This window comes from Pectobacterium aroidearum (assembly GCF_041228105.1).
Lineage (GTDB): Bacteria > Pseudomonadota > Gammaproteobacteria > Enterobacterales > Enterobacteriaceae > Pectobacterium > Pectobacterium aroidearum.
The window spans coordinates 346,029-461,371 of record NZ_CP166097.1 but is presented as its reverse complement, the minus strand read 5'-3'; the positions used below and the strand labels follow the sequence as shown (position 1 = coordinate 461,371).

Below are 115,343 nucleotides of genomic sequence, written 5' to 3'. Positions count from 1 at the left end.
GAAAGGCGTGAAAGAATGCGCCAAACATGCTAACAATGATAAAAACTTACGTCATTTTTGAGGATGCGCGCAGGCTCTTGGCCTATGCGCGCATCGCGATCACGGAGTTACGCGTCTTATGTCACATCAGCATCCGATCATTGCGGTTACCGGCTCCAGCGGGGCGGGAACCACGACAACCAGTCTGGCCTTCCGTAAGATTTTTCAGCAGTTTGACCTGCGCGCCGCTCAGTTGGAAGGCGATAGCTTTCACCGCTATACCCGTCCGGAAATGGACATGGCGATTCGCAAAGCGCGTGATTTAGGGCGCCACATCAGCTACTTCGGACCGGAAGCGAATGACTTCAGCCTGCTGGAACAGTCGTTTATCGAATATGGCCTGCATGGCCGCGGCCAGACGCGTAAATACCTCCATACTTACGATGAAGCTATTCCCTATAATCAGGTTCCCGGAACATTCACGCCGTGGGAGCCGATGCCGGAACCCACCGATATCCTGTTCTATGAAGGGCTGCACGGCGGGGTAGTCACCGAGCAAAACGACGTAGCACAGCATGTGGATTTACTCGTCGGCGTGGTGCCGATCGTCAACCTGGAATGGATCCAAAAGCTGATTCGTGACGTTAATGAGCGCGGCCACTCGCGTGAAGCGGTGATGGATTCCGTCGTCCGCTCAATGGAAGACTACATCACCTACATCACCCCACAGTTCTCTCGTACGCACATCAACTTCCAGCGCGTACCTACCGTGGACACCTCCAACCCGTTCGCCGCCAAATCGATTCCCTCGTTGGATGAAAGCTTCGTCGTGATTCACTTTCAGGGGTTGGATAACATTGATTATCCCTATCTGCTCGCCATGTTGCAGGGCTCGTTTATCTCCCATATCAACACGTTGGTCGTTCCCGGCGGGAAAATGGGGCTGGCAATGGAGCTCATCATGGCACCGCTGGTGCAGCGGTTAATGGAAGGGAAAACCATCGAATAAGCATCGAGATACACAGGGTGAGGCCTCCCTACGGGAACCTCCCCCAGTGTTTCCCCTAATAACAGGCTTAAGTGACCAGAATGAGTGCCCAGAGAAAGGGATTATTCCAGCACTCTAATTTCGTGGCTGTGCGTTACCTCAACGGCTTTGCCCAGCATCAATGCGACAGAGCAGTATTTTTCCGCAGACAGAGCGACCGCGCGCTCGACGGCTTTGTCGGTCAACCCTTTCCCCGTGACGATAAAATGCAGATTGATATGGGTAAATAAACGCGGCGCTTCCGAACGGCGCTCTGACGTCAATTTCACTTCACAATCTGCCACATCGTTACGGCCTTTTTGCAGAATCGACACCACATCAATCGCGCTGCATCCCCCCACAGACATCAACACCATTTCCATCGGACTGGGCGCTTTATCGCCGGAATTGCCGTCCATCAATATCTGGTGCCCTGATGCGGATTCGCCCAAAAACGTTAAGCCTTCAACCCATTTTACCCGTGCCTGCATGGTGCCTCTCCACTAAAAATTTTTTGAAAATTTATACCGTTACTGTACAAAAACCAGCGTTAATCAGAGCTTTGTCATGCTGAAGCGAGACAACACAAGACACGTCCTTAAAGCTGTGTTAAAACGAAAATAGAATAGACCTTTTCTGGACAAAGCCAGAAACGAAGAAGATGATGACGTAGCCAGATATACCCAGCCACGTTTACGTTGCAGCAAGGCAGCAACCGGAAAATCAAGGGTACAGTGGTTCCAGTATATTCCCTGACGTCATTCTGCCTAGACTGAATTTTATTTTTTAGCAGTTAAACACGCCGTACAGGGAACTCTGACCCCTGTAATTTGCGCAGTGAATTACAACAGAGGATGATAGCGAATGGTTCTCGGCAAACCGCAGACAGACCCAACTCTCGAATGGTTCCTTTCCCATTGTCATATCCACAAGTATCCATCGAAGAGCACGCTTATTCACCAAGGTGAAAAAGCAGAAACGCTTTACTACATCGTGAAAGGCTCTGTCGCAGTGCTAATCAAAGATGAAGAAGGCAAGGAAATGATTCTTTCCTACCTCAATCAGGGCGATTTTATCGGCGAGCTCGGCCTGTTTGAAGAAGGTCAGGAGCGCAGCGCTTGGGTGCGGGCAAAAACCGCCTGTGAAGTGGCTGAAATTTCCTATAAAAAATTCCGCCAGCTCATCCAGGTTAACCCTGATATTCTCATGCGTCTGTCTGCGCAAATGGCCAGCAGACTCCAGGTTACTTCAGAGAAAGTCGGCAACCTCGCCTTCCTTGATGTGACCGGCCGTATTGCCCAAACCCTACTCAACCTGGCCAAACAACCTGATGCCATGACGCATCCAGATGGCATGCAAATAAAAATTACCCGTCAGGAAATTGGGCAAATCGTTGGCTGCTCGCGCGAAACCGTGGGTCGCATTCTGAAAATGTTAGAAGACCAGAACCTGATCTCTGCGCACGGTAAAACGATTGTCGTTTACGGCACTCGCTAAATCCCTGTCGCTGTACCCTACCAACAAAAAAGCGTGAAGCCTCGGCCTCACGCTTTTTTTTATGGCGAGCTTCCTGCTCGCCACCCTACGGGCCGTCGCAAGCGACGTTGAAAAACGTTCCCTACGTTTTTTTATGGCGAGCTTCCTGCTCGCCACCCTAAGGGCCGTCGCAAGCGACGTTGAGAGCATAACTCAGTTTGCTGCGTTAACGACCTGTGCAACAGCGTTAGAGAACTTCGCCATCCCCTGCACAATGTCATCTTCATCAATGATCAAAGACGGCACAAAGCGGATAACGTTCGGCCCTGCCATCAGTACCATCAGGCCCTGAGCCGTTGCCGCCGCCAGAAACTCGCCCGCGCGACCATGCCACTGCAGTTTCAATTCCGCCCCCAGCAGGAGCCCCATACCGCGAATCTGCTCGAATACGCCATACTGCTGATTGATTTTCTCAAGTTCACTGACAAAGCGATCGTGCCGATCCGCCACGCCTGACAGCACTTCCGGCGTGTTAATGATATCCAGCGCGGCTTCAGCCACCGCACAGGCCAGCGGGTTGCCACCATAAGTGGTGCCGTGTACCCCAACCGTCATCACAGAAGCGATTTCTTCCGTCGTCAGCATCGCGCTAATCGGGAATCCACCGCCCAACGCTTTAGCGGTGGTGAGAATATCCGGCGTAATGCCGTAGTGCATGTAGCTGAATAGTTTACCGGTACGCCCCATCCCACTCTGCACTTCATCAAATACCAGCAGCGCCTTGTGCTGATCGCACAGATCGCGAACGCCTTGCAAGAACTCAGGCGTAGCAGGCGTAATACCGCCCTCACCCTGAATCGGCTCCAGTACGACTGCGCAGGTGTGATCGTCCATCACCGCTTTAACCGCAGCCAGATCGTTGAAAGGAACATGGACAATATCCGCAGGCTTAGGTCCGAAACCATCGGCATATTTAGGCTGTCCGCCAACCGAAACGGTAAACAGCGTACGGCCATGAAATGCATTGTAGAAGGCGATGATCTTGGTTTTATACGGGCTGTGACGTTTAACCGCATAGTGGCGCGCCAGCTTAAATGCGGCTTCGTTAGCCTCCGCACCGGAGTTAACAAAGAACACGCGATCGGCAAAAGTGGCATCAATCAATTTGCTGGCGAGGCGTAGCGCAGGTTCGTTGGTGAAAATATTGCTGGTGTGCCACAGCTTTTCGCCCTGCTGCTGCAACGCATTAACCAGTGCTGGATGGCAGTGACCCAGTGCCGTAACCGCAATGCCACCGGAGAAATCGATATACTCACGGCCGTCCTGATCCCAGACGCGACTCCCTTTACCTTTCACTGGTACAAACTTCGCGGGTGCATAAACCGGCAAAATCACTTTATCGTGAGTATCCCGTGTCACTGCTTTCTGCTCTGCTGCCATTTGCTGCCTCACTCTGCTATCCATCACGTTAGAATGAAAATATAGTCAATAAATATGCATAAAAAATCAATTACAGGCAATATTAAATCGGCCACTGGAGAGAATAACTTTCTATGTAACTAAATTTTAAGGAAATTATCCAAAAGCTGATGTCCTTGCTGGCTAAGAATGCTCTCTGGGTGAAACTGCACACCTTCCAGCGGCAGTGAGCGATGGCGGATCCCCATAATCTCATCTCGCTTACCTTCATGTTCGCTCCAGGCCGTAACCTCAAAGCAATCGGGTAGCGACGCTGCATCAATGATGAGTGAATGATAGCGAGTCACCGTCAAGGGCTGAGCGAGCCCCGCAAAAACGCCTGTATTGCTGTGCGCAATCGCTGAGGTTTTACCATGCATCACCTGCCGTGCCCGCACCACATGTGCGCCGAACGCCTGCCCCATCGCCTGATGGCCAAGACACACGCCCAGAATAGGCAATTTATCGGCAAAGTGACGAATAGCAGCGAGTGAAATACCCGCCTCATCCGGCGTGCAAGGGCCCGGAGAAATCACCAAACGCTCAGGCGCAAGCCGCTCAATCTCACGCAGCGTCAGTTCATCATTACGCTTCACCACGACTTGCGCGCCAAGTTCACAAAAGTATTGGTAAAGGTTGTAGGTAAAGGAGTCGTAGTTATCGATAATCAGGAGCATGGTGTACTTATCGGTAAATAATTGATGATTCATTTTATTGTGCTGTTGATGTCCGCCAATTAACCGGGGGCGTTTTCACAAACAGGGACCAACAGCCAAGCTCGCAGGTAGGGCAGTATTCGCTCGTGGAGTGATAACTGGCTATGAACAGCACAAAAATTCATCGCCATCGCCTGTGTCTCAAATGCCTGAACGCCCTCAGCTAAGATAGCCATCGGCACGTCCTGCCGGAAGTATCCCGCCTCAAGCCAGCGAATGATAATGTCGATATAACGATCGAATGCCAGCGCAATCGGCCCAACCTGTTCAATACCTGCCGCACCAGAGCGACGTAAGATAACGTCAAAGACATAGCGTTCAGATGTCATGAATTGCATACGAGGCAGCAATCGTTCAACGAATTCATCAAGTCCTTCAGGAATCGCAACGGCTTCCATTTCATCGAGTAACTGATGAATACGTTCACCAATCAGTTGGTCCATCAGCGTTTCCTTATCGCTGAAATGGGCAAAAAAAGTGCCCTTCGCTACACCAGCTCGTGTTACGACCTCCTCAATCCGTAAAGCATCATACCCCCCTTCACCAATCAATTGTTGGGCTGTCGCGATCAGTCGCGCATGTGTCTCTTTTGTTCGTTGCTGTATTCGCTTTGTCATCATGACTTGATAACACGATTTCCGACCGTGGTCAAAATTACAATTGACCGCGGTCATTTTACACATCATTATGACCGCGGTCAGTTTTATAAATACAGAGAACATTCGCCTGTCTCACCAACATCAGGCAGACGTTCATACAGCACAATATAGGACCCAGGCCAATGCAAACTCACTGGATACGAATAAAAAACATGAGGAAATAAAATATGCTTAATACGGGTAATGTTCTGATTGTTGGCGGTTATGGCATCGTTGGCGGACAAATTTGCACCCTGCTTGCCAAACGTCATCCCCACCTTCATCTTCTCATCGGAGGAAGATCGCTCGACAAAGCACAAAAAACAGCACGGGCATTACCCAATGCTACTGGCGTACACCTTGACGTAGAGGACACCGATCCACTGGAGCACCTGCCGATCCAGCCCGACGCAATCGTCGTATCGGTAAATGATCACCACGACCGTCTACTGTTATCAGCAACACGCCGTGGTATTGCACTCATCGATCTGGCTCGCTGGCAGGAACGGCAAGACGATGCTAACCGCATACTTCATGGCGTCAGCCTTTCTTCACCTGTCGTCTTAGCATCAGGCTGGATGGCGAGTATCGCTGCTATCGTCGCCGCGGCGTATCGTCAATCGGCTCACCCTGCTCGGTGCATAGATATTGATGTCTTGTTTTCGTCCGCAGATAAAGCCGGACCCGATTCCGTCACAAGTTTTGTAGATATGCACAAACCTTTCACCATTTATGAAGCAGGACAGGAACGCATCGTACGGGGAATGGCCGATCCTAAACCTGTACGTTTTAGTAATGGGCGGGTCATCAACGTCAGGCGTTTTTCCAGTCCGGATCAGACAACATTGGTCAAGACGGGCCATGCAGAAAGTGTCTCGGCACGCATGGCTTTCGACAACACCGCCACCACGGCCGCATTCGCACTCTTTGCCCGCTCTGGCATTTGGGGAATGCTATCCGTAGCGAAACGCCGGGCCTTGCTATACAGACCAGGCCAGGGAGCATCACACGAATTTATACTCGAAATCGTTGAAGATACGGGAACAAAGAAAATCAGCGTCAAAGATAGGCTTGGACAAACTCATATGACCGCAATCAGCGCAGCCAATCAGGTTGAGCGCGTTTTGGCTCTAAATAACCGGCTAAGCCCCGCTCCCGGCGTGACTTACCCCGAACAATCTGCCGATTTATCCGCTGACATCGACACAATACGTGAAATGGGATTACAGATAGAACACCATAACCCTTCCTGAAAACATATAGACTATTATAGGGATGCAAAATGTTATGGCAGTTTATTCTCTTTATTCTAATTAAAGAATGATGTCATCCTGACACCTGCGTTTCTCCTGCTGTAATGGCATCCCTATTGCCAGGAGAAACTATTTTTAGTAACAAAAAATAAATGGAAATGGCTATAAAGACGTCGTCATAAAAACGACTAACATCAGGGCCTGATAGAAATCCACTTAAGATTTAATTTTATTATTGATACAGATCACAATTAACCATTTCGTATAAAAACCCCATAAAACCAATATAGAAAAATAAAGAAACTTTATTTTAATAAGCAATAAATAAAAATCAATGCATTGATTTTTAATGAGAAAAAACAGAAATGAGTTTCTTATCACACAAGGCCGAGCTTGCCCTAAACCTTTTCCAACGTCAGGTAAAAAATATATTTTCAAACCCATATTGTATTGTTTATTTTTTCTGTTAACACTTAGCTCGGCTTTATAGACAAACCTTAATTTCACTTTTGTTGAAACAGCCATTTTATTACACAGGGTGTGTAGTGATAAATACCCAAAAAATTCTATGTCAAGGAGAGTACACAATGAAATACCTACTGCCTTCTGCAGCTGCAGGACTGTTGCTGCTCGCAGCCCAACCAACAATGGCGGCAAATACGGGGGGTTATGCCACCACTGACGGCGGCGACGTTTCCGGCGCAGTGAAAAAAACCGCACGTTCTTTGCAAGAGATCGTCGATATCATTGAGGCAGCGAAAAAGGACTCAAGCGGTAAAGCGGTCAAAGGCGGCGCCTACCCACTCGTCATCACCTATAACGGTAATGAAGATGCGTTAATCAAAGCGGCTGAAGCTAACATCTGCGGCCAATGGAGCAAAGATCCGCGTGGCGTAGAAGTCAAAGAGTTTACCAAAGGGATCACCATCCTCGGGACCAACGGTTCTTCCGCTAACTTTGGTATCTGGATTGTAAACTCTTCCAACGTTGTCGTACGTAACATGCGCTTCGGCTATATGCCTGGCGGCGCAAAAGATGGTGATGCTATCCGTATTGATAACTCGCCGAACGTCTGGATCGACCACAACGAGATTTTCGCCAAGAACTTCGAATGTGCAGGTACACCAGACAACGACACGACCTTTGAATCGGCTGTCGATATCAAGAAAGCCTCAACCAACGTCACGGTATCCTACAACTATATCCATGGCGTGAAAAAGGTGGGTCTGAGCGGTTCCAGCAACACGGATACGGGTCGTAACCTGACTTACCATCACAATATTTACAGCGATGTTAACTCACGTCTGCCGCTGCAACGTGGTGGCCAGGTGCACGCATACAACAACCTGTATGACGGCATCAAAAGTTCAGGCTTTAACGTTCGCCAGAAAGGGATTGCTCTGATCGAAAGCAACTGGTTCGAAAATGCGCTCAACCCTGTGACTGCACGTAACGATGACTCCAACTTCGGTACCTGGGAACTGCGTAACAACAACATTACCAGCCCGTCTGATTTTGCTAAATACAACATCACCTGGGGTAAGCCATCCACACCACACATCAATGCGGATGATTGGAAAAGCACTGGCAAATTCCCTGCCGTCCCGTATAGCTACACCCCGGTTTCCGCACAGTGCGTGAAGGATAAACTGGCAAACTATGCTGGCGTAGGTAAAAACCTGGCAGTCCTGACAGCAGCTAACTGTAAATAAATACGTTAATTCGGTGCATTCACTTTGCGCCGGGTTCCTCCTGAGCGAGCTGTTTGGCTCGCTCATTTTTTACTGAGACCTACGCAAGATTGCCAGCATGTCCCTCACCGCAACAGACTTCATGCTAGTCATGTATTTCGTCAATAATAAGGAATGATCAATGAGGTATATGTTCTTCTCGCCTAAAAACGATCTATAAAGAAGTTCATAATAATTATTCATCAACAAACTAAAACTCAATATAGAATTAACGCACAGCGAGAACACTCTTGAATAGGCTTGTGATAGTATATTTTGACTTAAGATGAATTTTTGCGTTAGTCGTAACAATTACCCCGAAGAATTGCGGGCTAAAACTCAATAAATAAAGAAACTAAAGTGAAACCTTTACCCGTAGAAAAAATAACCCACTGATTTTCTATTCTTTTAAAAGAATATGGTTTCCTATAAAACTAAAATTATCCAATCATCAGTATTACAAAATGTTTCACCTGTAATACATTTAACATTTCACCCTTGAACTGAACTTATTTTTTGACCACACTCCCCTTGGTTTTTCATCAAAATGAAGCGTCATTTTTTTGGAAAATTTGTACCTATGACATCGGGCATATGGAGCAATAAATGCCCATGAAATTATATTTCAAGGAGACAGTCAGAATGAAATATCTATTGCCTACGGCAGCCGCCGGATTGTTACTTTTCGCTGCTCAGCCAGCCATGGCCGCCAATACGGGCGGTTATGCCACGACGGATGGCGGAGAAGTTTCCGGTGCCGTGAAAAAGACCGCGCGCTCCATGCAAGAAATTGTGGATATCATTGAAGCCGCAAAAGTGGATTCAAAAGGCAAAAAAGTCAAAGGCGGTGCGTACCCGCTGATCATCACCTATAACGGTAATGAAGACTCGCTGATTAAAGCGGCCGAAAAAAATATCTGCGGTCAGTGGAGTAAGGACGCACGCGGCGTACAAGTCAAAGAGTTTACCAAAGGGATCACCATCCAGGGCACCAATGGCTCATCCGCCAACTTCGGTATCTGGATTATCAATTCATCTGACGTTGTTGTTCGTAATATGCGCTTTGGCTATATGCCGGGCGGCGCGCAAGACGGCGATGCCATTCGTATTGATAACTCGCCGAACGTCTGGATTGACCACAATGAGATCTTTGCCAAAAACTTTGAGTGTAAAGGCACACCAGACAATGACACCACTTTTGAATCGGCCGTCGATATCAAGAAAGGGTCAACTAACGTCACCGTGTCATACAACTATATCCATGGCATTAAAAAAGTGGGTCTGAGCGGTTCCAGCAATACGGATACCGGTCGTAACCTGACTTATCATCACAATATCTATCGCGATGTTAATTCACGTCTGCCGCTACAGCGTGGTGGTCTGGTTCATGCGTACAACAACCTGTATGACGGTATCACCGGTTCAGGCTTTAACGTCCGTCAGAAAGGGATCGCGCTGATCGAAAGCAACTGGTTTGAAAATGCGTTGAACCCAGTAACGGCACGTAACGACAGTTCCAACTTCGGTACCTGGGAGTTGCGTAATAACAACATCACCAAACCGGCAGACTTCTCCAAATACAACATTACCTGGGGCCGCCCTTCCTCTCCTCACGTCAATGCGGATGACTGGAAAAGCACCGGCAAGTTCCCTTCCATTTCTTATAAATACACCCCAGTTTCTGCACAGTGCGTGAAAGATAAACTGGCAAACTATGCTGGCGTAGGTAAAAACCTGGCAGTCCTGACAGCAGCTAACTGTAAATAAACGCGGTCAGATTTACCCTCAAGCGAGCTCTTAGAGCTCGCTTGTTTTTTATGGGGACTTACGCGTGCCATATCTAATAAAAAAGCAATGAATTGAGTATCACGCTAATTATTTAATTGATGAATTAATGGCTAATGCTTAATGAGAAACCATTCTTTGATTAAGGATTAACGAGTAAAAAGAATAGTGACTCATCAACACGGGATTAATTAATAATTTGATCGACATCAACTATTTTCTGATACTGCCATCTCAATAAGGAAATTTTACTTATTTATTGATATCGCTCACAGTTATCAGCGCTATCAAAATTTCCTCATCGCAGAATAATAAAACGAAATATAATTTTATTTTTCATAAAAACTCTCAACATCATTTTTTAGAAAAAATGAAAAAAATATTACCATTTAAAATAGACACTTATTAGTCATCAATATTTTGTGCGTTATTCATCCGATAGATTTAATACCTAAATATTGAATTATTTTATTTTTATGATAACACTTAATCGGGATTTCAATAAACCTTGATTTCATTTTTATTGAAACACCCCAATAATATAATCTGGGTTATGTGGATCATTTATACCCAAAAAATTCAATTCCAAGGAGAGTACCTTAATGAAATACCTACTGCCTTCTGCAGCCGCTGGGCTGTTATTACTTGCGGCTCAACCGACAATGGCGGCAAATACGGGGGGTTATGCCACCACTGACGGCGGCGACGTTGCCGGTGCCGTGAAAAAAACCGCACGTTCCATGCAAGATATTATTGATATCATCGAAGAAGCGAAACTGGATTCCAAAGGTAAGAAAGTCAAAGGAGGCGCTTACCCGCTCGTCATCACCTATAACGGTAATGAAGATGCGCTGATTAAAGCCGCAGAGAACGATATCTGCGGTCAGTGGAAGAAAGACGCACGCGGTGTGGAAATCAAAGAGTTCACCAAAGGGATTACCATCATCGGAACCAACGGTTCTTCCGCTAACTTTGGGATCTGGCTGGTTAAATCATCCGATATCGTTATCCGCAATATGCGTTTCGGCTACATGCCTGGCGGCGCGCAGGACGGCGATGCGATTCGTATCGATAACACGCCGAACGTCTGGATTGACCACAACGAGATCTTCGCGAAAAACTTTGAATGCGCAGGCACAAAAGACGGTGACACCACATTCGAATCCGCGATTGATATCAAGAAAGCCTCAACCAACGTGACGGTATCGTACAACTACATTCACGGCATCAAAAAAGTCGGTCTGAGCGGCTTCAGCAGCAGCGATACGGGCCGTGACCTGACTTACCATCACAATATTTACGATGACGTTAACGCCCGCCTCCCACTGCAACGTGGTGGTAAAGTTCACGCCTACAATAACCTGTATACCAACGTCACCAGTTCTGGCCTGAACGTGCGCCAGAATGGGATTGCGCTGATCGAACGTAACTGGTTCGAAAATGCGAAAAACCCAGTGACCTCACGTTACGACGGTTCCAACTTCGGTACGTGGGATCTGCGTAATAACAACGTTATGAGCCCGGCTGACTTCGCTAAATACAACATCACCTGGGATAAAGATTCCAAGCCCTACGTGAATGCTGAAGACTGGAAGAGCACAGGCACGTTCCCTTCTCTTCCTTACAGCTACTCTACCGTTTCACCACAGTGCGTGAAGGATAAACTGGCGAACTATGCTGGCGTGGGCAAAAACCTTGCCGTCCTGACAGCAGCAAGCTGTAACTAATTGCTACGTGTAAAGCGTAAATAAGCGAACTTCAGGCTCCGCCCCTCATTGTCCTGTGCTATAGGAGCCTGCAAGCGAGCTTAACGCCCGTCGGTTTATCGTTCGGGCCGCACTTGAGCGAGCCCTAAGGGCTCGCTCATTTTTATCGTTAATATTCAAGGAAATGAAATGAAACGTTCTCTTCTGTCCGCCGCGCTGTTCAGCAGCAGCGTCGTATTCAGTGCTGGATTAGTATTCAGTATCGGCATACCGATGGCTAACGCTGCCACACCGGCAGCACCAGAGTTGAAAGGATTCGGGACGGATACCGTCGCAGGCAGCGGTGGGCGAATTATTCGCGTCACAACGCTGGCCTCTTCTGGGGCTGGTTCACTCCGGGAAGCGCTGGCCGCCAAAGGGCCGCGTATTATTGTTTTTGAGGTTGGCGGCATTATCGACCTGAATAAAAGTGACCTCCGCTTAACGGAGCCGTTTGTCACTATTGCCGGTCAGACCGCCCCTTCTCCCGGCATTACCATCATTCGCGGCGGAATGGGGATTAGCACGCATGATGTGCTCATGCAGCATATCCGTTTTCGCATCGGCGATGCCGGTACGGGTAAAAAAAGCGGCTTTGAACGCGATGTTTCAATCAACGGTAAAGATGCCTACAACGTCGTGATCGACCACTCCAGTTTCGCCTGGGGGACAGACGAAAACTTGTCTATCTCTGGCCCACGCTATGACGGCCCACAGGGAACCGCACACCGCATCACGCTCTCAAATAATATTGTTGCTGAAGGCTTATACGACTCAGCTCATACCAAAGGCATTCACTCGATGGGCACGCTGGTTCACGATAACGTGACTGATGTGTCAATCATTGGCAGCCTGTATGCGCACAACAACGAGCGCAACGCCTGGTTCAAGGCGGGTTCAACGGGTGTCATGGTCAATAACCTGATCTACAACCCTGGCATTTGGGGCGTTCGCGTTGGTGGCGTCAAAGGCGAGTGGGAAGGGAAAACCATGCCTGCCAGCCCACGCGTCTCCGTTGCAGGCAACGTGATGCATTACGGCGCCAATACCAAAGCAGGCTTAGGGCTGGTAGGAAGCAACAGCTCCGGCGATGTCTGGATGTCAGATAACCTTGCTTACGATGCCAAGGGAAAAGCCGCGCCGCAAACCTCAGGCAGCGGGATTAATTTACTCAAAGTCTCCCCGATTTGGCCTTCAGGCTTAACCGCAGCACCTGCCAGCGCCGTCACCAATCAGGTACTACAAAGCGCAGGCGCACGACCGAAAGATCGTGATGCCGTCGATAAACGTATCGTAGAGAATTTCAAACAGCGGACAGGTGGCTTCGTGAACAGTCAGGAAGAGGTTGGCGGCTATCCCGTTGCAACCACGACCTACCGTCAGTTGAACGTGCCGAGCACGGGCGTAGATGCCTGGTTACAGCAAATGGCTAAAGCGCTGGAATAATGCGGTAGTCGAGACGTTAATAACGTCTATCTACGCAGTAAAACGGTGGTAATGGAATAGAAGAGTAAAGCGTTTGCGCCATGGACAAAAACGTCAGGAACGTTTTTGAACGTCGCTAGCGACGGCCCTGCAAGGGTGAATCTCAGGGATGAGATTCATATCTGCGCAAGCCGAGCGTACAGGGAAGTATTTACAGCGTCTTTACGATCTATCCATTACTACCGCTTGCTAGCTTTGTCAAAAACGCAAAGGCCACATTAGTGGCCTTTGCGTATTCTCGGTTCTTTGCTTATCTATCGTGCCAATCAGGGCAACACTTTAGCGGACTGAATCACGATAGGTGTAGTCGGCACATTCTGGTAAGGCCCGACATTTTTCGTTTGTACCTGAGAGATCTTATCCACCACTTCCATGCCCTTCACTACCTTGCCGAACACGGCGTAGCCAAAGTCACGCTGGCCATGATCGAGGAACGCATTGTCGGCGACATTGATAAAGAACTGGCTGGTCGCGCTATCCTTTTCTGCGGTACGCGCCATCGCGATCGTACCACGCTGGTTACGCAGGCCGTTGTCAGCTTCATTCTTGATCGGCGCATTCGTCGCTTTTTGGTTCATTTCGCCAGAAAAGCCACCGCCCTGTACCATAAAACCAGGGATCACACGGTGAAATGTCGTCCCGTTATAAAAACCATTGTTAACGTACTCGACGAAATTTTTTACCGAAACTGGCGCTTTTTGGTTATCTAAAGACAGTTCGATATTGCCCGCGGACGTCGTCAACAGCACACGCGTGCTGGCGTCGGAAGCCGCAAAGGCGGGAGAAAATGCCGTCAGTGAAATAAGGGCTGCCGCGGCAACCAGAGTACGTTTGAACATGAGAATTCCTTTTTGAAGAGGCCGACTACAGAAAGCGTAATGATTGTAAGTATCCACACCCTTCAACGCTACCCATTTACCTTTTTTTACGTATAAAAGTCTGTTCGTAACCAACTGTTAGCGGAAACCTGCATATAAAATAAAAAAAGGGCCGATTGCTCGGCCCTCATGATGATTATCGCGCAGCGTACCTAGTCCATCCGTATCTAGCCCATACGCTCCGAGCGCACCGCCAGATCGCGGCTGTACTGACGGCTGGCATCTACCAGCATTGAGGTATACGCATCCTTCGGTACATCACTGGTCAGGTCGTCGGTTTCCAGCGTTTCCAGTATCTTGCCGTACTGCATCACTGCGACTTTATGACACAGATGGGAAATCACCCCCAAATCATGCGTCACCATCAGGTAAGTCAGCTTTTCCTGCTGCTGCAACTCCAGAAGCAGATTGAGAATTTCCGCCTGCACCGAGACATCCAGCGCCGACGTCGGCTCATCCAGCAGCAGCAACCTCGGCTCCAGAATCAGCGCGCGGGCAATCGCCACACGCTGGCGCTGCCCACCGGAAAGCTGGTGCGGATAACGGCGACGGAAGTTCGTTCCCAGCCCCACCTTCTCCAGCAAGCTATCGATACGATCGTCACGATCGTCAAAGCGATGGATCGACAGAGGTTCTTCCAGAATAGATTCCACCGTATGACGGGGATGCAGCGATCCGTACGGATCCTGAAACACCATCTGCACCTGGCGGCAGCGCGCCTGATCGATCCGGTGCGCCAGTTTCTTTCCGTCAATCAGCAGCGTGCCTTCCCAATGGTTAAACAGCCCGGCCAGACACTTCAACACCGTGGTTTTGCCGGAGCCCGATTCCCCCACCAGACCAAAGATATCGCCATCATTGACGGTGAGGTTCACATCGTACAACACCTGATTCTTCGCGCTGCCATGACCAAAAGAGAGATTCAGGTTATTCACTTCGATCATCGGCTTACGCTGACTCATTGCTTCAGTTGCCATGATTATCCCCTTTATCCATTGATCCAAGCGGGATCGCGATTCATCACCGGCAAACGCGGACGGCGATGATCGATATCCGGCAGCGAATTCAGCAACCCACGCGTATACGGATGCTGCGCGTTGTCCAGATCGGCGGCGGCGATGGACTCCACGACGCGCCCGGCATACATCACCAGCACGCGATCGCAGAAGCTGCGTACCAGATTGATGTCGTGACTAATGAAAATCAGCCCCAGACCGCGCTCGCTCACCAAATCATCCAGCATTGCCAACACCTGCAAGCGCACAGACACATCCAGCGCCGAGGTTGGCTCATCGGCAATTACGATTTCGGGTTCCGTAATCAGCATCATCGCAATCATGATGCGCTGTCCCTGCCCGCCTGAGATTTCATGAGGATACAAATTATATACGCGCTCTGGCTGGCGAATACGCACCACGTCCAGCATCGCCATAACCTTCTCCTTCGCCTCACGGTGCGACACTTTATGGTGTGCCAGATAGGCTTCGGCAATCTGATCGCCGACGCACACCACCGGGTTCAGCGAGTATTTTGGATCCTGCATAATCATCGATATGCGCTTACCGCGAATCTGACGCATCCGCGCCTCATCCGCTTTCAGCAGATCGGTATCGCCGAAACGCAGTTTGTCCGCGGTAATCCGCGCACTGTGCGGATGCAACTGCAGCAGCGCACGGCCGACCGTCGATTTACCGGAGCCAGATTCGCCGACAATCGCCAGCTTTTCACAACCCAATGTGAAGGACACGCCGCGCACGGCATCAGTCACTGCCCCGCGGTTCACGAAGCTCACCCGCAGGTTTTCCACTTCCATCAGGGGCGAGCTTCCCGGCGCACGTTGAGAAAACTTATTCAGTTCTGGGATCGAGGATGTCACGTAGGCCGTCTCCAAGGAAGTTGAACGCCAGGCTGTTAATCAAAATCGCCAGCCCCGGAATAGTTACTAACCACCAGCACTCCATCATGTAACGACGACCCGCAGAGATCATCGCGCCCCATTCAGGATCGGGCGGCTGTGCCCCCAACCCCAGAAAGCCCAGACCTGCCGCGGTCAGAATGATGCCGGCCATATTCATCGTGATACGGATAATCACCGACGGCAGACACAGCGGCACAATGTGGTGCAGCAGGATGCGGATAGACGAGGCTCCTTGCAGCTTCACGGCAGAAACAAAGTCCGCGTGGCGCAGCGACAGCGTCTCCGCCCTTGCCAGACGGGCAATCGGCGGCCAGGCCGTCAGCGTAATTGCAATCACCACATGTTCCAGCCCTGGGCCAAGCGCCGCAACGAACGCCAGCGCCAGCACCAGACTAGGGAAAGAGATGAAAATATCGGTGATACGCATCAGGATGGTATCGACAATCCCGCCATAATAGCCCGCCACCACGCCCAGCAGCAGCCCGATAGGTCCGACGGTGACGGATACCAGCGCAACGATATACAGCGTGATGCGTGAACCATAGACCAGACGGCTAAACACATCGCGCCCGAACTCATCGGTGCCAAAATAGTGTGCGGCACTCGGTGCCTGTAACGCGTTGGCCAAGTCCTGCGCCAGCGGATCGTGTGTCGCAATCCACGGGGCGAAGATCGCGACCAGCATCAACATCAGCACAATCGCAGAACCAATCGCAGTCAGCGGATTGCGCAGCATCATCAATAGGAACCCGGCGATCCGCGCGCCACGTAGCCGTAGCCGGCTCGCGCGTTTTTCCGGCGGTGTCCGCATTACCGATTCGCGAGTGACCGGCGGCTCAGAGGAAATATTCATGCGTTCGTCCTCGGATCAAAGATTTGATACAACATGTCCGACAGCAGGTTAAGCGTCACAAAGATCAACCCCACCAGCAGCACACAACCCATCACCGCGTTCATATCCCCCAGCAGCAGACTGCCTGTCAGATAGGAACCAAAGCCCGGCCATGAGAAGACCGTTTCGATCAGTACCGCCCCTTCCAGCAGCGAGCCATAGGCCAGCGCCACCACCGTCAGAAGCTGAACCAGAATATTGCGAAACGCGTGTGCCCAGACAACGCGGAACTCCGACAGCCCTTTCACTCGTGCAGTAATGATGTATTCCTGCGAAAGCTGCGCCAGCATGAAGCTGCGCGTCATACGACTGATATAGGCCAACGAGTGGAAACCGAGAATCGTGGCCGGCAGCACCAAATGGTTCAGTGCACTGCGGAACACATCCCACTCGCCCGCCAGTAACGAATCCACCAGTAGCAGACCGGTACGGTTTTCCACCAGCCCGTCATAGGCCATGTCAACCCGCCCTGCTCCGCCAACCCAGTTCAGCCAGGCATAGAACACCAGCAGCCCCATCATCCCGACCCAGAATATCGGCGTGGAATAACCAGCCAAACTGATAAAACGCACCACATAATCCGCCCACTTGCCGCGCCGCGCCGCAGCCAGCACACCTAGCGGCACACCCAGACCGGCACCGACGATAATCGCCATCGTCGCCAGCTCAACGGTGGCCGGGAAAACGCGGATAATGTCATCCATAACCGGCCGTCCGGTCAGGAGCGCATTGCCCAGATCCCCATGCATCAGCGAATTGAAGTAAATAAAGAACTGCACATACAGCGGCTTATCCAACCCCAGCTGTTGGTAAACCTGTTGATAGGTACTTTGGTCGGCATCCTGTCCGACAATAGCCAGGACCGGATCGATTGGCATCACGCGGCCGATCACGAAAGTCAGAATTAATAACCCGAACAGTGTGACGATCACCTGAAACAGACGCTTTGCCAAACGACGCAGTACTCCACCCGGCTTGATCCAATCAGAGAAAACCATGTTCTTTCTCCTGATATCCCGGTTAGCGGCGACAGCAAATCACCACTCACGCGGTCATCTCTTTTTAGCGTATCTGATCGGGATGATTAGCCGGGAACGTGTCGGCTAATCATCCGGTTTAACGTGTGGACACTAGCGCTGCTTATACACCTCGCGCAGATGCGTCGTAGAAGACGGATGTGGCACATAGCCTTTCACGTCCTTACGCAACACCACGGAATCGATCATCTGCGACACCGGAATAATGGCCGGGAACAGTTCTTCATAGCGATTCTGTACGTTGATATACATCTGCTTCTGTTTCTGAGGATCTTTCTCCAACAGCGCCTGATCGATCATGTCATTCAGCGGTTTGTCGTAGAAAGAGGTGCGCCAGCCCTGGAAGTTGGTCAGTTTGGCTTCGTCGCTGTTATCCGGGTTATAGACAACAGAACGCAGGCTGGAGTGAGGATGCGGATCGACGCCACCACCGCCGCGGCCAACCAGCATATCGAAGTTACGATCGCGCATCGCGCCGTAAACCTGATTACCGGTGCCGGAGATGATTTTGGCTTTGATGCCCGCCTGTGCCAACGTGGACTGTACCGATGTCGCCAGATTCAGGAACGGCTGATCGGACAGAACACGCAGCGTGGTTTCAAATCCATTTGGGTAGCCCGCTTCGGCCAGCAGCGCTTTGGCGCGCGGCACGTCAAGCTTGTAGCCCGGATCCGGCAACGTCGCATCCATCCCTTTCTGGATGGGGCGCTGATGATAGAAACCGTAGCCTGGCATCACTGTTTTATTGACGCCATCGTAATCAATCAGGTAGCGAACCGCTTCACGCACTTTCGGTTTAGCGAAGTATTCATTTTTCAGGCTCATGGCAACGTAGTACAGCGTGCCTTTTTTCACCTCATCAACCACAACGTCTTTATCTTGTTTCAGCGCGTTGATATCCGGCACCGACATACCAGAGGCCACGTCAATGTCGCCTTTTTCAATCATCAGGCGCAGCGCCTGTGATTCGGTCATATGACGGAAGATCACACGCCGCATTTTGGCGTCGCCCTGCCAGTTGTTCTCAACTTTGCTAATGCGCAGCACGTCTTTCGCCTGCCACACGTCCAGCTTGAACGGGCCGGAACCGGCTTCGTTCGTGGTCAGCCAGCCGTTGCCCCAGTCACCGTTTTTCTCATGCTTCATGACCGTTTTGCTGTCCAGCACTGAGCCGCTGCCCAGCGTCGCCAGCGAGTAGAGCACCAGTTTGGGGTCGTTTGGTTTTGGCAGTTCAATTTCAACGGTGTGGTCGTCTTTGGCGCGAATCATTTTCTCCACGTTTTCCGCGGTGAAGCCGTAGGATTTCCACGTCGTGGCCTGCGCCATGTTGAGGTTAAGCAGACGCTTCATCGACCAAGCGAAATCTTGCGCCGTGACGGGGTTACCGGAGTGGAATTTGGCGTTATCCACCAGATTGAAGGTAATGACTTTGCCGTCATCACTGACGCTCCAGCTTTTCGCCAGAGAAGGCTGGATGTTACTCAGGTTGGCGGGATCCAGCACCACCAGCGAATCATAGAGGTTGACGATAATGCCCACCACCTCGTTACCGGTCATGGCGGCCGGATCGAGTGAGAGCATGTTGTTCATGTTCATCCCCACGATCAGCTGATCGTCAGGGGTTTTTGCCGATAGAATGGCCGGCGTAGCGGCCATGCAGAGTGAACCTAACAGCAGGGTACGGAGTATTGCTCGTGCTTTCATCATTATTCTCCAGGTGTGGGAGCATGGAAGACGACAACTTTTTATTTTTTAGGTAAGGCTATCTTTCAGATCGAACAAAAAACCATTCATACAAAAAGTTATTCTTTACTTAGGGTATGCTCCTCAATCCAGTCAAAATTGATATCTTCTCCCAACCCCGGACGTTGCGGCAGATGCACAAAGCCCTCGTCATCCATCGGATCGACAATCGAATTCAGATAAGCAGCAGGTTCGTCGTAATCGAGGAAAGGATGCAGCAGACCGCGCTCATACCAGCGGCAGTTTTTGATCGCCCCAACGACGTTGAGGTTTGGCGCGCCGTTACCGTGAACTTCGCAGTCCATGCCGAAGGATTCCGCCAGGCTAGCGACCTTCATACACGGCCAGAGACCGCCCACACCTTGCACGCCCGCGCGTAAAATGTCGCATGCGCCTTCTTTAACCCAGTCAGCACGGCTGAAGTATTTACCTGACAGGCTTTCCGGCCCGATGACATCGATATCCAGGCTCTTGGTCAGCCAGCTATAGGACGCCATACTCTGTTCTTCCATCGGTTCTTCAAACCAGGTGAAATCGAGCTTTTGCAATTCACGACCGATATACAGCGCATCGCTGCGGCTGTACCAGTGGTAGCCATCCAGCATCAGGCAGATGTCTGGGCCAACGGCTTCACGTACTGCGGCACAGGCTTTCACGTCAATCTTCGGGCTGGGTGCGAACGATACCGGCGGCATCCAGGTGTGCAACTTGATGGCTTTATAGCCGCGCTGCACCAGCTTTTCTGCGAACTGGCCGTATTCCTCTGGCGTCGATAAGCCACCTTCCAGCTCATCACCGCACATGGTGCTGCCGTAAGCAGGGACTTTTTCACGATAGCCGCCGAGCAGTTTATGCACCGGCATGTTCAGTACGCGGCCTTGCAGATCCCACAGTGCGGATTCCACAATCGACAGCGCGCGATCGGTCAGTTGGTTGGCGCTACCGCGTTGCCAGTGCACCAGATCCTGCCAGAGACGTTCACGGTCGAACGGGTTCTGCCCAATCAGCACCTTGCGGAAGAAAGCATTAACAATATGAGGACGAATCACTTCCGGCGGTGCGAAAGCGTAGCCTTTTTGGCCGTCATCTGCCGTGATGGTTAACAGCGCCATCTTGGCCTGATTTTCAGGTCCCGGGTGTGAATGACCCGCACTGTCGGAAACCCGGCGTGTGGGATAAGTAAAGACGGTGACATCAATTGATTCTATTTTCACGTTGCTACCTGCCTTGATGTTTAACACAACTCATGTACAAGATTTGCGAATGTAAGCCATATAAAATAAGTAACGAATAACGCCACTGACTACGTTGGGACGGGTAGATAAAAAGCACCACTCTCTCTGGTACGACCTTATAAGTCGATCAACGTCACAGAATAGAAATAGTGTGCTAATTAAAAAAAAATGGTGTTTTATTTTCAATTATTAAGGTTGTTACGCCGTTAGTCATTAGGCAATTTCTTCCATATGACGAAATTATGTCGCCGATAATTGTGCAATCGCACATAAAGCTGTGAGCATTATCACCAGAAAATTTCATATCCTTATTAAACAAATGGATAATCCCTTAGTTTTATTTTTAAACGCTCAGACGCGCGAATGATTAATGAGGGGGATGATTACTCTGATACCGGATTGGCCGCTAATCAGTCGGCTTGTGACCAAAAGCGTGCTATAGATCTCATTTTTGCCAGTCACGAAAACTCCAACAAAAACCAAGACTTAATAAAAAATAAGTAAAATCATCAACATACCCACAAAGAAGTATATAAAAGACAACTTGATATACATCAATAAGCGGCCTTTGTAGCGCGATAAGGTAGCCTCAGAAGAAGCAAATTTGAGGCAAAAATGAACAAAGTCAGACTCGCTGTTATCGGTAACGGGATGGTTGGCCACCGTTTTATCGAAGAGTTGCTGGATAAGGCCCCAACGTCCACCTACGAAATTACCGTTTTTTGTGAAGAACCCCGCGTCGCCTACGATCGTGTCCACCTCTCTTCTTACTTCGCTCACCACACGGTAGAAGAACTCTCTTTAGTACGTGAAGGCTATTACGAAAAGAACGGTGTTAACGTCCTGCTCGGTGAACGTGCCATCACCATCAACCGCAGTGAAAAAGCCATTCACTCCAATTCCGGTCGTACCGTGTATTACGACAAGCTCATCATGGCAACCGGCTCCTATCCCTGGATCCCGGCAATCAAAGGGTCAAACGGGCAAGACTGTTTCGTCTACCGCACCATTGAAGATCTGAACGCCATCGAAAACTGCGCCCGCCGCAGCAAACGTGGCGCGGTGATCGGCGGGGGTCTGTTAGGTCTGGAAGCCGCAGGCGCACTGAAACACCTTGGCGTAGAAACGCACGTTATTGAGTTCGCTCCAGTGCTCATGGCCGAACAGTTGGATGCGCAGGGCGGCGCTCTGCTACAACGCAAGATTGAAAACATGGGTGTGCGCGTACACACCAGCAAGAATACGCAGGCCATCCAGCATTCCGGTCTGGAAAGCCGCAAGACGATGGTGTTTGCCGACGGCAGCACGCTGGAAGTCGATTTTATCGTGTTCTCTACCGGCATCCGCGCGCAAGACAAACTGGCGCGCCAATGTGCGCTGGAAATCGGCCCACGCGGTGGTATCACCATTAACGATTGGTGCCAGACTTCCGACCCTGACGTTTACGCCATCGGCGAATGTGCCGCCTGGCAGGGCAGACCGTTTGGTCTCGTCGCGCCCGGCTACAAGATGGCACAGGTTGCCGTCGACCATCTGTTAGGGCATGAAAACCGCTTCCAGGGCGCCGACATGAGCGCCAAACTGAAGCTGATGGGCGTCGATGTCGGTGGAATTGGTGACGCACACGGCCATACGCCGGGCGCTCGCAGCTACATGTGGTTGGATGAACAGAAAGAAACCTACAAACGTCTGATCGTCAGCGCCGACAATAAAACGCTGCTCGGCGCTGTGCTGGTCGGCGACACGCGGGACTACGGCAACCTGCTGCAATTCATGTTGAACAAGATCCCGCTACCGGATTCACCCGAAGCGATGATTCTTCCTGCTGCGGCCGGCAGTGCGAAACCGATGCTGGGTGTGGATGCGTTGCCGGAAAGCGCCCAAATCTGCTCCTGCTTCGACGTCTCCAAAGGCGACATCATCAAAGCGATTAACGGCGGCTGTCATACCGTTGCTGCCATTAAGGAAACCACCAAAGCCGGTACTGGCTGCGGCGGCTGTATCCCGCTGTTGACACAGGTGTTGAACGCGGAACTCAGCAAACAGGGGATTGAAGTCAATAATCACCTGTGCGAACACTTCGCCTATTCACGTCAGGAGCTGTACCACCTGATCCAAATCGAGAAAATCAAAACATTTGATCAGTTGCTGGAGAAACACGGTTCAGGTTACGGCTGTGAGGTCTGTAAACCGACCGTGGCGTCCCTGCTGGCTTCCTGCTGGAACGAATACGTGCTCAAACCACAGCACACGCCGCTACAGGATTCCAACGATAACTTCCTCGGCAACATCCAGAAAGACGGCACGTACTCCGTGATCCCACGCTCCGCAGGCGGAGAAATCACGCCGGATGGCCTGATCGCCATTGGTCGCATCGCGAAGCAATATAACCTGTACACCAAAATGACCGGCTCCCAGCGCATGGCGCTATTTGGCGTGCAAAAAGACGACCTGCCAGACGTATGGGCTCAGCTCATCGAAGCCGGGTTTGAAACTGGCCACGCTTATGCCAAGGCGTTACGTATGGCAAAAACCTGCGTCGGTAGCACCTGGTGCCGTTTTGGCGTCGGCGACAGCGTGGGCTTTGGCGTCGAGCTGGAAAACCGCTACAAAGGCATCCGCACGCCGCACAAAATGAAATTTGGCGTCTCCGGCTGTACGCGGGAATGTGCAGAAGCACAGGGTAAGGACGTCGGGATTATCGCCACCGAGAAAGGCTGGAACCTCTATGTGTGCGGCAACGGTGGAATGAAGCCACGCCACGCCGACCTGCTGGAAGCCGACTTAGATCGCGACACCTTAATCCGCTATCTGGACCGCTTCATGATGTTCTATATCCGCACAGCCGATAAGCTCCAACGAACCTCCGTTTGGCTGGATAATCTCGAAGGCGGTATCGACTATCTGCGCAACGTGATTGTGAAAGACAAACTGGGCATTAACGATCAGCTTGAAGCCGATATCGCCCGGCTGCGCGAAGGCTACGTCTGTGAATGGCAGGCGACGCTGGAATCCCCGGAAGCACAGAAACGTTTTACCCACTTCATTAACAGCCCGGAACGTGACCCGAACGTGCAAATGGTCAGTGAACGTCAACAACATCGTCCGGCACGCCCTGCTGAACGTATTCCGGTGAAACAGATTGAACTAGAAGGGGAAAGCGCATGAGCCAGTGGACGACCGTATGTAAGTTAGACGACATCCTGCCCGGCACCGGCGTTTGCGCGCTCGTCGAACAGCAGCAGATCGCCGTGTTCCGACCGCGTAACGACGAGCAGGTTTACGCCATCAGCAATATCGATCCGTTCGCGCAGGCTAGCGTATTAAGCCGTGGCATACTGGCCGAACATCATGAGGAGCTTTGGGTAGCAAGCCCATTGAAAAAACAGCATTTTCGCCTTTATGATGGCTTTTGCCTGGAGGATGGAGCCTATTCTGTTGCAGCTTACGATACTCAGGTAACCAACGGTAATGTGCAAATATCCATCGCAGACCGTGACATTGCGGTTGATAATAGCCAACCATTACCTTAATGAAATGGTCGATGCCCTGTGACCGCAGGGCACAACCCCATTTGATTTTTCAAGAAAATCTGAGTGCTTAAGAGGCGTTACATGGATTACCTGCCAATATTCTGTCAGCTACACGATAAACCTTGTCTATTGGTAGGGGGTGGTGAAATAGCCGAGCGCAAAGCCCGGCTGTTGCTGGACGCTGGCGCAGTCATTACCGTCAATGCGCTCGATTTTAACGATCAATTTCGCGCCTGGGAGCAGGATGCGCAGTTAACGCTGGTACACGGCACGTTCGATCCTACACTGCTGGACCAGGTATGGCTGGTGATTGCCGCCACTGACGATCAGGACGTCAATAATCATGTCTATGCCAGCGCCAGCGAGCGTCGGATTTTCTGTAATGTCGTCGATTCACCAGAACGCGCGAGCTTCATTATGCCGTCGATCATTGACCGTTCACCGCTCATGGTCGCCGTATCTTCTGGCGGTGCCGCACCGGTATTAGCCCGTCTGCTACGGGAAAAACTGGAAAGTATTCTGCCGCAAAATCTCGGTAAGCTGGCGACATTCGCAGGTGAACTGCGCAGCCGAGTGAAAAAACGTTTCTGCAAGATGAGCGCACGCCGTCGCTTCTGGGAAAAACTCTTCGTACACGATCGGCTGGCGCAGGCGCTGGCAAATGAAGACCATCAACGTGTTCAGCAACTGACGGAACTGCTTTTCTCCGCCCCGCTGGATGACCGGGGTGAAGTGACGTTGGTCGGCGCCGGACCAGGTGATGCAGGATTACTGACGTTGAAAGGCCTACAGCATCTACAACAGGCCGATATCGTCGTTTACGATCGGTTAGTCTCGAAAGAGATCCTCAATCTGTCACGCCGCGACGCCGAACGCATCTTCGTGGGTAAAGCGTCTGGCTATCACTGCATGCCTCAGGAGCAAATCAATCAGTTGCTTGAAGAAAAGGCGCGAGCGGGCCATCGCGTCGTCAGGCTGAAAGGCGGTGACCCTTTTATCTTCGGCCGTGGCGCCGAAGAGCTGGAGCATCTGCAGCAGGCGGGCGTGCCGTTCTCCGTCGTACCTGGTATTACCGCCGCGTCGGGCTGTTCAGCCTACAGCGGTATCCCACTCACCCATCGCGATCGCTCGCAGGGCGTCAGACTGATCACCGGACACGTTAAACACGACACCGATCTGGATTGGTCCAGCCTCGCAGCGGAAAAGCAGACGCTGGTGTTTTATATGGGGCTGCAACAAGCCGAGTACATTCAAAGCAAGCTGATCGAACAGCGGTTACCGGAAACCGTGCCTGTCGCGATTATCGAAAACGGCACCTCTACCAAACAGCGCGTCCTGAGTGGACAGCTCTCTCAACTGAGCGAATTAGCACAACAGGCCAGCAGCCCGAGTTTGATCATCATCGGCAACGTCGTCGAGCTACGGGAAAAGTTGAGCTGGTTCTCTGACCAGACAGCATAATCCTCTCCCTACCTCCTTCCTCACCCGCTGTCCGTTCTGCCGGATAGCGGTTATTGCACCATCATAATGCAACGCCCCACCAAATAGCATAACAATGCACTATTTTGGACATACCCCCTTACAAAATGTCACTTTAATGCTTTACCGCAGGCCATATCTGCCTTATTTTGACTAAAACAAAACTCATTAATAAGCAGACTATATGAATAAATAATCAATAATAGTTTACGTAAAACGTGGCCCGACTATTGCTTAGCTTTCTAATAGATTCGCGGCACGACCTCTGAGTCGTTCATCTCGAACCGATTTCATCGTCAAGCCATCGTGGTTTATCGAAATTAGTGCCTCACGCATGAGTACATATCGAAGGGTGATACATCGCGTCATTACGTATTTCTACTCTCGTTTCTGAACGGAAACGGAGCATGTAGTCCTTTGATCACAAAAAACAGTTCTGCCAGGCAGAACAATAAGTAAGCAGTTTGGAGTCACTTGTGGAAGACATTACCTTCTGGCAACTCATCAGTTTTGGTGAGCATGGCTGGGGAAAATTATTACTGATTGGGGCAGGAATGACGCTCGCACTGGCGATCTGCGGTTTCCTGCTGGGAGCTGCGATCGGCACGATTGGCGCCTGGTCCAAAATTTGCGGCAATCGCCCCGTGCGCTATTTGGCTGATGGGTACACCACCATCACCCGAGGCATACCGGACCTGCTCATCATCTACCTGCTTTATTTCGGCGGCAGTTCCGCGTTAACGCTGCTGGCTAAACTGTTTGGCAGCAACGAATTTCTCGGCTTTCCCGGCTTCCTTGCAGGTGTCTTCGCCGTCGGCATTTCCTCCGGCGCACAGCAGACGGAAGTTTATCGCGGCGCGTTCTACGCCGTTTCCAAAGGGGAAATTGAAGCCGCTAAAGCCTGCGGCATGCCAACGATGCTACGCCTGCGCCGCATCATCATGCCGCTTCTGCTGCGCCATGCCATCCCCGCGCTCGGCAACGTATGGCAACTGGTGCTGAAAACCTCTGCGCTGGTTTCCGTTACCGGTGTCGCCGAACTGATGACACAGTCGCAAACCGGTGCAGGCTCTACTGGCAAACCGTTTGATTTCTTCATGGCTGCCGCACTGCTGTATCTGCTTATTTCGATCGGTTCCGGCTGGATTATGCGCCGCGCCGAGTCTCATTATTCCCGGGGTGTGAAACGCTGATGGATTTTCCTTTTCTGTACGACACGTTTCTGGAGATTATTCCCGGTATTCCGCTGACCCTGCAACTGGCGGTCAGCTCCGTTTTTCTGGGCTTCTTTCTGGCGTTAGGGCTGGCATTGATGCAGCTGTCATCCTTTGCCGTGCTGCGCTCAATTTCACGAACCTACGTACTGTTTTTCCGCGGTACGCCGCTGCTGGTGCAGTTGTTCCTGATTTACTACGGACTGGGGCAATTTCAATGGATTCGCGAGAGCATATTGTGGCCGTTTCTGCGGGAACCCCACTGGTGCGCCCTGCTGTCGCTCAGCCTGTGTACCGGCGCCTATGCCTGCGAGATTATCCGTGGCGGATTGCAGTCCGTTCCGGTAGGCCAAATCGAATCCGCGCGCGCCTGCGGCATGCCGTCGTTCATGATTTTCAAGCGAATCGTTTTCCCGCTGGCGATCCGTCAGGCGCTCCCTGCTTACGGCAACGAGCTGATCTCGATGGTGAAATCGACCTCGCTGGCTTCCATCATCACGCTGATGGAAATCACCGGGATCGCCGCACGCCTCATCGCAGAAACTTACCGTGCGCTCGAAGTCTTCCTGGTCGCCGGTGCCATTTATCTGTTTATTAACCTTATTCTGACACGTTTGCTGATGTGGACAGAATTTACGCTTACCCCTCATCTCCGTGCGCCGGGTGCGCAGCCGGCAGCGAAAAAAATTAAGAAATTGGGAGACCTGCAATGACGACACCCGCCATTAGCCTGCGCAACATTCACAAAAGTTTCGGTTCTCTGGACGTTCTGAAAGGGATCTCCATTGAAGCCAATCAGGGGGAAGTCATCTCCATTCTGGGATCGTCCGGTTCAGGCAAATCGACGCTGTTGCGCTGTAGCAATCTGCTTGAGCTTCCCGATCAGGGCGAGATTCTCGTCGGCGGAGAAGCGATTGAAATGAAGCCGAACCGCAAAGGGCAAAACCGCCCGTCGAACCCTAAACAGATCGACAGAATTCGTACTCAGTTGGGTATGGTGTTCCAGAATTTTAACCTCTGGTCACACAAGACCGTGCTGGAAAACATCATCGAAGCGCCCGTGCATGTCTTAAAGCGTCCACAGGCAGAGTGTGTGGAACACGCCGAGCAGCTATTAGAGAAAGTCGGTCTGGCCGATAAGCGCCACTACTATCCTGCGCATTTGTCCGGCGGACAGCAGCAGCGCGCCGCCATTGCCCGCGCGCTCGCGATGGAACCCAAAGTGATGCTGTTCGATGAACCGACTTCCGCGCTCGACCCGGAACTGGTTGGCGAAGTGCTGCGCGTGATGCGCACGCTGGCGGACGAAGGGATGACCATGTTGGTCGTGACTCACGAAATGGATTTTGCCCGCGAAGTCTCTAACCGTATCGTCTTCCTCCACCAGGGGGAAATTGAAGAACAGGGAACGCCGGAGCAGGTTTTCACTGCCAGCCAGTCGGCTCGCTTCCGGCAATTTATTGCCAGTTGGTAAACACAGCCCCGCTAGCTTCATGTGCAGATTTATCTCTCTGTCGCGTGATGAAAGTGGGAAAAACATAATTATATGAAGTACCAGGAGAAAACCATCATGATCAAATCAAAACTGACTCTGCTCGCCTGCTCGCTGTGCATGGCAGGTACGCTGGCCGCCTCATTCACCGCCTCAGCGGAAGAGAAGAAATGGACGACCGTCCGCATCGCCACCGAAGGCGCTTACCACCCGTATAACTTCACCAAGCCAGATGGCACGCTGGATGGCATGGAGATCGAACTGTACAAAGTGCTGTGTAACAACATGCAGGTGAAATGCGAGATCATGGTTCAACCGTTCACCAGCACCATTCCTGCCCTGAATGCTGGTAAGTTCGACGCCATCATTTCTGGTATGTCCGCTACGGAAAAACGCCGTGAGGTGATCGATTTCAGCCAGCCGTACACGCAGGCAGGACAGACTTTCGCCGTACTGAAATCCAGCAAACTCGCTAAAGAATTCCCAGACGCAGGCCAGCGTTTCTCCATTAATCCAGCCGACGAAGCCACCGCAAAGGCTGAAATTGAGAAGCTGAAGCCGCTGCTGGAAGGCAAAACTATTGGTGTACAGTCCGCCTCTATCGCCAGCGCCTTTTTGGATAAATATATGAAAGGCGTGATGAAGGTACGTGAATATAAAACCACGCAAGAACACGATCTGGATCTGAAAGCGGGCCGTGTCGATCTGGTTATCGCTTCCGCACCTTACCTGAAAAGCATTTCGGAAAAACCGGGCAATGCCGATATCGTCACACCGGGGCCACAGTTCATCGGCGGCATTTTGGGCAGCGGCTCTTCCGTTGGCCTGCGTAAGAGCGATCCAGAGCTGAAAGCCATGTTCGACAAGGCCATCGATCAGGCCAAGCAAGACGGTACGATCAGAAAACTGAGCGAAAAATGGTTCGGCATGGACACCACACCGCTCTAAGCATTACCCGATTGCAGAATCGCGAGTCATGGCTAGCCGGCTATGACTCGCCCTCGCCAATGCCTATCAGAACAATCAAACGAGCACACCACGCATGAATGCAACACACAATGAAGGAATGCTGCCCGCGGTCAACCATCAAGCCGTAGAAGAAATCTGCGACCTGATTGCGGCCAAGCGACAGCAGTTCTGTACGCTGAGCGACGGCATCTGGGATACGCCGGAGCTAAACTACGAAGAGCATCGTTCAGCGGCACAGCACGAAGCCGTCCTGAAGGCGGAAGGTTTTCGCCTGACGAAAGGCATCGCCGGTATGCCTACCGCACTATTGGGGGAATTCGGCGCAGGTCTGCCGATTATCGCCATTCTGGGTGAATACGATGCGCTGCCGGGCCTGAGCCAGCAGGCGAACGTCGCAGAACCGAAGCCGCTGGAAAACGGGGGCAACGGTCACGGCTGCGGACACAACCTGCTCGGCACCGCGGCGCTACAGGCGGCAACGGCAGTGAAAGACTATCTGCAACAGCATGAACTGGCTGGAACCGTGCGTTTTTACGGCTGCCCTGCGGAAGAAGGCGGATCGTCCAAAGGTTTTATGGTCAAGGAAGGTGTCTTTGACGACGTCGATATCGCCCTCTGCTGGCATCCGGCGACCTTCACTGGCGTCAACAGCCCGGTGTCGCTGGCCTGTAACGAACTGAATTTCTACTTCAAAGGTCGCGCCGCTCATGCCGCCGCCAGCCCGCATCTGGGCCGCAGCGCGCTGGATGCCGTGGAGCTGATGAACGTCGGCGTGAACTACATGCGCGAACACATGCCTTCCTCCGCTCGCGTTCACTACGCCATTACCGACAGCGGCGGCCAGGCTCCGAACGTCGTTCAGGCCAACGCCACTGTGCGTTACCTCGTGCGGGCACGCCAGTTGCCGGAGTTGCACCAGCTCGTCAAACGCGTGAAGAAAATTGCCGAAGGCGCGGCGCTGATGACGGAAACTGAGGTCAGCAGCGAAGTGATTAGCGGTGATGCCAACCTGCTGGCAAATCCGCCGCTGGAAGCGCGTATGCACGAACATTTGCTGGCACTCGGCCCGATACCGTTTGATGACGAAGATCGTAAGATGGCGGCGATGTTCCAGACGGCGCTGAGTGCCGAAGACATTGCCGAATCCTACGCGCGTTTCGGTGTCAAACCTCAGCCGGGTTTAACGCTGCATGACGGGATTTACCCGCTGTATAGCCCGAATGAAGCCTTCATCGGCTCCACCGATGTGGGGACGGTGAGTTGGGTTGTACCGACGGTGCAGATCCGCAGCGCCACTTACGCCATCGGTACACCGGCGCATTCATGGCAGTTGGTCGCTCAGGGGAAAACCGGTGCTGCCCACAAAGGCATGGAGTATGCAGCGAAAGCAATGGCATCACTGGCTATCGACCTGCTGGTGACGCCTGAGCTGATTGCACAGGCAAAAGCCGACCATCAGGAAAGATTGCAGCACACACCGTTTGAAAACCCGATTCCAGACGATGTGTTCCCGCCTATCCCGCAGTGATAATAAGCTGATTGAAGTGGATCTGTAGGAAGCAGCAAGGAAACCGTCAGGAGCACATCTCCTGACGGTGATTAAGACTTACGGGCGGGAAACAAAACCAACAGCGTCGTAGACTTTCTTCAGCGTTTCCTGTGCGCGAGCACTCGCTTTTTCAGCGCCTTCACGCATCACCTGTTGCAGGAACGCCTCGTCGTTACGGAAACGATGATAACGCTCTTGCAGCTCAGACAGCATGCCGGATACCGCATCCGCCACCGCACCTTTCAGGTGACCATACATCTGGCCGTTGAATTCCTGCTCCAGCTCAGGGATGCTTTTTCCCGTCACGCCAGACAGAATATCCAACAGGTTCGATACCCCGGCTTTATTCGCCACGTCATAGCGCACGACTGGCGGCTCGTCGGAATCCGTCACCGCACGTTTGATCTTCTTCACCACCGCTTTCGGATCTTCCAACAGACCGATAACGTTATTGCGGTTATCGTCAGATTTGGACATCTTCTTGGTCGGTTCCAGCAGCGACATCACACGCGCGCCCGATTTTGGAATGAACGGCTCAGGCACTTTGAAAATATCGCCATACAAGCTGTTGAAGCGCTGACCAACGTCACGGCTCAGTTCCAGATGCTGCTTCTGATCTTCGCCCACCGGCACCTGATTCGTTTGGTACAGCAGGATGTCTGCTGCCATCAGTACCGGATAATCGAACAGACCCGCGTTGATGTTCTCTTCATAACGCGCGGATTTATCCTTGAACTGTGTCATACGGCTCAGTTCGCCGAAATAGGCGTAACAGTTCAGTATCCAGCTCAGTTGGCTGTGCTCAGGCACGTGGGACTGAACAAAAATGGTGCTCTTTTTCGGATCGATGCCACAGGCCAGATACAGCGCCAGCGTATCCAGCGTCGCTTTTCTCAGCGCCTGCGGATCCTGACGTACCGTGATGGCGTGCAAATCCACGATGCAATAGATGCAGTCGTAATCGTCCTGCATGTTGACCCACTGACGTAACGCCCCCATGTAGTTACCAATGGTCAATTCACCAGACGGCTGCGCACCGCTAAATACAATGGGCTTGCTCATACTAAGGGTTCCTGATTGTGTGAAGAAGAATGCCCGATCAGAGGCAAAATATCGGCGAAACGATCCAGAACAACATCTGGCTGACTCAGCTCGATCGCTTCACCGTAGTTATAACCATACGTCATGCCAACGCAGCGACAGCCCGCAGCCTGTGCCGCCTGAATATCGTTGCGTGAATCACCAATGAAGAGCAGTTCACTGGCACGCAGCCCCAGCTTACCGAGCACCAGATAGAGTGGCGCAGGGTGAGGCTTTTTCACAATGACGTCATCGCCACCGATGATCAGCGAAAAATAGTCGCCAATCCCGAGGCCTGCCAATAACGGGGCAACGAACGGCGTGGGTTTATTGGTCACCACCGCCATCGGCACGCCCTGCTGCGCCAACTGCGCCAGCGTCTCTTTTACCTGCGGAAACAGCGTGCTGCCACTATCCACCGTTTGTGCATAATAGCTATCGAACCGCTCACGGGTTTCCTGCTGGCGTACGGCCGTTGGCTCAACGCCAGCCCAGCGCAACGCGCGTTCCACCATCACGTCCGCGCCGTTACCAATCCAGGTTGCGACACGGGCTTCGCCCGCCGCAGGCAACGACTGTGCCACTAACGCCTGATCGATTGCCGCCGCCAGACCCGGTGCGCTGTGAATCAATGTCCCGTCTAAATCAAAAGCCAATCCGCGAATCGCGGTTAATTCAGTCATGTTTCGTCCTTGAAATTTCATTACGCATTTTATCAATGACGGCACGGTAATCTGGATGACCAAAAATAGCCGATCCCGCCACAAACATATCCGCGCCTGCTTCAGCAATCGCGCCGATATTCTCTACTTTAACGCCGCCATCGACTTCCAGTCGAATGTCGTAACCGCTGTCGTCGATCAGACGACGCACCTGACGCAGCTTATCCAACGTGCTGGGAATAAAGGACTGGCCGCCAAATCCGGGGTTGACCGACATCAGCAGAATGATATCCAGCTTATCCATGACGTAATCGAGATAGCTTAACGGCGTCGCAGGGTTAAACACCAGTCCGGCTTTGCAACCGTGATCTTTGATCAGCTGTAATGAGCGATCGAGGTGATCGGTAGCTTCGGGATGAAAGGTAATGAAACTGGCTCCCGCGTTGGCGAAATCAGGGATGATACGATCGACAGGTTTCACCATCAGGTGAACGTCAATCGGCGCGGTAATGCCGTAATCGCGCAGGGATTTCAGTACCAGCGGGCCAATCGTTAAATTTGGCACATAGTGGTTATCCATAACATCAAAATGGACCACATCAGCCCCGGCAGCCAATACGTTAGCGGTATCTTCACCAAGACGGGCAAAATCAGCCGACAAAATGGACGGCGCGATTAAAAACGGTTTCATTCATTTCTCCAAACGGTAAAGTCTGAATGCCTGCGGGTAACCTGTTCGCGGCTAATGACGCCTTTCACGCCATTGGCCGATTCACTGCGCTCTGTTTACCCCACCCTGTATACAACGGTATCACCGATAGAGGGCTAATAACTCGTTTACTTTACTACGCCCTAAAATATTACGGCTAATTGTTCGACGCGCTTTAACAACATACAGCACGGCTTCCTGATACCACTCACGGGTCAGCAACGTGTCATGATTGGAAATCAGTACCGGGATCTTGCTTTCTACCGACAGACGGCGCGCCAATTGCGCCAGGCTCTGCTGATCGGCACGGCTGAAATTATTGGTGTGATAAGCCGTAAAATTTGCGGTCGCAGACAGCGGCGCATAAGGCGGATCGCAATAAATAACCGATCCCTTCTCTGCTTTTTCCAGCGTGTCCTGATAATGCTCACAGACGAAGGTGGCATTCTGGGCCTTAAAGGCGAACCAGCGAATCTCTTCTTCAGGAAAATAGGGCTTCTTATAGCGCCCGAAAGGAACATTGAATTCACCACGCATGTTGTAGCGGCACAGGCCGTTATAGCAATGGCGATTCAGATAGAGAAACAGCAGCGCGCGCCGGTAGGCGTCGCTGCAAAGGTTAAATTCATCACGCAGCAGATAAAACGCCTCAGACGTGTTCACCTCTTCCGTAAACAGTTTACGGGCATCGAGAACAAACTCATCGGCATTCGATTTGACGATATTGTACAGGTTAATCAGGTCACTATTAATATCGGCCAATATGTAGCGATCGTATTCCGTATTCAGAAATACGGAACCCGCGCCGACAAAGGGCTCAATAAGACAGTCTCCTGCGGGTAAATAGCGACGAATCTCTTCTACCAGCGGATATTTACCACCAGCCCATTTTAAAAAAGCGCGGTTCTTCTTCATGCCGTCGTTAGTTACTCATACGTTTCAGAGCCGCGGATTGTACTCTGTGTCAGACAGCACATCAGGGCTAAAATTGGTGTTACTTATTCAAGTCCTGCTTCACCTGGCGGATCGGCTTAACCCATGGTTTTTTCGCTTGAACTTCTGCGGGCAACGCGGCAATCGCCTGTTTCGCTTCCGCAGAAGAAGCATAGACTCCGGTCACTAACACATACCAGGATTTTCCGTCTCGTTTCGTTTCGTACACCCACGAATGGGTGAGATTGTTCTGTTTCGCGTAGGCTTTCAGCGTGTCCGCACGTGAAGCGCTGCTCAGTTGCAAAGTAAAGTGGCTAGCAGGCGCATTCTGTACGGAGACATTTTGCCCGGCTGCCGCTGGTGCCGCTTTGGCGTTAGCCGCAGGCTTGCTGGCTACTGGCGCTTTTGGTGCGCTGTTCACAGCAGGCTTGGTGTTATTCGCGTGCGCAGGCGCCGTATTGTGCGTATTTTTAGCGGATGAGGCCGCTGGCGTTTTCCCCGTCGGCGCGACTGTCGCAGGCGCCGTCGGCAGCGTCGAGTTTCCTGTCGCACCCTGAGAGAATTCGCTCACGCGCCCTTGCTGTTGCGACAGCGCATCGGTGATATTGCCCGGCAGCTCAATACGCTGCTGGCCTGCTACCGGCTGCTGAACCTGCGCATCCGTCGGCGTACCGGAAATCGGCGGAGCACTCAATGTCTGAGGCGATGTCGGCATCTGAGAAGACGCCTGCCCTGACGCTTGACCATGACTGGCCTCACCGGACACTGCCGCAGGGCTTTCACCCTGTGAGGAAGGCTGTGTGTTCTGTGTCATGGAGGACGAGGAAGAGAGATCAATATTTCTCTCGCCGCTCGCTTGATTCTGCGTCTGTGACGTTTGTGGCTGAGAAGGTGCCTGCAAAGCAGAACCGATACCAACGATCAGCAACACCAGCACGACAATCCCAATACCAATCATCAGGTGCTGTCTGGAAAGCGCGATTTTAGGTACCGCGAAGTTGCTGCTTTTTTGCTGACGAGTAGGTCGACGGTCACTGGTATCAGGCTTCAGCTCATCTTCCGGCTTGAACTCATCCATTTAACATCTCCCCACTAAAAAGCTCGAATCCACCGCGACGTCGTCAGGGCGAATCATTGAATCGTAACGCATTGTATTTTATTAACCATAACCCATCAGGGCGTGTCTGTCGTTAATACTTATCTTTCATAACCGATCGTCTTTCACAACCCGATAGCGTTATCGCATCAGGCCAGGCAATCAGCTATTGAGGCCAGCACCATGTCATGCGCTACGCCGCCACGGACTTCTGACTGGCCAATTGCCGTTGGCAGCACCAGACGTAACTCACCCGCCAGTACTTTCTTGTCGCGCATCATATGAGGAAGATAGGCTTCGGGCGCCATTTGCGTCGGGCCGTTCACTGGCAGGCCAGCACGAACCAGCAGAGATTTGACTCGTTCAACATCCTCAGCAGAGAACTGCCCAAGGCGACGTGCCGTATGTGCAGCCATCACCATGCCTGCCGCAACCGCTTCGCCATGAAGCCAGTTGCCGTAGCCCATTTCCGCTTCGATAGCATGACCGTAAGTATGGCCCAAATTGAGCAGAGCACGCATACCACTTTCGCGTTCATCTGCCGCGACCACTGCCGCTTTAATTTCACAGCAGCGTCGAATGCAGTAAGCCAGCGCGTCAGGCTGTAACTCACGCACGGCTTCAATGTTTTCTTCGAGCCAAAGAAAGAAATCGCGATCCAGAATAATGCCGTACTTGATGACTTCCGCCAGCCCGGATGACAATTCCCGTGCCGGTAAAGATTTCAGGCAATCCAGATCGATCACAACCGATACGGGCTGGTAGAACGCCCCGATCATGTTTTTACCCAACGGGTGATTGACGGCGGTTTTACCACCGACGGAGGAATCTACCTGCGATAACAGCGTTGTCGGCACCTGAATAAACCGGACGCCACGCTGATAACTGGCCGCGGCAAAACCGGCTAAATCGCCGATAACACCGCCACCCAAGGCAACAATCGTCGTATCACGACCATGTGGTTTCGCCAACAGAGCGCTAAAAACCTGATCCAATACGGTGAGCGATTTGTACTGCTCGCCATCAGGTAAGATAACCTGATCGACATGTACGCCGCTGTTTTCCAACACACCACGAACGCGGTCAAGGTACAGAGGGGCCAAGGTCTGGTTAGTCACCAGCATGGCCTGCTCCCCCGCTTTTAACGGCATAAAAGAAGCCGAATCATCAAATAATCCGGCGGCTATCGTAATGGGATAACTACGTTCCCCAAGTGTTACGGTAATTCTTTCCATGCGCGTTAAACAACCCGTTCAGGATCCGCTCAATGCGGATAAAGGTATGCTCTTAGTTACTTTCCAGCATATTGATAATCTGGTTAGCAACGACCTTGGCACTTTGCTCGTCAGTCCGAATGGTAACGTCAGCGATTTCTTCATAAAGCGGGTTCCGCTCTTTCGCCAGCGCTTCCAATACTTCACGTGGAGGGGTTTCAACCTGAAGTAACGGACGCTTCTTATCACGCTGCGTGCGGGCCAGCTGTTTCTCGATCGTCGTTTCCAAATAAACGACAACGCCGCGCGCGGAAAGACGGTTACGCGTCTCACGTGACTTGACTGAACCACCGCCTGTCGCCAGTACGATGCCTTGTTTTTCCGTCAATTCATTAATGACTTTCTCTTCACGATCGCGGAAGCCTTCTTCGCCTTCCACATCGAATACCCAGCCCACATCAGCCCCAGTGCGTCGCTCAATTTCTTGATCGGAGTCGAAAAACTCCATATTGAGTTGCTGAGCTAACTGACGGCCAATAGTGCTTTTGCCGGCACCCATAGGCCCAACCAGAAAGATATTGCGTTTCTCTGCCATGTTTTTTGGTATTACTAAGACAATTCGTTAATGATAACCCGCCCCGCCAATCAACCCAGCGGCGGGACCTAAACTGAAACCTCATGAGCGATAGTGCGAGAATCAGACAAAAAATTATCTCAAGACTCAGGGTAGTTTGGCAACCGAATAAAATGTCACACCGACCACAGAGGGTCAATGCAGTATGTTTTATCGACATTTTCGGTGGAACAACACTTCAGTGCTCAATTCGCTAACCCTTGTAAGCTAAATCCGCCGCAGCGTCAAACGCATAAGCGCGAACGCGATAAAATATTGCGCTCTGTCAGGAAAAAAATAACCGTATGGCATCAGTGTGCGACTGGGTTTACTCACGATGAGGCGGGTATCAGCGTCGGCGTAATGAAAATGACCAATTCTCGTCGCGTGTGCTGTTGAGTATGGTTTCTGAACAGGTGACCAAATACGGGAACCTCACCCAATATGGGTACCTGTCTGTCGCTGTTCTTTTTCTGTTGCTGGAAAATACCGCCTAATACGATAGTTTCTCCATCAGCGACCGTCACCTGAGTTTGGATCTCCTGTTTATCGATCGCTAAGGCTTCGCCATTATCGCCCTGCTTAATCGTCTGCCCCGGCATGTTTTGACTGATTTTCAGATTCAGCGTAATCCGTCCGGCACGCAAAATATCCGGCGTGACCTCCATTCCGAGCACCGCTTCTTTAAATTCAATAGACGTCGATCCGCTGGCGCCGCTGGAGACCTGATATGGAATTTCCGTACCTTGTTTAATACTGGCGGTCTGCTGGTGTGCGGTAAACAGCCGGGGGCTGGCAATAATTTCGACCTGACTTTCCTGCTCCAACGCCATGAGTTCCAGATCCAGCAGGCGACCATTCAGTCGTGCTAAATGGAACCCCGCATTGATTGCTGGCGTATCCACTGGCAGGCCGACATTAAAATTATTCAGCCTGAGTGCATTATTCGCAGCACTCCCTTCACCCAGCCCCCAGTTAACGCCCAGTTCCTGAAGGTGTTCACTGCTGATGGTGACAATATGCGCGGCCAGTTGCACCTGCGCTAAAGGGAGATCGAGCTCCTTCACCCACGGTTCGAGCTGTGCCAAAGCGTCTTCCGTATCGCGAATCAATAACGTATTCGTTCGTTTATCCACCGTTACGCTGCCGCGTGCAGAGAGCAATGTTCCACGCTGAGCCTGAACGCTGGCCGCCACGTCTGCCGCATCGGCATACTGCAATGCGACTGAGATATTGTGCAGCGGTAATTTCTGCTCCTGTTCCGCCATACGTTCGTCCCGTTCCTTCTGTAAGGATTCAAGATGCCCGGCAGGGAAAACCAACAGCACATTACCGTTGCGTTCCGCACTAAGCTTACCCATGCGCAGAACAATATCCAGCGCCTGCTGCCACGGTACCTCTGCCAACCTTACGCTCAGATTCCCCGTCACGCCCGGCGCGATCACAACATTAAGCTGCTGGTGATCGGCTAACGCCTGAAGTACCCGCGGTATCGGCGAATCCTCAAACGCCATTGATACCGAATTTTCCGCACGAGCCTGAAACGACGCGGCAAGAAAAAGCAGCCCGCCCCATACCAGCACCTGAAATAACATACTAATTTTCATAACTTTCCTTGTTATCGAGATACGCTGCTGTCAAAAGAAATCGGTTAAAAACGAATACACTCCGTCAGGCAGATTTCACCTATTCTTCTGGTTTATTGATAAACGGCGAAGCCAGCAGCAGGCTATCCGGCAGGCCGTCACACCCCGTCTCACGCAGCGTCGGGACAAGTGTGGCACCTGATTTATCCAGTTGACTGACCACCCAATTCCCTGGGGAGAGCGTCTCGCCACCCACCAGCCGGACCCAACCCGTCTCTGGCTGCGCTAACCAGCCGACCCAGTGTTCACCGGAACCAATCACACCTTTTAGCTGCCACGCTGGCTGCCTCTCTGAGGGCAAACAACGCGTGGTGACCAACGGCTGAAACGGATCGATACGTGCTGCGGGATTTTCCGCCTGCACGCTATGTGCCACGACTAGCAGCATGAATGTGAGACGAAACGAGGCATGGCTCATGGCGTCACCTCCGGTCCAATCAGCGTGAGTTCAACCTGAAGACGGGGTATTTCCGGCGGCGACGCTGTTAGACCAGCTTCAGGCTTGATGCTCAACTGCGCAATCCGCAGCACATAAGGCAACGCAGCCAGCTCACGAAGCACCTGCAACACCCCCGAGTAATCTGCGTTAAACACCAATTGCCAACGTTCATGATGAGTCCCCTCAGCATGACGCGGAGCGGGCTGCCACGACAGCAGTGAAGCACCAGCCAGCGACAGAGGCTCGGCGATAAGCTGTGCCAATCGGTCGGGCTGAAAGAGAGTGTCTTGCGCGGTTTTCTCCGCTAATTGCTCGCGTAGCGCCGACAGTGGCAGCATCACGTCTAGCTTCTGCTGGAGTGCTTGTATATCCAAACGCGCCTGAATCATTTGCTCTTCTATGCCAGTCACCGTCTGCCGGACTTCGCCTATCAGCGACCAACCAGCCAGCAGTCCGGCAGCGGTGATACATGCCAATTGCAGAGCTACCTGTTGCCAGAGTGGTTTATTAATCAATCTCGGCCGGCTCAATACGGCGTCAATCATGATCGTTTGATTAATCATGGCCTTCCCCATGTGAGGAAGTGCTCACATCACGCCAGTTAGCCTGAAAGGAAAAGCGCAGCCCGGTGTTCATCCCACGCTCTCGGGACGTATGTAGCAGTTGTACGCGTTCGACGGAAGCATGGCGCAATAATGCGTGCTGTAGCGTAATGATATCGCGATAGCTTTCACTCACGCCTGACAGCAGCAGATGCGATCCGCGATCGGCAATTTCCGTCAACCACAGACGCGCAGGCATGATGCCAGCAATCTGTTCTAGCAAACCGAGATTGCGATGATTGTCCTGCAGAATAACCGCCTGAGCCCGTTCTTGTTCCAGATAGCGGCGCAGCGTTTCCCGCGCCTGATGTGTTTGTTGATATAACGCCGTCAGTTGCTGTTGCTGGGCCAACACCGTATTGAGTGCATCCTGCGCCTGTTGTTGCCGATGCAGCCCAAATAGGTAACTCGCGACGAGCAGGCAGAGCGTTATCCCTATCTGTAACCACAGCAGCCCCAGCCAGCGACGAGCCTGCTGGCGCATCCGGGTTTTGCGCCAAGGCAAAAGGTTAATCAGCAGCATGTCAGTCATCCTCAGGACGCAATGCCAACCCACCTGCAATCGCAAAAGCAGGGGGAAAACGCGGCAGCGGTTGTTGCAGGTGGCTAAACACCGTTAATGGCGACCACGGCTGCAATATATCGGCTTTCTGGTGGGGTAAATCGGGCGAAACGCCAGAGTAATAGGCGATATTGTCGATGTCATGCTGATAGCGAGTGCTCACAATCGATAAGATATCGGCTTCACTGTTCAGCTCATCAAGGTGTATAACCCCTGAGTGAAAAGCGTGGTTCAGCGGGGATACCCACAGCCAAGCATCCAACAGGCGGTGCAGCAATAGACGGTTAGATTCAAGCCCTGCCAGCTGTGCCATCATTCGGAGCGCGCACGTTGAGACATCAAGAACATCAGGGCGTAGCCCTGCGCTATTCAGGCATGTCAGCCAGTTATCGATTTCCTGTCGGCGTGCTGCCGTCACCAGCAGCGAACCCTGCTCCTGCGGGTCTTCCCGATAGTCTATCGCCAGCGATTCGCTGCTAACCGGCAGCTTACGCGCCGCGATGGTTTCAATATAGAGACTGCGCCCTGGCTCCTGTAAACGCCGGTCAGGCATCGGTAGATGCTGCTGCAAAATCAACTGAGCAGGAAACCCTACCCGTAGCGAAATGTGTGCAGGCAGCAAACGACGCCATGTGCGCAAGGCCTCACAAAGCGCCTCAGTATGGTGTAGACTACCCGTGCGCAACGTATCGTCTGGTAGCGGACATTGCCACCAGTGACGAAGCTGCCAGCCATCGCGGCGACGCTGAACCGCCAGAGCGCGCATGAAGCCGTTTTGTATATCTAATCCAACCCGCCAGATGTGATAAGCCATGTTCAACCCGATTTCCTTATCCAATAAACATATCCACAGTGCTGGCTTACCTTTATACTAGCGCCCGGTTGTTTATAAACTGTCCAAACGCTACTGAATGGAAAATCCCAGGTGAAGTTCGTAAAGTATCTATTCATCCTTGCAGTCTCTTGCATTCTGCTGGGAGCTGCCTCGATATACGGTTTGTACCGCTATATCGAACCCCAACTGCCCAATGTCGCCACGCTGAAAGACGTCCGGCTGCAAACGCCGATGCAGGTCTACAGCGCCGATGGCGAACTGATCGCCCAGTTTGGTGAAAAACGCCGTATCCCGCTCAAGCTGGACCAGATTCCTCCTGAGTTGGTACACGCCTTTATCGCGACCGAAGATAGCCGCTTCTACGATCACCACGGTGTCGATCCCGTCGGGATTATCCGCGCAGCGTCTATCGCGTTGACGTCGGGTCACGCCTCTCAAGGGGCGAGTACCATTACGCAGCAGCTCGCCAGGAACTTCTTCCTGAGCCCGGAGCGCACCCTGATTCGTAAGATCAAGGAAGTGTTTCTGGCTATCCGTATTGAGCAGTTGCTGACCAAGGATGAGATCCTTGAGCTCTATCTGAACAAGATTTATCTCGGCTATCGCGCCTATGGCGTTGGCGCGGCGGCACAGGTGTACTTTGGCCGCCCCGTTGACCAATTGACGCTGAGCGAAATGGCGATGATCGCCGGTCTGCCGAAAGCGCCGTCAACGTTCAACCCGCTCTATTCCTATGACCGCGCCGTTGCCCGCCGTAACGTGGTGCTTGCGCGTATGAAGGATGAAAACTACATCACGCAGACGCAATACGACGCAGCGCGGAGCGAAACGCTGGTCGCGAATTATCACGCACCGGAGATTTCGTTCTCCGCGCCGTATGTCGCGGAGATGGCGCGTCAGGAGATGGTTAAACGCTACGGCGAAGATGCTTATAACGATGGTTATAAGGTCTACACGACGGTCACCAAAAAACTGCAGACTGCCGCGCAAGATGCCCTGCGTAATAACGTTATGGCCTATGACATGCGCCACGGTTACCGCGGCCCGAGCAAAGTGCTGTGGAAAGTGGGTGAAGGCGTTTGGGATCAGGCGAAGATGATTACCGCTCTGAAAGCGCTGCCGGTCTACGGCCCACTCTCTCCGGCTATCGTCACCAGCACGACTGCAGACAACGCCATTGCGATCCTGTCTGACGGCAGCAATATTGCCCTGCCAATGGCGGGCATGCGCTGGGCTCGCCCATACCGTTCCGATACGCAGCAAGGGCCAACACCAAAACGCGTAACGGACGTGGTGCAGGCCGGCCAGCAGATCTGGGTACGCAAAGTGAATGATGACTGGTGGCTGGCACAGGTGCCGGACGTCAACTCCGCCATCGTCTCGCTCAACCCGAAAGATGGTGCAATAGAAGCGCTGGTTGGCGGTTTTGACTTTAACCAAAGTAAATTCAACCGTGCGACGCAGGCTCTGCGTCAGATTGGTTCCAACATCAAACCGTTCCTGTACACCGCAGCGATGGACAAAGGTTTAACGTTGGCAACGATTCTGAACGACGTGCCGATCACCCGCTGGGATGCTGGTGCCGGATCTGACTGGCGGCCAAAAAACTCACCAGCAACCTATGATGGTCCGATCCGTCTGCGTCAGGGGCTGGGTCAGTCTAAAAACGTGGTGATGGTACGTGCCATGCGTGCGATGGGTGTGGACTATGCGGCGGATTATCTGCAACGCTTCGGTTTCCCTGAACAGAATATCGTCCATACCGAATCACTGGCGCTGGGTGCCGCCTCCTTTACTCCGCTACAGGTCGTACGTGGCTATGCAGTGATGGCAAACGGCGGCTATCTGGTCGATCCCTACCTGATAAGCAAGATAGAGAGCGAAGCAGGCGGTACGGTCTTTACGGCTACCCCGAAAGTGGTCTGCGATACCTGTAACTTACCGCTGGTCTACGGTGAAACACCACGCTCACCGGTGCTGGCGACGACTGACGTTGAGGATGTCGCCACATCAAACGAAGCGCCGCCGAAAGGTTTGCCACAGCCAGAGCTGGAACCTGTCACACCAGAGGCCGCACAGCAAAGCGCCGCACAACCTTACGCCCCGCATGTGATCAGCACACCACTGGCTTTTCTGATTAAAGACGCACTGAACAGCAACGTCTTTGGTGAACCAGGCTGGATGGGCACGGGCTGGCGTGCGGGTCGTGATTTGAAGCGTCGTGATATCGGCGGTAAAACCGGTACAACGAACAGTTCCAAAGACGCCTGGTTCTCCGGCTATGGCCCGAATCTGGTTACCTCGGTCTGGATCGGCTTCGACGATCACCGCCGCGATCTGGGGGCCAGCAGCGCATCTGGCGTCATCAAAGATCAGATTTCCGGTTATGAAGGCGGCGCGAAATCAGCACAGCCGGCGTGGGATGACTTTATGAAATCCGCGCTCGATGGCGTACCGGAACAGCCGCTAACACCACCACCCGGCGTCGTCAGCGTCGTCATTGACCGCAGCAGCGGCAAGTTGTCCAACGGTGGCGGGAACAGCCGTTCCGAATACTTTATTGACGGTACACAGCCGAAAGAATATGAAGTGCACGAAGTCGGCACCACGCTGATGGATAACGGACAAAGCGAAGAGCTGTTCTGATATCCGGCATCACGTTCATTGATGGCCTTCCTGACGGAAGGCCATTTTTATTGTAAACGCCAGCACAATACCCTACTGACGGGGCTATCAGCGATCAATGCCGTCTTTCAAACCGCATCACTTCGGCATCACGGTGACAATCGCCCGACGGTAGGAGAACAGATTCGGCGTTCCCTCATCTTTCGCCTGCAAAATGATATGGAAAGGTGTCGGCGTTTTCACGTCCGGTGCAACAAACTGCGTTTGCATGCCTGATGTATTGGCCAACTTCACTTCTGGCGCAAAATGGACGCCTATCGCAGTCGCCGTGGGCTCCTTATATTGCCACCAGGTATAATTCACCTTGTCGCCATCACGATCGTGAGAACCGTCAGCGGACAGCGTCACGGTTTCCCCGGCCTTCGCATCGATCGCTACAATAGAACGCCCGCTCTGACCATTCAGCACAAGGTCGGGGTTGTGGTTAGCCTTGTGACTGTCCTTCGTCACCGTCCAGTCCATGCGGGCAGCAAAATCATTCTGGAACGCATCACGCCAGCGCCAGATCGTGGCCGATGCGGTACGGTACATTTTACCGTTATGACTCATGACCTGATCGGAGGTGCTGACGCGTAGCCCGCTGGTATCGCCCGGTACGATAGCCGCATAGCGCCCTCCCCAACTGCCGTACTCCGTGTGTTCTGGATCGCTAAGTCCGTTTTGAATCAGGTAGAGGAATGAGGGCGTGTCCCCTTCCATCGTATATTCAATCGCAGGGTAGGCCGCACCGAGCGGGCCTTTGCTGCGGATATGCTTGCTCAACCATTCGTTATTCACCTGACTCATATCGCTACCTTCAGCAAACGACGAGGACATACCAATCCAGGTCGAGAGGAAATAATCATTCCAGGCATGGATACTGGTGATGTAGCGCAGCGTCGGGAAATTAGCGCGAATCCAGGCCCCGGTATTATCCTGATCGGAGATCGCGTACACACGAATCTTACTGACAAATGCTGCTACCTGCTCCGGTGTGCGACTGGCACGTACGTCATGGAGAGCCTGCGCTAAATCTACCGCGCCTCCCCATACCGTAATCCACAGAGGGCGGGCGTCCTGTTTGTCCACCGCCTGAATAATCAACCTGGACGCCTCTGTCGCTTTATTATCACCCACGACGTCCATGCCAAATCCGGCACGGCCAGATCTGACAACCTGACGCAATGCGTCCGCTGACGGGTAGCCGGACGCATGCTGACGCAGGTTAGGCAGCACCTGCTCGTAAGCATCAAGACGCTGCATAATCATCTCTGGATTGACCTTATCCCTCAGCCAGGTTGAGGTGGTTGCCACAATCCCTTCGACATCGAATTCGTTACTGTAGAGCAGGAAACGAACCAAAGACTGCGAATCATCAGGTTCATTACCAATGTCTGTCAGAATCAATATTCGGGTTTTATCCGGCATGGTTTTATCCGGCATGGTTTCCGCCGACTGCCCCAGCGCAGGAAAGAGCAGCATGCTCACCAATCCCAGTAACATCAACGGCGCCCGTATGATCCCCTTCGGTATGTTCATCTTATATCCCCCTTCGTCGGTGTTGTTTTACACATTTATCAGGGCTGAAAAACAAAAAAACCCGCCGTGAATAGCAGGTTTTGCTATCCACGGCAGGTTCGCCTTCATTCATCAGTCACGCCCTGTGCAGACGTTATAGACGTCCGCACCGGTCACGACAACGAGCGAAAAAAGGATGTGTGACCGATATCACCGGAAAAGACGCGCGCTTTCCGTTATGTCACAGGAAATTAGCGGGGTGTACGACGTAACCAGTCGTGAGCCAGAAACAGCGCGCTGACATTACGCGCTTCACGGAAATCCGGCTCTTGCAGCAGCGACATCATGTTATCCACAGGCCAGCGGACTTGCGGCATGGGCTCTGGTTCATCGCCTTCCAGGCTTTGCGGATACAGCCCGCGCGCCACCACAATATTCATCTGGCTGGAAAAATAGGAAGGTGCCATCGTTAATGTCGCCAGCAACTCCAGCTGTTCCGCCCCAAAGCCGACTTCTTCCATTAGTTCGCGGTTAGCCGCTTCAAAGACCGTTTCACCGGGGTCGATCAGCCCTTTGGGGAACCCTAATTCGTATTCCTCAATGCCGACAGCGTATTCACGGATCAACAACAGTTCATCATCAATGACCGGGACAACCATCACCGCCTGCCGACCGCTTGAACGCATCCGTTCATAAACCCGACGAACCCCGTTGCTGAATTCAAGATCGACGGATTCCACATTGAACAGGCGCGAACGCGCTACCGTTTCTACTTTGAGGATTTTAGGTTTTTGCAGGTTATGACTCATTGATGCCCCCAGAGCGTTACGACCAGAACGGCACCTTAGCCCAACACACATGAGAGACTGCGTTTAACGCAACCTGAATATGGCATGCTGTTGGATAAGCGGAGATCGTAAATATTCTTTTTTGATTCTGTTCACATTGTGCGTTAACAGTCGCCTTCGCTGCAACTATCGTGGCGATGAATTTACGTGTGAGCAACATACAGGATACATCCTGTATGAGAAACCGCCGCTAAAAGTCAATAACTTTAAAAAAATAGGAATATCCTCATTCAATAGGCATTTTTTGCTTGTTACTATCATCACCTTATGCGATTAATTCCATTCATAATTACGTTATTAATCTAAGAAAACAATGCCATACGGGTTATCATCGATTGTATAATTTTGTTAAACTCCGACGAAAACAGGGAGCCTCGCGTTTTGGAAGGGAGATGACATGAGCACAATATTTACCTTATTGGCCATATTGCTTGCCTGTCTGATCGCGATCGGAGGTGTTGTCGGTTACCGTATGCGTCGTCGTTTCTTATCCACTCCGCCATTACCCGTTTCTCAATCGCTTCCCCGGCGGCTAACTGAAGATGAACGGATTGCCGTTGAGCGTTATCTGGCTCAGGAAAACAGCCAGCAAACCACGCCGCTTGATACCCCGAATGCGCAGCCAAAACTGCCGCGTTCCCTGCAAAGTAATCGGGTTTACCCCGTCACCCATACGATTACACGCTACGGCCTGAGCACCGATGCTCAGAATAAGTGGCGCTACTACATTGATACACAAGAGATCCATCTGCCACCCAGTTGGGAACAGTTCATTACCGAAAACAATACCGTCGAACTGATAAAGACGCGATCAATCCCGCTGGTCATTTCCCTGAACGGGCACTCGCTAACAGAGTGTCTGGACGATCGGCCCCTGGCTCCGCTACCGAGCGAAATTCCTGTCACGAATGCCGCCATCCGTCAGGAGGGCAGTGAGCATGCCGAGTTAGTCACGATCCGCAAGGAAACACGTGAAGAACACGCCATGCACCACTCCCGAGGTTTGAAGGAAACAGCCGTACTCTGCGTATCTTTTCTGCTCTTGTTCATTAGCCTGAATAGTCCTATCGCCCTACTCCCCTGGCTGATCGGTGCTGCCTCCTTATTAGCAGGCTGGAGCCTATGGCAGCTTTTCCGCTCGCCGTCCGCTCAGGAGCTGCGGGATGTACACTGCCTTCACGGCACGCCACAGGGGTTGGGTCTGTTTGGCGAATCCAATCAGGGGCCACTCGGCAATATCTCGCTCGGTAATATCGATCTGATTTACCCGCCTCACTGGCAACCCTACATCACGCAAGATCTGGGCAGAAAAACGGATGTCGATATCTACCTCAATCGACAGGTCATCCGTCAGGGGGAACATCTTTCGCTGCATGACGAAGTGAAAAATTTCCCGCTACAGCGCTGGGGCAGGAATCTGCTGCTGTCCGTTGGTTCACTGCTCAGCCTGATTTTACTGGTCACAAACGTGCAACTGGAACTGCCGCTAAAGCTCAGTCTGGCCTGGCTTCAGGGCGCGCAGCGCATTCAGGTCACGCAGGTCAGCGATCTGGAAAAAGCTCAGCTCCGCATTGGCGATACGCTGGCGGTGCGTGGCAGCGGCATGTGCTATGTACCAGCAGGCATTCATCCCGTTTCCGCGCCGTCATCCTACGCGTTCAGCCCGTTCGACTGCTCCGCCATTTACTGGAATCAAGCTGCGCCGTTACCGTTACCAGAATCCGAGACGATTGAAAAAGCCTCCGCCTTGCTGAAATCAGTCAACAGCCAGCTCCATCCGCAAGCGGAAAAAGAGGGTCAGGTCAACTCTCAGCTAGCATCAACTATCCAGAAGTCAGGGCTGATCCTGATGAAAAACTTCGCTGATGTTGTTCTGAGAACACAAGATTTGTGTAAACAGGAAAACGATTGCTCCCGCCTGAAAAATGCGCTGGTGAATCTGAGCGATGTCAAAAACTGGAATACGCTGGTAAAAGACGCCAACTCCGGCACGCTGAAAGGTATGAATGTGGTGCTGCCCGCCGTCAGCGCAGAAACGCTGGAAGCCTTGGTCAACAGTTCTACCGATCAATTCTTCTATCAGGAAATCAATAACGCGGCAGAATCGCTGAACAGCCCGCCGCCGGGTGGATTCCTGATTCGCAGCGACGAAGGACGACAGTTCGTGAACCACCCGCTCCCTCCGATGCCGCTCAATGAATATCGTCCATCGGATCAGTGGCAGGAACTCCAGCGGCTTTCCGCGATGCTGTTGCATACGCCGTTTAATGCCACGGGCGTTATCACCCAGCTCAACACCGATGCCAACGGGACGCAGCACATCAGCCTGCACAGCGAGCCCGACGTCATTACCGTCTGGCGCTATCTCGGCAGTTGCCTGCTGCTACTGCTATTTTCTGCAACGTTTATCGTTAATGCGGTTCTTACCGGCATTAAAATGCGTAAAAGCCAGAAGCGCGTGACCGATATTCAGCGTTATTACGCTTCTCGATTCAACATGATGACGAATGCGTTCCCGGACAATCGCCCCTTGCTTCCCCGCTAACGGCGTCGTGCCCGTTCCGCGGTTGTGCTAACCTAGCGGCATCGGTTTCCCATCACTATTGTCACAATTGCATTGCGCGTCGCCTGCTTCACCCTCCCTATAGCACGGCGCGATATCTGGAGTCGTTATGAATCCCCACGTTAACTGGCACGACATCGACACCGTGATACTGGATATGGATGGCACGCTGCTCGATCTGGCGTTTGACAGCTATTTCTGGCTTCAACTGGTACCGCAGTCGCTCAGTGAAAAGCGCCATATCAGCCTTGAACAGGCACACCAACTTATCAAGCAAGAGTATCAGGCGGTTCAGCACACGCTAAACTGGTATTGCTTCGATTACTGGTCAGAACGTCTCGATCTGGATATCTATCAAATGACAACGGATATCGGCACGCGTGCCCGCTTGCGCGATGACACCACGCCATTTTTAACGGCGCTGCGCGAGTGCGGTAAAGAGACGATTCTGCTGACCAACGCCCATCCACACAGTCTGGCGGTAAAAATCGAACATACCGGACTGGATCAGCACCTTGATTTATTACTTTCCACCCATACTTATGGGTATCCGAAAGAGAATCAGCGCTTGTGGCAGGCCGTCCAGCAGCAAACCGGCTTCGACCCTGCCAGAACATTATTCGTGGATGACAGCGAGCCGATTCTGGATGCCGCGAAAACCTTCGGCATCCATTACTGTCTGGGCGTGCGTAATCCAGATTCCGGCGAGCAGGAAAAGGTATTCCTACAACATCCGTCAATGAACGACTATCTTGCGCTGCTACCCGCTCTGCGTCACTCCGTTAACGCAGGGTAATCAGGGGGATTGATGGTGAAAGCTACCGAGCAGGCCGACGACGCCGTTCGTCTGGATAAATGGCTCTGGGCCGCCCGTTTCTATAAGACCCGGGCTATCGCCCGCGAAATGATCGACGGCGGCAAAGTCCACTATAACGGGCAACGCGGTAAGCCGAGCAAACAGGTCGAACTGAATGCCGAGGTGAAACTGCGTCAGGGCAATGATGAACGCACCGTGATTATTTTGGCCGTTAGCGGCCAGCGCAGAAGTGCGACAGAAGCACAGGCGCTGTATCAGGAAACGGCTGCAAGCATTGAGAAACGAGAAAAGCTGGCGCAGGCGCGGAAAATGAATGCGCTAACGATGCCACACCCCGATCGCCGCCCTGATAAAAAAGAGCGTCGCGATCTGATTAAATTTAAATACAGCGATCAGGAATAACGCGCTGCCCTTCATTTGTTGGTCATCAAACTGATGACAATAGAAAGAAGACTCAGCGATCGCCGCATCACTCATCGCCGTACCAAGACGAGAAAACATCATGGCTCACGACCAACTATATCGTTATCTGTTTGAAAATTATGCCGTTCGTGGCGAACTGGTAACCGTTAACGAAACGTATCAACGTATTTTGACCAACCACGACTATCCGTCTGCGGTGCAAACACTGCTGGGTGAAATGCTGGTTGCCACCAGCCTGTTGACGGCCACGCTGAAATTCAGCGGCGATATTACCGTTCAGCTTCAGGGCGATGGCCCACTGAAACTGGCGGTGATTAACGGCAATCATCAGCAGCAAATGCGCGGCGTTGCCCGCCTGCAAGGAGATATCGCGCCAGGGAGTTCGCTGAAAGAGATGGTCGGCAATGGCTACCTGGTGATTACCATTACGCCGACGGAAGGTGAGCGCTATCAGGGCGTTGTCGGTTTAGAAGGTGAAACCGTTGCTGAATGTCTGGAAAGCTATTTCCAGCAGTCCGAACAGTTGCCGACGCGGCTGTTTATCCGTACCGGACAGCACGAAGGCAAGCAGGCAGCCGCAGGCATGCTGCTTCAGGTATTGCCTGCACAGGATGCCGATCGTGATGATTTCGATCATCTGGCGCAGCTCACCACAACGGTCAAAGGCGAAGAGCTGTTTTCCCTGCCTGCCACCGAAGTCCTGTACCGCCTTTACCATCAGGAAGAGGTTACCGTGTACGAGCCGCAGGATGTCGAATTCCGCTGCCACTGCTCACGCGATCGTTGCGCCGATGCATTAATGACGCTGTCCGATCAGGAAGTGAATGAGATGATCGAACAAGATGGCGAAATCGATATGCACTGTGATTATTGCGGTACGCACTACCTGTTTAATTCGCTGGACATCCGCACCATACGGCACGATTCATCAGGAAATCTGTTGCATTAATTGTTTTAACGGGTACGAAAGTACCCGTTTTATTTTGCTTATTTTCCCATCTATAAACCGCCGTGATTATTTTTCAAACACCTAAATAAGCAAAGTTATTAATGAATTTATTTAATTTTATGATTGCTATCGCGGTTAAAATAAGCTCACTCCCTACAATGTTTAGTAGTACGACTATAACTTGAGGAGTAGCAACATGCAGATCAACGGTATTACCCCGCAAGCCCTGACGGCTTATGGAATCCACGATGTCCGCGATATTGTCTACAATCCCAGCTATGAACTGCTTTTTGAAGAAGAACGCTCTCCTACCCTACAAGGCTATGAACGCGGCATCGAAACCCAACTGGGTGCGGTAGCCGTCGATACTGGCATCTTTACCGGCCGTTCCCCGAAAGACAAATACATCGTGCGCGATGATGTAACCCGCGACACCGTGTGGTGGTCCGATCAGGGTAAAGGTAAGAACGATAACCACCCACTGAGTCAGGAAACCTGGACGCACCTGAAGCAGCTCGTTACCACACAGCTTTCCGGCAAGCGCCTGTTCATCATCGATGCCTTCTGCGGTGCGAATCCAGACAGCCGCCTCAGCGTACGTTTCGTCACGGAAGTGGCGTGGCAGGCGCATTTCGTCAAAAACATGTTTATCCGCCCAAGCGATGAGGAACTGGAGGGCTTTGAGCCAGACTTCATCGTAATGAACGGCGCGAAATGCACCAACCCGAACTGGCAGGAACAAGGGCTGAACTCCGAGAACTTTGTCGCGTTCAATCTGACAGAACGCATCCAGTTGATCGGCGGCACCTGGTACGGCGGCGAAATGAAGAAAGGGATGTTCTCCATCATGAACTACCTGCTGCCGCTGAAAGGCATCGCCTCTATGCACTGTTCGGCAAACGTCGGCGAAAAAGGCGATGTCGCGGTCTTCTTTGGTCTTTCCGGTACGGGCAAAACCACGCTGTCCACCGATCCGAAACGCCAGTTGATTGGCGATGACGAACACGGCTGGGACGACGACGGCGTCTTCAACTTTGAAGGCGGCTGCTATGCCAAAACCATCAAGCTATCCAAAGAGGCAGAGCCGGATATCTACGGTGCGATCAAACGTGATGCACTGCTGGAGAACGTCACGGTACTGGCAGACGGTACAGTGGACTTCAACGACGGTTCGAAAACCGAGAACACCCGCGTCTCTTATCCGATTTATCACATTCAGAATATCGTTAAACCGGTCTCCAAAGCCGGACATGCGACGAAAGTGATCTTCCTGACGGCTGACGCATTCGGCGTGTTGCCTCCTGTTTCTCGCCTGACATCCGATCAAACGCAGTATCATTTCCTGTCCGGCTTTACCGCCAAACTGGCGGGAACCGAACGCGGCGTGACGGAACCGACACCGACCTTCTCCGCCTGCTTCGGCGCAGCATTCCTGATGCTGCACCCAACGCAGTACGCTGAAGTGCTGGTAAAACGCATGAAGGCGGCCGGTGCACAGGCTTATCTGGTGAACACTGGCTGGAACGGCAACGGTAAACGTATCTCCATTAAAGATACGCGCGGGATTATTGACGCCATTCTGAACGGCAGCATTGATGATGCAGAAATGCAGACGCTGCCGGTCTTCGATTTGGCCATCCCAACGTCGCTGCCCGGCGTTAACCCTGACATTCTCGACCCGCGTGATACCTACGCGAGCGTCGAACAGTGGCAGGAAAAAGCGGACGATCTGGCACAGCGCTTTATCACCAACTTCGATAAATACACCGATGCACCGGCAGGTGCCGCGCTGGTGAAAGCAGGGCCGAAGCGCTAAGCATTAACGAGAAACACAAAGAGAAAAGGCGCGGATTCCGCGCCTTTTGCTATTTTAGGACTTAAAAAGAGGCTTATGACTAACGCAGGTAGCCTAAGCCTCATTTTAGGAGAAACACGGGGATGAGGTTCCCACAGGGACACCTCGCCCCGTGGTAGCTCCGTGTATCTCGGTTCTTAAACGATCGGCATTAGGCTTATGACTCTTTTGCAGCACCGTTATCCGCTACCGCAACTTCCGAGAGCAGCGGCAGATACGCGCGAACACAGAGCCCACCGCGTTCGCTGCTGCCAACGTCCAGCACGCCATTGTGCGCATCAATAATACGCTGCACAATCGCCAGCCCTAGCCCGGTACCGCTGGTGGTTCGCGCACTGTCGCCACGGACGAACGGCTGGAACAAGTGCTTCAATTGATCGGGCGCAATACCCTCTCCATCATCCTCGACCTGAAACCAGACGCGCTGTAGATCGCGCCCGGTACTGACTTTTATCCAGCCATTACCATAACGCGCCGCATTCACCACCAGATTCAGTGCCGCACGTTTTATCGAAAGCGAACTGATGCGCACCAGCAGCTCGCCAGTCGCGAATTCGCTGTCGATCTGGCGTTCATAACCGCTTTCCGATGCGACCACTTCACCCATAATGGCGTTCAGGTCAGCCACTTCCGTCTGCATTTCCTGACCGGTGCGCAGGTAGTCGAGGAACTGCTCAATAATCGCATTACACTCTTCAATGTCCTTATTGATCGACTCTGCCAGATAGTCATCTTCCTTGCCCATCATTTCAGTCGCCAGACGAATACGCGTCAGCGGCGTACGCAGGTCGTGACTGACGCCCGCCATTAACAGCGTGCGGTCATCGGCCAGCAGCTTCACGCCGGAGGCCATCTGGTTAAAGGCGCGGGTCACGGAACGCACTTCGGAGGCACCGTACTCCCGCAGCGGCGGCGGAATAATGCCCTTACCGACCTGCAAAGCCGCATGTTCCAGCTCAACCAACGGTCGGTTTTGCACCCGAATAAATAACCACGCACCGCCAATCACCAGCAGCATTATCGCCAGCGTATAGCGGAAGAGCGGCGAGAAATCGCCCTGATGAATTTCAGTGAGGGGAACGCGCACCCAGATATCCGGTGACAGCCAGGTTTTCAGCCACACCACCGGTGTATTTTTGCTGACTTCAACCCGCACATCCGTCGGGCCGCCCAGCTGTTGCGCCATCTGGTCGCTCAGAAACTTGTAGTGTTGCGCCCAACGCAGGCCGCTTTCCTCCGCCGCCGCATTGGTGTACAGCGATATACCCAATTCGCGGTAAATCTCACGCCGGAACGCAGGCGGCACCTCAAGCGTGGAGCCATCTTCCAGTTGCAGACTGTCCGTCATCAGCATTCTCACTTCGTATGCCAGCACCTTATTGAACTGCTGCAAACTCGGCAAAATAGCGAAGTTGAGCACCACCAGATAGGTGGTGACCAAACTGACAAACAACAACGTGACAATCAGTAACAACGTCCGTGCAAATGAGCTGCGCGGAGAAAAGCGCCATTGCATCATGCCTTACTGCCGTCCGGGACAAACACGTAGCCAAGACCCCATACGGTCTGGATATAGCGCGGGTGCGCCGGATCCTCTTCCACCATGCGGCGCAGACGAGAAATTTGTACGTCGATAGAACGTTCCATCGCACTGTATTCACGGCCACGGGCCAGATTCATCAGCTTATCGCGAGACAGCGGCTCACGCGGGTGGCTCACCAGCGCCTTAAGCACGGCAAACTCGCCGCTGGTCAACGGCATCGGTTCATCATCGCGGAACATTTCGCGCGTGCCCAGGTTCAGCTTGAATTTACCAAACGCGATAATCGCTTCTTCCTGCGACGGTGCGCCTGGCAGTTCGTTCGCCTGACGACGCAGCACCGCACGGATGCGAGCCAGCAGTTCGCGCGGGTTGAAAGGTTTAGGAATATAATCGTCCGCGCCGATTTCCAGCCCGACGATACGATCGACTTCTTCCCCTTTGGCCGTCACCATAATGATCGGCATCGGGTTACTCTGGCTACGCAAACGACGGCAGATGGACAAACCATCTTCGCCCGGCAGCATCAGGTCCAGCACCATGAGGTGAAAGGATTCACGGGTCAGCAAACGGTCCATCTGTTCAGCATTGGCTACGCTACGTACCTGAAAACCCTGCTCAGTCAGATAACGCTCTAATAGCGCACGCAACCGCATGTCGTCATCTACAACCAGAATTTTATAGTTTTCTTGCATTCTCTTTCTCCAAAGGCGTAATAGCGCCGACGCTGCTATTGTTCAGAAACACACGAATTACTGACAGTCGTTTCTGGTATACATTCTAGGCAAAATTGTTACAAAGCATATTAAAATTCGTGTAATCAATCATTTCCTTTGCCGTCAGTCATAAAATAATCGGCGATTTACGGTGGTTGTCACTCACGAAGATTGTCGTTTACGAAGATTATCGTTTACGGAGATTATAGTAACGCCGCCGACAATAAAAAGGCACGGTAGTGGCAAAAGCAGGAGAAAAGAGAAGAGAAAGGGCGTTGCCACCCGGATCCAGAGCGGCAACGTAAAGTGATTAATGCATAGCCGTGGTTAACACATAGCCGTAATTAGCGCATCAGTTCATCCAGTACCACGCTCACCGACGGCAGCGCAGGCTGGAAAAGATGACGTGTGGTCTTGTAGGGAAACAGACCCTTTTCCGTCACAATGGTCTGCATAATCAGATTCTTGCAAAAAGGTTGCCCGGTCTTCCAGTGATAAACGGACACGCGAGGATCCTCATAATCAAGCAACGCGCAGGGGATGTGCTTCAATCCCAGCTCGGTGGCCGCACGTAGCCGATGATTGCCGTCCATAATAATTCCGGTTTCTTTCTCTATGGGCACCGGTGTCGTCCAGCAGCCACAGCGGCAAATGTCCTCCATCAGACATTCCACGTTCGACATATCAACATTTTCAGAGGGAAGCAGGAACTGCACGGGCGTAAGAGCGATCTGGTAGGTCATACCTTCAAACATTATCCACCTCCTGACGTAACGGTTACGCACAGCTCCGACGCAACGTCGGAGCTGCCTCTCATTTACGGCGCAAGACTGACGAAATAGCCCGGCTGGTAGTCCACCGGTAAAAATTGCTGATGAAGCTGGCGGAAAGTGTCATCCGCGTTGAGATCGCGGAATAGATCGGGGTGAAACCACTCAGCCAATTGCTGAATCGCGATGAAATCATAGGGCCCGTTATAAAACTGATGCCAGATGGCATAGAACGCGCGTTTCTGCTTCGCGAGGGTGTTGGTATACGCAGGCCGTCCCAAAAACCATTCAAGCCGCTTGCGCCCTTCAACCACATCCTGCCCCGGTCCCAATCCAATCCAGCGCCCGCCGGGTACGAAGGCTTCAAAGTTGCCGCTGGTGATCACCACCACTTCAGGGTTTTCCACAATCACCTGTTCAGGGTGCATCTGCATAAAAGTGCTCGGCGCATTTTTTGCCGCAACGTTATCGCCACCGGCCAGTTGCACGAACTTACCGAAGTTATCTGGGCCGAAGGTCAGGCAGCACTCATCGGTGTAGCCCCCCAACCGCTCAATGAACACGCGCGGTGAACGCGGCTTTTTCGCCGCCAGCACGTCGGAAACACGTTTTAGCTGCGCCTCACGGAACGCGAGAAACGCCTCGGCGCGCGCTTCCTGATGAAACAACTTGCCGAACAGACGCAGGGTCGGCGCGGTGTTTTCCAGCGGGTGATAGCGAAAATCGACATACACAATCGGAATGCCGACGCTATCCAGTATCCGGTCATAGCCCGCATCGACAATCGCCCGCTGCGCCTCAATATTCATAATGATGACGTCCGGCTTCAGCGATACCGCCTGTTCCACGTCAAACGTCCCTTTCTCCGTGCCGTCGAACGTCGGAATTTTCGCCAGTTGAGGAAAACGATCGCGGTACTGGTGCCACGTTGCCGGATCGGACTGAATCAAATCGCGCCGCCAGGCAACGATCCTTTTCGCCGGATCTTCCCTGTCGAGCATCGCGACCAGATAAAGCTGACGTCCTTCCCCCAACATGACGCGCTGCACCGGCGTGTTGACCCTCACCTCACGCCCCAGCACATCCTTAATAAACGTTGAGGTTTGCGCAGTTTGCTCAGCCTGCGCCACCAGCGGCGACAGACCGACCATCAACAGCGCACTCAGCAATAACCGACGGCAATATTGCCGCGTCCAACGATTACACATTTTCGATATTTCCCTTCGTCGAGAGAGAGTCATGTTTTTCCGCCTGTTTCCGCAGGTGTCGTAGCAGCATCAGCGAGACCAGAAAGGTCACCAGATACGCGGCGCCAACGCAGAAGAACAGCGAACGTAGTCCGGGGGAGTAGAGCACCAATCCACCCAAAGCAATGCCCAGAATCGAAGCAAACTGGCTGACGCTTTGCGCCACACCGAGTATGTAACCCTGCTGTCCGGCACCAGCCGCACGGGAAATCAGCGCCATCAGAACCGGCGTCGTCGCCCCCAGCAGGACGCCCCACAGGAAATAAAGCGGGATGAAAATCGCGATATTCAGGATCGTGGCGGCCGTCAATGTGACGATGGCGCAGGCCAGCATAACCACACACAGGCGGCTCAGCGTCTGGGACAGCGAGAGGTTTTCAAAATAGCGCGCCCACAGCGATGCAGAGACAATCACACCGGTCGCCTGCAAGCCATAGCACAGGCCGATAATCCATTTATCCACCTGAAAAATGCCATCCATATACAGGGAAAACGGCGTTTGCGGAATCATGCGGCTGGCCAGCAACAGGCCGGAAATCAGCAGCAGGCCGGAAATCGGCGACAACGCCCAAAGCCGCCTGCGCGGTGTGCTTTTCTCCTGTGCATCCGCAGGCGGAACCGCAGGGACATCGGGGGCGACATGCGGCAGGAACAGCGCCACGGTAATGCCACACAGCGCGCACAGGATCGCGGCGCTCAGGTTGATCCAGAAGAAGTTCAGGTAGTCGAGGATCAGCCCACCGACTATCGCCCCTAGCAGCGATCCGACGTTGGTAGACACCTGAAGCCAGGCGAACAGCCGCGTACGCTGTAACGGACTGACGACCGCGACGCCGTAGGCCTGCGCGGGCGCGATATACCCCGCACAGGCGCCCTGAATAAAACGCAGCGCGACGATCGTCCAGATGTCATTGGCCCACGCCAGCCCGAGCTGGGTTAACGCCAGCCCGAACAGCGCGCGGATCATCATGGCTTTATTGCCCAGCCGATCGCCCATTCGTCCCCAGAAGGCACTGGTCAGCATAATGCCCAGCATCGGCCCGATGTACACGGCAATCCCCGCGATACTCAGTTCCGCACCGGACGACATACTTTCCAGATGCAGCGGCCAAAACGGCCCGCTCATCTCCATCGCCCCCATCGCCACCAGCTGTACGACAAACATAAAGTGGATGATGAACGCCACCTGCCCATTCAAGCGCATGCGTCAATTCCTTCTGCTTTCACGACGTCACCCCGTCTCATTTCAGCCACTGTGGCGGGAAATAGTCGGGACGATCCTGCGTGGAAGTGCCCATATAATCGCTGCACCACCGGTAGACTTCCTCAATGTACGGCACGCTAACGGCCAGATTCTCCGCGATGGTCACCAGCAGGCTCAGGCCGTAAGCGATATCCTCCTGAAACACCCGATGCTGCGTATCAAACACATACCCGCCCGCGCCATCTTTTCGCAGCGGCAGACCGATGCCGTGGTAAGCCTGATTGGTGCGCAGCACAGAGAGCATCGTGTGCGCATCGGCAATCTGCTCACCATAGGCATCGATAATCTCCTGCTTGAGCGGCAGCACCGAATCCAACTGCACACCAAGCCGCGCCTCCAGCGCTGCACACAGCCGTTGGTTCTCCTCGTCCATACGTTCCAGATAATAGGCACCGAGTTCCGGGCAATCATTCCACCAGCACAGCGGCTGTGAGAGCGGTCGGGCGTGCCACTGTCCATAGGGACCGATCAGGCCATAAATCACTGCACTGTGCATAATCGGGTTACCCGGCGTCAGCGTGATCTCCAGATAATCCGGTAACAGCACCACTGGTGCAGAATAGAGTCGTTGCAACAGTGCCATCAGCGCCTGCTGGCTCGCAGCCGTTTCACGCCGATGCGTGGCGACATACAGCGTGGCCTTTTCGCCGCCCATTTTGATCGACTGACCCGGCAGTAAATCAAACGCAATGTGCGCAACGTCCTTCATGCCCCAAATCACCACGTTCGGACGAGCGGCCAGCTCGCGTTCAGCCAGCCAGTCAAAACCGCAAAAACCGGGAATGGCGCCAACATAAACCGGTTTGTTGGCGGGCAGATGAGGAACAATCCGCGCCAGAAGATCGGCGCGGAAGTTAGCAGGAACGGTGATGATAACGACGTCCGCATCGCGGCAGGCTTCCGCCGGATCGCAGGTCACGCAGTCCGGCGTGGCCGTCAGCGTCTCGCCATCCGGCAACAGGGCATGTAGCCGTTTACCGTGCTGCTGATAGGCTTCCGGCAGGCGCGGATGGCTACCCAGCAGCGTCACCCTGACGTCCGGCAGTTGTGTAAACAGTACCGTGGCGAGATGGCCGGTCTTACCGGCCCCGCAAATCACCACGTTAAGCGGCTGCCCGCTTAGCGCTTCGGTCATCCTTAACTCCTTAGCTTGCCTGCTCCAGAGAAATCGCGTTGCCCAGCCAGCGATCCAGATCGTGCCATACGCCGCTATCCGTCAGATTACGCGCCGCCAGCCACTCTTCGTTAAACACCGTATGCAGGTATTTTTCACCGCCGTCGGCAATCGCCAGCACAACGTTGCCGCCGATGCGATCCTGATAGATCAATTCCAGCGCTTTATAGATCACCCCGCCCGTCGAGCCGCCGACCAGCAAACCATAGTGCCGCGCGATATAGCGTGCGGTTTCAAACGCCTGCGCATCCGAAACCTGCTCGCCACAGTCGATGCAGCTATAATCCAGCACCAGCCCCACGGTATCTCCGGCTGGCGTACCGGTGCCAGACTGGTAGTAAGGTTTGCCGGGGTGGCCGAAGACAATAGAACCCACTGGTTCAACGGCAATGGTCGTAATATCCGGGTTATGGACTTTCAGGCCGTGCGAAATACCGGTCATCGATCCGCCAGTGCCCACGCAGCCGACAAACGCGTCGATCTTGCCAATCTGGCTGAACAGCTCACGCACAAAATCAGCGTAGCCGCCCGCATTCGCCGCGTTATCCGATTGATTCATAAACACCGCACCGGGAATTTCCTGTGCCAACTGTGCCGCCATGCGTTGACGTTCCACCACCGCCACTTCATCTTCACCGTAGTCGCCGGAGACGTAGCGAATTTCCGCGCCGAGCGCACGCATGATGGCAATTTTGTCCTGTGCCGCGTGGTGATCGACCACGGCGATAAAGCGCAGGCCATATTCGATCGACGCCAGCGCCAGCCCGATACCGGTATTACCCGACGACGACTCGACGATAGTGCCGCCGGGGCGAATTTTGCCTGACTTCAACCCGGCGACAATCATGTTGCGCGCCATGCGATCCTTCATGCTGCCGCCGGGATTGTTCTTCTCCACTTTTAAAAACAAACGCGTATCCCCATAGGGAACCGGAATTTGTATAACGGGGGTATTACCAATCAAGTCAGTTACTTTATTCAGGATCATGGTTCTGCTCCATTCAGTTATCACTGGAAAAAATCAGCTCACCTTTCTTACCTTTGAACGCACACAAGCGCGCAGGCAGCGGATGTCGATGAAACGCGTTCTCCAGCAGGTCCATCTGGTATCCCGCCGTATTCGCATAAATCAGTAAATCACCTGGCTGCGGCACGGTTCGAAAATGAATCAATCGGTTCGTAATGACATCGTCGTCCAGACAGCTGTGTCCGGCGATCCAGGCTTTGCCCGGCGTCGGAGGGGTGTCTTTTTTGACGGAAAAAACATGCAGAGGATCAATCAAAAACTCAGAGTTAAACCAGGTTTCACAGGCGCTGAAGCTACTGCCTTCCACAAACACAACGTGGTTGCCGTCTGGCTGGCGACGCGTTCGCGTCACGCGAAATACCGTAATCGCACTTTGGTCAGCCAGGCTGCGTCCCGGCTCAATCGCCAGAATCAAGCCGTGTTGTTTGAGCACCTCTGCCACACGGGTATCCCCGACTGAGGCTGACAGAAATGCCTCAAGATAATCAGCTGCTGAACACTCGCCGCCATATGGGTAAAACGAGGTCGGCACCTGACCGTGGCGATAGTCCGCCCCATTCTGCTTCGCTAAATAATCCTGATAGCGTGAGGCCGGAAGATATTGAATCGGTAATCCACCGCCGATATCAATAATGGCGGGCTGCAATCCCTTTGCGCGCGCCTGCTCTAGCAATGGCAGCACCTCAGACAATGCGGCCACGCGGGTATCGGGCTCATAACCGCCCAGATGGAAATGAAAGCCTTCCAGCCGAAGCGCATCCTGTCTGATGCTCAGTGTCTCCAGACAGCGTGCGGCCTCATCGGCCAGCATGCCAAACCGGCTGGCCTGTGCGAACGACGGGCGATAGCGCAGCAAAACGCGTACTGGCTCCGTCACGCGCAGCACATCCGCCAGCGCGAGCACCTCGTCGAACTCTTCCGGCGAGTCCAACACGATGAGGGCACGGTGATTAACCAACGCCATCAGGAACTCGCGCGTTTTCGCTGGCCCCGTGGCGCACAGTCGCGCGCCGTCACAGCCAGCCCGCAGGGCATCTTTCAGCTCCTGTAAACTGGAAACATCCACGCCGACGCCCGCGTTAACGGCCGCCTGCACCAGCCCCGGTGATTTGTTCACCTTCGCGCCGTAGTACAGGCGGCAGTCCACATCGTGGCGCTGCAACACCGTTCGCAATGCCGCGATATTGTTGGCCACCGTGTGAGGCCAGACAATATTCAGCGGCGACCCATACAGCTCAACCAGCCATGACAACCTTTGCGGCGAGTTGAAAAGAAACTGCTCAATCTCACTATCCAGATAAGGCGTCAGTCTCTCAGGCCAGTGGGCCTGCGCGACAGCGGGGGAAGACACTGCGGCAAAGCTAAACAGGTTGCTCATCGCTATCTCCTTAACGTTCGGTTCCTGAAAAATGCCTATCCTTAGAAATCAACCGCCACAGACAGCATCAGCGTCCGCGGCGTTCCTTGCGATACCGTGCTGAACGACGTCACACCAGACCAGTAATTGCGGTCAAAGGCGTTAAGGACATCCGCGCGGAACGTGGTGGGCGCGTTGTAGATTCGCGTCTTGTAACGCGCGCCGAAATCAACCGTGGTCCAGGAAGGAATGGATTGGGTATTGATGGTGTTGACGTTCTGCTTCCCGTTATGGGTGACGTTGGCGCTCAGCGTCAGATCGCGCAGGAACGGCAGGTCATATTCCACGCCGGCGTTAGCCTGAAAACGCGACGTGCCCGGCGCACGCTTGCCCTGCGCCCCCGGCGTCACACTTTTGGTCAACTCGGCATCCAGCAGCATCACGCCGCCCGTCAGACGCAGGTCTTCCAGCGGTGAACCGACCACATCCAGTTCAATACCCCGATTACGCTGTTCGTTGGCATCAACAAACGTGCCGTTAACCAGCGCACCGCTCGGTTTGGTGATCTGGAAAACGCTCAGCGTGGAGATCGTCCCCAGCGCGTCCACTTTCACCCCAGCCTCGTACTGTTTGCTCTTATACGGCGACAGCACTTGCCCCGCATTGCTAGCCGTCGTGGGTGCCACGTCCCCTTTACTCAGCCCCTCAATGTAGTTGGCATAGAGCGAGACGTGCTGCCAGGGTTTAACAATCACCCCGAGCATCGGGGTGATTGCGCTCTTGTCATAAGAAGAGCGCGCCCCGCCATCTGGCGCAGCGAAGTTATCCGAGTTGATCTGCTGATAGCGCAGCCCACCCGTGACTTGCAGCGCATCGTTCCAGAAGCCGAGCGTATCTGCCAGTGCGATGCCTGACAGCGCGGTAGAAGAGCGTTTGTAGATACTCGAGGGCGCGGCGATATCCTGTGCTGGCGCAGAGACAGGGTTGTAAATATTTGAATCAATGGCCGTTCCCGCTCTGCTGGCGCTGGCCTGACGATCGCGATAGTAGCTGGTCTGTGCCGACAGTTTGTGCGTCACCGCTCCGGTTTCCACATCCGCGCGCACGCCGGTCGCGAAGTTGTAACGACTGGTGGTAAAGCGGTAATTCCCTACGCCGGAACGAATATCACCATTGTTATTAATCACCTGCGGCACCTGCTCCGACAGTCGGCTCACGTGTGCGCTGGAACCGCCTAAATCGGTAAACCAGGTGACGTTATCCGCCAGATCGTATTCGGTATGCAGCAGCACCGACTGATCTTTGGAGTGCCAGAAGCCCCACGGTTGGGAAATATTGGTGTTGCCATCTGGTGCGTCGGGTACGGTCACTCCCGCCGCGAACGAATAAGGTCGCGACGGCGCACGCGTTTTCAGGTGCTGCGTGATGAGATCCAACGTGGCACGGAAACGTTCTGACGAGAAATCCAACCCAAGCGCGCCGACCTGTGTGCGCTTATCGCTGCCATTCCACACGGTGTCGCCATAGCCATAGTTGCCATTAAAACGGACGCCGAGCAGATTGTTATTTTCCAGCGCATAGACGCGGGAAATATCCGCATGCTGCGTGAGTTGGGAATCAGACTGCCAGCTGGTGGTGAGGCGGGTCAGATTGCCTACGGTGGTTGGGCGTTTGGTGACGGCGTTAATCACGCCGCCCACGCTGCTATTAGGCGACAGCCCATACAGCAACGCCGACGGCCCTTTCAGCACTTCCACCCGCTCAATGTAGTCGGTCATCAGCTGATAGTTGGGGGCAACACCGTAGACGCCGTTCATGGCGATGTCGCTCAGGTTTCCTTCGTTGAGTGGAAAACCGCGAATGTAATAAGAATCCAGCAGACCGCCCTGAGAACTGCTCACACGCACCGAGGCGTCATGGGCAACCACCTGCCCTAGCGTTTGTGCCTGCTTGTTTTCAATAAACGCTGAGGTCACATTGCTGACGTTAAACGGCGTATCCATGACATCCTTTTTGCCCAGCAGCCCGGTACTGGACGAACGCGCCGACATGCCGCCCGCCACCAGCCCCTGTACGGCTTCCGCGTCTTTGGCTTCAACCACGATAGTGGAATCATCGCGCTCGCCCGTTTCAGCCAGGGCGGGTATCGCGATACCGCTTAGCACAGCCATGGCCGCCGTGACGGCGACGGCTAACGCGGAGGGAATAGGAAAACGCGTTTTCCCGGTAGGTGGAGTGAAGTTCTTCCTGGCGTTCATCAACTAAGTTATCCATCTCAAAATGAGGAGTGAAAAAGATGCTCCCGTTTTTCAGCCTGTAAGGCGGGAGCATCGCCATACATCACGATCTGATGCGGGTGTCTTCCCCTTCCACAAGGAAGGGATTGCTCAGACCGTGCTGAATCCGGTAGTCGCGATATTCCTGGATATGCATGCGCAGCAGAGAACGCGTATACCAGGGCTGGGTCAAAAACATGTCGCGTTCGGTCTGCCACAGCTCGCCATCAACGCGCGACTTCACGGCGTCAAACGCCGCGGCGGTTTCCTCTTTCATCACCTGCCACAGCCGGGCATCGGCAAAGCCATATTCCGCACTGAGTGCCAGCGCCAGTTCATGCAGGTGGCTGACGAAACAGGCATCGACGACAAACATCCGCACCGGCTCGATATCGCCTTCAAACACCGTGGGCAGAATGCCGGGCCAGACGTAAGGTTGCAGGTGATAGCCACGCTGACGCAGCAGCGGTGCGTAGGTGCGCCCGTCGCCGAAATCGCGAATTAATAGCCCCTGTGCAACGCCTTCCGGTGAAAAGAGGATCTGGCTGTTCTGCTGATGCGCTTCCAGCCCGATGCCGTACAGCAGATAGATAGCGATGACGGGTCGGGTCACGGCGCGAACGTATTGGCGGAACCACGCTTCGGGGCCAAGCCCGGACAGCGCCACCAGCTCGGTGAATAACGGCTGGTCGCGGTGAGGTAGCGCCGTAAAGAGCGTGGCGACGGTCACGGGCAGCGCGCCGTCAGCGCGTTCATAGGCGTGCGCATCACGGAACACGACGGAGAGATGTTTGCCCGGCGCGTCGTCCTGATGAACCGCGTGCTTGTAGTGGAACGCCGCCTCTTCGCGGAAAAATTCCAGCCGCTGCTCAAATCCGCCTTCCTGCGCCAAAATCGCTTCGATAATGGTGCTGATACGTGGCCCCATGTGGATCGATTTCGCCTGTAGGCTGCGCATTTCGCTGGTCATCCAGATGGCGACAGGCAGCTTGATAAAGGGAGAAGAAGGTGGTTCAACGGGCAAAACCGTACGGAACGACATCCCCGGCAAGGTGATGAGATCGGGGCCGTCGGTAAGCAGAATGCCTTCGGCGATCTCATCCGCGTAATGGGATTTCACCCAATTTTCCAGATGCCAACTGTGGATGGGCAGCGGGAGCCACTGTGTTTCATCCAGCCCTTGTTGGTTCAGGCGCTGCTTCCAGTCCTGCCAGAGCGCGGGGAACGCCTGAGCAAACCACTGATGAAAATTATCGACATGCGGCATGCATTCCACATACGCCATATCACGACGCAGCGCGGTAATACGCAGCGGCACGCGGGCATTGAATTCGGGTGATAGCTGTTGGACGTCTTCGTCACTCAGTCCCGGACGGGATTTCCAGGTTGGGTAGTAGGGGTGGCCTTCCAGCGATCCCCACTGATCGAGCAACATCGCGGCATCGCGAATACTTAGCTGCCGACGCAGCCACAGCGTGAAATGATTCTGCCCATCTCGCTGCATGGCGTCAGCCACCTCAGCACGCCATTGGCGACGATAGCGGCGGGCATGGGTATCATTACTAATACTGTTACCCACATCTTTTTTCAGACCGAGGATGCCGCTCTCTTCCGGGTGGAAATCGAAACTATCACGAAGTACATCAATCAACTGCTCGTGGCCAGTGACGGGGAAAGATGTGCCATCTGAATTAATCAGATAAATATTTCCATTATTAATATAGGTGTTTGCTGGCGCTGGGGAAATATCATCAAATTTCAATACAGTTTTGCCATCCTGCAAAGCCAGCGTCGCTCCCCTGGAATTATCCTCAATAAAATTCAGGTCATTTTTATTTAAAATTCCTTCTGCAAAAAAGCAGCGAATCAATCGCCTTAACGCATTTTTATTTGAGTAATCAGAGAGAAAATCATCTGTATCCTGATGTATATCCCTGTGTTTAACTTCCTCTGACTTGATATTCATAACCACTCCTCATACCGATAAAACAAGTAAAAATTGATTGCTGTAACGTATAAAAGGGTGTCATTAAATCTCGGGTTAACACGTCCCGAAACTTAATAAAAATGTCGCGATAGATGGATTGAAAAATAATGAACGGAAAGCTAGCATATCACTAATGTCAATGTAAATAGGTATCATTCTTATTCGCAATTAATTAGTTACATTTTAATAAAATGTCATTTAATCAATAAATTAAACAAAGGAGAGCAGCATGGAACACGCTAAAACCTATCTCTTTGTGCCTGGTAATGCGCCCCACCGCTTTCAACATGCCGTCAGCTGCGGGGCCGATGCTGTGATATTTGATTTAGAAGATGCTGTTCATCCTGATGAGAAAAACCAGGCCAGAGAGAATATTATCCAGTGGGATAAAAACGATACGACCGTCTCTGAAATAAATTGCAAAAGATATATACGTTTAAATAAATTTGATTCAATAGCGTTCAGGGAAGACATCGAGTTTCTAAATAAACTCAACAATAAAGAGAAATTAAGAAATAATGCAAAATCCAGACATAAAATAGTCACATGGGAAATTGTTTTACCTAAAATAGAATCCGCAGAAATGCTGAATGACGCGCGGGAAATGATAAATCGTAATAGATTGGATAATGTGAATATTATTGCGATTATTGAAACCGCACGGGGGTTGCATAATGCAGAGGAGATTTGTGCGGCAGGGGTAGAAAGAGTCGCATTTGGCTCGCTGGATTTCTCGCTCGATATTCACTGCGATCAATCCCTGTATGCCTTGCTGTATGCCAGAAGCCGTATTGTACTAGCTTCCAGACTGGCCGACTTGCCCCCGCCAATAGATTGCGTCAACCCTGACTTCACACATCACGATCGCGTGTTAGCCGATGCGTTACATGCACGTTCGCTCGGCTTCTCCGCCAAACTCTGCATTCATCCTTCACAGATCGATGCTGTTCAGCAGGCTTTCGCGACAGATCGCAGTAAACTAGATTGGGCAAAACAGGTGCTGAAAGCGGCCGAACACAGCTACGCTTTCCAGATAAACGGCGAAATGGTGGATTTACCCGTCATTGAGCAGGCCAGACAGCTATTACGAGCGCAAAATGTAGATGACTAAACCTCTGGCGCCACTAGGATACGAAGGGGGAAATGCGCCTGCACAGCTTGCCGCGCGTTCCCCTACGTGCCGCTACCGGGTCGATTATGACTTAACGTAATCAATCGAATTGACGAACCACTCACGCGGGCCGTCCGGCGTATTCACGGTAAATTCCTCATCAACCGCTTTTTTCAGCATGGCGCGCGCCATCGGGGAATCGATCGAAATGTAGTCTTTATTGTCACCGTAGATCTCGTCCGGGCCGACAATCCGCAAACGCTTCACATCCCCTTGCTCATTTTCGATCTCGACCCAGGCACCAAAAAATACGCTGCCATCCTGCTGCGGCGAATAATCAACGATCTTCAATTCCGTCAGGCATTTTCTCAGGTAGCGTACACGCCTGTCGATCTGGCGTAATAAACGTTTGTTATAGGTGTAGTCTGCATTTTCCGAGCGATCCCCCAGGCTGGCCGCCCAGGAAACAATCTTGGTAATTTCAGGGCGCTTTACATTCCAGAGATGATCGTGCTCTGCCCGCAGTTTGTCATACCCCTCACGGGTAATCAGATTGGTTTTCAAGTCATTAACCCCGTTAGCGCTCTAGCGCGTACAACATATCTTCGATATTTCCACGTATAAAAATCACACGTTCATTACACAGATTTACAATTTTGGCTAATAATCTATCAACAGACATAAATATGTCATTTCTATCCCGTACTTTTAGCCACGGAGAGCTACGGAGAACGATTTATGTTTAGCTTAGACGCCATTCTGCAAGATCTTGCCCCGCATCGCCATACGCCACCCTGGCAGAAAACGGTTTTACGTTCTCTGCTATTTGAAAATGAAATGCAGCAATTTGCGCGGCGTTACCCGCATTTGAAAGGATTGGATCTGGTCGAGCAGATTCTTGATTACTTCAACTTCAATTGTGAAATGGTCGAAGGGGATTTAGAAAATATCCCCAGCCAGGGACCGGTGGTGCTGGTTGCCAACCACCCGATTGGCTCACTGGACGGTCTGGCGTTATTACGCACCGTCGCCAGCGTCAGGCCCGATGTTCGCATCGTCGCCAGCCAGCTACTCTCTTATGTCGCCCCGCTCAAAAATCTGTTTTTTTCCGTCGATAACTTCAATAACCGCACCAAACGCCAACAAATCAGCGCCATCCAGCAGCATCTGGAAGGCGACGGCGCTATCATCGTCTTCCCGGCGGGTGAAGTTTCACGCGCCAGCCTGCAAGGCATTCGCGACGGCCACTGGCATAACGGTTTTATCCGCATGGCGAGCAAAGCCCGTGCGCCTGTGGTCCCCATTCATATCAGCGGGCGTAACAGCGCGCTGTTCTATCTCTCGTCCATGGTTTACCGCCCGCTGTCTACCCTTTTGCTGGTGAGAGAGATGTTTGGTCAGCGTGACCAAACGCTCAAATTGCGTATCGGTGCCAGAATTCCCTATGCATCCTGGAGTCAGGGCGAGTGGAACGCCAACGATCTGGCGGCTCGTTTCCGGCGTCATGTTTATCGGTTGGGACAAGGAAAGCCCGGCTGCTTTTCCGGTGAAAAACCCATTGCACTGGCCGAAGACCGCGTGCAGTTGAAGCGCGCACTGTCAGCATGCGAAACGCTGGGTACCACGCCGGATGGCAAAGTGGTCTATCTGTACCGTCGCGGTGAAGAGGATTACGTGCCGCTATTACGCGAACTTGGACGCCTGCGCGAAATCGCCTTCCGCGCCGTGGGCGAAGGCTCCGGCCAGCGCCGCGATCTGGACAGCTATGACGATGATTATCTGCATCTGATTCTGTGGGACGATCGCGAGCTGGAGATTGTTGGGGCGTATCGCTTTGTCTCGACGGCAAGCCTGATCGCCGAAAAAGGGAAAAGCGGCCTCTATAGTCACAGCCTGTTTCAGTACGGCGACGAAATGGATCCGATACTGGCATCAGGCATTGAGCTGGGACGCAGTTTCATTCAGCCCAAATACTGGGGTAAGCGCGGATTGGATTATCTCTGGCTAGGCATTGGTGCCTATCTGGCGCGTTACCCAGAACACCGCTATCTATTTGGCCCGGTGTCGCTTTCCGGTGCATTGCCGCCCCACGCACGCGATCTACTGGTGGCATTTTATCGTCTGCACTTCACGCCCGATCAGCCGCTGGCAACATCGCGCCGCCCCTATCCGGCCTCGCTGCCTGACGTGCTGAAACAGTTTGAAGGGACGGACTACCAGCAGGATCTCACGCGGTTGAAAAGCATGCTCAGTAACATGGGTTGCGCGATCCCCACACTCTACAAACAGTATTCGGAACTGTGTGAACCGGGAGGTGTGCGGTTTATCGACTTCGGCATCGACCCCGATTTCAATAACTGCATCGATGGTCTGGTGCTTGTCGACCTGCAACAGCTAAAAGAATCACGCTACCAGCGCTATATCGCCCCTTTTATCAGCGATAAAGCCTCTTGATTGACCGGTGCGTTAGCCTCTGAAGGGCTAACGCACCACGCTTCCCCGCGCATTTTGTCTCTCAGATCACACATTTCATACGAAATCCCGCTTGCCGTAATTTACGTGATCAACTGAACGCTTTTCCTGCCGATATTAAAGATATTCTTATCTATATGTTTTTGAGCGCGGGAGTGGCCGATGTATCCCGAAAATGCGAAACATAGCTATAATACCTTGTCATTACTTGCATCGGTTACGATAGCAAGCCCTCTCCGTTATACCTTCATAGCATGTCAAAAAATTAAGGATGTTTATGAATATGCTGAACAGAATCAAACTCGGCAAGATGCTGGGTATGGGATTTTCTCTGGTTATCATCATCTGCCTGATAGTGGCATTCTTCGGACGACTCCAACTGGTTGGGCTGGGTAACGACATCGACCGCCTTTCCGGCACCACGCTAGCGAATATGTTATTGATTCAGGAAGTGAAAGCCGGTTTTGACGCCAATGCTCGCCTGATACGTAACATTGCAATCAGCACTAACTCTGAGCAAATCAGGCAGGAAAAGCAGTTCGTCGATGAGCAAATCGCCCGTAATACCGCCAACCTGAAAAAGCTGGGACAGCAGTTGGATACCGAAGGCACCAGCGCGCTGCTGAAACAGTTTCAGGATACTCGCCCGCCGTACCTTGCGGCCTTTTTGAAAGCGATGGATCTGGTGCAATCCACCGATCCACAACTGCGTCTACAGGGTAACGCGATTATTCTCAATGAGATGCAGACAGCACAAAACGCGCTGTTCAAAGTGCTGGACGCGATGATGGCCTCACAGCAACAGGATACCAACGAGATTGTCAGCCACGCCAAGCATGGCGCACAGTCCGGCAGCGTCATCATGCTGGTCCTCTCCCTTGCCGCTACCGCGATGGCCGCCGTCGTAGCCTGGCTGATTACCCGCACGTTGAAAAACCAACTGGGTGGCGAACCGCTCTACGCGACCCACATTGCCCGACAGGTGGCCGATGGCGATCTGGCAGTCGATATCAACATCAAGCCGGACGACCACAGCAGCCTGTTAGCCACCATGCATCACATGAGTAATAACCTCGGTGATATCGTCGAGCAAGTGCGACAGAGCAGCGAAGCCATCGCTTCCGGTTCCAGCCAAATCGCCGCTGGCAGCGAGAATCTCAGCCAACGTACAGAAGAACAAGCTGCCAGCTTGCAGCAAACAGCAGCGTCTATGGAGCAGATGAGCCAGGCGATTCGTCAAAATGCGCATACCGTACGTAGCGTCACTCAACTTGCCAGCCAGGCCAGCGAAACGGCGACCAAGGGCGGCGAGGCGATCGGCGATATGGTCATTACCATGAAAGAGATCTCCGACAGCTCACACAAAATCCGCGACATTATTAGCGTCATTGACGGCATCGCTTTCCAGACCAACATTCTGGCGCTGAATGCGGCAGTCGAAGCCGCACGCGCAGGTGAACAGGGCCGCGGCTTCGCCGTGGTCGCTGGAGAAGTACGTTCGCTGGCACAGCGTTCCGCGTCTGCCGCCAAAGAAATCGCGGTGCTGATCAACACCAGCGTCGAAAAAGTGGAAGCGGGCAACCGTCTGGTTGAAGACACCGGCAGCACCATTGATAAGCTGGTACATCAGGCACGCAGCGTGGCAGATTTAATCAGCGAGATCGGGACAACAACGCAGGAGCAGGAATCCGGCATTTCGCAAATTCATGATGCGGTGAACCAGCTCGATCAAGTCACTCAGCAGAACGCGACGCTGGTGGAAGAATCCGCCAATGCGGCAACCAGCCTGCGCGAACAGTCATCGCATCTGGTGACGCTCATGAACCATTTCCACCTGCGCGGCACGCCAGCAACACGTCCGGCACCGACGGCGAAGAAAGTACAACCGGCCCGTTTAGCACTCGCACCGGTCGGCAACACACAGGATAACTGGGAAAAATTCTAGGCTTATCCCTGCCTGCCATCACCATGATGCCACAGCATAGGCATCATGGTGATCATCACATCATTGCTCTAATTGGAAACTTTTGGGAAATATCAGTCTTTTTTGGAAACGTAATCACGGCGCGGCTGTCCGGTATAAACCTGGCGCGGACGGTAAATGCTGATCTCTTCCTGCTTGTGCATCTCATCCCAATGCGCGATCCAACCAATCGTCCTACCGACGGTGGAAATCACCGTAAACATTGACGGTGGCAGCCCCATTGCTTTCAGAATAACCGACGTATAAAAATCGACGCTCGGGTAGAGTTTATTCTCCAGAAAATAGGCATCGGTCATGGCGATATGTTCCAGCTCCATCGCCACCTGCAACAGGCTGTCTTCCGTACCAAGTTCATTGAGTACTTCGTAACAGGTTTTACGCAGAATCGCCGCGCGGGGATCGAAATGCTGGTAGACAGAGTTGCCGAATCCCATCAGACGGAACGAATCACAGCGATCTTTCGCACGTCGTACGAACTCTGGAACCCGATCGACCGTTTTGATCTCTTCCAGCATGCGCATACAGGCTTCGTTCGCCCCACCGTGCAGCGGCCCCCACATTGATGCCAGACCGGCAGCAATACAGGCAAATGGATTCGCACCGGAAGAACCAGACGCTCTGACCGCCATCGTAGACGGGCATTGACCGTGATCGGCATGCAGAATCAGGATACGGTTCATCGCCCGTTCCAGCACCGGATTCACTTCATATTTTTCAGCCGGAATCGAAAACAGCATGTGCAGGAAGTTGCCGGTATAGGAGAGAGAATTACGCGGATAGACGGACGGCTGCTCAATGGAATATTTGTAGCACATCGCCGCCAGCGTCGGCATTTTCGACAGCAGCCGCACCGCCGCCAGCTCGCGGTGCTCCGCATTATGGATATCCAATACATCATGATAGAACGCAGCCAGCGCGCCCACCACCGCACACATCAGCGCCATCGGGTGAGAATCGCGACGAAAGCCACTGAACATACGGGAAATTTGCTCATGCACCAGCGTATGGCGGGTAATGTTGTCGGCAAATTTCGCATAGGCCTCCGCCGAAGGCGCTTCGCCATGCAGCAGGATGTAACAGACCTCAGTAAAGTCACACTGTTCAGCAAGCTGTTCGACAGGGAAACCCCGATGCAGCAGCACACTATTTACCGCATCAATATAGGTAATCGCCGACTCACACCCTGCCGTATTGGCAAAACCGGGATCATAGCTACACAGCCCGTGTTCACCGAGTGGGCGGATATCCACCGCCGTTTTCCCCAGCACGCCGGAACGCATTTCCAGCGTAATACTCGCCTGCCCTTCTGCCGTCAACGTGGACGTTCTGACTGTCATGAACCTTTCTCCTGCCCGATTAATCATGTTGTTCTCGTTCGCTCTCGCGGGCTTCTGGATAGATTATTCCGTGCTACACACCCTGATTAACGCGACGCTCAATACAAAACGGCACTCAATTGACCGTGAAACAAGCCAACGTATGTCATACGCTAAAATCGTGCGTGGATTGCAAGAATCTGACGGAATATTGATTTAGGTAAATTTTACCGCGCCTCTTTCCCCTTCACCGATCGTAATCCGGCGAACAGCGCCGTCATCGTCCCCGTATTCCAGACGGTGACGGCTGGCATTTTGCACGCTCAATCCGTATAACTGTCCTCACTTGTTTCACCCACGACTTATTTACTCCACTACTTTTTATTCCACTAATGTGATGACGACTGATATCAGACCTATGAATGATTCATTAAGCCACATCATCGCCAGCGAATTGCAGGCGCGTACGGAGCAGGTGGACGCCGCAGTCCGTCTGCTGGATGAAGGAAATACCGTCCCTTTTATCGCCCGTTACCGTAAAGAAGTGACCGGCGGGCTGGATGACACCCAGTTGCGCCAACTCGAAACGCGCCTCGGCTACCTGCGTGAACTGGAAGATCGACGCCAGACTATTCTGAAATCCATCGACGAGCAGGGAAAATTAACCCCACAGCTCGCGACTGCCATTAACGGCACGCTGAGCAAAACCGAGCTGGAAGATCTCTATCTGCCGTATAAACCGAAGCGCCGCACGCGTGGACAAATCGCGATTGAAGCCGGTCTGGAACCGCTGGCCGACGGCCTGTGGCAAGACCCGAGCCAGGATCCGGAGCTGACGGCACAGGCTTATGTCGATGCCGAGAAAGGCGTGGCAGACGTGAAAGCTGCACTGGATGGCGCACGTTACATCCTGATGGAGCGCTTTGCCGAAGACGCGACGCTGCTGGCAAAAGTGCGTAATTATCTGTGGAAAAATGCGCATCTGGTTTCCCGCGTCGTGGAAGGGAAAGAAGAAGAAGGCGCGAAGTTCCGCGACTATTTCGATCATCACGAACCGATTGCTCAGGTGCCTTCACACCGCGCACTGGCCATGTTCCGTGGACGCAATGAAGGCGTGCTGCAACTGGCGCTGAACGCCGATCCGCAACATGAAGAAGCGCCGCGTGAGAGCTACTGCGAACAGATTATTATCGACCACCTGAACCTGCGCTTGGGTAATGCGGCAGCGGACAGCTGGCGGCGCGCCGTGATTAGCTGGACGTGGCGCATTAAAGTCCTGCTGCACCTTGAAACCGAACTGATGGGCAGCGTGCGTGAAAAAGCCGAAGACGAAGCGATCAACGTCTTTGCCCGCAACATGCACGACCTGCTGATGGCCGCGCCGGCGGGCATGCGCGCCACGATGGGTCTCGATCCTGGCCTGCGTACTGGCGTAAAAGTTGCGGTGGTGGATGCCACTGGCAAGCTGGTCGCGACCGACACGATTTATCCACATACCGGTCAGGCGGCTAAAGCGGCGACGTCAGTGGCCGCGCTGTGCCGCAAATATCAGGTTGAGCTGGTGGCTATTGGCAACGGAACCGCCTCACGTGAAACCGAGCGTTTCTTCCTCGATACGCAGAAACAGTTCCCGGATATCAACGCACAGAAAGTGATCGTCAGTGAAGCAGGCGCGTCGGTGTACTCCGCGTCCGAGCTGGCTGCGCTGGAATTCCCCGATTTGGATGTGTCGCTGCGCGGTGCCGTGTCCATCGCCCGTCGTTTGCAGGATCCGCTAGCGGAGCTGGTGAAGATCGATCCGAAATCCATCGGCGTTGGTCAGTATCAGCATGACGTGAGCCAAAGCCTGCTGGCGAAGAAACTGGATGCAGTGGTCGAAGACTGCGTAAACGCCGTCGGCGTTGATCTGAACACCGCCTCCGTCGCGCTGCTGACACGTGTTGCAGGGCTGACGCGTATGATGGCGCAAAATATTGTGACCTGGCGTGATGAGAACGGCCGCTTCCACAACCGTGAACAGTTGCTGAAAGTCAGCCGTCTGGGGCCAAAAGCCTTTGAGCAATGCGCGGGCTTCCTGCGTATTAACCACGGTGATAACCCGCTGGATGCCTCAACCGTTCACCCGGAAGCCTATCCGGTCGTAGAACGCATTCTGGCCGCGACCGAACAGGCATTGCAGGCGCTGATGGGGAATCCAAACGCGCTGCGTAACCTGAAACCGGCAGATTTCACCGATGAGCGTTTCGGCGTACCGACGGTGACCGACATCATCAAAGAGCTGGAGAAACCAGGCCGCGATCCGCGCCCTGAGTTCAAAACCGCCAGCTTCGCCGAGGGCGTCGAAACCTTAAACGATCTGCTGCCGGGTATGATTCTGGAAGGTGCGGTCACCAACGTCACCAACTTTGGCGCGTTTGTGGATATCGGCGTTCATCAGGACGGGTTGGTACACATTTCATCACTGGCCGATCATTTCGTTGATGACCCGCACAAGGTCGTGAAAGCGGGCGACATCGTGAAAGTGAAAGTGATGGAAGTGGACCTGCAACGCAAGCGCATCGCGCTGACCATGCGCCTTGATGAGCAACCGGGTGAGACGTCATCACGCCGTGGCGGTGGCACAGCTCGCGGTGATAACAACGCCTCACCGCGTCAGTCGACAGGCAAATCACGTCCTCGTCCAGCGAATACACCGGCTACAGGTAATAGCGCGATGGGTGATGCGTTAGCCGCCGCCTTTAAAAAACGTTAATCCTCGTTCTTCTACTACTTAAGACATTCCTGACCTTGTAAAAATAAGGTCAGGAATATTTCCCGCCAAAATATCGCTATTTTGTTTCCCTAATAAAACTACGTTTCATTTATATTGAAATATTCAACCATTTCACGGTTATTTTGTGATCTGCATCTAGGTAAATAAATTACCGTTGCGTTATTATTGTTCTATATAGGAAACCATAGTTTTATATATAGAACAATCATGAATATATTCCAACAGCTCGAACACAGTAAAGCGCCTGCAGCCGTCCGTTTAGTGATGGTTCTTGACTACATAGCCAAACGCGACGAAGCCAGCTTCACTGAGATCTGTACTGATTTATCTATCCCGAAAAGCAGCGTACATCATCTATTGGAAGTGCTGGTGGTCACGCAACTGCTGCGTCAGCGTGCCGACGGGCGTTATGTTTTAGGATTGAGACTGTTTGAGTTGGGCGGTTTGGTCATAAAGAATATCGATCTGCGTAAAGACACCATTAACTTTATGCATGAATTAGTTAAAGAGACGGAATTAACCTGCCATCTCGGTATTTTGGACGGCGATAACGGTTTCTTCCTGAGTAAAGTGGAATCTCCCAAGGCTATTGTAAAAACATCCTGGGAAGGTAAGAAAATTGTTTTTAACCGTATGTCTCTGGGAAAAGTGTTATTAGCCTGGCTGCCACAGGAAAGAATTGAATCGCTCATTGCCGATTGTACCTTCGAGTATCTGACACCCCGGACGATTACCAATAAAGAAGCGTTCCTACAGCACCTGAAAATCGTCAAAGAACAGGGCTGGGCCATAGATGACGGCGAAGATATAGAAGAAATCTGCTGCATGGCCGCGCCGATTTTTAATCAAAACGGTGAAGTGATTGCCGCCATCGGCGTTAACGGTATGCAATCACAATATGCGAATGGAAAAAAAGAGAAGCATCTGGCAAGCCTGATTAAAACCAGCAAAGCAATTACCGCTCATATTAATAGCCGGAATATTGATATCAGATAATTTATTGCTCAAGAACAGCCATATACCCTAAATAATTCGAGTTTCAGGACAAAAACGGCAAAGCGTTTTTGAACAGCGCTTGCGCTGGCCCCGAAGGGGTGAGGCCTAGGCCGAATAACGCGGCAAGAGAAGGAATCCCGATGAGCTTACTCAGGTAAGTGATTCGGGTGACAAATCTGCCGGGAGCAGATTTGAACGCTGCTTGCAGCGGCCCTTCAGGGCGAGGCCCACGACGGGCCGAGTATTTGAACGCGGCCAACGCACATGCAACTTGAAGTATGACGGGTATAGTCAATTTTACTGAGTGACGTATTGAACGTCATTCAGTAATCGTCACGACATAAAAACTGTAAGCGCGAATTACGCATTACGGAAAGGCCATCTATACCTGAAAAATGGCTAATTACATAATTATCAGAAAAACGAAGAGTATTCATTATCAATTTAATAATAAGGGTAACCATCTTCACTATTTAATGGAATCGGGTAATAACCGCTTAGATTTTATTTACATATATTAGTTTATATCAAACATCTTTCTGCTTTCACTGAAAGCGGGTTGAACATGCTTTTATCTTCTAATGAGGTCTTTTATGAAAATCAAACAAGCTATTGATAAAATCCCAGGGGGATTAATGCTGGTGCCGCTCTTTTTGGGCGCACTCTGTAATACCTTTACGCCAGGCGCGGGGAAATATTTAGGGTCTTTCAGCAACGGCCTGATTACCGGCACGATCCCCATTCTGGCGGTCTGGTTTTTCTGTATGGGCGCGTCCATTGAACTTAAAGCAACGGGAACAATGTTGAAAAAATCAGGCGTTCTGGTGATAACCAAACTCGCCACCGCCTGGGTTGTCGCGCTGATCGTAGGCACGTTCCTGCCGGGGGATGGCATCCAAAACGGCTTGCTGGCCGGGATCTCCGTGTTGGCGCTGGTCGCGGCAATGGACATGACAAACGGTGGTTTGTATGCCGCATTGATGAACCAATACGGTTCGAAAGAAGAAGCAGGCGCGTTCGTGCTGATGTCTCTGGAATCCGGCCCGTTAATGACTATGGTTATTCTGGGGGCCAGCGGTATCGCGACCTTTGAACCTCAGCTATTTGTCGGTGCCGTCCTGCCTTTCCTGATTGGCTTTACGCTAGGTAACCTGGACCCGGATCTGAGAAAACTGTTCGGTAACTCAGTACAAACTCTGATTCCTTTCTTTGCCTTTGCGTTGGGTAATACCATTAATTTAGCGGTGATCCTCCAAACAGGCTTCGCAGGAATCTTCCTCGGCGTATTGGTGATTGTTGTCACCGGCATTCCATTGATTATCGCCGATAAATTTATCGGCGGCGGTAATGGTACCGCAGGTGTGGCCGCATCCAGCAGCGCGGGTGCCGCCGTCGCCACGCCTTTGCTCATCGCGAATATGGCGCCGGAATTCGCACCGGTCGCTCAACAGGCGACAGCGTTAGTCGCAACCAGCGTCATCGTGACGTCAGTATTGGTGCCCGTCATCACGGCATTATGGGCAAAACGCTTTTCACCTAAACACGCATAAGAAGGTAGCAAAATGGACGTACGACAAAGTGTACACAGTGAACATGCGAAAACGCTTGATACCACTGAACTGAGAAAGAAATTTCTGATTGAGAAGATATTTACGCCAAACCAGTACACCATGACTTACAGCCATATCGACCGTATTGTGGTGGGCGGAATCATGCCAGTAGATGGCGAGATCACGTTTGATGACGGCATCGGTAAGCAATTTGGCGTGAACTATTTTCTTGAGCGGCGCGAGCTGGGGCTGATCAATATTGGCGGCCCGGCCAACATCGTTATCGACGGCACAAGCTACCAGGTTGGCCATGAGGAAGCGCTCTATGTCGGAAAAGGCGCCAAAGCCTTGGCATTCAGCAGCCTGGACAAAGCCAAACCGGCAAAACTGTATTATAACAGCGCACCGGCGCATGCCGTTTACCCGACACGCATCATTACGCAGGATGATGCGATCAAAGCCCCGTTGGGAGACGTCAAAACCTGCAACAAACGGACGATTTGCAAGTATCTGGTGCCGGAAGTGGTGGAAACCTGTCAACTGAGCATGGGATTAACGCGTCTGGCGGAAGGCAGCAACTGGAATTCCATGCCGACACATACTCATGAACGCAGAATGGAAGTGTACTTCTATTTTGACATGGCGGAAGACACCATTATTTTCCATATGATGGGTGAACCGCATGAAACGCGTCATCTGGTGCTGCATAACGAACAGGCGGTGATCTCCCCCAGTTGGTCGATTCACACTGGCGTCGGTACGAAAAACTACGCCTTTATCTGGGGCATGATCGGCGAAAACCTGACGTTTGACGATATGGACCATATCGCGATGCTGGATTTACGCTAATCCTCTCTGGCATCACGAGAACAAAACGCAACAGGGTGAACCACATTTCACCCTGTTTTTTATACAGCGTCGGTAAGACATCGAATGACGTCATTCAAGATTATCGGCACAGGTTCCCCTCTCATCCCATTCACTGCCAGCGTGCTCACCATTGCAGTGCAATACAGCCGCCAGCGCCCCACGCTGTGCACCAAAGTAAAGACTCTCCGTGATTAATTAGCTTGGTAATAGATGAATAAGCATTGGTATAGAAGTTGCTTTTGTTCTTACTTTCCAATGACAAAAACAAGGACCTGCCAATGCAACTCTCATTCATCGCTCGCACCATCACCGCCGCTTGCCTGATGTTATCATCCCATGTACTGCTGGCCGATGACGCCAAACCTGGCGTTACGATATACGCAACGGGGGGGACCATCGCCGGAAAGGCAGAATCTAATACGGATACGACAGGCTATAAGGCGGGCGCGATCGGCATTCAGGAACTGCTGAACGCTGTACCCACTATTGGCGATGTCGCGACGGTAACCGGTGAGCAAATCGCCAACACCGCCAGCGGAAATATCGATCAGGCTATTCTGTTGAAGCTATCCAAAGCGATTAACAAACAGTTAAGCGACGCAAACACACACGGCGTCGTTGTGACTCACGGCACCGATACGTTGGAAGAGACGGCGTTCTTTTTGGATCTGACGGTAAAAAGTGAGAAACCGGTGGTGATCGTTGGCGCAATGCGTCCCGCCACCGCCATCAGTGCGGACGGTTCCATGAACCTGCTGGAAGCCGTCACGCTGGCGACCAGCAAGAACGCGGAAAAACGCGGCGCGATGGTGCTGCTCAACGACCGCATCGGTTCCGCTTTCTATACCACCAAAACCAATGCCACGTCGCTGGACACGTTCAAAGCCAATGAACAAGGCTATCTCGGTGCCTTCTACGGCGGCGTTCCACGCTTCTTCTACCAGCCAGCCGCTCCCGAAAACAAACCGTTCTTTGACGTAAGTAATAAGGAAGCGCTGGCGAAGGTCGACATTCTGTACAGCTATCAGGATCAAGACAGCGGCCTGCTGAATGCCGCGATTGAACAGGGCGCAAAAGGGATCATCATCGCGGGTAGCGGTAACGGTTCTACGCCAACGCGCATCAAAGAAGACATCAAGAAAGCGGTAGCTAAAGGTATTCCGGTGGTGATCAGCACACGCACCGGCAACGGCTATGTAACGGATAAGAAGAAAGACGGTGCTATCGGCAGTGGATTCTACAACCCGCAGAAAGCCCGCATTCTGCTCTCTCTGGCGTTGTCTAACGGCGACGATATCGAGAAAATCCGCAGCTATTTCGAGCAGTAATCACAGGGTTAGACGCTAAGAATAAAGTATCCCGCAGTGTGAGTCTGTCGGAATACCTTTTCAAAACAATGAATTATTTTCACTATGGATGTCGATGTGTGCCGTCATTTCCGGCGGCGCACACCGTTATTCACCACATTTATTCCCCACGCAGCGCCGTAGCAGGAGACTGACGGTAGGACAACATCGCCGGAATCGTCAGGACAACAGCAGCAACCAGCAACAGGAGCAGGACGAAATGGATGTCTTCCCATTCCAGCGTTACCGGCAGGACAAAGCCGCTTTTTTCGCTCATGACCACTGCAATTGCGCGGGCAGCAAGGTAGCCCAGACCAACCCCCAGCAGCACGCCGACGCTCACCAGCGACATCAGCCCGCTCCAAATCAGCGTGAAAATGCCGTAACGCGGCGCGCCAAAGGCACGCAGTGCGCCAATCTGCTTCTGTCGCTGCCGCAGGTGGATCACCGCCACCATCGCCACTGCGACGCCCACCAGTCCCTGCGTCCCCAGCGAGATATAGGTCAGCAGTTCACGAATATCGCCCAGCATCGAGTAGAGCTTCACCAGCACTTCACCGGGGAACACCGCCAGCGTCGTGTTGCTGCGATACAGCGAACGCAGTTGATAAGCACCTGCGATCGTTTTCGGCTTAACCACGATAGCAGGCAACCCCGCCTGATGTGCGTGCCCGTGCGCTGCTTCCTCGCCATGCTCGTCGGCATGTGAAGTCGTTACCGGTTGAGCGGCATCAGCATGATGATCATCACTTACAGCACCTTCCGCAGGATGGGCTTCGTTGTGATGTTCATCAGCGTGCTGTTCGCCGTCCGCCTGCGCGGTTTCATCATGCGCATGGCCGTCATGTTCACCTTCGTGCTCATGAGTACCCTGATCGTCATGGTCATCATGGTGCGCATCGTCCGCGCCGTGTGGTGGATGGATACCGTGTACTCGCCATACCGCGTTCACCGGCACCAGAATCGCTTTATCCCACGCGCTGCCGTCGGCAGGCAGTACGCCGACCACGGTGTAGATAACATCATCGTGCGCGTGCGCCCCTTCTGTTCCCACCTGACCATGAATCGGGCTAAATGTACTCCCCACCGTCAGCCCCGTTTGCGCGCCTACCACGGCCTCAAAACCGTCGTTAAATACACGTCCGGCGGTGAGCTGCCGCTTACCGTTATCCGTGACCAGCGGCGGCGTGGTGCCGACAATCGGCATCCCCTGATAGAAATCACCAAACGCAACCGGAGCCGCCCAGGCAACCAGCGGGTTCTTTTCCAAATCGGTCAGCACCTGCGCGGGAATCAACGTCAGCGCAGACGGTTGCAGGAACACGGACGACAGCACCAGTTGCGTTTCGCTCCCCGGCGCACCAATCACCAGATCGAAACGATCTGCGGCTTTGGCACTGCCCATGCGCAGCGCTCTTTCCTGCAAACTCACCGAAATACTTAACGCTGTCGCCATCGCGATCAGTAATACCACGACCAGCACACCCGGCCAGAGCCGACGCCAGTCGACCCAAATAAGACGCCATGGAATCATGTACGATCCTCCTGATACGGCGTGTCCGCCACGAGGCGTCCTTTTTCCAGTTGAATACAGCGCGACATTTGCGAAGCCAAACGCGCATCGTGCGTAATCGCGATAAGCGTGGCGCGACTCTCACGCGCCAGCGTCACCAGCAGATCGGCAATCTGCTCACCGCTGTGCGCGTCCAGGCTCGCCGTGGGCTCATCGGCGACGATGATGTCGGGCTGGCTGAGCAGCGCTCTTGCGACGGCAACCCGCTGCTTCTCGCCACGTGATAGCACTTCAATCGGACGTTTCGCGGTATTCAGCCCCACCTGTGCCAGCAAATCCGCCGCCCGCTGCCTGAGCGACGCGGGTATCCGCCAGTGGTGAAACTGCGCAGGCAGTAAGACATTTTCCAGCGCATTCAGGCCGGGAAAAAGGTGGAAATCCTGCATCACCAGCCCGATATGCTGCGCCCGCCAGCGGTCGCGTTCCGCTTCGTTCATCTGCCAGATATCTTGCTTTTCCCACTGCACATGACCCGTTCCACTGTGATCCATCCCGGTGATGGCATTCACCAGCGTGGTTTTACCGGAACCGGAAGGCCCCATCACCGCGACCCGTTCGCCAGAACGAATCGACAGCGCAGGAATATCCAGCACGGCCTCGGACGTATCGGGGAAGGTCACACTCAGGTGTTGAATCAATAACTCCGCCATCAGCGCTCCTAAAGGGTATCGAACGTGGCTTCACGCAGTCGCAGCAGGCTGACAAAACCCGTTTCAGGATCGGTCCACGATCCATGCTCCAGCACACCTTCCACCTCAATCATGGTGTTGTTCTGTACGAAGGTCTGACGCTTGGCGAGATAGACGACGACGATATCTTCAGGCCAGTCCGCATCAGACGAGCAGAAGGGGCACAGCGCCATCGGCATTTTGGTTAAGACAAAGAACTGTGACTCCGCCTTGAGCGGCGGTGCCATGAAGCCGCGCATCTTTACCCGTTTACCGGAGAGCGCTTTGACGTCATTGGAGAATTCCAGACCCAGCACGCCATAAGAGGCGTACAGCTTATCGAAGGAGAGTTCAGACTGCGCGGCTTGCACCGGGGCGATACCACCGAGGAGGAGGAGCACCAGCACCGCACGCAGCCAGGAGAATAAAAGCGGGGTTGCCCCCGCTTTGCTGCATTTCGCATTATTCATAGCGTCGTAGGATTACTTTTTGTCCTGCGGTTTCACCGCAAGCGCGTCCACAATGACCCGGAACAGGTCGGTGTTTTCCATGTAACCACGGATACGTTCTGCACCTGGGCCGCTAGCCTGAATCACCATATCGTCAACAGCATGAACGCCGGTATCGGAAGAACGTGGCAGGATCCCTTCACGGAATACCGCACCCGGCACTTTCTCGTAGGCTTTGTTGGCAACGTATTCATCTTTTTCGTTCTTGATAGCAGGAACGAACTGGCCATCCAGCTTCGGACGGAACGTTTCGTAATAGTCTGGGTAGTTGTTGAAGAATACAGCCAGACGCTTGGAAACGTTCAGGTCATCCGGGTAGCCGTCTTTGTTGGCGTCTTTATAGTTCGGATAGCCTGCATCTTCATACACACCGACTTTCTCACGCATCTCGGTGCCCGGCTTGCTGTCATCTACCGTACCGATGATAGACAGGCCATGTGTATGGTCGCCCGTTACGATAATCATCGTATCTGGGTTTTTCTCCACGAACTTCTTAGCGATCGCGACAGACTGATCCAGCATGATGGTGTTAGTAAACGCGCGCTCCCAATCCAGCGGGTGAGAGGCTTTGTCGATCAGCGCGGATTCTACCATCAGGAAGAAACCGTCTTTGTTTTTGGACAGCACATCCAGCGCCGCCTGTGTCATTTCAGTCAGGTCAGGCTGATTAGGGAATTTCTTGGCAACGTCATTTTTCAGGAAACGACGATCCATCACACCATCCATATTGCCGGTGTGGAACAGTCCCAGCAGTTTGGTGGCCTGTGACGCGTTTTTCTTCAGAGAATCCGCATCGGTAACCAGTGAGTAACCCGCCTGCTGGAATTTCTCAACGTAGTTGGTTTCGTCTTTACGCTTTGAACCCGGCGTGCTTTTCGGCAGGAAGTAAGCAGAACCGCCACCCAGCATGACCGTAGGCTGCACGTTGTAGAACATTTCAACGATTTCAGCTTTATCCGCACGGCGGCGAGTGTGGGAAACCACCGCGGCTGGCGTAGCATCCTGAAGTTCAGCATCGCTGACGACGCCGACAGACATTTTGGTAGAACGGGTCAGCAGCTCACCCAGCGTTTCTTGCTTCGGGTGATCCAGTGAATTTTTGCTACGGCTGACGTACACACCCAGCGCATTCACACCGGATTTATGACCGGTCATGTAAGCACTCATGGTGTTGGCGCTATCGGCCGCGATGGAGTCGGTACTGGAAGTACCGCCAAACGCCATATATTGCAGATCATCAATCGCCAGACGACCATCCGCTTTCCCTTCCGTCACCCCTTTGGACAGGATGCGCGCGCCGGTGCGGTGCGCAACGGACAGGCCATCGCCGATGAACAGAATCACGTTCTTGGCTTTACGCGTACCGGACGCGGAATAAACGTCCCAGCTCACCTGTGTTTTTTTGCCTTTAGCTTCTGCTTCGACGACATATTTGCCTGCTTCTGGCAGGTTTACGTCTCGCAGCCAGATCGTGGAGGCGTTGCCGCCGTCTTCACGCTCAACAAACGAGGCCGTTTTGCCCAGCACCTGCTGGTAATCTTTGCCGTTGATCAGAATGCGGATATCTTCCGGCTTGAGTACTTCATCAAACTCGACTTTAAAATCGAATTTCCCGCCCGCCAACATGGTGGCACGGTCAATGGGATAAATGGCCTGAGCCTGCACCATTCCTGGCAGCGCAGCAGAAATCAGTAAAGGCAGTAACCAGCGAGCTTTCATTGTTATGTCCTTGGTTGCGTAGTTTAGCAGGACATAACGTAGTTACCTTTTTTTACAGTTTGATGAATTTCACCATAAATTATTGCATCTACATCTATTTTCAATAACAAATGCAATCTGGCTGTTACGTTTCAAATGTATTCTCCCGACGCCACTTTCCGGGCGCCAGCCCCAGATGCTGCCGGAAAATGCGGCTCAGATGGCTGGGATCGGAAAAACCGGTATCTGCCGCAATTTGGGACAAGGTGCGGGAAGTCCGCAGCATCAGCCAACAGGCCTGAGCGATCTTCATGTCCATGTACGTCTGCTGGATGGTACGGCCAATGTGCTTTTGCAGCGATCTATCCAGCTGTCTCCGCGACAGGCCGCTGCGCTGGGCAATCTCTTCAGAAGTTAGCCCGCTTGCCAGACTCTGGCGCATGATAGTCAGCGCCCGTCGTACCGACGTCGGCGCGCCCTCAAGCTCAGGGCTGTTCCATGTCAGGCTGGACGGCGGAACAAACCCACCGACCAACATATCTGACAACCCCTTGATAGCCCGTTCTCTCCCCAGTTTTTTTTCCAGCAGAAAGGCGGCCAGCTCGATGGTGGCACTGCCGCCGGGGCAAGAATAGAGGTTTCCTTCCTCCATGACGTTCCTGTCCGTAACGGGGGTAATAGACGGAAACAGGGCTTTAAACTCACCAAAATGACGCCAGTGAACCAGAATGCGTTTGCCAGAAAACCCCGTCTTCGCGAGAAGAAAGGCGGCGTTATCGACACTCACAAGCGGGATCTTGCTGCGCCGGAGGTGCCGCAGCAAGGGGAGATACGAGGCGGTATCAGACATGACTTTGGCGGGTGTATTCCCACCGAAAATGACGAAATAATCACAGTTTCCAGCATGGATTTTCCGCGTTGAAACTGCGTCGTCTGGTACGAGTACGGCCCCACAGCTGGCTGTCACTGGCTGATTATCCAGCGCAGTCAGCGTCCAGGAGCAGTTCATCTGACGGCTATAGTCCTCCTCATCGCCAGAGAACCGTAGCTTGTCAAGAAACCCGCCGACCGACAGCAGGGAAAACCCCGGCATCAGCAGCAGAACAAATTTTACCTGGGGATCAGCCATTTTACGCCTGCTCAAAAAACGGATCGCGACAACGCAATCCAGACAGAGATAGCCCTATTTTAACGCTCAGCGAGGGAAAACGTCTTTTTCGCGCAAGACCCACCGTTTACGGCATAAACAGCACCAGCCCGCCAACCGTCATAAAGATGGCGCCACAGACCAGACTAAAGGCTTTGCCATGCACGACAAGGTAAGCCCGGAATCGTCCCGCCGTCAGGTTGATAGCCAGTTCAACCAGAAACTCCACAGCAGCAAAGGTGGCAACCATCACGACAAATTGCAGTAATGTATCATTTGTCGGATCGATAAATTGAGAGAGAAATGCCCCGAAGAATAAGAAGACTTTCGGATTCGCCCCTGCCGACGCAGCACCCTGAGTAAAAAGAGATAACCGATTTATCGATGCGGCCAATGGCGCAGACTCACCAATATTCAACGTCCTTAACCGCCACTGCCTGAAACCCAGCCAGATAAGATACATGCCGCCGGCAAATTTTAGGTAAGTCAGGAAAGAAGGGTACATGTTAAGCAACACGTCAATGCCAAACAGGGACACCGTCATCAACAGCGCGAAGGCCAGTATGCCGCCCAAAATGGTATACAGGGTGATAGCAGGCCCAAATCGAATACTGTGCGTGATGACCAGTAGCGCATTCGGCCCAGGGGTCAGAGCAAGGCCACAACAGGCAAGCGCAAAGTAAAACCATACATGAATATCCATAACCTCTCCTCTTTTACAGAGGTATTAGAGCGAACTGTTCAGCGTGAAGAAATGAACAGTTCGGACTAAATCGTGTTGTTTATGGACACTCAGTAAGCCACCATCTGACGAATACCAGCAGGTCGTCAGGCAATGTCGGCTATGCCCTACCCCAGCGTCTTCTCCTTTAACGGAAAGCGGCGGCGCACGACGACAAAGAACAGCGGCACGAAGAAAATAGCGAGGAAAGTTGCAGCCAGCATACCGCCGATCACGCCCGTTCCCACCGCATGCTGACTGGCCGAACCCGCGCCGCTGCTGGTCGCCATCGGCAGAACACCGAAAATAAATGCCAGTGACGTCATCAATATCGGCCGCAGCCGCTGGCGGGAAGCCTCCAGCGTGGCCTCAACCAGATCCTTCCCTTTCTGGTTCATCTCGTTGGCGAATTCCACAATCAGAATGGCGTTCTTCGCCGATAGCCCAACCACGGTCAATAGCCCAACCTGAAAATAGACATCGTTTTCCAGACCGCGCGCCCAGGTTGCCACCAGCGCCCCCAGAACGCCCATCGGCACCACCAGCATGACGGAAAACGGCACCGTCCAGCTTTCATACAGCGCGGCCAGACACAGAAACACCACCAGCAGAGAAATCGCATACAGCGCCGGAGCCTGCGCTCCGCTCAATCGCTCCTGCAACGACATGCCGGTCCACTCTAAGCCAAAGCCTTCTGGCAGCTTCGCCACCAGCGATTCCATGACCGTCATAGCCGTACCGGTACTGACGCCCGGCATCGCCTCGCCGACAATTTCCAGCGAGGAATAACCGTTGTAACGTTCAAGACGCGGCGAGCCAGTCTCCCAGACGGTTTGCGCAAACGCGCTGAACGGCACCATGCCGCCACGGTTGTTGCGCACATACCATTTACTGATGTCGTCCGGCAGCATACGGAACTTCGCCGCCGCCTGAACATAGACTTTCTTCACGCGGCCACGATCGAGAAAGTCATTAACATAGGTCGAGCCCCAGCCAGTTTTCAGCGTGCTGTTAATGTCATCCACCGACACACCCAGCGCCTGTGCTTTACGCTGATCGATATGAATCCGCAGTTGCGAGCTGTCATCCAGACCGTTATGACGTACGCGCGTCAGTTCGGGATTGCTATCAGCCATATTTAACAGCTGATCCCGTGCGGCCATCAGCGCATCGTGTCCCAGTCCCCCGCGATCCTGTAGCCGCATGGCGAAACCAGCGGCACTGCCCAGCCCATTAATTGACGGCGGGCTACTGGCAAACACGCGCGCTTCCTGAATATGACGAAAGGCCTTAGTCGCGCGTTCGATCACCGCAAACGAGCTGCTCCCCGGCGTTGTACGTTCGCTCCAGTCTTTAAGACGTATAAACAGCCGCGCCACGTTTTGCCCGTTTCCGCCCGGCCCCGAGCCAATGGTGGAAAACACGGACGTCACCGTGTCTTTTTCCTGCGTGAGATAATACTGCTCGATCTTGTGGACCACCTGTAAGGTCTGCTGCTGCGTCGAACCCGGCGGTAGCTGCACTTGAGTCGTGAACACGCCCCGATCTTCCTGCGGCAGAAACGAGGTCGGCAGCCGAAAAAACAGGAAAGCCATAACGCAGATAATGCCCATATACAGCAGCAGCCAGCGCCCGCTGCTCATCAATATCTTGCCGACGCCGCGCTCATACTTCAGCGACGTGCGGGTAAAGCTCCGGTTAAACCAGCCGAAGAACCCTTTGCGGCCGTGATGTTGCCCCTTAGCAAGCGGCTTGAGCAACGTCGCGCACAGCGCAGGCGTCAGAATCATCGCCACCAGCACCGACAGAATCATTGATGTCACAATCGTGATGGAGAACTGACGGTAAATCGCCCCCGTGGTGCCGCCAAAGAAGGCCATCGGCACAAACACGGCGGACAGCACCAGCGCAATCCCCACCAGCGCCCCCTGCACCTGTCCCATCGATTTTCGCGTCGCTTCCCGTGGCGAGAGCCCCTCTTCGCTCATCACCCGCTCTACGTTTTCCACCACCACGATGGCATCGTCCACCAGCAGGCCAATCGCCAGCACCATCGCGAACATTGTCAGGGTGTTCAGACTGAATCCACAGGCGTACAGCACGGCAAACGTACCGAGTAACACTACCGGCACCGCAATCGTAGGAATCAGCGTGGCGCGGAAATTCTGCAAGAATAGGTACATCACCAGAAAGACCAGCAGCACCGCTTCAAACAGGGTTTTCACCACGTCGGTGATAGAAGCTTTAACAAAGGGGGAGGTTTCGAAAGCGATTTTGGCTTCCATCCCGTGCGGAAAATAACGTGATAGCTCATCGATACGTTCTCTGACGCGCTTGTCGGTTTCCAGTTCATTCGCGCCAGACGCCAGCGTCACCCCCAGACCAGAAGCGGACTGGCCGTTGAAACGGCTGAGAAAATCGTAGCGTTCGGCACCCAGTTCGACTTCTGCAACGTTAGCTAACGTCACAGCGGAGCCGTCCTGATTGACGCGCAGCGTGATATCACGGAACTGCTGTGGCGTCTGTAACAGGGATTGTGCGTTAATCGTCGCGTTAAGCGCCTGATTATCCACCGACGGTACACCGCCGACTTGCCCTACCGAAACCTGGCTGTTCTGCGATTCGATGGCTCGTACCACATCGCTGGTGGTCAGCGCATAATCCATCAGTTTGGCCGGATCCAGCCAGATACGCATCGCATACTGCGATCCATATGCAGAAACCTCGCCCACCCCGCTGATACGGCTAATTGGTTCCTGAATATTCGTCGCGACATAATCGGCGATATCCTGCTTGTCCATACTGCCATCGGTAGAGACAAACGCGACCATCAGGATATTGGTATCGCCCGTTTTACTCACAGTGACGCCCTGCTGCTGGACTTCCTGCGGCAGCTTGCGGATAGCGGATTGAAGCTGGTTTTGCACCTGCTGACGGGCTTCATCGGGATTGGTACCCGCCTCGAAGGTCAGCATGACACGGGCTTGCCCGGTATTGCTGCTGTCTGAGGACATGTACATCAGGTTATCCAGCCCGGTCATGCTCTGCTCAATAACCTGTGTGACGGTATTTTCCAGCGTCTGCGCCGATGCGCCGGGATAACTCGCCGTGATTCGCACGCTGGGCGGCGCCAGATCGGGATACTGTTCAAGCGGCAATGACTTGATAGCCAACATACCGCATAGGCTGAGAAGGATAGCCAGCACCCACGCAAAAATAGGACGGTCGACAAAAAAATTCGCCATCTCTCCAACACTCCTCAGCCATATTTTGACGAGGCTGCTGTATGAGCAGCCTACTTATAATCGAACAGAATCGGGTTCATTCAACCCAGAGAAAACCCTGCATACAAGGTAATGCTGATCACTTCAGCATGGATTTACTCGCCCAGTTCCTGTGCTCGCCCTGACGGGCTGCCACAAGTGGCATTTAAAATGCGTTTGCATTTTATAGGGGGAAACACGGTGATGAGGTTCCCGTAGGAATGCCTCACACCGTGGTAGCCCCCAGTATCTCGATCTTGAAACGACCGACATTATGCATACAGCGTGCCGAATAACCTTAACTGCCGACATCGGCTAAATCGTGGAGAAATTGAGGAGAAAATGTAAATTATCGTCGGCTAGGCCTGAGCGAACGCGATCACCTGCTCGGTAAACGCATCAGGATGCGAGATAAACGGCGCATGCGCGGCTTTTGGTATCACTACCGAGGTCGAATTCAGCCACTGTTCATCCAGTAATCCGGCCACCTTACGCGGCACCAGTCCGTCTAAGGCACCATAGAGCCGCAGGAACGGTACGGCCAGGTCGGCTAACGGCTGGCGTAAATCGGCTTCTCGCAAGATGTCCAGCCCGCCGTTTAGTACCTCGACTGACGGCATCGGCTGTTCCAGCACCACGCTTTTTAATAGTCGGGCATCCTGCCGTGCGCTCTCCGTTCCCAGCGTTTGCAGCGCCAGAAACCGCTCAACCGTACGCTGGAAATCTTCACTGAGCTGCTGCTGAAACCCCTGCAAGACGTCCGGCTTGATGCCCGGCCAGCCGTCTTGCGCGCTGAAACAAGGGGATGACGCCACGGTAATCAGCTTGTCTACCCGCTCAGGTGCGCTCAACGCAATCTGGCTGGCAACCAGTCCGCCCAGCGACCACCCTAGCCAGATGGCACGTTCCGGCGCCTGCGCCAGCACGATGTTCGCCATGTCACTCAGCGACATCGCCCCAAATCCCTGACTTCTGCCATAGCCCGGCAGATCGACTACATGCAGACGAAAATGCGGGGCGAGTCGCGCAATAATGCTTTGCCATACCTGCGCATTCAATCCCCACCCGTGCAGCAACACAAGATCTGTGTTTCCTGCGCCTTCGGTCTGCCAATACAACGCTGCCATCCGTTATCTTCCTTCTTCAGGAACCCCTTCACGTTTGCGTGGGGGAAAATATTTCAGGGAAAAACCCATATTTAGGGAAAACGATCGTTAAGGAAAACAATGTTAACCATCTCCGCACGCTGCTGGCTATGCTTATTACCGCTTCATCACGGCCAGCAGGGGATATGCTCATACTGCCAGCGACACTTGCCGCGTTTACCTGCCTGCTGCCCACGCTGTGGTTTACCCTCAAGCGACACAACGCGTCAGTGCGGGCGCTGCCTGCAAAACCCGCCGCCCTGGCAATCGATGACCTTTATCAGCGACTACGCCCCGCCGCTTAACACGCTGCTGAAACATTTTAAATTTCACGGTAAAACCGAGCTGGCAACGGTGCTTGCCCGACAGCTGTTACTGCGCTGGCAGATGACCTATCGCGAAAGAAAACTCACCGGACAGGTTCCCCTGTTCCGCCCCGATCGCCTGTTCACCGTGCCCCTGCACCGAAACCGCCAATGGCGTCGTGGCTTCAACCAGACCGAGCTGCTCGCCCGTCCTCTCGCCCGCTGGCTGAACTGTGCTTACGATCCCCGCGAATTGCTGCGAACCCGTCGCACGCCGCTACAGCAAACGCTCAGCGCCAGCGCGCGGCGCAGAAACCTGCGGGACGCATTTTCCTGTGATGTTTCGCTGTCCGGGCAGCAGGTGGTTTTGCTGGATGATGTGGTCACGACGGGTAGTACCGCCGCTGAAATCAGCAGGCTGCTGTTGGCTCAGGGGGCTGCGGGCGTTCAGGTCTGGTGTTTGTGCCGAACCTTGTAGTCAGGGGGAGGATGGGCGTATTATAACCGATAAGTGCAGTCAACTATCGAGCTTACTATTATGATCCGTATTACCGATGCTGCTCAGGAGCATTTCCTGAAACTGTTGGCAAAACAGGAAGAAGGCACACAGATTCGCGTATTTGTTATCAATCCAGGTACGCCAAACGCCGAGTGCGGTGTCTCGTATTGTCCGCCGGATGCCGTAGAAGCGAGCGATACCGTACTGAAGTTTGAAAAGATTTCCGCTTACGTAGACGAACTCAGCGCACCTTATCTGGAAGACGCTGAAATCGACTTCGTAACTGACCAGTTAGGTTCTCAGCTCACGCTGAAAGCGCCAAACGCCAAAATGCGTAAAGTGGACGACAGCGCCCCGCTGATGGAACGCGTTGAGTATGTGCTGCAATCGCAGATCAACCCACAGCTGGCTGGCCACGGCGGTCGCGTAACGCTGATGGAAATTACCGATGACGGCATGGCGATTCTGCAATTTGGCGGTGGCTGTAACGGCTGTTCGATGGTCGACTACACGCTGAAAGAAGGGATCGAGAAAGAGCTGCTGGAAAAATTCCCTGAGCTGAAAGGCGTGAGAGATCTCACCGAGCACCAGCGCGGCGAACACTCCTACTATTAATCCCCTCTCCTGCTGATTTATTTCTTATTCCTCCCCAACTCAGGGGAGGAATCATTGTCATTCCGTGATTTAGGCTTTTTGCGTTTTCATTGGTGCGCCACGGCGCAAATCCATATCTCGAACCAGCCGTTCAAGGCAGCGGTCAGCGAAGATCGACTCCAGCGGGCGCGTAAGTTTGCGCCGCCAGTTGGGGTATTCGCGATTGGTACCTGGTACATTGACCGGCGTCGCCATATCCAACCAGTCTTCCAGTTGGAACCCCACCAGCGCGCTGGCGCTATCAGCGACATAGCGGTGAACGCCACGACTCAGCGGTGCGCCCATCGTCGTCAGCGCCGAATTGCGACCAACCCGCTGCGGCAATAGCCCGAATTCATGCAACGCATTGAGCAGCCCCTGTTTCGCTTTCTCACGCTGCTGCATCTGCTCTTGCAATAGCGTTTCCGTCGGGTACAGCCCCAATTCCCGTCCCAGCGATAAATCCACGGTTTGCCAGTAGCCACGCAGCGTCGGGAGATCGTGCGTGGTGATCGTTGTCATCGCCTGACGCGGGTAATCTTCCGGTGCGCGGAAATGATTCTCCTCATCCTTTTCAAAGAACAGCACCTTGTAAGAATAGATACCGTAATCATGCAGTTTGCTGACAATTTCCGGCGGCACCGTGCCTAAATCCTCGCCGATAATCAGGCAGCGATGGCGCTGACTTTCCAGCGCCAGCACCGCCAGCAGATCGTCAACCGGATAATGTACGTAAGCCCCGTTGCCTGCTGTCTCCGCCTTGGGGATCCACCACAGGCGCAAGAGCGCCATCACGTGATCGATACGCAGCGCACCACAGTGCGCCATGTTACTGCGCAGTACGTCAATAAACGGCTGATAGCCGCGCAGCTGCATCATGGTGGGGTTCATCGGTGCGAGCTGCCAGTCTTGTCCCTGTGGTCCAAGCGGATCCGGCGGTGCACCGATAGAGGCATCAAGGCAATAGAGCTGCCGTTCATCCCAGGTTTCCGCGCCGCCCTGTGCGACCCCGACGGCTAAATCGCGATACAGACCGAGCGGCAGGCCAAGCTGTTTACTGTGCGCGTAACACTCTGCAAGTTGCTCATGCGCCACCCATTGCAGCCAGCTGTAAAACGTAATCTCATCGCTGTGTTCACGGCGGAATGACTTCACGGTTTCACTGTGCACGTCATGGTAACGGGCTGGCCATTGGTGCCAGTCCGCGTAGTTCTCGCCCTGTTTTTTCAGGTAGGCCTGCAACGCATCAAACGTCGCCTGAAGTTGCAGGCTCTGCCCACCGCTGACGACAAACTGGCGAAAGGCACTGATACGCGGGTCCAGCGTGCTGCGTGTCGTAAAGTAGCGGAAAGCCAACCGTAAAGCGGTCAGCTTAAGCGCCGTCACCGGTTCATAATCGACCCAGCGACCTGCCCGTAACGCCGTCACCGCACTTTGGGTATCCTCACGGAGCCACCATGCCTGCGCCTCCTCACTCTGCTGAAAATCATCAATGCGATTCACATCGATATAAATAATGTTCAGCCAGTGTCGGGAGGAAGGACTGTAAGGGCTTGCGGCCTCTGGCAGCGCGGGATACAGCGAATGGAGCGGGTTCAGTCCCACAAAGGCACCGCCGCGCCGGGCAATCTGTTCCACCAGATGGCGCAGGTCGCCAAAATCCCCGACGCCCCAGTTGTTCTGCGAGCGCAAGGTGTAAAGCTGGACGGTAACACCCCACCAGCGTTTTCCCTGCTGTAAGGCTTCGGGTTCGTAGCAGCGGTGCGGCGCGACAATAATCCGGCAACTCCAGCGCTGGTCGGCCTGCGTCAACGTCAGGTAGTGGTAACCCAGCGGCAGCACGCCCGGCAGAGCCAACGTAGAGCCGCCCGTGATCTGCCCTTGAATTTGACCGCCGTTTTCATACATTAGCGTCCAAAGGAATTCACCGTGACCAGCAAGCTCAATGACCGCGTCCCGGCCCTGCAAAAAGACACGAACAGGCGGCAAGGGCGCATTGCCGCTGTCAGAAACGTCCATCATTGCCTGAATCTGGTTTCTGATTGCGGCCGCAACAATGTGCTCTTTGCCATAGGCATCGGTATAGCTTTCCGCGATGCCTGTCTGCTGGCTTGCCAGTTTATCCACCTTGAACACCCTCTCCTTTTCCTAACGATGCGCCTGCCAAATGCGCGTCTGGTAATCATGAATCGCCCTGTCCGAACTGAACATCCCCATTCTGGCGGTATTCAGCACGCAACGGCGCGTCCATTCATCCGGCTCACGGTAAAGCGCATCAACACGCTGCTGCACCTCGCAATACGGTGCAAAATCGGCCATTAACATATAGGGATCGCCCAGCTTCAGCAGGCTATCCAACAGCGGGGCAAACGCGTTTTTATCCCCCTGACTGAACGCGCCACTCGCTAGCTCGTTCAGCACTTCACGCAGCAGCGGCGTCACGGCAAGGTAGTCAGACGGCTCATAGCCCTGCGCCTGTAGCGCTTTTACCTGTTCGACGGTGTGACCAAAAATGAACAGATTGTCTTCACCCACCTGCTGCGCCATTTCCACATTCGCCCCGTCCAGCGTGCCGACGGTCAGCGCACCGTTCAGTGCCAGCTTCATATTGCCCGTACCGGACGCCTCTTTACCTGCCGTTGAAATCTGCTCAGACACATCTGCGGCAGGAATCATCCGTTCAGCCAGCGATACACGGTAGTCCGGCGGGAAGACGACCTTCAGGCGATCGTTAACACGGCGATCCTGATTAATGACCGCAGCAACCCGGTTAATGGCATAAATGATGTTTTTCGCTAATACATAGCCCGGCGCCGCTTTGGCACCGAACAAAAAGACGTGCGGCACTATATCCAGATGCGGATTGTCACGCAATTGACGATATAGCGCGAGAATATGCAGCAGATTCAAATGTTGGCGTTTGTACTCATGCAATCGCTTGATTTGCACATCAAACAGCGCCTGCGGATCGATCACGATGTCGTACTGCTGGCGCAGGTAGGTCACCAGCTGCGTTTTATTATCAGTTTTGATTTGTCGATAACGCTCACGAAAACCAGCATCGTCAGCATAGGGCTCCAGCCCGCGCAGCGCGGGCAAATCATTTACCCACGGCGTGTGCAGTGTGTCGTCGATAAGCGCGGACAACGCCGGGTTACACTGCTTCAGCCAGCGGCGTGGGGTAATCCCGTTGGTGACGTTATGGAATTTGGTCGGCCACAGCTGGTGATATTCAGGAAACAGATCTTTCACCACCAGCTCCGAGTGCAGTGCCGCCACGCCGTTAACCGCAAAGCAGCTGACGACGCAAAGGTTTGCCATACGAATCTGACGCTGGTGGCGGATGGCGAGCTTCGCCCACACCTGCCGATCGCCGGGCCACTTGTCCTCAACCTGCGCCTTAAACTGCGTATCAATTTGCCGGATGATAGACAGGTGGCGAGGGAGCAGGCGACCAAACAGCCGTTCATCCCAGCGTTCAAGCGCTTCCGGCATCAGCGTATGGTTGGTATAGGCAAAGGTACGTCCGGTTATCGACCAGGCTTCATCCCACGGTATCTGATGCTCATCCAGCAGCAGACGCATCAATTCGGGGATCGCTAGCGTCGGGTGGGTATCGTTAAGCTGGATGACTTCATAATCCGGCAACGTGGACAACGCGCGCCCCGCCTTAAGATGCCGACGCAGAATGTCGGCCACCGAACAGGCGCAGTGGAAATACTGCTGCATCAGACGCAGACGTTTGCCCGCCGCATGATTGTCATTCGGATACAGCACGCTGGTCAGGCTGGCGGCGGAAATCCCCGCCTGTGCCGCGCGCAGATAATGCCCTTCGTTGAACAATGTCAAATCAAACGGAGCACGATGCGTCGCGCGCCACAGACGCAGCGGCTGCGCAGCGCCATTGTGATAGCCAATCACCGGCAGGTCACAGGCCTCACCTCTGAAAACAGTATCCGGTAGCCAGCGCAAGGTGCCGTCCGTCTGGGGTTGCAGACGCCCGCCGAATCCGACATCCACCGCCAGCTCTGCGCGCGGCACAAACCACGGATAGGTGTCGCGCTGCCAGTCATCGGCGGTTTCCTGCTGCTGTTCTTGCGCGAAGTGCTGACGGAACAGGCCATACTGATAGTTGAGGCCGTACCCCGTGGCGGGCTGTCCCACCGTTGCCATCGAATCCAGAAAGCAAGACGCCAGTCGGCCTAATCCACCGTTGCCTAAACCCGGATCGGTTTCCTGTTCAAGAATATCGCTCAGGTTCAGCCCCTGCTCAGCCAGCGCGGTGGCAACGGCGTCATACCATCCCAGATTAAGCAGGTTGTTGCCCGTCAGGCGGCCAGGCAGAAACTCCATCGACAGGTAGTTCACATGGCGTTGCGGCGTATTGGTCGAGGAAGACGTGGGCGATGCAGTATGCATCAGCAATTGTTCAGACAGCGCCAGACTGACGGCGCGCCAGCACTGCACTGGCGTCATCGCATTAAGCGAGGTGACGCCAGCAAGCCGCTGCTGACGAAGCAGCGCGGCGGTAAATTCTGCGGTATCAAAAGCGATGGGGGGATAAGCGGAGGAAACGGGCTGCGTGAAAGCCTCTGGCTTTTTTGCCGCCGCTGAACGTGTTGACGAGCCTGATCGCTTTACAGAACCCGGCTTTCTTGAAGAATCTGACATCGTGCCTCCTCCGTTGTCCGTCATGGAAAAGGCACATCGGGTTCAACACAACTCCAACTGTACCTTATGTTGTTCAATGATTTTCAGTACGCTGGGCGGTGGTGACTGATCGGTAAAAAGATAGTCGATCAAATCCATGTTGCCCAAATTCACCATCGCATTACGACCAAACTTGGAATGATCCGTCACCAGCATGACGCAGCGAGAATTTTCAATAATCGCCCGTTTTGTGCGCACTTCATGGTAATCAAACTCCAGTAATGACCCATCCATGTCAATACCGCTGATGCCCAAAATGCCGAAATCCAGGCGGAACTGAGAGATAAAATCCAGCGTCGCTTCGCCCATGATGCCGCCATCACGAGTACGCACTTCACCACCGGCCAAAATCAGACGAAAATCCTCTTTTGCCGTCAGCAGCGTTGCCACATTCAGGTTATTGGTGACCACGCGCAGATCCTTGTGCTGCATCAGCGCATAGGCCACCGCTTCAGGCGTGGTGCCGATATCGATAAACAAGGTGGCGCCGTCTGGAATCTGACTCGCCACCCGACGGGCAATGCGCGCTTTTTCGTCCGACCACATCATTTTACGGTCATGGTAGGCCGTGTTCACTGAACTGGACGGCAAGGCCGCGCCGCCGTGGTGGCGATGGATCTTATTCTGTTCGGCCAGATCGTTCAGATCGCGACGGATGGTCTGCGGGCTCACCGCAAAATGATCCACCAGCTCTTCAGTACTGACATACCCCTGCCGACGCACCAGTTCAATAATGGCGTCATGCCGTTGTGTCTGCTTCACATTTATCCCCTAAGACGCCCCGATTCACCGGGGGTTTGTTTTATTATACGTGTCCCAAAAGGCCATCAATAGCCCGACAATCAGCCCAGCCACATGCGCCGCATTGGCGATCGACATGCCTAAAATATCGAAATATCCGGCGACCAGCCAGAGTAAAGCGAAGGCCATCAGACTACGCGGCATAGATAAATAGCCGTCAGGCTCTCTTTCCCCTCGCAGCCAGACATAACCCATCAAGGCGTAAACCACGCCCGACAGGCCACCAAAATAGGTACCGCTGAACCAAGACTGCGCCCAGCCGCTGACCAACGCGGAAACCAGCGTGATGACCAGCAATTTGCCAGTGCCCAATACTTTTTCAACCGGCCCCCCCAGATACCACCACCACATCAGATTGAACAAAATGTGCAGCAGGGAAAAGTGCAACAAAGCATGACTGAACCAGCGCCACAGCTGTAGCTGCTGCCCCTCAGCCGGGAACGCCAGCCACGTCATCACGCTCTCATAGCCTGAAATCTGCATCAGGATAAACACCGCGATCGTCACGACCATCACGGATAGCGTCAGCGGTCCGGCCTTTTGTTTCAGCGTTTGCAGGAAAGAGTAGCGTTGGTATTGAATACCGGTGTCCATCGATCCCGTTTGCCAACTGGCCGCCAGATAGCGCGGGTTCGTCGGGTCACGCAGAAAAATCTCCAGCGCTTCCTGAACCTTGCTCAGTTGGGTTTCATCCTCCAGCCACAGTTCAGCCTCATGCCCGTGAGGCCGCATTTCCAAATAAATCTGCTGCGTACGCATGTAATCAACAAATGCCTGAGCCAGACGCGGATTGGAGAGAGCAATAACGCGAGTCATCATAGCGGGAAGCGCCAGTGGGTAGATTGAGTTAGAAACATGATAATAAAGGTTCTTGAATCGTCATGCGATCAGGCTTGCGCCTGCGTGTCTTGCGGGTAGCGATTTTGCCAGGCCTCAAAGCCGCCATCGATACTGTACACCGAATCGAACCCCAGGCTAATCAGATACTGTGCCGCATTGCGGCTACTGATACCGTGGTAGCAAATCACCATGACCGGTGCTTCAAAGTCTGCGCCGCGCACAAAGTCAGACAGCGTCTCGTTGGTCAGATGCGTCGCGCCGGGAACATGGGCCGCCGCAAAGCTCTGTGGATCGCGAATATCAACGACAACGCCCCCTTCCTGCCAGCGGGAATGGGCTTGCTCAATACTAATAGCTTCAAATTGTTCCATCGAAAGTGACAACCTTGTTAATAATGGACAGGATGTTAGTAACAACTGGCGTCATTGTAACCCGCCTTCAGCGGCATAAAACCTATATGATTATAAGGTTATTTATAAAAACAGTGCTTCACTAACGTGAAGTGTGACGATAGAACAGCACAATTCCAGCCTAATATCCCTTATTTTAATGTGACAATTATCATCATATTGTTAGCTCCATCACGCATAAATGTTTTTATTTGGTTAACCATTGGCTGATTTGTTTGTTTTCGATTATTATAATGCTCGAAAACGAACATTTTGATTTATTCGAGGGTGGAGGAAGAAACGTGGAAACCAAAGATCTAATCGTTATCGGCGGCGGAATTAACGGTGCAGGCATCGCCGCAGATGCGGCTGGGCGAGGGTTATCAGTCCTGTTGTTGGAAGCGCAGGATCTTGCCTGTGCCACGTCCTCCGCCAGCTCCAAGCTGATTCACGGCGGCCTGCGTTATCTTGAGCACTATGAGTTTCGTTTGGTCAGCGAAGCGCTGTCTGAGCGCGAAACGCTGCTGAAAATGGCCCCGCACATTATTTTCCCGATGCGCTTTCGTTTGCCCCATCAGCCGCACCTGCGCCCGGCCTGGATGATTCGTATCGGCCTGTTCATGTACGACAACATTGGTAAACGCGTCAGCCTGCCTGCCAGTAAGGGACTGAAATTCGGTGCAGATTCTGTACTTAAGCCTGAACTGAAGCAGGGCTTTGAATATTCGGACTGCTGGGTGGACGATGCGCGTCTGGTGGTGTTAAACGCGCAGGAAGTGACAAAACGCGGCGGCGAAGTCCGTACCCGTACCAAAGTGACCCGCGCCCGTCGTGAGCAAGGCGTGTGGATTGTAGATGCAGTTGATTCACTGACCGGCGAAACCTTCACCTGGCGCGCCAAAGGTCTGGTGAACGCCACTGGCCCGTGGGTAAAAGAATTCTTTGATGACGGCCTGCAGCTGAAATCACCTTACGGCATCCGTTTGATCAAAGGCAGCCATATCGTGGTGCCAAAAGTCCATAACCAGCCGCAGGCGTACATTCTGCAAAACAAAGATCACCGTATTGTCTTCGTGATCCCGTGGCAGGATGACTACTCAATCATCGGTACCACAGACGTGGAATACAAAGGCAATCCGCACGATGTGAAGATCGATGATAACGAAGTCGGCTATCTGCTGGATGTGTATAACGATCATTTCAAACAGCAGCTTACACGTGACGATATCGTCTGGACCTACTCCGGCGTGCGTCCGCTCTGTGATGACGAGTCCGACTCTCCGCAGGCGATTACCCGTGATTACACACTGTCTGTCGATGATGATAACGGCCAGGCTCCGCTGCTTTCCGTGTTTGGCGGCAAACTGACAACATATCGTAAGCTGGCAGAGCACGCGCTGGACAAGCTGCACAAATACTATCCGCAAGCGGGTAAAGCCTGGACGAAAGAAGCCGTCCTGCCGGGTGGTGATATCGCAGGCACACGTGATGACTATGCCGCCGCGCTGCGTCGCCGCTTCAATCTGCCGGAATCACTGACGCGCCGTTACAGCCGTACCTACGGTTCAAACAGCGAACTGATTCTGACAAACGTGAAAGGCCTCGGCGATCTGGGTGAAGATTTCGGTCATGACCTGTATGAAGCGGAACTGCGCTATCTGGTTGAGAAAGAATGGGCCGTCACGCTGGACGACGTTATCTGGCGTCGCACCAAGCTAGGCATGCGTCTGAATGACGCGCAGAAACAACGCATCAGCGACTGGTTAGCCCACCACCGCCAACAGCAAATGGCCAAAGCGGGTTAATCCGCGCGGTTACCGCAAGCACCTTTTACTGCTGTAAACACAAAAGCGCCGTAGGTTTTGCCTACGGCGCTTTTTCATATCACCAACGTGCAATCACAACCGTATCGGTTTGATATCCCAGATATCTTCTGCATATTCACCGATGGTGCGGTCAGACGAGAAATAACCCATATTGGCAATATTCTTGACGGCACAGCGCGCCCATTCGTCCTTGTTCTCATACAGCTCATCCACCCGATCCTGCGTATCCACATAGCTGCGATAGTCTGCCAGTAGCTGATAGTAATCGCCAAAATTCACCAGTGAATCAAACAGATCGCTGTAACGTCGGCTGTCATCAGGGCTGAAGACGCCCGTGGTAATTTGCGTCAGCACGCGGCGCAGCTCTTCATCCTGATCGTAATATTGCCGTGGGTTGTAGCCACTCTGGCGCAGCGCTTCGACCTGCTCCGCCGTGTTGCCGAAGATAAACATATTTTCTTCGCCAATATGCTCCAGCATTTCGACATTCGCCCCATCTAGCGTACCGATCGTCAGCGCGCCGTTCAGGGCAAATTTCATATTGCTGGTCCCGGAGGCTTCCGTCCCCGCCAGCGAGATCTGCTCAGAGAGATCGGCTGCTGGGATGATCAACTGTGCCAGGCTCACGCTGTAGTTCGGGATGAAGACCACTTTCAGCCGATCGTGCAATGCCGGATCGTTGTTGATCACCTTCGCGACGTCGTTGATCAGGTTGATAATGTGCTTCGCCATGTAATAGGCCGATGCCGCCTTGCCCGCAAAGATGGCGACGCGCGGCACACGCGCAACTTCTGGATCGTCTTTAATGCGGTTATAGAGCGTGATGATGTGCAATACATTCAGCAGTTGCCGTTTGTATTCGTGAATACGCTTAATCTGCACATCGAACAGCGACTCGGGGTTAACCACAATATTCAGGTTTTCCGCCATATAGGTCGCTAAGCGCACTTTGTTCTTCAGCTTCACCTTACGGATTTTCTGCACAAACGCCGGATAATCGATGTGCTGTTTCAGTTCGCTCAACTGGCTCAGGTCGGTGCGCCAGGTCTGCCCTATCGTGTCGTCCAACAGTTTAGAGAGCGATGGGTTAGCCAGCGCCAGCCAGCGCCGTGGCGTCACCCCATTGGTTTTATTGCAGAAACGATTAGGGAAGAGGCGAGCAAAATCGGCAAACAGAGACTGTACCATCAGATCCGAGTGCAGCTCCGATACACCGTTGACCTTATGGCTGGCGACCACGGCCAACCACGCCATGCGGACTTTACGTCCGTTGTTTTCATCAATGATGGAAACCCGCGCCAGCAGATCGTTGTCATCCGGGGCTTCTTTCTGGACGTATTCCAGAAAATGTTCGTTAATTTCGAAAATCAATTGCAGGTGACGTGGCAGGATTTTACCCAGCATATCAACTGGCCAGGTTTCCAGCGCTTCCTGCATCAGCGTATGGTTGGTATAGGAGAAGACTTTCCTCACCACCGTCCACGCCTCTATCCATTTAAATTTGTGCTCATCGATCAGCAGGCGCATCAACTCAGGGATAGCCAGCACCGGGTGAGTATCGTTCAGGTGAATAGCGAACTTCTCTGCCAGATTGGCGTAAGTCTTATGCATCATCCAATGACGGTTCAGAATGTCCTGCACCGTGGCGGAAACCAGGAAGTATTCCTGACGCAGGCGCAGCTCGCGGCCTGAATAGGTGGAATCATCGGGATACAGCACGCGCGACACGTTTTCCGAGTGGTTTTTATCTTCTACCGCCGCAAAATAGTCGCCCTGATTGAATTTACCCAGATTGATTTCATTACTGGCCTGCGCGCCCCACAAACGCAGGGTATTGGTAGCGTCCGTATCAAAACCGGGAATGATTTGGTCGTAAGCGCACGCGATAACTTCTTCCGTTTCCAGCCAGCGCATTTTGCTGCCTTCCTGCTGGATTCGGCCGCCGAAACGTACTTTATAGCGCGTGCTATGGCGCGGGAATTCCCACGCGTTGCCGTATTCCAGCCAGTAGTCCGGTGATTCCGCCTGCTTGCCGTTAACAATGTTCTGTTTGAACATGCCGTATTCGTAGCGAATGCCGTAGCCGCGCCCAGGCAGGGCCATCGTCGCCAGCGAATCCAGAAAACAGGCCGCCAAACGTCCCAGACCACCGTTTCCTAAGCCTGGGTCATTTTCTTCCTCTAGCAGATCGTCCAGCTCCAGCCCCATGCCATCCAGCGCCGCTTTCAGATCGTCATACAATCCCATCGCCAGCAGCGCGTTCGACAGCGTCCGCCCCAGCAAAAATTCCATCGACAGGTAATACACCTGCCGCACATCCTGCGAAAGCTGTGCGCGGTTCGAGCGCAGCCAGCGTTCCACCATCCGGTCACGCACGGCCAGCAGCGTGGCGTTCAGCCAGTCATGTTTATTCGCAATCGAGGGATCTTTCCCCACGGTAAACATGAGTTTGTAAGCAATAGAGTGTTTCAGCGCTTCCACACTGAGCGTTGGCGAAGTATAGATAAACGGAGAGTTCATAATATTCATTCCCAAGTGAGTGTTATCATACCCTGTCGTTTTCAGGTTGCATGCGGATGACGCGCAACGGGAAAACTAGTGGGTATACAAGCGTTGATAGAGCGCACCATAAGCCTGAGCAGCAACCTGCCAACCAAAGTCCATCGCCATCGCCTGACGCTGCACATAGCGCCATAGCGTAGGCCGAGACCACAGCACAAACACACGACGAATCGCGCGGGATAGCGATCCCACGCTGCAATCGTTAAAGACAAACCCGCTTGCCAGCCCATCCGCCAGATTCTCCAGCGAGCAGTCTGATACCGTATCCGCCAGCCCGCCGGTGCGGCGCACCAGCGGCAACGTGCCATATTTCAAGCCATAGAGCTGCGTTAACCCACAAGGCTCAAACCGGCTGGGCACCATGATGACATCCGCACCGCCAATAATGCGGTGCGAGAAGGCCTCGTGATAACCAATCTGTACCCCAACCTGACCGTGATATTCAGCCGCCGCCGCCAGAAAGCCCTCCTGCAAATCGGCATCTCCTGCGCCCAGTACCACCACTTGCCCGCCCTGTTCCAGCAGATCCGGTATCGCGCTTAGCGCAATATCGAGCCCTTTCTGGCTGGTCAGACGGCTGACGATGGCAAAAACCGGCACCTTGTCGTCAACCTTCAAGCCCATTGCCGTTTGCAGACGCCGTTTATTTTCGGCCTTGTTAGCCAACGTATCGCGGCTGTAATGGCTAGCGAGTAAAGGATCGTGCGCTGGATTCCAAATCATCTCGTCTACGCCATTGAGGATTCCGGACAGTCGTCCTTCCTCTTCACGCGACTTCAGTAAACCTTCCATACCGTAACCATACGCTGGCAGCGTAATCTCATGCGCGTAGGTCGGGCTCACGGTCGTAATATGGTCAGCGTAGTACAATCCCGCTTTGAGGTAGGAAATCTGGCCGTAAAACTCCAGCCCGTATACCTGAAAGAACTCGCTCGGCAGGTGGAGATCCGGCATATGCCGGGCATCAAACAGCCCCTGATAGGCAAGGTTGTGAACGGTAAAGATCGATTTCGCCGGACGGTTACGCGCCGCCAGATAGGCGCAGGTCAGCCCCGCGTGCCAGTCATGGGCATGCACGATATCGGGCCGCCAATAGTGGTCCAGACCGCACGCCATTTCGCATCCCATCCACCCCAGCAGCGCGAATCGCAGATAGTTATCGGCATAGGCGTAAAGCGCCGGATCGTGGTAAGGGCTGCCCGCGCGTTCATACAGTTCGGGCACATCAATCAAATAAATACCGACGCCGTTAAAATGGCCGAACAGCAGCGTGACGTGTCCGGCGAAGGTATCCAGCTCACGCACAACCTGTAGGTTGGCGATGCCTTTTTTCAGATCGGGGAAAGCAGGCAGGATGACGCGGACATCCATCCCCGCCGCAATCTGCGCGCCGGGCAACGCACCAGCCACATCCGCCAGTCCACCCGTTTTCAACAGTGGAAAGAGCTCTGAACAAACATGTAAGACCCGCATTATTACTCCCGTTTTGTTCCGATGGTGTTTACAGCTTTTCCAACATCGATCGCGTGACCAGCACGATCCCCTCTTCCGAACGGTAAAAACGGCGGCTATCCTCTTCCGCGTTTTCACCAATCACCATGCCTTCCGGCAAATTGCAGGCGCGATCGATCACGCAACGGCGTAAACGGCAGGAGCGCCCCACGTTGACATCCGGCAGAATCACCGTCGAATCGATACTGCAAAATGAATTAACCCGCACGCGCGGGAACAGCACCGAATGCGTGACGACAGAGCCGGAGACGATACAGCCCCCCGATACCAGCGAGTTCATCGTCATGCCATGGCTGCCGGAGCGATCCTGAACAAATTTGGCTGGCGGCAGCGATTCAATCGCGGAACGAATCGGCCAGTGCCGATCGTAGACATCCAGTTCCGGCGTGACGGACGCTAGATCGAGATTAGCGCGCCAGTAGGCTTCCAGCGTGCCGACATCCCGCCAATACTGATTTTCATCTTCACCCGACGTGACGCACGACAGGGTAAAAGGATGTGCCCAGGCCAAACGCTGCGAGACGATCTTCGGGATCAGGTCCTGCCCAAAGTCGTGGTTAGAGTCCGGCGTGTTGTGATCCGCATCCAGTAGCTGATAAAGATAGTCCGCATTAAAAACATAGATCCCCATGCTCGCGAGCGCCATGTCGGGGTTATCCGGCATCGGCGTCGGGTTATCCGGTTTTTCGGCAAAATCGAGGATGCGGTGCTGTTTGTCCACGCTCATGACGCCAAAGGCGCTGGCTTCTTCCAGCGGCACGGGCAGGCATGCCACGGTGCATTCCGCACCTTTCTCTACGTGATCGATGAGCATACGTGAGTAGTCCATCTTGTAGATGTGATCGCCCGCGAGGATCACCACATACTCCGCACGGTAGCGCCGAATGATATCGAGATTCTGGCAAACCGCGTCTGCCGTTCCCCGATACCAGTGATCGGTAGCGTTACGCTGCTGCGCGGGAAGCAAATCGACAAACTCGTTCATTTCAGCATTCAGAAATGACCAGCCGCGCTGAATATGCTGCACCAGCGTATGCGACTGATATTGCGTAATGACGCCAATACGGCGGATGCCGGAATTCAGGCAGTTAGAGAGCGCGAAATCAATAATGCGAAATTTGCCGCCAAAGTGGACGGCGGGCTTGGCACGCAGCGCCGTCAGCCCTTTCAGCCGCGTTCCACGGCCTCCGGCTAAAATTAATGCCACGGATTTAAGAGGGAGCTGTCTTGCCAACATCAGAGGGTCATGCTTGTCGTTATTCACCATGGCTATCTCCTGATTATTCTTTTAATGGCTTGCGCTTAGGCGATCTGTTTTATCAAGACACATACCGCCTGCGCTTGTCCGTGCCAGATTCCGCCCTCGGGCGGGTTCGTCTCATCAAACGGCGGTGAAACCTGCCAGTGGCCTTCTGGCAACATGAACTCACCGGCGTGTAGGCTGGCGTTAAACAGCACAAGCCAACGACCAGACAGTAAAATCTGTAGCTGATGCTCCCCTTGTTCCCACTGCTGCGGCGTCAACAGCTGGCCTTCTCTGTTGAGCCATTGCACTGCACCGTCCCCTTCTTGCCACCACGTCTCCTGCTGTAATGCCGGGATCGTGCGGCGCAGTTGGATCAATCCGGCGACAAACTCGCGCAGTGCACTATTTGCGTTTTCCCAATGCAGCCAGGTCAATTCGTTATCCTGACAGTAGGCATTGTTGTTACCCTGCTGGCTGTGCCCCAGCTCATCGCCCGCCAGCAGCATTGGCGAGCCCTGCGACAGAATCAGCGTCGTCAGCAGCGCCTTCTGGCTCGCCAGCCGACGCTGTAGGATGTCGTCGTCCGCTTCCAGCCCTTCCGTACCGTGGTTATTGCTGAAGTTACTGTCGGTACCGTCGCGGTTACCCTCGCCGTTGGCGTCGTTGTGCTTGTGGTTGAAACTCACCAGATCGCGCAGCGTAAAGCCGTCATGGGCCGTCAGTTTGTTGATAGAGGCGAAAGGCAGGCGGTCGTGCTGCTGGAAAATATCGCTGGAGGCGGCAAAGCGGCGAGCGAACGCGCCGAGGGAAATGTCGCCATGCAGCCAAAAACGGCGCATATCGTCACGGTAGCGGTCGCTCCACTCCGCGAACGGCGTCGGGAACTGACCTAACTGATAACCGCCATGTCCGATGTCCCACGGTTCGGCAATCAGCTTGCAGCCCTGTAAGCGGCTATCGTTTTTCATGGCGGACAACAGCGGCGCAGCGGCGGTAAAATCCGGAGTTCGCCCCAGCACCGTTGCCAGATCGAAACGGAAGCCATCAACGTGGCAGACCTCGCGCCAGAAGCGCAGACAGTCCATCACCCAATCAATGACCGCCGGATGGTTCAGCCGCAACACATTGCCGCAGCCGGTCCAGTTATGGTATTCACCGTTTTCACCCAGCCAGTAATAACTGCGGTTATCGATGCCGCGCTGGCACAGCGTGGGGCCCTCAACATCCAGTTCGGCGCTATGGTTAAACACCACATCCAGAATGACCTCGATTCCCGCACGATGCAGCGCTTTCACCGCATCTCGGAATTCATTCAGCGCGTCATCACCCGCAGCCAAACTGTTATCCACGGCGAAAGGCAGCAGTACGTTATAGCCCCAGTAATTACGCAACCCCAGTTGCTGAAGCCGTGGCTCATCGGCATGCTGCTGCACCGGAAGCAGTTCCAGCGCCGTCACGCCCAGCGACGTCAGATAGTCAATCATCACCGGGTGGCCCAGCGCCGCATAGCTACCGCGAATATCTTCAGGAATATCAGGGTGCAGTTGCGTCAATCCACGAACGTGTGCCTCATAAATCACCGTCTGATGCCAGAGCGTGTACGGATGCTGGTCATCCTGCCAATCGTAATCCTCTGCCGTGACTACGCATTTCGCCATGATGTCAGCGCTATCGCGTTCATCCCGCTGGTCAATGCCGCCTTGCAGGCAATCGTCATCCACCACCCAGCCGTCAAGCTGACGGGCACACGGATCTAACAGCAGCTTATGTGGGTTGAAGCGCAAGCCTTGTGACGGCTCGAACGGCCCATCGACCCGGAAACCATAGCGTAGCCCCGGCTGCGCAGCAGGAAGGTAGCCGTGCCAGATATCGCCGCTGCGCGCGGTCAGTTCGAGCCGCTGCTCCTGCTGGCGTTCATCAAATATGCACAGCTCGACCCGCTCGGCATCCGCTGAAAACAGCGCGAAATTCACGCCCTGTCCGTCAAAACTGGCTCCCAGCGGCGTCGGCTTGCCCGTCTGCAATTCTGCCATTTACGCCTCCTTCACCAGATACAGCGTAGCAAGCGGCGGAATAGTCAGAACAAGAGAGTGCTGGCGCTGATGGCTGCCCCATTCCTCACTATAAATCGTCCCAACATTGCCCAAATCGCTACCGTTGTAGTGAACAGAATCGGTGTTGATGACTTCTCGCCAGCCGCCGGGCTGGTTAATGCCAATCCGATAGCCATAACGTGGCACCGGCGTAAAGTTACTGACCACCAGCACTTCGTTGCCCTGCTCATCACGCCGGACAAAGGCAAAAACTGAATTTTCCCGATCGTCCACCACCAGCCATTCAAAACCCTGCGGCTGAAAATCTAACTGATACAGCGACGGCTGCTGGCGATAGTAATGGTTGAGATCGCGTACCAGCGTTTGCACGCCACGGTGCCAACCTTCCGGTTCATCCAGCAGATGCCAGTCCAGACTGGCGTCATGGTTCCATTCACGCCCCTGCGCAAATTCGCCCCCCATAAACAGCAGTTTCTTACCGGGATAGGCCCACATAAAACCGTAATAGGCGCGTAAATTGGCAAATTTTTGCCAGACATCGCCGGGCATGCGATCCAGCAGCGAACGTTTGCCATGTACCACTTCATCGTGAGACAGCGGCAGCACGAAGTTCTCGCTGTAGGCGTACAACATGCCGAATGTCAGCAAATCGTGATGATATTTGCGGTGAACCGGATCGTGCTGCATATAGGCCAGCGTGTCGTGCATCCAGCCCATATTCCATTTGTAGTGAAACCCTAACCCGTTGCAATCCGGCGGCAGCGTGACACCCGGATAATCGGTCGACTCTTCAGCCAGCGTGATCGCTGCCGGTGCGGCATGGCCCAGCATGTGATTGGTGTAGCGCAGAAACGCAATCGCCTCGAGGTTCTCTTTACCGCCGTAATGGTTCGGCACCCACTCGCCTTCGCTGCGGCTGTAGTCGCGGTAAATCATGGAAGCCACGGCGTCTACCCGCAGCCCGTCGATGCCATATCGCTCCATCCAGAACAGCGCGTTGCCCGCCAGATAGTTACGCACCTCATGGCGACCATAGTTATAAATCAGCGTGTTCCAGTCCTGATGATAGCCTTCACGCGGATCGGCGTATTCATACAGCGCAGTGCCGTCAAACTGTGCCAAACCGTATTCGTCACCGGGAAAATGTCCGGGAACCCAGTCCAGTAAGACGTTAATGCCCGCATCATGGAGTGCATCAACAAACGCCCTGAACTCCTGCGCGGTGCCGAAACGGCGCGTTGGCGCATAGAGCCCCAGCGGTTGATAGCCCCAGCTACCATCGAACGGGTGTTCGTTAATCGGCATCAGCTCCACATGCGTGAAACCCATGTACTGCACATAATCAATCAGTTGCTTCGCCAATTCCTGATAGCTCAGCCAGAAATTGTTATCCGTATGCCGCCGCCAGGAACCGAGGTGAACTTCATAAATGGAGATAGGCGAACGCAGGCCATTCGCCTCACGCCGGGCATCGCTGGTTGGGACTTTCTCAGGCAACGGCGTAATTAGCGAGGCGGTATCCGGGCGCATCTGCGCTTCAAACGCATACGGATCGGCCTTCAACCGGATGCTGCCGTGGCTATCGATCATTTCATATTTGTAGAGCTGCCCCGCTTTTACATCGGGAAGAAACAGCTCCCAAATGCCATTCTCCCTACGCAACCGCATCGGGTGCCTGCGACCATCCCAGAAGTTGAACTGCCCCACTACCGAAACGCGCTGAGCATTGGGTGCCCACACGGCAAAACGCGTACCTTCAACCCCGTCCAGCGTTTCCAGATGGGCACCCAGCCGCTCGTAAGGCCGCAGATGGGTGCCTTCGGCCAGCAGCCAAATATCCATATCCTGCAACAGCGGGCCAAAGCGGTAAGGATCTTCAATCACCCAGGTTTCTTCACGCCAGGTCACGGCCAATTGATAACGGAAAGCGTTTTTCCGGCGCGGCACCAGACCACAAAAAAAACCGCGTTCGTCTATACGTTCCAGCTCAACGATTTTTCGTCCATTGCTGGCATCAACCACCCAAGCGGCCTGCGCATCCGGCAGCAGAGCCCGAACCTCAAGGCCTTCAGAAGAATGATGCATACCTAACAGCGAAAACGGATCGGCATAATGCCCGGAAATAAGTGAATTAATCGCATCAGAAAACGCTGACATGGTATCCATCCTCTGATTAACCATTTGAATTAAATAAATAAGTAATATAAAAACGCATTACGCTGCGCTTATATTCTCCCGTTACCTATTTTTAACAAAAATCCAATAAAAATAACGGGTTATTAGCTTGCTAATGAATAACGGCGACGTGTAAAAATAATGAATAGTATGAAAGAGTTCTTGAACCACGCCCCCTAATTCAGCGTAGTCAAAGAACGGAGAAATAACCGAGAACCGATCAAATTTTTCCGTTTATATTTATATGAATAAGTTATGACACGGGATAATTAGCATCTTTTGTTTAAAGATCGATTCGTCCGCGGGCAAAAAGCAGTACAATTTGGCGATTGTGTATGTTGAGACCCCGCCCATGGTTAGCCAGATTGATCTCATTCTTTCCCTGTTACAGCAGATGTGTGTTTATCTGGTTATCGCCTATCTGCTCAGCAAGACACCGCTGTTCATCCCGCTAATGCAGGTCACCATTCGCCTGCCACACAAGCTGGTGTGCTATCTGGTTTTTTCCGTGTTTTGCATTATGGGAACCTACTTCGGCCTGCATATAGACGATTCGATTGCCAATACCCGTGCGACCGGTGCCGTGCTCGGGGGCATGCTGGGCGGCCCTTCCGTTGGCTTTCTCGTCGGGTTAACGGGCGGATTACACCGCTATTCAATGGGAGGCATGACCGCGCTGGCCTGTATGCTGTCGACCATCGCCGAAGGCCTGCTCGGCGGGTTACTGCATCGCTATCTGGCACGCCGTAATCGTATCGATCTCCTGTTTCAGCCCCTCGTCGTCGGGCTGACCGCACTGGTTGCAGAATGTTTGCAAATGGCGATTATTCTGCTGGTCGCCCGTCCATTTGATAACGCCGCAGAGCTGGTGAGGGACATTGCGCTACCGATGATGATCACCAATACCATCGGTTCCGCCATGTTTATGCGCATCCTGCTCGACAGACGCGCCATTTTTGAAAAATACACCTCTGCATTTTCCGCCAAGGCGCTGCAAATCGCCGCCCGCGCCGAAGGGGCGCTACGTCAGGGGTTTAATCCACAAAACAGTATGCGCGTTGCCCGTATTTTGTATGAAGAGCTGGGTGTCGGTGCCGTGGCGATTACCGATCGCGATAAACTGCTGGCCTTCATCGGGCTAGGCGACGATCACCACAATGTCGGCGCGCCCATTACGTCATCACACACGCGCCGGGCGATAGACAACAATCAGGTGGTGTACGCCGACGGCAACGAGGTGTCCTACACCTGTTCGGTGTCATCACACTGCAAACTCGGGTCCACGCTGGTAATCCCGCTGCGTGGCGAAGATCAGCGCGTTGTCGGCACGATCAAGCTTTATGAGCCCAAAAACAAGCTATTTTCCAGCATTAACCGTACGCTGGGAGAAGGGATCGCCCACCTGCTTTCCGCACAGATTCTGACAGGTCGTTTTGAACAGCAGAAACAGCTGCTGGCGCAATCGGAAATCAAGCTACTGCACGCGCAGGTCAACCCGCATTTTCTGTTCAACGCGCTGAATACGCTGTCCGCCGTGATACGGCGCAACCCGGATCACGCTCGCCAACTGGTGCTGTCTCTGTCGACGTTTTTCCGTAAAAACCTCAAGCGCAGCAACGATGAAGTGTCGCTCAATGACGAGCTGGAGCACGTTAACGCCTATCTCGAAATCGAAAAAGCACGCTTTGCCGATCACCTGACGGTAGACATTTCGCTGCCGGAGGCGCTGCGTGAAGCACGATTACCCGCATTTTCTCTGCAACCGATTGTCGAAAATGCGATTAAGCACGGTATCTCACAGATGATTGAAAGTGGACACATCCACATCAGCGGACGCTTGCACGCCAACACGCTGGAACTGTCAGTAGAAGATAATGCGGGCACCTATCAGCCCCGCAGCGGTGGCGATGGATTAGGCATGAATTTGGTCGACCGCCGTATCAAAGCACGCTACGGCAACCGCTACGGCATCACGGTAGTCAGCGAAGCGGATAAATTCACCCGAGTCGAAGTGCGCGTCCCGCTGATTTCAGCGCGTAAGGCATTGGAACAGATGGATAGTGTGGCGTGATGGGGTGGATAAACAGATCAGGTGCCAGAATAAGATCAGGCAAATGAAAACTACCTGAGAGCAGGAGAGCACGCTCGGCCTGACGGGAAACTCAAGCCTGATGCATCTTCGATTGATAGATATCGGGACGCGTAATCGCCCAGACATAGTTTTCTTTGTTAACCGGAGAATACCCTGCTTTTTCATAGAGCCATGGCGCTGTGGATGTCACAAGCATAATACGCCGCAGTCGTTTAAGTACCGGATGGTCAAGGCAGCATTCCATTAACCAGCTTCCCAACTTTTGCTGCTGATATTCTTCCAGCACATAAACATCACAGAGATAACCAAAAGTCGCAAAATCCGTCACGACACGCGCGAATCCAATCTGCTTATCGTCAGTAAATAAACCGAAATTAAGGCTGTTAGTGATAGATTCCTGAACAGTGTCGATATCAATGCCTTCAGCCCAACTTGAACGCGTTAAATAACAATGTATGGCATGAATATCCAGTAGATCATTATTCGTCGTAACAACAAATTTCTGATTTTCCCATGTTAATACACGTGAGATATCCTTTTCACTGTCAGTACTCATTCGTTTACTTTCTCGATGTCATCTGAGTAGGGAACAGGCGCAACACCAACCGATGTTGCGCCAGAGAAGCAGGAGAACTATAGCAAGATAGCTATATCAAGATAACTACAGCAGGATGCGCAGCATACGGCGCAGCGGTTCAGCGGCTCCCCACAGCAGCTGATCGCCGACCGTGAAGGCGGACAGGTATTCCGGCCCCATGTTCAGCTTACGCAGACGACCCACTGGCGTGGAGAGCGTGCCGGTTACCGCAGCAGGCGTCAGTTCACGCATGGTGATGTCGCGATCGTTCGGTACCACTTTCACCCAGTCGTTGTGAGTTGCCAGCAGTTGTTCGATTTCCGGCAGCGCCACATCTTTCTTCAGTTTGATGGTGAACGCCTGGCTGTGGCAGCGCAGTGCGCCGACGCGCACGCAGAGACCGTCGACAGGAATGACGCTGCTGGTACCCAGAATCTTGTTGGTTTCCGCCTGGCCTTTCCACTCTTCACGGCTCTGGCCGTTATCCAGCTGTTTGTCGATCCACGGAATCAGGCTACCCGCCAACGGCACACCGAAGTTATCAGTCGGCAGCGAACCGCTACGGGTCAGCGCTGTCACTTTACGTTCGATATCCAGAATCGCAGACGCCGGATCCTGTAGCTCTTTCGCCACTTCACCGTGCAGCGCGCCCATTTGGGTCAGCAGCTCACGCATGTGACGCGCACCGCCGCCAGAAGCAGCCTGATACGTCGCGGCAGAAACCCACTCCACCAGATTGTTAGCAAACAGACCGCCCAATGACATCAGCATCAGGCTAACGGTACAGTTGCCGCCAGCAAAGGTTTTGATGCCTTTATCCAGCCCCTGCTGAATCACCCCGTGGTTAACCGGATCCAGAATAATAATCGCGTCATCTTTCATACGCAGCGAGGAGGCGGCATCGATCCAATAACCCTGCCAGCCACTTTCACGCAGCTTTGGGTAGACTTCATTGGTATAATCGCCGCCCTGACAGGTAATGATGATGTCCAGCGCGCGCAGTGCTTCGATATTATAAGCATCCTGCAACACGCCTTGATGACCACCTAACGCCGGAGCTGCTTCGCCGTGCTGAGACGTTGAAAAGAATACCGGGTGAATCACATCAAAGTCGCGTTCTTCCACCATGCGCTGCATGAGAACCGAGCCGACCATACCGCGCCAGCCAATAAAACCAACATTTTTCATGGTAACTGTCCTGCTTTGGGGGTAACAAAAAGAATTCTGGCTAACGTCGATAGCGCTTGGTGAGTGCTGACTCAGTGAGCTGCCGAAGAGGTCGCGCGCGTCCTGTCGTAAACCTGTAAATTATCGTGTCGTTCAACCTTACAAAATGTACATAAAGTCGCAAGTGAATTTATTC

Annotated in this window: 90 protein-coding genes and 1 pseudogene; 33 read left to right on the top strand and 58 right to left on the bottom strand. The window is 53.3% G+C overall.

Annotation, left to right across the window (positions count from 1 at the left end; genetic code table 11):
• The first annotated feature begins 118 nt into the window (after nt 1–118).
• A complete protein-coding gene (locus AB8809_RS01960; protein WP_015841951.1) occupies nt 119–988 on the top strand; it encodes a phosphoribulokinase in 870 nt (289 codons plus the stop codon).
• Nucleotides 989–1,089: 101 nt separating this feature from the next.
• Here the strand turns inward: AB8809_RS01960 and AB8809_RS01955 are convergent, their stop codons facing one another.
• Nucleotides 1,090–1,497 (bottom strand): OsmC family protein, encoded by a 408-nt coding sequence (locus AB8809_RS01955; RefSeq protein ID WP_015841952.1) that lies wholly within the window; start codon nt 1,495–1,497, stop codon nt 1,090–1,092.
• 373 nt (nt 1,498–1,870) lie between these two features.
• Here AB8809_RS01955 and crp point away from each other — a divergent pair, with 373 nt between their 5' ends.
• The gene (gene crp / locus AB8809_RS01950) at nt 1,871–2,503 is read left to right on the top strand and encodes a cAMP-activated global transcriptional regulator CRP (RefSeq protein WP_004090925.1); all 633 of its coding nucleotides are present in this window, start codon (nt 1,871–1,873) and stop codon (nt 2,501–2,503) included.
• Nucleotides 2,504–2,695: 192 nt separating this feature from the next.
• Here the strand turns inward: crp and AB8809_RS01945 are convergent, their stop codons facing one another.
• The 4 genes and pseudogenes from AB8809_RS01945 to AB8809_RS01930 all read right to left on the bottom strand — a co-directional run.
• A complete protein-coding gene (locus tag AB8809_RS01945) occupies nt 2,696–3,922 on the bottom strand; it encodes an aspartate aminotransferase family protein (protein WP_349856615.1) in 1,227 nt (408 codons plus the stop codon).
• 119 nt (nt 3,923–4,041) lie between these two features.
• The gene (locus AB8809_RS01940) at nt 4,042–4,617 is read right to left on the bottom strand and encodes an aminodeoxychorismate synthase component II (protein ID WP_300998075.1); all 576 of its coding nucleotides are present in this window, start codon (nt 4,615–4,617) and stop codon (nt 4,042–4,044) included.
• A 59-nt stretch (nt 4,618–4,676) separates the two neighbouring features.
• On the bottom strand, nt 4,677–5,099 hold the full coding sequence (locus AB8809_RS01935; protein ID WP_300998088.1) for a TetR/AcrR family transcriptional regulator: 423 nt from the start codon (nt 5,097–5,099) through the stop codon (nt 4,677–4,679).
• A 51-nt stretch (nt 5,100–5,150) separates the two neighbouring features.
• Nucleotides 5,151–5,273, bottom strand: a pseudogene (locus AB8809_RS01930) (TetR/AcrR family transcriptional regulator); the annotation flags it as partial.
• 209 nt (nt 5,274–5,482) lie between these two features.
• Between AB8809_RS01930 and AB8809_RS01925 the strand changes: the two are divergent.
• The 5 genes from AB8809_RS01925 (at nt 5,483) to pelZ (ending at nt 13,253) form a co-directional block, all read left to right on the top strand.
• On the top strand, nt 5,483–6,547 hold the full coding sequence (locus AB8809_RS01925) for a hypothetical protein (protein WP_349856616.1): 1,065 nt from the start codon (nt 5,483–5,485) through the stop codon (nt 6,545–6,547).
• A gap of 587 nt (nt 6,548–7,134) precedes the next feature.
• Entirely contained in the window at nt 7,135–8,259 is a 1,125-nt protein-coding gene (gene pelA, locus AB8809_RS01920) for a pectate lyase PelA (protein WP_015841957.1), read from the top strand.
• 660 nt (nt 8,260–8,919) lie between these two features.
• Nucleotides 8,920–10,044 (top strand): pectate lyase PelB, encoded by a 1,125-nt coding sequence (gene pelB / locus AB8809_RS01915; RefSeq protein ID WP_015841958.1) that lies wholly within the window; start codon nt 8,920–8,922, stop codon nt 10,042–10,044.
• A gap of 620 nt (nt 10,045–10,664) precedes the next feature.
• Nucleotides 10,665–11,789 carry a pectate lyase PelC gene (gene pelC, locus AB8809_RS01910; protein WP_015841959.1) on the top strand — a complete coding sequence of 375 codons (1,125 nt, stop codon included), beginning with the start codon at nt 10,665–10,667 and terminating at the stop codon, nt 11,787–11,789.
• Nucleotides 11,790–11,957: 168 nt separating this feature from the next.
• A complete protein-coding gene (pelZ, locus tag AB8809_RS01905) occupies nt 11,958–13,253 on the top strand; it encodes a pectate lyase PelZ (protein WP_181830616.1) in 1,296 nt (431 codons plus the stop codon).
• Between the two features lie 305 nt (nt 13,254–13,558).
• Here pelZ and ppiA read toward each other — a convergent pair whose 3' ends face one another.
• From ppiA to AB8809_RS01870, 7 genes are all read right to left on the bottom strand, one after another.
• On the bottom strand, nt 13,559–14,131 hold the full coding sequence (gene ppiA / locus AB8809_RS01900) for a peptidylprolyl isomerase A (RefSeq protein WP_015841961.1): 573 nt from the start codon (nt 14,129–14,131) through the stop codon (nt 13,559–13,561).
• A 206-nt stretch (nt 14,132–14,337) separates the two neighbouring features.
• Nucleotides 14,338–15,114 (bottom strand): ABC transporter ATP-binding protein, encoded by a 777-nt coding sequence (locus AB8809_RS01895; RefSeq protein ID WP_349856684.1) that lies wholly within the window; start codon nt 15,112–15,114, stop codon nt 14,338–14,340.
• Between the two features lie 44 nt (nt 15,115–15,158).
• Entirely contained in the window at nt 15,159–16,046 is an 888-nt protein-coding gene (locus tag AB8809_RS01890) for an ABC transporter ATP-binding protein (RefSeq protein WP_015841963.1), read from the bottom strand.
• Nucleotides 16,018–16,899 carry an ABC transporter permease gene (locus AB8809_RS01885; protein ID WP_155116526.1) on the bottom strand — a complete coding sequence of 294 codons (882 nt, stop codon included), beginning with the start codon at nt 16,897–16,899 and terminating at the stop codon, nt 16,018–16,020. The genes AB8809_RS01890 and AB8809_RS01885 overlap by 29 nt, the downstream gene beginning before the upstream one ends.
• A 38-nt stretch (nt 16,900–16,937) precedes the next feature.
• Nucleotides 16,938–17,978 (bottom strand): ABC transporter permease, encoded by a 1,041-nt coding sequence (locus AB8809_RS01880; protein WP_015841965.1) that lies wholly within the window; start codon nt 17,976–17,978, stop codon nt 16,938–16,940.
• 132 nt (nt 17,979–18,110) lie between these two features.
• A complete protein-coding gene (locus tag AB8809_RS01875) occupies nt 18,111–19,721 on the bottom strand; it encodes an ABC transporter substrate-binding protein (RefSeq protein WP_180779405.1) in 1,611 nt (536 codons plus the stop codon).
• 98 nt (nt 19,722–19,819) lie between these two features.
• Nucleotides 19,820–20,974 carry a mandelate racemase family protein gene (locus AB8809_RS01870; protein WP_180743243.1) on the bottom strand — a complete coding sequence of 385 codons (1,155 nt, stop codon included), beginning with the start codon at nt 20,972–20,974 and terminating at the stop codon, nt 19,820–19,822.
• 636 nt (nt 20,975–21,610) lie between these two features.
• On the opposite strand from AB8809_RS01870, the gene nirB reads away from it, so the two are divergent.
• The 8 genes from nirB (at nt 21,611) to AB8809_RS01830 (ending at nt 31,210) form a co-directional block, all read left to right on the top strand.
• Complete coding sequence (gene nirB, locus AB8809_RS01865) at nt 21,611–24,163, top strand: nitrite reductase large subunit NirB (RefSeq protein ID WP_205947452.1); 2,553 nt, start codon at nt 21,611–21,613, stop codon at nt 24,161–24,163.
• Complete coding sequence (gene nirD / locus AB8809_RS01860) at nt 24,160–24,528, top strand: nitrite reductase small subunit NirD (protein ID WP_015841969.1); 369 nt, start codon at nt 24,160–24,162, stop codon at nt 24,526–24,528. The genes nirB and nirD overlap by 4 nt, the downstream gene beginning before the upstream one ends.
• Nucleotides 24,529–24,609: 81 nt before the next feature.
• Nucleotides 24,610–25,989 (top strand): siroheme synthase CysG, encoded by a 1,380-nt coding sequence (gene cysG, locus AB8809_RS01855; protein WP_349856617.1) that lies wholly within the window; start codon nt 24,610–24,612, stop codon nt 25,987–25,989.
• Between the two features lie 494 nt (nt 25,990–26,483).
• Nucleotides 26,484–27,200: an ABC transporter permease gene (locus AB8809_RS01850; RefSeq protein WP_181830535.1), complete on the top strand. Its 717-nt coding sequence runs from the start codon at nt 26,484–26,486 to the stop codon at nt 27,198–27,200.
• Complete coding sequence (locus AB8809_RS01845) at nt 27,200–27,934, top strand: ABC transporter permease (protein ID WP_015841972.1); 735 nt, start codon at nt 27,200–27,202, stop codon at nt 27,932–27,934. Before AB8809_RS01850 ends, AB8809_RS01845 begins: the two co-directional genes overlap by 1 nt.
• Nucleotides 27,931–28,695 carry an ABC transporter ATP-binding protein gene (locus tag AB8809_RS01840; RefSeq protein ID WP_015841973.1) on the top strand — a complete coding sequence of 255 codons (765 nt, stop codon included), beginning with the start codon at nt 27,931–27,933 and terminating at the stop codon, nt 28,693–28,695. Before AB8809_RS01845 ends, AB8809_RS01840 begins: the two co-directional genes overlap by 4 nt.
• Before the next feature lie 96 nt (nt 28,696–28,791).
• Nucleotides 28,792–29,661, top strand: coding sequence for a transporter substrate-binding domain-containing protein (locus AB8809_RS01835; RefSeq protein ID WP_015841974.1), 870 nt, complete (start codon nt 28,792–28,794; stop codon nt 29,659–29,661).
• A gap of 94 nt (nt 29,662–29,755) precedes the next feature.
• On the top strand, nt 29,756–31,210 hold the full coding sequence (locus tag AB8809_RS01830) for a M20 family metallopeptidase (protein WP_349856618.1): 1,455 nt from the start codon (nt 29,756–29,758) through the stop codon (nt 31,208–31,210).
• Between the two features lie 78 nt (nt 31,211–31,288).
• On the opposite strand, the gene trpS is transcribed toward AB8809_RS01830, so the two are convergent.
• The 12 genes from trpS to pilM form a co-directional block, all read right to left on the bottom strand.
• Nucleotides 31,289–32,293 (bottom strand): tryptophan--tRNA ligase, encoded by a 1,005-nt coding sequence (gene trpS / locus AB8809_RS01825; RefSeq protein WP_015841976.1) that lies wholly within the window; start codon nt 32,291–32,293, stop codon nt 31,289–31,291.
• Nucleotides 32,290–32,994 (bottom strand): phosphoglycolate phosphatase, encoded by a 705-nt coding sequence (locus AB8809_RS01820; protein ID WP_225181859.1) that lies wholly within the window; start codon nt 32,992–32,994, stop codon nt 32,290–32,292. Before AB8809_RS01820 ends, trpS begins: the two co-directional genes overlap by 4 nt.
• Nucleotides 32,987–33,664, bottom strand: coding sequence for a ribulose-phosphate 3-epimerase (gene rpe / locus AB8809_RS01815; RefSeq protein WP_015841978.1), 678 nt, complete (start codon nt 33,662–33,664; stop codon nt 32,987–32,989). Before rpe ends, AB8809_RS01820 begins: the two co-directional genes overlap by 8 nt.
• Before the next feature lie 120 nt (nt 33,665–33,784).
• Complete coding sequence (gene dam, locus AB8809_RS01810) at nt 33,785–34,597, bottom strand: adenine-specific DNA-methyltransferase (protein ID WP_180779247.1); 813 nt, start codon at nt 34,595–34,597, stop codon at nt 33,785–33,787.
• 79 nt (nt 34,598–34,676) lie between these two features.
• Entirely contained in the window at nt 34,677–35,693 is a 1,017-nt protein-coding gene (locus AB8809_RS01805) for an SPOR domain-containing protein (protein WP_180779254.1), read from the bottom strand.
• A gap of 167 nt (nt 35,694–35,860) precedes the next feature.
• On the bottom strand, nt 35,861–36,946 hold the full coding sequence (gene aroB, locus AB8809_RS01800; RefSeq protein ID WP_015841981.1) for a 3-dehydroquinate synthase: 1,086 nt from the start codon (nt 36,944–36,946) through the stop codon (nt 35,861–35,863).
• A 52-nt stretch (nt 36,947–36,998) separates the two neighbouring features.
• Entirely contained in the window at nt 36,999–37,520 is a 522-nt protein-coding gene (aroK, locus tag AB8809_RS01795) for a shikimate kinase AroK (RefSeq protein ID WP_005969451.1), read from the bottom strand.
• 350 nt (nt 37,521–37,870) lie between these two features.
• The gene (gene hofQ, locus AB8809_RS01790) at nt 37,871–39,145 is read right to left on the bottom strand and encodes a DNA uptake porin HofQ (RefSeq protein ID WP_369986992.1); all 1,275 of its coding nucleotides are present in this window, start codon (nt 39,143–39,145) and stop codon (nt 37,871–37,873) included.
• Between the two features lie 79 nt (nt 39,146–39,224).
• Nucleotides 39,225–39,602 (bottom strand): HofP DNA utilization family protein, encoded by a 378-nt coding sequence (locus AB8809_RS01785; protein WP_349856619.1) that lies wholly within the window; start codon nt 39,600–39,602, stop codon nt 39,225–39,227.
• Entirely contained in the window at nt 39,599–40,186 is a 588-nt protein-coding gene (locus tag AB8809_RS01780; protein WP_349856620.1) for a hypothetical protein, read from the bottom strand. The genes AB8809_RS01785 and AB8809_RS01780 overlap by 4 nt, the downstream gene beginning before the upstream one ends.
• A complete protein-coding gene (locus AB8809_RS01775; RefSeq protein WP_349856621.1) occupies nt 40,179–40,748 on the bottom strand; it encodes a PilN domain-containing protein in 570 nt (189 codons plus the stop codon). Before AB8809_RS01775 ends, AB8809_RS01780 begins: the two co-directional genes overlap by 8 nt.
• Before the next feature lies 1 nt (nt 40,749).
• Nucleotides 40,750–41,601 (bottom strand): pilus assembly protein PilM, encoded by an 852-nt coding sequence (pilM, locus tag AB8809_RS01770; protein WP_349856622.1) that lies wholly within the window; start codon nt 41,599–41,601, stop codon nt 40,750–40,752.
• Between the two features lie 111 nt (nt 41,602–41,712).
• On the opposite strand from pilM, the gene mrcA reads away from it, so the two are divergent.
• Complete coding sequence (gene mrcA / locus AB8809_RS01765) at nt 41,713–44,268, top strand: peptidoglycan glycosyltransferase/peptidoglycan DD-transpeptidase MrcA (RefSeq protein WP_256554222.1); 2,556 nt, start codon at nt 41,713–41,715, stop codon at nt 44,266–44,268.
• 117 nt (nt 44,269–44,385) lie between these two features.
• Here mrcA and AB8809_RS01760 read toward each other — a convergent pair whose 3' ends face one another.
• Nucleotides 44,386–45,825 (bottom strand): nucleoside hydrolase-like domain-containing protein, encoded by a 1,440-nt coding sequence (locus AB8809_RS01760; RefSeq protein ID WP_349856623.1) that lies wholly within the window; start codon nt 45,823–45,825, stop codon nt 44,386–44,388.
• Nucleotides 45,826–46,055: 230 nt separating this feature from the next.
• Nucleotides 46,056–46,613, bottom strand: coding sequence for an ADP compounds hydrolase NudE (gene nudE, locus AB8809_RS01755; protein WP_015841988.1), 558 nt, complete (start codon nt 46,611–46,613; stop codon nt 46,056–46,058).
• A gap of 436 nt (nt 46,614–47,049) precedes the next feature.
• Here nudE and AB8809_RS01750 point away from each other — a divergent pair, with 436 nt between their 5' ends.
• The 5 genes from AB8809_RS01750 to pckA all read left to right on the top strand — a co-directional run bounded on the left by AB8809_RS01750 (nt 47,050) and on the right by pckA (nt 53,220).
• Entirely contained in the window at nt 47,050–49,197 is a 2,148-nt protein-coding gene (locus tag AB8809_RS01750; RefSeq protein ID WP_349856624.1) for an intracellular growth attenuator family protein, read from the top strand.
• A gap of 127 nt (nt 49,198–49,324) precedes the next feature.
• Nucleotides 49,325–50,011, top strand: coding sequence for a GMP/IMP nucleotidase (gene yrfG / locus AB8809_RS01745; RefSeq protein WP_194431213.1), 687 nt, complete (start codon nt 49,325–49,327; stop codon nt 50,009–50,011).
• Nucleotides 50,012–50,023: 12 nt separating this feature from the next.
• Nucleotides 50,024–50,434 (top strand): ribosome-associated heat shock protein Hsp15, encoded by a 411-nt coding sequence (gene hslR / locus AB8809_RS01740; RefSeq protein ID WP_015841992.1) that lies wholly within the window; start codon nt 50,024–50,026, stop codon nt 50,432–50,434.
• Between the two features lie 100 nt (nt 50,435–50,534).
• The gene (gene hslO, locus AB8809_RS01735; protein WP_349856625.1) at nt 50,535–51,404 is read left to right on the top strand and encodes an Hsp33 family molecular chaperone HslO; all 870 of its coding nucleotides are present in this window, start codon (nt 50,535–50,537) and stop codon (nt 51,402–51,404) included.
• Nucleotides 51,405–51,600: 196 nt separating this feature from the next.
• Complete coding sequence (gene pckA, locus AB8809_RS01730; protein WP_349856626.1) at nt 51,601–53,220, top strand: phosphoenolpyruvate carboxykinase (ATP); 1,620 nt, start codon at nt 51,601–51,603, stop codon at nt 53,218–53,220.
• A 196-nt stretch (nt 53,221–53,416) separates the two neighbouring features.
• On the opposite strand, the gene envZ is transcribed toward pckA, so the two are convergent.
• The 10 genes from envZ to AB8809_RS01680 form a co-directional block, all read right to left on the bottom strand.
• Nucleotides 53,417–54,778: a two-component system sensor histidine kinase EnvZ gene (envZ, locus tag AB8809_RS01725; protein WP_015841995.1), complete on the bottom strand. Its 1,362-nt coding sequence runs from the start codon at nt 54,776–54,778 to the stop codon at nt 53,417–53,419.
• A complete protein-coding gene (gene ompR / locus AB8809_RS01720; RefSeq protein ID WP_005969424.1) occupies nt 54,775–55,494 on the bottom strand; it encodes a two-component system response regulator OmpR in 720 nt (239 codons plus the stop codon). Before ompR ends, envZ begins: the two co-directional genes overlap by 4 nt.
• A 365-nt stretch (nt 55,495–55,859) precedes the next feature.
• Nucleotides 55,860–56,270: a ParB N-terminal domain-containing protein gene (locus tag AB8809_RS01715; protein ID WP_015841996.1), complete on the bottom strand. Its 411-nt coding sequence runs from the start codon at nt 56,268–56,270 to the stop codon at nt 55,860–55,862.
• 62 nt (nt 56,271–56,332) lie between these two features.
• Nucleotides 56,333–57,493, bottom strand: a complete 1,161-nt coding sequence (locus AB8809_RS01710) for an ABC transporter substrate-binding protein (protein WP_349856627.1) — start codon at nt 57,491–57,493, stop codon at nt 56,333–56,335.
• Nucleotides 57,486–58,736 (bottom strand): MFS transporter, encoded by a 1,251-nt coding sequence (locus AB8809_RS01705; RefSeq protein WP_349856628.1) that lies wholly within the window; start codon nt 58,734–58,736, stop codon nt 57,486–57,488. The genes AB8809_RS01710 and AB8809_RS01705 overlap by 8 nt, the downstream gene beginning before the upstream one ends.
• Nucleotides 58,737–58,773: 37 nt before the next feature.
• On the bottom strand, nt 58,774–59,931 hold the full coding sequence (locus AB8809_RS01700; RefSeq protein WP_349856629.1) for an NAD/NADP octopine/nopaline dehydrogenase family protein: 1,158 nt from the start codon (nt 59,929–59,931) through the stop codon (nt 58,774–58,776).
• A 10-nt stretch (nt 59,932–59,941) separates the two neighbouring features.
• Nucleotides 59,942–60,958 carry a PLP-dependent cysteine synthase family protein gene (locus AB8809_RS01695; RefSeq protein ID WP_015842000.1) on the bottom strand — a complete coding sequence of 339 codons (1,017 nt, stop codon included), beginning with the start codon at nt 60,956–60,958 and terminating at the stop codon, nt 59,942–59,944.
• A 13-nt stretch (nt 60,959–60,971) separates the two neighbouring features.
• Nucleotides 60,972–62,375: a Y4yA family PLP-dependent enzyme gene (locus AB8809_RS01690; RefSeq protein ID WP_349856630.1), complete on the bottom strand. Its 1,404-nt coding sequence runs from the start codon at nt 62,373–62,375 to the stop codon at nt 60,972–60,974.
• A gap of 41 nt (nt 62,376–62,416) precedes the next feature.
• Entirely contained in the window at nt 62,417–64,612 is a 2,196-nt protein-coding gene (locus tag AB8809_RS01685) for a TonB-dependent siderophore receptor (protein WP_180779275.1), read from the bottom strand.
• An 82-nt stretch (nt 64,613–64,694) separates the two neighbouring features.
• Nucleotides 64,695–66,596 (bottom strand): IucA/IucC family protein, encoded by a 1,902-nt coding sequence (locus tag AB8809_RS01680; RefSeq protein WP_349856631.1) that lies wholly within the window; start codon nt 66,594–66,596, stop codon nt 64,695–64,697.
• 250 nt (nt 66,597–66,846) lie between these two features.
• On the opposite strand from AB8809_RS01680, the gene AB8809_RS01675 reads away from it, so the two are divergent.
• The gene (locus tag AB8809_RS01675; RefSeq protein WP_349856632.1) at nt 66,847–67,728 is read left to right on the top strand and encodes a CoA ester lyase; all 882 of its coding nucleotides are present in this window, start codon (nt 66,847–66,849) and stop codon (nt 67,726–67,728) included.
• Between the two features lie 84 nt (nt 67,729–67,812).
• Here AB8809_RS01675 and greB read toward each other — a convergent pair whose 3' ends face one another.
• Nucleotides 67,813–68,292: a transcription elongation factor GreB gene (gene greB / locus AB8809_RS01670; protein ID WP_180779285.1), complete on the bottom strand. Its 480-nt coding sequence runs from the start codon at nt 68,290–68,292 to the stop codon at nt 67,813–67,815.
• 174 nt (nt 68,293–68,466) lie between these two features.
• Here greB and AB8809_RS01665 point away from each other — a divergent pair, with 174 nt between their 5' ends.
• Both AB8809_RS01665 and AB8809_RS01660 read left to right on the top strand, forming a co-directional pair.
• Complete coding sequence (locus AB8809_RS01665) at nt 68,467–70,182, top strand: GNAT family N-acyltransferase (protein WP_320702098.1); 1,716 nt, start codon at nt 68,467–68,469, stop codon at nt 70,180–70,182.
• Nucleotides 70,183–70,477: 295 nt separating this feature from the next.
• Nucleotides 70,478–72,145: a methyl-accepting chemotaxis protein gene (locus AB8809_RS01660; protein WP_349856633.1), complete on the top strand. Its 1,668-nt coding sequence runs from the start codon at nt 70,478–70,480 to the stop codon at nt 72,143–72,145.
• A gap of 92 nt (nt 72,146–72,237) precedes the next feature.
• Here AB8809_RS01660 and AB8809_RS01655 read toward each other — a convergent pair whose 3' ends face one another.
• Nucleotides 72,238–73,521: a citrate synthase gene (locus AB8809_RS01655; protein WP_181847932.1), complete on the bottom strand. Its 1,284-nt coding sequence runs from the start codon at nt 73,519–73,521 to the stop codon at nt 72,238–72,240.
• A 397-nt stretch (nt 73,522–73,918) separates the two neighbouring features.
• Between AB8809_RS01655 and AB8809_RS01650 the strand changes: the two genes are divergently transcribed.
• From AB8809_RS01650 to AB8809_RS01630, 5 genes are all read left to right on the top strand, one after another.
• Entirely contained in the window at nt 73,919–76,252 is a 2,334-nt protein-coding gene (locus AB8809_RS01650) for a Tex family protein (protein ID WP_336869633.1), read from the top strand.
• A gap of 228 nt (nt 76,253–76,480) precedes the next feature.
• Complete coding sequence (locus tag AB8809_RS01645; RefSeq protein WP_015842010.1) at nt 76,481–77,269, top strand: IclR family transcriptional regulator; 789 nt, start codon at nt 76,481–76,483, stop codon at nt 77,267–77,269.
• 593 nt (nt 77,270–77,862) lie between these two features.
• The gene (kdgT, locus tag AB8809_RS01640) at nt 77,863–78,819 is read left to right on the top strand and encodes a 2-keto-3-deoxygluconate transporter (protein WP_349856634.1); all 957 of its coding nucleotides are present in this window, start codon (nt 77,863–77,865) and stop codon (nt 78,817–78,819) included.
• 12 nt (nt 78,820–78,831) lie between these two features.
• Nucleotides 78,832–79,668, top strand: a complete 837-nt coding sequence (kduI, locus tag AB8809_RS01635) for a 5-dehydro-4-deoxy-D-glucuronate isomerase (RefSeq protein WP_015842012.1) — start codon at nt 78,832–78,834, stop codon at nt 79,666–79,668.
• A gap of 299 nt (nt 79,669–79,967) precedes the next feature.
• Complete coding sequence (locus AB8809_RS01630; protein WP_015842013.1) at nt 79,968–81,017, top strand: asparaginase; 1,050 nt, start codon at nt 79,968–79,970, stop codon at nt 81,015–81,017.
• Nucleotides 81,018–81,156: 139 nt separating this feature from the next.
• Here the strand turns inward: AB8809_RS01630 and AB8809_RS01625 are convergent, their stop codons facing one another.
• The 8 genes from AB8809_RS01625 to bioH form a co-directional block, all read right to left on the bottom strand.
• Nucleotides 81,157–82,569 carry an FtsX-like permease family protein gene (locus tag AB8809_RS01625; protein WP_349856635.1) on the bottom strand — a complete coding sequence of 471 codons (1,413 nt, stop codon included), beginning with the start codon at nt 82,567–82,569 and terminating at the stop codon, nt 81,157–81,159.
• On the bottom strand, nt 82,566–83,258 hold the full coding sequence (locus AB8809_RS01620; protein WP_015842015.1) for an ABC transporter ATP-binding protein: 693 nt from the start codon (nt 83,256–83,258) through the stop codon (nt 82,566–82,568). Before AB8809_RS01620 ends, AB8809_RS01625 begins: the two co-directional genes overlap by 4 nt.
• A gap of 8 nt (nt 83,259–83,266) precedes the next feature.
• On the bottom strand, nt 83,267–83,746 hold the full coding sequence (locus AB8809_RS01615; protein ID WP_015842016.1) for a hypothetical protein: 480 nt from the start codon (nt 83,744–83,746) through the stop codon (nt 83,267–83,269).
• A gap of 12 nt (nt 83,747–83,758) precedes the next feature.
• Nucleotides 83,759–85,504: an alkaline phosphatase gene (locus AB8809_RS01610; protein ID WP_015842017.1), complete on the bottom strand. Its 1,746-nt coding sequence runs from the start codon at nt 85,502–85,504 to the stop codon at nt 83,759–83,761.
• Nucleotides 85,505–85,628: 124 nt separating this feature from the next.
• A complete protein-coding gene (locus AB8809_RS01605; RefSeq protein WP_349856636.1) occupies nt 85,629–86,612 on the bottom strand; it encodes a helix-turn-helix domain-containing protein in 984 nt (327 codons plus the stop codon).
• A gap of 106 nt (nt 86,613–86,718) precedes the next feature.
• Complete coding sequence (locus tag AB8809_RS01600) at nt 86,719–87,333, bottom strand: LysE family translocator (RefSeq protein WP_349856637.1); 615 nt, start codon at nt 87,331–87,333, stop codon at nt 86,719–86,721.
• A 146-nt stretch (nt 87,334–87,479) separates the two neighbouring features.
• Nucleotides 87,480–90,596: a multidrug efflux RND transporter permease AcrD gene (acrD, locus tag AB8809_RS01595; RefSeq protein ID WP_349856638.1), complete on the bottom strand. Its 3,117-nt coding sequence runs from the start codon at nt 90,594–90,596 to the stop codon at nt 87,480–87,482.
• A gap of 377 nt (nt 90,597–90,973) precedes the next feature.
• Nucleotides 90,974–91,741: a pimeloyl-ACP methyl ester esterase BioH gene (gene bioH, locus AB8809_RS01590; protein ID WP_349856639.1), complete on the bottom strand. Its 768-nt coding sequence runs from the start codon at nt 91,739–91,741 to the stop codon at nt 90,974–90,976.
• Nucleotides 91,742–91,840: 99 nt separating this feature from the next.
• Between bioH and gntX the strand changes: the two genes are divergently transcribed.
• Nucleotides 91,841–92,542 (top strand): DNA utilization protein GntX, encoded by a 702-nt coding sequence (gene gntX / locus AB8809_RS01585; RefSeq protein WP_349856640.1) that lies wholly within the window; start codon nt 91,841–91,843, stop codon nt 92,540–92,542.
• 60 nt (nt 92,543–92,602) lie between these two features.
• Nucleotides 92,603–93,178 (top strand): Fe-S biogenesis protein NfuA, encoded by a 576-nt coding sequence (gene nfuA / locus AB8809_RS01580; protein WP_015842023.1) that lies wholly within the window; start codon nt 92,603–92,605, stop codon nt 93,176–93,178.
• A gap of 69 nt (nt 93,179–93,247) precedes the next feature.
• On the opposite strand, the gene malQ is transcribed toward nfuA, so the two are convergent.
• From malQ to glpE, 5 genes are all read right to left on the bottom strand, one after another.
• A complete protein-coding gene (gene malQ, locus AB8809_RS01575) occupies nt 93,248–95,332 on the bottom strand; it encodes a 4-alpha-glucanotransferase (RefSeq protein ID WP_015842024.1) in 2,085 nt (694 codons plus the stop codon).
• Between the two features lie 12 nt (nt 95,333–95,344).
• Nucleotides 95,345–97,867, bottom strand: a complete 2,523-nt coding sequence (gene malP / locus AB8809_RS01570; protein ID WP_349856641.1) for a maltodextrin phosphorylase — start codon at nt 97,865–97,867, stop codon at nt 95,345–95,347.
• Nucleotides 97,868–97,909: 42 nt separating this feature from the next.
• Complete coding sequence (locus AB8809_RS01565; RefSeq protein WP_005969330.1) at nt 97,910–98,668, bottom strand: DeoR/GlpR family transcriptional regulator; 759 nt, start codon at nt 98,666–98,668, stop codon at nt 97,910–97,912.
• 24 nt (nt 98,669–98,692) lie between these two features.
• On the bottom strand, nt 98,693–99,526 hold the full coding sequence (glpG, locus tag AB8809_RS01560) for a rhomboid family intramembrane serine protease GlpG (protein WP_181847942.1): 834 nt from the start codon (nt 99,524–99,526) through the stop codon (nt 98,693–98,695).
• 68 nt (nt 99,527–99,594) lie between these two features.
• Nucleotides 99,595–99,918 carry a thiosulfate sulfurtransferase GlpE gene (glpE, locus tag AB8809_RS01555; RefSeq protein ID WP_015842027.1) on the bottom strand — a complete coding sequence of 108 codons (324 nt, stop codon included), beginning with the start codon at nt 99,916–99,918 and terminating at the stop codon, nt 99,595–99,597.
• 320 nt (nt 99,919–100,238) lie between these two features.
• Between glpE and glpD the strand changes: the two genes are divergently transcribed.
• On the top strand, nt 100,239–101,741 hold the full coding sequence (glpD, locus tag AB8809_RS01550) for a glycerol-3-phosphate dehydrogenase (RefSeq protein WP_015842028.1): 1,503 nt from the start codon (nt 100,239–100,241) through the stop codon (nt 101,739–101,741).
• A gap of 93 nt (nt 101,742–101,834) precedes the next feature.
• On the opposite strand, the gene glgP is transcribed toward glpD, so the two are convergent.
• The 5 genes from glgP to glgB form a co-directional block, all read right to left on the bottom strand.
• Nucleotides 101,835–104,282: a glycogen phosphorylase gene (gene glgP / locus AB8809_RS01545; protein ID WP_015842029.1), complete on the bottom strand. Its 2,448-nt coding sequence runs from the start codon at nt 104,280–104,282 to the stop codon at nt 101,835–101,837.
• Nucleotides 104,283–104,357: 75 nt separating this feature from the next.
• The gene (gene glgA / locus AB8809_RS01540) at nt 104,358–105,797 is read right to left on the bottom strand and encodes a glycogen synthase GlgA (protein ID WP_181830481.1); all 1,440 of its coding nucleotides are present in this window, start codon (nt 105,795–105,797) and stop codon (nt 104,358–104,360) included.
• Between the two features lie 28 nt (nt 105,798–105,825).
• On the bottom strand, nt 105,826–107,103 hold the full coding sequence (glgC, locus tag AB8809_RS01535; protein WP_015842031.1) for a glucose-1-phosphate adenylyltransferase: 1,278 nt from the start codon (nt 107,101–107,103) through the stop codon (nt 105,826–105,828).
• Between the two features lie 35 nt (nt 107,104–107,138).
• Nucleotides 107,139–109,115 (bottom strand): glycogen debranching protein GlgX, encoded by a 1,977-nt coding sequence (gene glgX, locus AB8809_RS01530; protein WP_349856642.1) that lies wholly within the window; start codon nt 109,113–109,115, stop codon nt 107,139–107,141.
• Complete coding sequence (glgB, locus tag AB8809_RS01525; protein WP_015842033.1) at nt 109,116–111,293, bottom strand: 1,4-alpha-glucan branching enzyme; 2,178 nt, start codon at nt 111,291–111,293, stop codon at nt 109,116–109,118.
• 370 nt (nt 111,294–111,663) lie between these two features.
• Here glgB and AB8809_RS01520 point away from each other — a divergent pair, with 370 nt between their 5' ends.
• Nucleotides 111,664–113,382 (top strand): sensor histidine kinase, encoded by a 1,719-nt coding sequence (locus AB8809_RS01520; RefSeq protein ID WP_015842034.1) that lies wholly within the window; start codon nt 111,664–111,666, stop codon nt 113,380–113,382.
• Nucleotides 113,383–113,473: 91 nt separating this feature from the next.
• On the opposite strand, the gene AB8809_RS01515 is transcribed toward AB8809_RS01520, so the two are convergent.
• Complete coding sequence (locus tag AB8809_RS01515; RefSeq protein ID WP_015842035.1) at nt 113,474–113,959, bottom strand: GNAT family N-acetyltransferase; 486 nt, start codon at nt 113,957–113,959, stop codon at nt 113,474–113,476.
• A 105-nt stretch (nt 113,960–114,064) separates the two neighbouring features.
• On the bottom strand, nt 114,065–115,168 hold the full coding sequence (asd, locus tag AB8809_RS01510) for an aspartate-semialdehyde dehydrogenase (protein ID WP_180779341.1): 1,104 nt from the start codon (nt 115,166–115,168) through the stop codon (nt 114,065–114,067).
• Nucleotides 115,169–115,343 lie beyond the last annotated feature (175 nt).

Coding starts and splice junctions, on each gene's coding strand:
- AB8809_RS01960 (WP_015841951.1), top strand. CDS start 119: ATGTCACATCAGCATCCGATCATTGCGGTTACCGGCTCCAGCGGGGCG.
- AB8809_RS01955 (WP_015841952.1), bottom strand. CDS start 1,497: ATGCAGGCACGGGTAAAATGGGTTGAAGGCTTAACGTTTTTGGGCGAA.
- crp (WP_004090925.1), top strand. CDS start 1,871: ATGGTTCTCGGCAAACCGCAGACAGACCCAACTCTCGAATGGTTCCTT.
- AB8809_RS01945 (WP_349856615.1), bottom strand. CDS start 3,922: ATGGCAGCAGAGCAGAAAGCAGTGACACGGGATACTCACGATAAAGTG.
- AB8809_RS01940 (WP_300998075.1), bottom strand. CDS start 4,617: ATGCTCCTGATTATCGATAACTACGACTCCTTTACCTACAACCTTTAC.
- AB8809_RS01935 (WP_300998088.1), bottom strand. CDS start 5,099: ATGGACCAACTGATTGGTGAACGTATTCATCAGTTACTCGATGAAATG.
- AB8809_RS01925 (WP_349856616.1), top strand. CDS start 5,483: ATGCTTAATACGGGTAATGTTCTGATTGTTGGCGGTTATGGCATCGTT.
- pelA (WP_015841957.1), top strand. CDS start 7,135: ATGAAATACCTACTGCCTTCTGCAGCTGCAGGACTGTTGCTGCTCGCA.
- pelB (WP_015841958.1), top strand. CDS start 8,920: ATGAAATATCTATTGCCTACGGCAGCCGCCGGATTGTTACTTTTCGCT.
- pelC (WP_015841959.1), top strand. CDS start 10,665: ATGAAATACCTACTGCCTTCTGCAGCCGCTGGGCTGTTATTACTTGCG.
- pelZ (WP_181830616.1), top strand. CDS start 11,958: ATGAAACGTTCTCTTCTGTCCGCCGCGCTGTTCAGCAGCAGCGTCGTA.
- ppiA (WP_015841961.1), bottom strand. CDS start 14,131: ATGTTCAAACGTACTCTGGTTGCCGCGGCAGCCCTTATTTCACTGACG.
- AB8809_RS01895 (WP_349856684.1), bottom strand. CDS start 15,114: ATGATCGAAGTGAATAACCTGAATCTCTCTTTTGGTCATGGCAGCGCG.
- AB8809_RS01885 (WP_155116526.1), bottom strand. CDS start 16,899: ATGCGGACACCGCCGGAAAAACGCGCGAGCCGGCTACGGCTACGTGGC.
- AB8809_RS01880 (WP_015841965.1), bottom strand. CDS start 17,978: ATGGTTTTCTCTGATTGGATCAAGCCGGGTGGAGTACTGCGTCGTTTG.
- AB8809_RS01875 (WP_180779405.1), bottom strand. CDS start 19,721: ATGAAAGCACGAGCAATACTCCGTACCCTGCTGTTAGGTTCACTCTGC.
- nirB (WP_205947452.1), top strand. CDS start 21,611: ATGAACAAAGTCAGACTCGCTGTTATCGGTAACGGGATGGTTGGCCAC.
- nirD (WP_015841969.1), top strand. CDS start 24,160: ATGAGCCAGTGGACGACCGTATGTAAGTTAGACGACATCCTGCCCGGC.
- cysG (WP_349856617.1), top strand. CDS start 24,610: ATGGATTACCTGCCAATATTCTGTCAGCTACACGATAAACCTTGTCTA.
- AB8809_RS01845 (WP_015841972.1), top strand. CDS start 27,200: ATGGATTTTCCTTTTCTGTACGACACGTTTCTGGAGATTATTCCCGGT.
- AB8809_RS01840 (WP_015841973.1), top strand. CDS start 27,931: ATGACGACACCCGCCATTAGCCTGCGCAACATTCACAAAAGTTTCGGT.
- AB8809_RS01835 (WP_015841974.1), top strand. CDS start 28,792: ATGATCAAATCAAAACTGACTCTGCTCGCCTGCTCGCTGTGCATGGCA.
- AB8809_RS01830 (WP_349856618.1), top strand. CDS start 29,756: ATGAATGCAACACACAATGAAGGAATGCTGCCCGCGGTCAACCATCAA.
- trpS (WP_015841976.1), bottom strand. CDS start 32,293: ATGAGCAAGCCCATTGTATTTAGCGGTGCGCAGCCGTCTGGTGAATTG.
- AB8809_RS01820 (WP_225181859.1), bottom strand. CDS start 32,994: ATGACTGAATTAACCGCGATTCGCGGATTGGCTTTTGATTTAGACGGG.
- rpe (WP_015841978.1), bottom strand. CDS start 33,664: ATGAAACCGTTTTTAATCGCGCCGTCCATTTTGTCGGCTGATTTTGCC.
- dam (WP_180779247.1), bottom strand. CDS start 34,597: ATGAAGAAGAACCGCGCTTTTTTAAAATGGGCTGGTGGTAAATATCCG.
- AB8809_RS01805 (WP_180779254.1), bottom strand. CDS start 35,693: ATGGATGAGTTCAAGCCGGAAGATGAGCTGAAGCCTGATACCAGTGAC.
- aroB (WP_015841981.1), bottom strand. CDS start 36,946: ATGGAAAGAATTACCGTAACACTTGGGGAACGTAGTTATCCCATTACG.
- aroK (WP_005969451.1), bottom strand. CDS start 37,520: ATGGCAGAGAAACGCAATATCTTTCTGGTTGGGCCTATGGGTGCCGGC.
- hofQ (WP_369986992.1), bottom strand. CDS start 39,145: ATGAAAATTAGTATGTTATTTCAGGTGCTGGTATGGGGCGGGCTGCTT.
- AB8809_RS01785 (WP_349856619.1), bottom strand. CDS start 39,602: ATGAGCCATGCCTCGTTTCGTCTCACATTCATGCTGCTAGTCGTGGCA.
- AB8809_RS01780 (WP_349856620.1), bottom strand. CDS start 40,186: ATGATTAATCAAACGATCATGATTGACGCCGTATTGAGCCGGCCGAGA.
- AB8809_RS01775 (WP_349856621.1), bottom strand. CDS start 40,748: ATGCTGCTGATTAACCTTTTGCCTTGGCGCAAAACCCGGATGCGCCAG.
- pilM (WP_349856622.1), bottom strand. CDS start 41,601: ATGGCTTATCACATCTGGCGGGTTGGATTAGATATACAAAACGGCTTC.
- AB8809_RS01760 (WP_349856623.1), bottom strand. CDS start 45,825: ATGAACATACCGAAGGGGATCATACGGGCGCCGTTGATGTTACTGGGA.
- nudE (WP_015841988.1), bottom strand. CDS start 46,613: ATGAGTCATAACCTGCAAAAACCTAAAATCCTCAAAGTAGAAACGGTA.
- AB8809_RS01750 (WP_349856624.1), top strand. CDS start 47,050: ATGAGCACAATATTTACCTTATTGGCCATATTGCTTGCCTGTCTGATC.
- yrfG (WP_194431213.1), top strand. CDS start 49,325: ATGAATCCCCACGTTAACTGGCACGACATCGACACCGTGATACTGGAT.
- hslR (WP_015841992.1), top strand. CDS start 50,024: ATGGTGAAAGCTACCGAGCAGGCCGACGACGCCGTTCGTCTGGATAAA.
- hslO (WP_349856625.1), top strand. CDS start 50,535: ATGGCTCACGACCAACTATATCGTTATCTGTTTGAAAATTATGCCGTT.
- pckA (WP_349856626.1), top strand. CDS start 51,601: ATGCAGATCAACGGTATTACCCCGCAAGCCCTGACGGCTTATGGAATC.
- envZ (WP_015841995.1), bottom strand. CDS start 54,778: ATGATGCAATGGCGCTTTTCTCCGCGCAGCTCATTTGCACGGACGTTG.
- ompR (WP_005969424.1), bottom strand. CDS start 55,494: ATGCAAGAAAACTATAAAATTCTGGTTGTAGATGACGACATGCGGTTG.
- AB8809_RS01715 (WP_015841996.1), bottom strand. CDS start 56,270: ATGTTTGAAGGTATGACCTACCAGATCGCTCTTACGCCCGTGCAGTTC.
- AB8809_RS01710 (WP_349856627.1), bottom strand. CDS start 57,493: ATGTGTAATCGTTGGACGCGGCAATATTGCCGTCGGTTATTGCTGAGT.
- AB8809_RS01705 (WP_349856628.1), bottom strand. CDS start 58,736: ATGCGCTTGAATGGGCAGGTGGCGTTCATCATCCACTTTATGTTTGTC.
- AB8809_RS01700 (WP_349856629.1), bottom strand. CDS start 59,931: ATGACCGAAGCGCTAAGCGGGCAGCCGCTTAACGTGGTGATTTGCGGG.
- AB8809_RS01695 (WP_015842000.1), bottom strand. CDS start 60,958: ATGATCCTGAATAAAGTAACTGACTTGATTGGTAATACCCCCGTTATA.
- AB8809_RS01690 (WP_349856630.1), bottom strand. CDS start 62,375: ATGAGCAACCTGTTTAGCTTTGCCGCAGTGTCTTCCCCCGCTGTCGCG.
- AB8809_RS01685 (WP_180779275.1), bottom strand. CDS start 64,612: ATGAACGCCAGGAAGAACTTCACTCCACCTACCGGGAAAACGCGTTTT.
- AB8809_RS01680 (WP_349856631.1), bottom strand. CDS start 66,596: ATGAATATCAAGTCAGAGGAAGTTAAACACAGGGATATACATCAGGAT.
- AB8809_RS01675 (WP_349856632.1), top strand. CDS start 66,847: ATGGAACACGCTAAAACCTATCTCTTTGTGCCTGGTAATGCGCCCCAC.
- AB8809_RS01665 (WP_320702098.1), top strand. CDS start 68,467: ATGTTTAGCTTAGACGCCATTCTGCAAGATCTTGCCCCGCATCGCCAT.
- AB8809_RS01660 (WP_349856633.1), top strand. CDS start 70,478: ATGAATATGCTGAACAGAATCAAACTCGGCAAGATGCTGGGTATGGGA.
- AB8809_RS01655 (WP_181847932.1), bottom strand. CDS start 73,521: ATGACAGTCAGAACGTCCACGTTGACGGCAGAAGGGCAGGCGAGTATT.
- AB8809_RS01650 (WP_336869633.1), top strand. CDS start 73,919: ATGAATGATTCATTAAGCCACATCATCGCCAGCGAATTGCAGGCGCGT.
- AB8809_RS01645 (WP_015842010.1), top strand. CDS start 76,481: ATGAATATATTCCAACAGCTCGAACACAGTAAAGCGCCTGCAGCCGTC.
- kdgT (WP_349856634.1), top strand. CDS start 77,863: ATGAAAATCAAACAAGCTATTGATAAAATCCCAGGGGGATTAATGCTG.
- kduI (WP_015842012.1), top strand. CDS start 78,832: ATGGACGTACGACAAAGTGTACACAGTGAACATGCGAAAACGCTTGAT.
- AB8809_RS01630 (WP_015842013.1), top strand. CDS start 79,968: ATGCAACTCTCATTCATCGCTCGCACCATCACCGCCGCTTGCCTGATG.
- AB8809_RS01625 (WP_349856635.1), bottom strand. CDS start 82,569: ATGATTCCATGGCGTCTTATTTGGGTCGACTGGCGTCGGCTCTGGCCG.
- AB8809_RS01620 (WP_015842015.1), bottom strand. CDS start 83,258: ATGGCGGAGTTATTGATTCAACACCTGAGTGTGACCTTCCCCGATACG.
- AB8809_RS01615 (WP_015842016.1), bottom strand. CDS start 83,746: ATGAATAATGCGAAATGCAGCAAAGCGGGGGCAACCCCGCTTTTATTC.
- AB8809_RS01610 (WP_015842017.1), bottom strand. CDS start 85,504: ATGAAAGCTCGCTGGTTACTGCCTTTACTGATTTCTGCTGCGCTGCCA.
- AB8809_RS01605 (WP_349856636.1), bottom strand. CDS start 86,612: ATGGCTGATCCCCAGGTAAAATTTGTTCTGCTGCTGATGCCGGGGTTT.
- AB8809_RS01600 (WP_349856637.1), bottom strand. CDS start 87,333: ATGGATATTCATGTATGGTTTTACTTTGCGCTTGCCTGTTGTGGCCTT.
- acrD (WP_349856638.1), bottom strand. CDS start 90,596: ATGGCGAATTTTTTTGTCGACCGTCCTATTTTTGCGTGGGTGCTGGCT.
- bioH (WP_349856639.1), bottom strand. CDS start 91,741: ATGGCAGCGTTGTATTGGCAGACCGAAGGCGCAGGAAACACAGATCTT.
- gntX (WP_349856640.1), top strand. CDS start 91,841: ATGTTAACCATCTCCGCACGCTGCTGGCTATGCTTATTACCGCTTCAT.
- nfuA (WP_015842023.1), top strand. CDS start 92,603: ATGATCCGTATTACCGATGCTGCTCAGGAGCATTTCCTGAAACTGTTG.
- malP (WP_349856641.1), bottom strand. CDS start 97,867: ATGTCAGATTCTTCAAGAAAGCCGGGTTCTGTAAAGCGATCAGGCTCG.
- glpG (WP_181847942.1), bottom strand. CDS start 99,526: ATGATGACTCGCGTTATTGCTCTCTCCAATCCGCGTCTGGCTCAGGCA.
- glpE (WP_015842027.1), bottom strand. CDS start 99,918: ATGGAACAATTTGAAGCTATTAGTATTGAGCAAGCCCATTCCCGCTGG.
- glgP (WP_015842029.1), bottom strand. CDS start 104,282: ATGAACTCTCCGTTTATCTATACTTCGCCAACGCTCAGTGTGGAAGCG.
- glgA (WP_181830481.1), bottom strand. CDS start 105,797: ATGCGGGTCTTACATGTTTGTTCAGAGCTCTTTCCACTGTTGAAAACG.
- glgC (WP_015842031.1), bottom strand. CDS start 107,103: ATGGTGAATAACGACAAGCATGACCCTCTGATGTTGGCAAGACAGCTC.
- glgX (WP_349856642.1), bottom strand. CDS start 109,115: ATGGCAGAATTGCAGACGGGCAAGCCGACGCCGCTGGGAGCCAGTTTT.
- glgB (WP_015842033.1), bottom strand. CDS start 111,293: ATGTCAGCGTTTTCTGATGCGATTAATTCACTTATTTCCGGGCATTAT.
- AB8809_RS01520 (WP_015842034.1), top strand. CDS start 111,664: ATGGTTAGCCAGATTGATCTCATTCTTTCCCTGTTACAGCAGATGTGT.
- AB8809_RS01515 (WP_015842035.1), bottom strand. CDS start 113,959: ATGAGTACTGACAGTGAAAAGGATATCTCACGTGTATTAACATGGGAA.
- asd (WP_180779341.1), bottom strand. CDS start 115,168: ATGAAAAATGTTGGTTTTATTGGCTGGCGCGGTATGGTCGGCTCGGTT.